Consider the following 115343-nt stretch of genomic DNA (forward strand, 5'->3'; position numbering starts at 1 on the left):
CCCCTCATATAACTTGTACACCTTTTACTAAGATTGTATGAGAAAAGGAACTAATCAATGACAAAAAATATTAATAAAAAAGAGTTTATTGCCTAAACAATAAACTCTTTTACCTATTTCATCTTTGTTATCAAAACATTTCTTGCCTTTGCTTCTTTTAATAAGAAGAAATATTTAGCTTGATAAAGCTTAACATGGATTAACAAGTCATCAGGTGGATCCACACTTCTTTCCATTAACTCTACCTGACTTAAGTAAATATCTTTGTAATCATGTAGTCTATCAACTAACTTTTCATCAAATTCTTTACGAATCTTTCCTTTTTTTCGAAAAAAACCCATGGTCTCTCTCCATTAATCAGTTTCTAAAGTTCTCTTCTACCTTCCAGAGCTTTTGAAAGTGTAACTTCATCTGCATATTCTAAGTCTCCGCCTACTGGTAGACCATGTGCGATTCGAGTAATTTTTATACCCGTAGATTTTAATAGCCTAGAAATATACATAGCAGTTGCTTCACCCTCAATATTTGGATTGGTAGCTAAAATAATTTCTTGAACTACATCATCTTTTAATCTGCTCAATAATTCCATTATTTTAATGTCTTCCGGTCCAACTCCCTCCATAGGAGAAATTGCACCATGAAGTACATGATATAAACCTTGATATTCTCTCATTTTTTCCATAGCAATTACATCTTTTGTATCTTGAACTACACATATCGTAGATCGGTCTCGATGTTGATCACTACAAATATAACAAGGGTCTTGGTCAGTTATATGGCCACATTCTGAACAGTAAAGTAGTTTTCTTTTTGCATCTATCATTGATTTTGCAAAGTCTAACACGTCATCTTGCTTCATATCTAACATAAAAAATGCCAGTCGAACGGCCGTCTTGGGACCAATCCCTGGCAATTTCATAAAACTATCTATTAATTTGGATATCGGCTCAGGGTAATGCATTTGTCTTAACCTCTAAAATAATCCTGGAATATTCATTCCTTTAGTAAACTGCCCCATTGTTTTAGCTGTTGCATCTTCAATTTGTTTAATTGCATCATTAGTTGCAGTTAAAACTAAATCTTGTAACATCTCAATATCTTCTGGATCTACTACATCTTCTTTAATAGTAACTTCAACAATTTGTTTTAATCCATTAGCTGTAACAGTTACCATTCCACCGCCAGCATTGCCAACAAATGTACGTTCGTTTAATTCATTTTGTGCTTGTTCCATTTGTTTTTGCATTTTTTGCATTTGTTTCATCATATTATTCATATTGCCCATTCCGCCACGCATCATTTTCATTTCCTCCAATATAGTTATTCTTTAATAATGACTAAATCTTCGCCAACAAGATTGATTGCTTCTTGTACGATTGGTGAAACTTCTGTTGAAGTCTCTTTTTGTTTTGTTGTATTTAAAAATGAATCCCTAGTCGATCTCCAATCTTCTTCGGGAATTGCTAACATACTCATTTCTGCACCTAATAAATTAGATAATGTTTGATTAATTGTTGTTAAGTGCTCTTGTTCTCCGTTATTATTGATTAAATCACAAATTGTCTCTGATTTAAAAGCAACAATACACTGCTCAGAAGAAGCTGCTACAACTTCACCATATGATACTAATGTCGCAGTAGAAACTTTATTTTGTTGCCTTAATTGATCTTGAAGTGATGTCCAAACTGCTATAACCTTATTTTTTTCTGGTTTAGAAGCAGCTCTTAGTACACCTTGAATTAAACTATTTGGTATTTTCGAACGAGATGTAGACGATTTCGGTTTTGGACTAGTAGAAGAATCATTCGTTCCACTTACTGTAATACCATTTTCCTTTAAAAATTTTACTTCTTTTTCAAGAGCATTAATTTTATTTATTAATGGTGTCAGCTCGTCCTGTTTTTTTCCGATACCGCTCACAGAAGCTTTTTGACAAAGTTGTACAATTGCCACCTCAAGCAAAACTCTCGGATGATTAGTCCATTTCATTTCTTGCTGACTTTTACTTAATGAAGCAATAATTTGATAAACTAACTCATCATTGTATGAATCGCAAAGCTCTTTAAACTGATCACTAATTGTTGCTCTCTCAAGTAATTCAATCGTACTTGGTGAGTGCCTATATAATAGAATATCTCGATAATAAACTGTTAAATCTTCTATAAATCGAACTGGATCTTTACCTTGGTTTAATAGTTCTTCAATATTAGTCAAACAAACTGACACATTACCATCTATTATTGCTGAAACAACAGATATTAAACGTTCTTGAGCCACTGTGCCTGTTACCGCTAAAACATCATCTAATGAAATTGATTCATCGCTATATGATATAGCTTGATCCAGAATGCTCAACGCATCCCTCATTCCACCTTCAGCTGCACGAGATAACATCATCAAAGCTTCTGGTTCAATTGTTGTTTGCTGATGATTTAGTACAACTGTCAATCGATCTGAAATCGTTTGAGCACTTATCTTATGAAAATCAAATCGTTGACATCTTGATAGAATCGTCAAAGGTATTTTATGTGGTTCAGTGGTAGCTAATATAAAGATAACGTGACTTGGAGGCTCCTCTAATGTTTTTAATAATGCATTAAAAGCCCCTATTGATAACATATGGACCTCATCTATTATGTACACTTTGAATTTGCCTACAGAAGGAGCATATTTTACTTTTTCCCGTATATCACGTATTTCATCTACACCATTGTTTGATGCAGCATCAATCTCAATTACATCTGAAATTGATCCATCAGTAATTCCTTTACAAATGGCACACTCATTACAAGGTTCATTAGTAGGTGCATGTTCACAATTTAAAGCTTTTGCAAAGATTTTTGCTGTACTCGTTTTACCTGTTCCACGCGGACCCGTAAACAAATATGCATGTGATACTTTTTGCTGAAGAAGGGAGTTTTGTAACGTTCGTATAATGTGATCTTGACCAACTACATCTTTAAATTGCTGCGGTCTCCACAAACGATATAATGCTTGATAAGTCAATTGGTTTCCTCCTTCTTACAAAGTCATCATTATTATACCCTATGTAATGATTTCATGGAAAATATTTTAAAGAAAACAAAAAAACTCACCCAAAATTGAGTGAGTTTTTATAAAGTTACTGCCGTGCACCACTCGTCGATGCACTACCCCAGGCGTTACTTAAACAGTTAGCTCGGCCCAGGCACCCCTACGGCACACGAGATGGCTCACTTATTGCTGCTTCCTTCCGGACCTGACAAGGTTCATGAGTTCTCGTTGCGTAGGACCCAGACGTCAACACCACTTATTTAAGGCAGACCCTGAAATAGATACACCTCGGAGTGGAATTCAGTCTCGCTAGAGCGGATTGCGAGTACAGGGCACCGCTACCTCCCCACCTAGCACGGCAAAGTTACAACCTAATTTTAAACCGCTGATTGAAGCGGTAGTTAAAGTATATACGAACCTAAATAAAAAATCAATCCTTGTCCTTATGAAGGTAAATTTTTCTTTCTAGATCGCAACTCTCTAAAGAAGTTCGTTAATAAGTTACCACATTCTTCTTCTAATATACCCGAAGTTACTTCACAGCGATGGTTAAATCGATCTTCTTGCAAGAGATTATATATTGATCCTCCACAACCTGCCTTCGGATCTTTTGCACCGAAAACAACTCTTGGAATTCTTGATTGAATTATTGCACCAGCACACATCGGACAAGGTTCGAGCGTTACATAAAGAGTTGTTTCCTCTAATCGCCAAGAATCAATAACCTTACACGCATCTTCTATTGTACTCATTTCTGCGTGACCTAAAGCTGTTTGTTTTGTTTCACGTAAATTATACCCTCTTGCAATGACTTGATCGTTGTAAACCAACACAGCTCCAATAGGTACTTCCCCTATTTCCTCTGCTTTTAGTGCTTCCTCAATTGCCAACTTCATATAAAACTCATCTTTATTCAAACTTTACACCTCTTTATTTCTTTAACAAACAAATATTCTTTTTACGAGTAGATAAACTAAACATAGATTGGAGTGAAGCCGATTGAATTCTTCAAATCAAAAAGACAAGCAGTTGCCTGCATTATTAATTGTCGATTTAATCAACTCATTTACTTTTAAACACGGAAGTGTTCTTGCGGAAAAATCAATCCATATGGTTCCGAAAATAAATTACATAAGAGACATTTTTAAAAACAAAAAACTTCCTACTATATACGTTAATGATCACTATAAAATCGAAAACCCGACTCAAAAGAAACTTATTAAGCATTGTCTAAATCCTTTAAGTTACGACTTAATAAAACAAATACAACCTAATGAGGAAGATTATTTTATCTTTAAGCCTAACTACTCAGGTTTTTACTTAACAAGTTTAGACGAATTACTTAAAAAATTAAAAATTACCCATTTGGTTATTGTAGGTGTTGCAGGAAATCGTTGTGTACTTTTTACAGCAAATGATGCATTTATGCGGGATTATAACTTAATTATACCTCAAGATGCAATTTCCTCGGTTACAGATTATGATGAGAAGGTTGCAATTTATATGATGAAAGACATTTTAAATGCAACGCTTATTCAAACTCAAGAAATAGAAGAAATGATCAATCATTTGGTGAACTCAAATAATCAGTAATTGGAAAAATTTTAAAATTGTATTCCCTCTGACTACAGTATGTTAAAATAGTTTCTGTATGTTTTTTGAGTATGATACGGAATTTGACTAGTAAGGAGGACAAGAGATGATACGTGTACCTTTTATAACAGTAGAAGGACCTATTGGTGTCGGAAAAACATCTCTATCCAAAGCGATCTCTGAACACTTTCATTATGAGCTATTAAAAGAAATTGTAGATGAAAATCCTTTTTTGGGTAAGTTTTATACGGACATTGAAGAGTGGAGTTTCCAAACAGAAATGTTTTTCCTTTGTAATCGATTTAAACAACTAGAAGATATAGACCGAATGTTTCTTAAAAAATCGATTCCAGTGGTTGCAGATTACCACATCCTTAAAAATTTAATTTTTGCTAGCAGAACATTAAAAGACAAGCAGCATGATAAATATTTAAAAATATATCAAATATTAACTGAGGATATGCCAAAGCCTAATGTGGTTATTTACTTAACGGCAAGCCTTGAGACTCTACAAAAGCGTATTCAACTTCGTGGTAGAGAATTCGAACAATTGATCGAGGATCAGTACCTACTTCAGTTAATTGAAGATTACGAGACACACATGAAAGAATTTCAAGCTAAATACCCTGAAATTCCAGTGTTAAAATTTGACGGTGATCAAATTGACTTCGTTAATAACCCAAGAGATTTAGCGATGATACTTGAATCGTTAGAAAACACCTTACAAAAGGAGCTAAGAAGTATATGAATTTACGTGAAAAATACGGAATACGAAATGATGCAGTTATTACAATTGCCGGGACAGTAGGTGTAGGAAAATCTACTATGACCAACGCACTTGCAGATGCATTAAACTTTCGTACATCATTTGAAAAAGTAGATACAAACCCATACCTAGATAAATTTTATCAAGATTTTGCTCGTTGGAGCTTCCACTTACAAATATACTTCTTAGCAGAGCGATTCAAAGAACAAAAAAGAATGTTTGAATACGGCGGTGGATTTATCCAAGATCGTTCAATCTACGAGGATACTGGCATCTTTGCGAAGATGCATTACGAAAAAGGAACGATGAGTGAAGTAGACTACGAAACATATACTAGTCTTTTTGATGCTATGGTTATGTCTCCTTACTTCCCTGCTCCTGATTTATTAATTTACTTAGAAGGTACATTCGATGAAGTTGTTGAGCGAATTAAAGAGCGTGGACGTCCTATGGAGCAACAAACTCCGATTGAATATTGGAAAGAAATGAATACACGTTACGAAAACTGGATTAATAACTTTAACGCTTGTCCTGTCCTTCGTTTAAGTATTAGCGAATATGATTTAATTAAAAATGAATCTTCTGTAGAAGAAATCGTTAAGAAGATTGGAAACGTGCTAAATCATTCACAAAAATATATGAAATCTAGATAATAGTTGTCTTCCAAATAAATAAAAGAAAAAGCTGCGAACTTTACATTGTACTGTACGCAGCTTTTTCTTTTTCGATTTATTTGATAAACAAACAAAAAACTCGTTACACGAATGTAACGAGCTGTCTAATATATATGCACTCTTTTATTTATAAAAAAATGGAGGAGTAAGAGGGATTCGAACCCCCGCGGGCTGTTACACCCCTGTCGGTTTTCAAGACCGATCCCTTCAGCCAGACTTGGGTATTACTCCGTTTTGACAAGATTTATAATACCATACAAAAAAAATGAGGTCAAGCATTCTTCTAAAAAAAATATAAATTTTTTCCGAAAACTAAAATGCCCCTTTTAACGACAGTTGTTATTGTCTTCTTATTATTAAAATATATACCTTTTATATAAGTAGAAAAAATATACAGAAAATTCATTTGTATTTATAATGGTACTACCATTTAAAAACATTAGAAATTTTTAAGGAGAAAGAAATGTTTGAATTAATACCGCTAATGCTGGAACGAGTGGGTATTCTCGTTATACTTGCCTTTTTACTTTCTAGAATGAAATCATTTAGACAAATCATTCAAAATGAACACTCCTTTGGTGCAAAAGTGATCCTAATTGTTATATTTGGTGCCTTTGGAGTAATTAGCAATTATACCGGTGTTCATATTTATCATGAGTCAATTATGTCTCAGTCATGGCACTTCAATGTAGCAAGTAATAATGCAATTGCAAATACACGAATTATGGGAGTAGCCATTGGCGGTTTAATCGGCGGTCCGATTGTTGGCTTAGGAGTCGGATTAATAGCAGGCTTACACCGTCTAACTTTAGGTGGATTTACTGCATATGCATGTGCCATTTCGACAATCGTTGCGGGAGTTGTAACAGGACTACTTAGAAAAAGATTCGGGATACAGAAAAACAAATCCCTTTGGAGTGTCGTTTCAATTGGTATTATTATGGAATGTGTTCAAATGGGGATTATTCTTTTAATCGCAAAACCATTTTGGGCCGCTCTTCATCTTGTCGAAGTAATTGCTCTACCAATGATTCTAATAAATGGATTTGGTACGCTTATCTTTATATTAATCATCCAAAATATTTTACAGGAAGAAGAAAAAACGCGAGCGCTTCAAACAAACAAAGCCTTCTATATTGCAGAGCAAACTTTACCGTTTTTTAGACAGGGACTAACCCCTCATTCATGTAACGAAGCGGCAAAAATCATTTTTAAATTAACCAAGGCAGATGCAATTTCGATTACTGATCACAAAAGCGTACTTGCTCATGTAGGTGCAGGTTCAGATCACCATGAACCAATGAATAGCTTAGCAACAAAACTAACTAGAAAGGCTTTAAAAGAGGGAAAAATTATTATTGCTACTTCAAAAGATGAAATTCAGTGCTTCCACATGGATTGCCCTTTAAGTGCGGCTATCGTGCTGCCGTTAAAAGCTTTAAATAAAACAGTTGGGTCTTTAAAGCTATATTACACGGATTCCAACAAGTTGGGAAAAGTTGAAAAAGAACTAGCCGACGGATTATCTAAACTTTTTTCTACCCAATTGGAATTAGCAGAAGCTGAACTGCAGCGGAAATTAATGAAAGATGCGGAAATAAAAGCATTACAAGCACAAATGCATCCCCACTTCCTGTTCAACTCTTTAAATACAATTTCAAGTTTAATTAGAACAGATGCTGATCAAGCTAGAAAATTACTAATCCATTTAAGTACTTTTTTTCGAAATAATTTACAAGGGGCAAGGCAGACCTTAGTCACTTTAGAAAAGGAATTAGAACATGTAGAAGCATATTTAACCATTGAACAAACTAGGTTTCCTACTAAATTCCTTGTTGAGTTCCAAATAGAACCTCATTTAAAAACGGTTCAAATCCCCCCTTTTACACTTCAACCACTTATAGAGAACTCGATTCGACATGCTTTTTCAAAGGAAAAAAAATTAAAGGTAACTGTGCAAGCATATGAGTTCAATAATGATATGATTCTCATTACTGAAGATAATGGCAAGGGGATTTCGCCAGAGCTACTAAATACAATTGGGAATGAAACAATACAGTCTAAAGAAGGAACTGGAACAGCCTTATGGAATATAAAAAAACGAATTGAAGAAATTTACGGGGAAAAAGATTATTTTCAAATAAAATCTGACCTCAACTCGGGAACGAAAGTATCGATAAGGATCCCATTAATGCAAGAAGTAATGGAGGGATAACTCATGTTAAAGGCACTAATTGTAGATGATGAACCATTGGCAAGAGACGAACTAGCTTATTTACTAAAAAGAAGCAAGGAAGTCGAAATAGTTGGTGAAACGGACTCAATTAGAAGTACATTGGAACTCTTACAAATACAAGAAGTCGACGTTGTATTTTTAGATATCCAGCTAGCTGATGAAAGTGGATTAGAATTAGCTCAAAAACTGCAGGACCTTACCCATCAACCAGCAATCGTCTTTGCAACAGCTTTTGACGAGTACGCTTTAAATGCTTTCGATTTACACGCGATTGATTATATTTTAAAACCATTTGATGAAATAAGAATTCAGAAGACTATTGAAAAACTAGCAAAGCTAAGTATGAAACCTATTAAAACTGAAGTAAAAAAGAATCCTCCACTTTTAAAACAAGATAAATTGGCTATTTCGGTTGATGAGAGAATTCTTTTAATAACGTTCGAAGAGATCATCTATATTTTTACACAAGAAGGTAAAACAAGTGTCGTTACTGATAAGATGACATATCGATTGAATGAACCTTTGATCAATTTAGAACGAAAGCTACAAAATACATCATTTACCCGAGTCCATCGGAGCTATATTGTCAATTTGGATAAAATCATTGAAATTCAGCCTTGGTTTAATTCCACATATAATTTAATTATGTATGATGGCGAAAAAGTACCTGTTAGTCGAACGTACACAAAGGAGCTTAAACAACTTTTTAATTTATAAGCTTGTATTTCAATAATCCATCCATGCTTCTCAACCTGTTTTTATTGCAGTTTACGCTGAAAATCCAAAATTTTAGTTTTCATAAAGTAAAATTAGTGTAAATAAAAGAAACTTAGGAGGATTATTAAATAAAATGAATGCGGTTACAATTGTTATTGCTTCTATGTGTATTTTGATGATTGCATATCGTCTATACGGAACATTTATGGCTGTGAAGGTACTTAAGTTAAATGATTCTATACCTACTCCAGCTCATGAGTTAAATGATGGTAAGGACTATGTCCCTACTAACAAATGGGTAACATTTGGTCATCATTTTGCTGCAATCGCAGCAGCTGGCCCTCTAGTAGGTCCAATTTTGGCCGCTCAATTCGGTTACCTTCCAGGTCTGTTATGGCTTTTAATTGGTGCTGTAATTGGTGGAGCAGTACATGATGCAGTCGTTTTATATGCTTCAATGAGAAAGAAAGGAAAGTCGCTATCAGAAGTAGCAAAAGAGGAACTTGGACCAGTTGCAGGCTTCTGCACGGGACTAGCTATGCTATTTATTATTACAATTACAATGGCCGGACTTTCAATGGTTGTTCTTCATGCGCTTGAAAATAATCCATGGGGGACATTTGCAGTTGGAATCACTATACCAATTGCAATGGGTGTAGGACTACTATATAAAAAAACTGGCAATTTAAAATTGGCTTCAACGATTGGATTTATTTTGTTAATGGTTGGAGTTTTTATGGGACCGACAATTCAAGAAACTGCTATAGGTGATTTTTTAACTTTTGATACACAGACATTAGCTATTATACTACCGATCTATGCTTTTTTTGCTGCTGCTTTGCCAGTATGGCTTTTACTAGCACCTCGTGATTATCTAAGTAGCTTCATGAAAATCGGTGTATTCATTGCACTCATCATTGGGGTATTTATTATTAACCCATCCATACAGTTTCCGACTGTAACAAAATTTGTTAACGGCGGGGGGCCGATTTTAGCTGGCCCAGTTTGGCCATTTATTTCAATTACGATAGCATGTGGAGCAATCTCAGGATTCCATGCATTTGTGGGCTCTGGTACAACTCCAAAAATGCTTGATCGATGGAGCGATATAAAGGTCGTAGGATTTGGCGCAATGTTAGTTGAATGTTTAGTAGGTATCATGGCATTAATCGCTGCTACTGCACTTCAACCGGCAGACTACTTTGCAATTAACTCTACTCCAGAAGTTTTTAAAACTTTAGGAATGAATGTTGTCCACTTACCGGAACTTAGTAAAGAAATTGGATTAAGTCTAGAAGGACGTACTGGTGGAGCTGTTACATTGGCGGTTGGAATGACGTACATATTTACTTCGATCCCTTGGTTTAGTCACCTAGCATCTTATTTCTTCCAGTTTGTTGTTATGTTCGAAGCCGTATTTATTTTAACAGCAATCGATGCTGGAACTCGAGTAGCACGATATTTAATTCAAGACTTCTTTGGTGAATATTATAAACCATTGAAGAAAACTGATTGGATACCAGGTTCAATTTTTGCAAGTGCGCTAGCATGCTTTATGTGGGGTTACCTCTTATTTTCAGGGGATATTGGATCAATTTGGGCATTATTTGGAGTATCTAATCAATTAATGGCTTCTATTGGGTTAATCATTGGTGCAACAGTACTATTAAAGATAGCTGATAAACGTTGGTATATGCTTACATGTTTGATTCCTCTCGCTTATCTTTTTATTACAGTAAATTATGCAGGATACTGGATGATCAAAAATGTTTATCTTAACCATGATTCAGCCGGATATAGTATGTTAAATGGTGTCTTATCGATTATCATGTTAGTATTAGGTGTCGTGATTTTAATTTCTGCTATTAAAAAATGGATGGAATTGTGGAACACACCTAATTATAAAATGAATGTTAAAACAATCTAAATAAAAAGCAGATGTGTCTTGAGAATAATATCTCGATCCATCTGCTTTTTTACTTATTTAATTACTTCTTTTCCACCCATATATGGACGAAGAACTTCAGGAATAATAACTGAACCATCAGCTTGTTGGTAGTTTTCTAAAATTGCAGAAACCGTACGTCCAATTGCAAGACCAGAACCGTTTAATGTATGAAGAAATTCTGGTTTTCCTTTTGGATCACGTCTGAAGCGTATATTCGCTCTTCTTGCTTGGAACGCCTCAAAGTTACTACAAGAAGAAATTTCTTTATATGCATCATAGCTTGGTAACCAAACTTCAATGTCATACGTTTTTGCAGAAGAAAATCCGATATCTCCAGCACAAAGTGTAATGACACGGTATGGTAATCCTAATAATTGAAGAACTTTTTCAGCGTGAGCTGTTAATTTTTCTAACTCAATATAAGAATCTTCAGGTTTTACAAAGCGCACTAGTTCAACTTTATTAAATTGATGTTGGCGGATTAATCCTCGTGTATCACGACCAGCAGAACCTGCCTCAGAGCGGAAACACGCGCTATATGCAGTATATGCGATTGGTAATTGAGCACCATCAAGAATTTCGTCACGGTGATAGTTTGTTACAGGTACTTCTGCTGTTGGTACTAAGAAAAAGTCTTCTTTTTCGATACGGAACGCATCTTCTTCAAATTTTGGAAGTTGTCCTGTACCAATCATGCTAGCACGATTTACAAGATTAGGAGGTAGCATTTCAGTATATCCATGCTCCTCTGTATGAATATCTAACATAAAGCTGATTAGGGCACGCTCAAGTTTGGCTCCTAAACCTTTATAAAAAGTAAAACGGCTACCAGTAACTTTAGCACCACGTTCAAAATCCAGAATCTCTAAGTCAACACCTAAATCCCAGTGTGCCTTTGGTTCGAAATCAAATGTACGAACTTCACCTATTCTACGAATTTCAACATTATCTTCTTCTGTTAACCCAACTGGTACTGAATCACTAACTAAGTTAGGAATTGTAAATAGAATAGCGTCTAATTGCTCTTCTAGCGTTCTAATCTCTTCATCTAGAGCTTTAATTTTATCTCCAACTTCTCTCATTTCAACAATTAGTGCTTCAGCATCTTTTTTCTCACGCTTTAACACACTAATTTCTTGGCTAACCTCATTGCGTCGGCTCTTTAACCCTTCAACCTGAACAAGTAATTCTCTACGATTCAAATCTAAGTCTTCAAATTTCTCGATATAGCTTATGTCTCCACCACGTAATTGAAGTTTTGCTTTTACATCTTCAAAATTGCTACGTAATAATTTAATGTCTAACATTTCAATTCCTCCTATTCTTTTATTGTCTAAAGGATAAAAATGAATACAAAAAAGCCCTCATCCCATAAAAGGGACGAGAGCTACCCGCGTTGCCACCCTAATTGAAGAATTAATAAGTAATTCTTCCACCTTAGTATAGTTAACGGACTATATTACCGGAGTTACTTACTAGCTAAAAGCATTCCGTAACTCGCTCAAGAATGGATTCACAAGTCTTCATTATCGGTTTGCACCAACCACCGACTCTCTATAAATTTAGAACTTGCTACTATTTTCTTTCATCGCTTTAGACAATTTAAATTTATATAATAATTTACTATAAGCTTTTACTTTTTTCAATAGTTACATACTCAAATTTGCACTTTTTTCCTTAACCATCTCTACAAAGTAATTCATAAAACGGTAATCACTCGTTAATTCTGGATGGAAAGATGCTGCTAACATGTGATTTTGTCTAACCGCTACAATATTACCATCATGTTCTGCAATAACCTCTGCATCACCTGATACTGAACGAATAAATGGTGCTCTGATAAATACAGCTGGGTAGTCTTCACAAACACCTTTAATTGGGATGTTTACTTCAAAACTATCCACTTGTCTACCATAAGCATTACGTTCAGCTACCATATCCATAACTCCTAGATGCACCGTGTCATCATTTGCAATCTCTTTTGAAAGTAAGATCATGCCTGCACATGTACCGAATGCTGGTAAACCATTTTCGATTTTCTCTTTTAAAGGTTCTAATAACCCAACGTGATCAAGCAACTTACGCATTGCAGTGCTCTCTCCACCAGGTAATACAATACCATTAAGTCCATCTATATGTTCTACACGTTTCACGATAACAGCTTCAGCACCACATGCTTTAATTGCATTTATATGTTCTTGAACTGCACCTTGTAATGCTAATACACCTATTTTCATAAATTCACCAACTTAAATGCTACGATCTTGCATACGATCTGCTGCAGCAAGTTGTCTCATGTCGATACCTTTCATAGCAGGACCTAAGTTTTTAGAAAGGTTAGCGATTAATTCGTAATCTTGATAGTGAGTAGTAGCTTGTACAATCGCACGAGCAAATTTCTCAGGGTTTTCTGATTTAAAGATACCAGATCCTACGAATACACCGTCAGCGCCTAATTCCATCATTAAAGCTGCATCAGCAGGAGTTGCTACTCCACCAGCTGCAAAGTTAACAACAGGTAAACGACCAAGTTCTTTAATTTGAAGTAATAATTCAAATGGAGCGCCAAGGTTTTTAGCTTCAACCATTAATTCATCACGAGATAAACCAACTACTTTACGGATTTCTCCATTGATTTGGCGTAAGTGACGTACTGCTTCTACAATGTTTCCAGTACCAGGCTCACCTTTTGTACGTAGCATAGATGCGCCTTCACCAATACGACGAAGTGCTTCACCTAAGTTACGGCAACCACAAACGAATGGAACAGTGTAATCTGATTTATTAATATGGAAGATATCATCTGCTGGAGATAATACTTCACTCTCATCGATGTAATCTACTCCCATTGCTTCTAAAACACGCGCTTCAACGATATGTCCAATACGAGCTTTAGCCATTACAGGAATACTAACAGCGTTAAGAATTTCCTCAGTAATACTTGTATCAGCCATACGTGCTACTCCACCAGCTGCACGAATATCAGATGGTACCTTTTCTAATGCCATTACTGCTACTGCACCAGCAGCTTCCGCTATTTTAGCTTGCTCAGCATTTACTACGTCCATAATAACGCCGCCTTTTTGCATTTCTGCCATGCCGCGTTTTACACGTTCTGTTCCTGTTAAATTCATTGTTATGCCCCTCCATTATTAAAGCTTACTTGGTAACATTTTAGTATTTCTTATCCCCTAGTTAAAGTTACCTTACTTTTATTTTACTGAAAAAACGACAACTTAACAATTACTGATATACTTATATAGAAATTTATTTAAATAAACCACCAATTCCGCCTACGATGCTATCCCATAAATTCCCGAAAAATGATCCAATTCCTCTAAATGATAGAACTAACCAATTTGCTTTATCAACACTTTTATCAACTACTAAATCAAATGACTGATTATTAGTATTGATAAATCCTAAATCTTCATTCTTTGAAGATTTAACCACAATTTGTCCAACCTTTGTACCTTTTTTAATTGGAGCTTTAATATTGCCATTCTTATCGATTGACTTACCTGATAATTGGACAGTTGCTTTATAATTTTTAGCTTCACCGCGTTTTACAGCTAAAGTAACATCGTCTTTTGCTACTACTTTTACTTCTTTATCTTTACCTTTAACTACTTTTACTGTTTTATTACCTTTTACTGTTTGACCTTTTGATACCAATGTAACCTTTTCGAAGTTACTGAACCCGTAATCCATTAATTTAGCCGTTTCACTGAATCTAGAGTTATAAGAATTTGCCCCCATTACAACTGTAATATAACGTTGACCATCTCTTTTAGCAGTTCCAGTAAAACAGAATCCAGCTGAATCCGTTGAACCTGTTTTTAATCCATCCATACCTGGGTACTGAAATACTAATCCTGGTAACATCCAGTTCCAGTTATCCATTTTTACTGGATACTTTCCACCTTCTTGGAATGTTTTCTTTGGAATTGAAGAAGTTTGAAGTACTTCAGGATATGTTTTAATTAGATTATAAGCTAATTTTGCAACACCGTTTGCTGACATAATATTTTCATCTGTAAGGGCAGTTCCCTCTGGTTGCATACCTTGTAAGTCTTTATTTACTAAACCAGTAGCATTAACAAATTTAACGTCTCCTAGGCCAAGTTTCTTTGCTTTATCGTTCATTAATTGGACGAAGTTTTTCTCTGATCCACCAATTTTTTCTGCTAGTGCAATTGTCGCACCGTTTGCTGAATAAATAGCAGCTGCTTCATATAGTTCTTTTACTGTATATTGACCACCTAATTCAAGTGGTACGTTAGATAATCCAGTGTTTTGAGAGATTTTATGAGCATAATCAGAAACAGTTACTTTATCGTCCCAAGAGATTTTCCCAGTTTTTACTGCTTCATTAACTAGATACTCTGTCATCATTTTAGACATACTTGCAATCGGTAATGGAGCGTTTGAATTTTTTTCATATAATATTTTCCCTGAATTTGCATCAACTAAAATCGCAGCTTTAGCTTTAATGTCTAAAACGTCCTCTGCAGCAGCTGGTCGTAAATTCATTGGGATAATTATCGTTATCGCTAATGCTATTACTATCAATTTTGTTAGTATTTTCTTTCCAATCACTGTCTTACCTCCAACCATTAATTTCACTTGTTCATTTTAACACAATTATTTCCCAAAAAATAGGCAACTACAATTTCTTGTAATTGCCCTAGGTAGATTGCTTAAATTATTAAAGTGAGTAATTTGGTGCCTCTTTTGTAATATGAACGTCGTGCGGATGACTTTCACGTAATCCTGCACCTGACATACGAATAAACTGTGCGTTATCTCTTAATTCATTTAATGTAGCAGTACCACAGTAACCCATACCTGCTCTAATTCCACCGATTAATTGGTGAACTGTATCAGCTAATGGGCCTTTATATGGAACACGTCCTTCAATACCTTCAGGAACTAGTTTCTTATTACCTTCTTGGAAATAACGATCTTTACTTCCTCTTTCCATTGCTCCAACAGAACCCATACCACGATAAACTTTAAATTGTCTACCTTGGAAGATTTCTGTTTCACCAGGACTTTCTTGTACACCAGCAAACATGCTTCCTAACATAACTACATGCCCACCAGCTGCAAGAGCTTTAACGATATCTCCTGAGTACTTAATACCACCATCGGCAATAATAGGAACTCCGTACTCTCTAGCAACAGAAGCACAGTCATAAACTGCAGTTAGTTGAGGAACACCTACACCAGCAACAACTCGAGTAGTACAGATCGAACCTGGTCCAATACCAACTTTTACGATATCTGCTCCAGCTTCAATAAGTTCTTTAGTTGCTTCACCTGTAGCAACGTTACCAGCGATTATTGCTAGTTCTGGGAATCTACTTCTAATTTCTTTTACTTTTTCAATAACGCCTTTAGAGTGACCATGTGCTGTATCAATTACAATTACATCGACGTTAGCTTTCACTAAAAACTCTACTCTTTGAAGTGCATCTTTTGTTACTCCTACAGCTGCACCTACAAGTAATCGTCCTTGTTGATCTTTCGCTGAGTTTGGAAATTCAATTACTTTTTCAATATCCTTAATTGTAATTAGGCCCTTTAAAGTACCGTCTTCATTAACTAGGGGTAGCTTTTCAATTTTATGTTTTTGAAGAATTTTTTCTGCTTCTGCAAGTGTAGTACCAACAGGAGCAGTTACTAGATTTTCTTTTGTCATAACATCTGAAATAACAATTGAATAATCTTGTATAAAACGTAAGTCACGATTTGTTAAAATACCTACTAATTTTCTATTCTCTGTATCGTTTACGATCGGAACACCTGAAATACGATATTTACCCATTAAATATTCAGCGTCTGCAACTTTATGAGATGGTGTTAAGAAAAATGGATCATCAATTACACCACTTTCAGAACGCTTTACTTTGTCTACCTGTTCAGCTTGATCTTCAATTGACATATTTTTGTGGATGATACCTAATCCACCTTGTCTAGCCATTGCAATAGCCATATCTGCTTCTGTAACTGTATCCATTCCTGCGCTGATTAATGGAATATTTAATTGAATTTTCTCAGTTAATCTCACACTTACATCAACTTGGTTTGGAAGTACTTCAGATTTCGCTGGAACTAGTAATACATCATCAAAAGTAAGTCCTTCTTTTACGAATTTTGATTCCCACATAAAAAAGCCCCCCTATACACGTATAAATATTATTAGTAGATTAACAATAGGATAAAACACTGTCAAGGAAGTCAAATTATGTTTAAATATTCAGTTAATAAGGAGTTCCTCTCTTATGTTATATTCGAATAGTAATGTATGGGATGAGCTATGTTATTTTAGCTCTGCACAGTATTCAAAAAACTATCTTCAAACAAAATATGAACGAACTAATTCCAAAGAACAAAAAACAAAGGCTTTCCGTAATGCTTATCCATTTTTATATTATATTGAGCACGGGAAAAGTTATTTTCATGCAGCTCAAAATTCTCAAATTAATGTAAAACCTACATTACTGTTTTATGGGCTTGTACAATTATTAAAGGCTTGCATCCTCACCGTAGATCCTGATTATCCGAGTACCACTTCAATTCTGGCTCATGGTGTTACCTCAAGAAAAATAAAAAAAGTAGGATACTCTTTTGTTGATGACGAAGTTAAAATCCAAAAAAATGGATTATTTACACATGCTTCTAAAGTATTATTTAAACTTAATAATTTAGAAAGTGAAAAGTTTACAATGCTCCAGCTTTTACAATCAATACCAGAATTAGGAAAAATCCTTAAAATTACCAAAAAAGGAAACTTATTTCTTCCAATTACTGTTGATAATGATGTAATCACTATACCTGAACAAATTTTGTCATCCTATCATTTTACTTCAGAACGTTTTATTTCATTTCTTCAATCAAAGCAAGCTTCAATAGATATTGTAATTGTTGAACAGAATCAAAAGCAAATTAAAATTAAATCAAATTTTCCTGATAAAACTTTAAGTAAAGCGCCATTTTATTTTAATATATTAAATCAAAGTTATTTTTTAAAGTCACAAAAGGAAGCGCTTTTATTATTACCCGAAATTCTTTACCACTATCTACTTTTATATAATTTGAGTATGATTTGTCGCTACGAAACTGACTGGTGGTGTGAACTTTTACAGACCTATTCTACTGATGATTATCCTTTAATACACCAATTTTTAACAACAACAGAACAAAAAATTCCTTATTTAATTCATCGTTTTTTAACTACATAATAAACCAAAAAACATCAGCCTAATAGCTGATGTTTTTAGTTACCAGGCGACGTTCTACTCTCACAGGGGGAAACCCCCAACTACCATCGACGCAAAAGAGCTTAACTGCCGTGTTCGGTATGGGAACGGGTGTGACCTCTTTGCCATAATCACCTGATTTATAGAGATGTACTTCGTACCCTCAAAACTAGATAATGTCATTATCAAACTTGTTAGTTAAGTCCTCGACCGATTAGTATCAGTCAGCTCCACGTGTCACCACGCTTCCACCTCTGACCTATCAACCTGATCGTCTCTCAGGGGTCTTACTAGCTTAACGCTATGGGAAATCTCATCTTGAGGGGGGCTTCATGCTTAGATGCTTTCAGCACTTATCCCTTCCACACATAGCTACCCAGCCATGCTCTTGGCAGAACAACTGGTACACCAGCGGTGTGTCCATCCCGGTCCTCTCGTACTAAGGACAGCTCCTCTCAAATTTCCTGCGCCCACGACGGATAGGGACCGAACTGTCTCACGACGTTCTGAACCCAGCTCGCGTACCGCTTTAATGGGCGAACAGCCCAACCCTTGGGACCGACTACAGCCCCAGGATGCGATGAGCCGACATCGAGGTGCCAAACCTCCCCGTCGATGTGGACTCTTGGGGGAGATAAGCCTGTTATCCCCGGGGTAGCTTTTATCCGTTGAGCGATGGCCCTTCCATGCGGAACCACCGGATCACTAAGCCCGACTTTCGTCCCTGCTCGACTTGTAGGTCTCGCAGTCAAGCTCCCTTATGCCTTTACACTCTTCGAATGATTTCCAACCATTCTGAGGGAACCTTTGGGCGCCTCCGTTACTCTTTAGGAGGCGACCGCCCCAGTCAAACTGCCCACCTGACACTGTCTCCGAGCCGGATAACGGCTCTAGGTTAGAATTTCAATACAGCCAGGGTAGTATCCCACCGACGCCTCCACCGAAGCTAGCGCTCCGGCTTCTCAGGCTCCTACCTATCCTGTACAAGCTGTACCAAAATTCAATATCAAGCTGCAGTAAAGCTCCACGGGGTCTTTCCGTCCTGTCGCGGGTAACCTGCATCTTCACAGGTACTATAATTTCACCGAGTCTATGGTTGAGACAGTGCCCAAATCGTTACGCCTTTCGTGCGGGTCGGAACTTACCCGACAAGGAATTTCGCTACCTTAGGACCGTTATAGTTACGGCCGCCGTTTACTGGGGCTTCAATTCAGAGCTTCTCCCGTAAGGGATAACCCCTCCTCTTAACCTTCCAGCACCGGGCAGGCGTCAGCCCCTATACTTCGCCTTGCGGCTTCGCAGAGACCTGTGTTTTTGCTAAACAGTCGCTTGGGCCTTTTCACTGCGGCTCTCCCGGGCATACACCCAAAAGAGCACCCCTTCTCCCGAAGTTACGGGGTCATTTTGCCGAGTTCCTTAACCATAGTTCTCTCGCTCACCTTAGGATTCTCTCCTCGCCTACCTGTGTCGGTTTGCGGTACAGGCACCTATTTCCTCGCTAGAAGCTTTTCTTGGCAGCGTAGAATCAGGAACTTCGGTACTATATTTCCCTCGCCATCACAACTCAGCCTTATGATGTGCGGATTTGCCTACACATCAGCCTAATTGCTTGGACGCGCATATCCAGCAGCGCGCTTACCCTATCTTTCTGCGTCCCTCCATCGCTCAAACGGAAATGAGGTGGTACAGGAATATCAACCTGTTGTCCATCGCCTACGCCTTTCGGCCTCGGCTTAGGTCCTGACTAACCCTGGGAGGACGAGCCTTCCCCAGGAAACCTTAGGCATACGGTGGACGGGATTCTCACCCGTCTTTCGCTACTCATACCGGCATTCTCACTTCTAAGCGCTCCACCAGTCCTTACGATCTAGCTTCAACGCCCTTAGAACGCTCCCCTACCACTGATACCATACGGTATCAATCCGCAGCTTCGGTGATACGTTTAGCCCCGTTACATTTTCGGCGCAGAGTCACTCGACCAGTGAGCTATTACGCACTCTTTAAATGGTGGCTGCTTCTAAGCCAACATCCTGGTTGTCTAAGCAACTCCACATCCTTTTCCACTTAACGTATACTTTGGGACCTTAGCTGGCGGTCTGGGCTGTTTCCCTCTTGACCACGGATCTTATCACTCGTAGTCTGACTCCTATGGATAAGTCATTGGCATTCGGAGTTTGACTGAATTCGGTAACCCGTTGGGGGCCCCTAGTCCAATCAGTGCTCTACCTCCAAGACTCTAACACATAAGGCTAGCCCTAAAGCTATTTCGGGGAGAACCAGCTATCTCCGAGTTCGATTGGAATTTCTCCGCTACCCACACCTCATCCCCGCACTTTTCAACGTGCGTGGGTTCGGACCTCCATTCAGTGTTACCTGAACTTCATCCTGGACATGGGTAGATCACTCGGTTTCGGGTCTACGACCACGTACTATATCGCCCTATTCAGACTCGCTTTCGCTGCGGCTCCGTCTCTTCAACTTAACCTTGCACGGGATCGTAACTCGCCGGTTCATTCTACAAAAGGCACGCCATCACTCGTTAACGAGCTCTGACTATTTGTAAGCACACGGTTTCAGGTTCTCTTTCACTCCCCTTCCGGGGTGCTTTTCACCTTTCCCTCACGGTACTGGTTCACTATCGGTCACTAGGTAGTATTTAGCCTTGGGAGATGGTCCTCCCAGATTCCGACGGAATTTCACGTGTTCCGCCGTACTCAGGATCCACTCAAGAGGGAACGAGGTTTCAACTACAGGGTTTTTACCTTCTTTGACGGACCTTTCCAGGTCGCTTCATTTACCCCGTTCCTTTGTAACTCCGTATAGAGTGTCCTACAACCCCAAGAGGCAAGCCTCTTGGTTTGGGCTATCTTCCGTTTCGCTCGCCGCTACTCAGGAAATCGCTATTGCTTTCTATTCCTCCAGGTACTTAGATGTTTCAGTTCCCTGGGTCTGTCCTCAGTACCCTATGTATTCAGGTAAAGATACTACTCCATTACGAGTAGTGGGTTTCCCCATTCGGAAATCTCCGGATCAAAGCTTACTTACAGCTCCCCGAAGCATATCGGTGTTAGTCCCGTCCTTCATCGACTCCTAGTGCCAAGGCATCCACCGTGCGCCCTTTCTAACTTAACTAATTTTAAAACTAATTGAATTAAACTTACGCAGTTTAATGAATGACATTATCTAGTTTTCAAGGTACAAAGTTGAGAGTGAACTCTCAAAACTAAACAAAACAATGAAGAAACATTTCATACATGAACCATCGGTTCATGATGTCTCCATAGAAAGGAGGTGATCCAGCCGCACCTTCCGATACGGCTACCTTGTTACGACTTCACCCCAATCATCTGTCCCACCTTAGGCGGCTGGCCCCTAAAAGGTTACCCCACCGACTTCGGGTGTTACAAACTCTCGTGGTGTGACGGGCGGTGTGTACAAGGCCCGGGAACGTATTCACCGCGGCATGCTGATCCGCGATTACTAGTGATTCCGGCTTCATGTAGGCGAGTTGCAGCCTACAATCCGAACTGAGAATAGTTTTATGGGATTAGCTCCACCTCGCGGTCTTGCAACCCTTTGTACTATCCATTGTAGCACGTGTGTAGCCCAGGTCATAAGGGGCATGATGATTTGACGTCATCCCCACCTTCCTCCGGTTTGTCACCGGCAGTCACCTTAGAGTGCCCAACTAAATGCTGGCAACTAAGATCAAGGGTTGCGCTCGTTGCGGGACTTAACCCAACATCTCACGACACGAGCTGACGACAACCATGCACCACCTGTCACTCTGTCCCCGAAGGGAAAGCCCTATCTCTAGGGTTGTCAGAGGATGTCAAGACCTGGTAAGGTTCTTCGCGTTGCTTCGAATTAAACCACATGCTCCACCACTTGTGCGGGCCCCCGTCAATTCCTTTGAGTTTCAGTCTTGCGACCGTACTCCCCAGGCGGAGTGCTTAATGCGTTAACTTCAGCACTAAAGGGCGGAAACCCTCTAACACTTAGCACTCATCGTTTACAGCGTGGACTACCAGGGTATCTAATCCTGTTTGCTCCCCACGCTTTCGCGCCTCAGCGTCAGTTACAGACCAGAAAGTCGCCTTCGCCACTGGTGTTCCTCCAAATCTCTACGCATTTCACCGCTACACTTGGAATTCCACTTTCCTCTTCTGCACTCAAGTTTCCCAGTTTCCAATGACCCTCCCCGGTTGAGCCGGGGGCTTTCACATCAGACTTAAGAAACCGCCTGCGCGCGCTTTACGCCCAATAATTCCGGACAACGCTTGCCACCTACGTATTACCGCGGCTGCTGGCACGTAGTTAGCCGTGGCTTTCTGGTTAGGTACCGTCAAGGTGCCAGCTTATTCAACTAGCACTTATTCTTCCCTAACAACAGAGCTTTACGACCCGAAGGCCTTCATCGCTCACGCGGCGTTGCTCCGTCAGACTTTCGTCCATTGCGGAAGATTCCCTACTGCTGCCTCCCGTAGGAGTCTGGGCCGTGTCTCAGTCCCAGTGTGGCCGATCACCCTCTCAGGTCGGCTACGCATCGTCGCCTTGGTGAGCCGTTACCTCACCAACTAGCTAATGCGCCGCGGGCCCATCTGTAAGTGATAGCTAAAAGCCATCTTTCAATAAAGGAACAGGAGTTCCTTTATGTCATCCGGTATTAGCTCCGGTTTCCCGAAGTTATCCCAGTCTTACAGGTAGGTTGCCCACGTGTTACTCACCCGTCCGCCGCTAACTAACGGGAGCAAGCTCCCATTAGTCCGCTCGACTTGCATGTATTAGGCACGCCGCCAGCGTTCGTCCTGAGCCAGGATCAAACTCTCCATAAAAGTTAAGTTTAAATCTTGTATTGCTCAAAAAACTAATAATTGACGTTTACTTCATGTTTTGTTTAGTTTTCAAAGTTCACTTTGTCGCTTTTTCTCTTAGCGACTTATATTATAATAACATATTCAAGTTTGTTTAGTCAACAACTTTTTTATATTATTTTCTTGCCTCATTTATTGGTTTAATGTGACAACGTTTAATAATATACCATGATGCTTTTATGATTGCAATAACTTTTTAATAAAAAAAAGATAATGTTTTTCATTATAGAAAAAGAGTAGTTAACTTTACTAAACTCTATTTACTACAATGAAAAACCATTACTCTGCTATTACAGGTAATTCAACTACAAATAGTGACCCTTTACCGATCTCACTTTTTACATAAACAATTCCATTGTGCATATCGACAATTTTCTTTACGATTGATAAACCTAATCCATTTCCACTAGTTGTCCTGTCTCTTGATTTATCTGCTTTATAAAATCTTTCAAATATATGCACTTGATCTTCTTCAGAAATACCTATTCCAGTATCTTGAATTTGTATAACTACCTTGTCACTATCTTGTATAGCAGAGATAAATAGATCCCCATCGTTAGGAGTAAACTTTATACTGTTTGTAATTAAATTCATCCAAACCTGATTTAAAAGAGCCTCATCTCCAATAAAGTCAATTTTACCAAGATCAACATGCATATTGATTTTTTTTTCTAGTATCTGGGGTTCGCAGCTTAACAATGAGTACATAAGTTGGCTATTTAACGAAAAACTGTTCTTTTCTATTGGCTGGCTTTGTGATTCTAGTGAAGTTAGCTTTAGAAGATTATCGCTAAGCTTCGATAATCTTGTACTTTCATACTCAATTATATTTAAATATTGCTCTCGCTCATCTAACGGTAATTTTTCATTTTGTAATACTTTAGCAAAACCTTTAATAGATGTTAAGGGCGATTGAATTTCATGTGAAACGTTAGATATAAACTCTTGTCGCATGTATTCCATTTGATCTAAATTCTTTGCCATATGGTTAAAGCTGTCTATTATCTCTCCTATTTCACCACCAAATGCATTCCTGAACTTTTCAAGATCTACTGATACTTTAAACTCTCCCCTTGAAATACTTCGAATTGCCTGCATTATTTCTTTTACCATTTTCATTTGCTTTGGATGATGAAACATTCTACCAAATACGGCTCCTCCGAGCATTAATAATAGAAAGGTTAAAAAAGTATTTATGATTTGTTTCGTTAAATCTGATAAATTAGTGAGCTGATGTTCATAAAAGTAATTAGTAGAATAGTGAACAATTACGCTTCCAATTGTTATTGCAGTCGTTAATAATAATATAGCTCCTATAACATCTCTAATCTTTTTCAGTACCTTCACTTTAATAGCTCCATTCGATACCCTAATCCCCATACAGTAGAAATTTTAAAACCAAATTCTTTCTCGGGAAATCTTTCCCTCAATCGCTTTATATGAACATCTACAGTTCTTTCATCCCCTGCATAATCGAATCCCCAAATGTTTTCAATTAATTGTTCCCTAGAATAAGTCCTTCCTAAAGAGCTCGCTAAAGTAAATAAAAGCTCTAACTCTTTCAATGGCATATTGATTACTTGGTGATCATTTAGAACTTTGTAATTACCGTGGTCTATTGTTAAATTTCCTATTTGAACAATTTTAGATGAAGATATTTTTGATCTTCTTAACAAAGCTTTTACTCGAACAACCAATTCGACTGGTTCAAATGGTTTTACGATATAGTCATCGGTCCCTAATTTAAACCCTCTAACTTTCTGTTCGGTTTCACCTTTTGCGGTTAACATAATTATAGGAAGATCATATTCATTGCGTATTTCTCGACAAAGCTCGAATCCGTCCATTTTAGGCATCATTAAATCTATCATTAACATATCTATTTTCTTATCTTCAAAAACACTAATTGCTTCAATACCATTTGTAGCCTCAAAAACAGTAAACCCCTCATCACGAAGTAAAACATTTAATAGTTTTCGAATATGTGGATCATCGTCTACGATTAAAATACTAGCCATAAAGACACCTTCCTTCAATTTAATTACACCGCACTGTTTACCCTTAATTGCTGATCTGCAAATTCTCTGTACATTAAATGATTACTATATAATTCATCATGTGTTCCAATACCAGTTATTTTCCCTTTATCTAAAAATACAATTTGATCCGCATCTATAACTGTTGAAAGACGATGAGCAATAATTAAAGTAGTTCTCCCTTTCATTAAATTGGAAAGTGCATTTTGTACAACTAATTCGGACCTACTATCAAGATTGGAAGTTGCCTCATCCAACATTAATAATTTAGGGTTTCTTAATAAAGCCCTCGCAATACCTATTCGTTGTCTTTGACCACCAGATAGTTTTATACCTCTTTCTCCAACCTCTGTATTAAAACCTTCAGGTAAGTCATTAACAAATTGATCAACATATGCCATACCCGATACATAAGCCAATTCTTGATCAGATATATCCCTTTTAATTCCATAGCAAATGTTATCTCTAATTGTACCAGCAATTAGAGGACTTTCTTGTGCAACATAACCTATTTGTTTTCTCCAGCTTTCTAAATTGAAACTATTAATTGGATTATTTCCAATTGTTATTTCTCCATCTTTGGGAGGATAAAATCGTTCAATGAGTGAAAATAACGTTGTCTTTCCACTGCCGCTTGGCCCTACAATAGCTGTAACTTTACCTGGAGGAATCACAAAATTAAGGTTTGTTAACATCTCTTCTTCTTCCTTATATGCAAAATGTAACTTATTAATATTAATTGGTAAATTCATATCAACTTCATCTTTTCCAACTTGATAATCTTCTTCTTCTAGTTCTAATATACTAATCATTCTTTCAGTAGCACCTTTTGTTTTTTGAAGCTCAGTAAAGAAATGTGTAATTTGTGTCACTGGGAAGATAATTTGAAATAAATATAGTATATAAGCTACTAATGCCCCTGCAGTTATTGCACCTGACGAGACCCTAACCCCGCCATATCCAATAATAACTACTAAAATAAGCATCAATACAAAGGAAACAATTGGTCCAATTAGAGAATGTAATTTCCCTTCCTTAATACCGAAAGATAATAAATTATTAATTCCCTTGTTTCCATTTGTAATTTCAGTACTTTCTGCATTCGAAACTTTTACTAATCTAATCTCCGAAAAAACTTGGCTTATTAATGAAGTGAATTTTGCCGTTTCATCTTGAGTTGCTTTTGATAATTTTGACATTTGTTTTCCAATAGGGATAAATATTAAAGCAATAACAGGTATAATACTAAAAGTTACTAATGTCATTCTCCAATCTAATACTAGTAGTAATATAAAAGATCCAATAATTGAAATGATTCCTGTTAAAAAGTTTGTTATATGTTCTGTTATTAACCCTTTTAAAATTGCTGTGTCATTCGTAACACGACTAACATTATCTCCAGTCTGAGTCTCATCGAAATAAGATATTGGAAGTACTATCATTTTCTTCCACAATCTGTGTCTTACATTGGCAACAACTGTATTTCCCACTCGACTAAGCAGATAGATAGAAGCTGCTGATGAAATGGCCTGTATGACTAGTACCGCAACAAAAACCGCTATTTGTCCTGCACTTAAGGATGCTAATGAAAAACCATCTACAAATTTCTTTGTTAGTAAAGGTAATAGTAACCCGACTAAAGTAGTGGCTACGCTTAATAATACGCCTATTGCAAATAACCATTTAGGCGGGTTTGCATTCTTAATTAAAGAGATAAAATTTCTCCAGTCACTTTTTTTATTTGAATTAGTTTCTTCTCTCATATCTTTACTCCTTACACTTACTATTTTTTTATCTACTTTACCTTTAAAATTTACAACTAAAATATGAATAAAGAATGAACTAAACTGTATTATTCCTCTTAAATATTATCTTTTATAACGCAAAAAAAACATCAGCCTAATAGCTGATGTTTTTGGTTACCAGGCGACGTTCTACTCTCACAGGGGGAAACCCCCAACTACCATCGACGCAAAAGAGCTTAACTGCCGTGTTCGGTATGGGAACGGGTGTGACCTCTTTGCCATAATCACCTGATTTATAGAGTTGTACTTCGTACCCTCAAAACTAGATAATGTCATTATCAAACTTGTTAGTTAAGTCCTCGACCGATTAGTATCAGTCAGCTCCACGTGTCACCACGCTTCCACCTCTGACCTATCAACCTGATCGTCTCTCAGGGGTCTTACTAGCTTAACGCTATGGGAAATCTCATCTTGAGGGGGGCTTCATGCTTAGATGCTTTCAGCACTTATCCCTTCCACACATAGCTACCCAGCCATGCTCTTGGCAGAACAACTGGTACACCAGCGGTGTGTCCATCCCGGTCCTCTCGTACTAAGGACAGCTCCTCTCAAATTTCCTGCGCCCACGACGGATAGGGACCGAACTGTCTCACGACGTTCTGAACCCAGCTCGCGTACCGCTTTAATGGGCGAACAGCCCAACCCTTGGGACCGACTACAGCCCCAGGATGCGATGAGCCGACATCGAGGTGCCAAACCTCCCCGTCGATGTGGACTCTTGGGGGAGATAAGCCTGTTATCCCCGGGGTAGCTTTTATCCGTTGAGCGATGGCCCTTCCATGCGGAACCACCGGATCACTAAGCCCGACTTTCGTCCCTGCTCGACTTGTAGGTCTCGCAGTCAAGCTCCCTTATGCCTTTACACTCTTCGAATGATTTCCAACCATTCTGAGGGAACCTTTGGGCGCCTCCGTTACTCTTTAGGAGGCGACCGCCCCAGTCAAACTGCCCACCTGACACTGTCTCCGAGCCGGATAACGGCTCTAGGTTAGAATTTCAATACAGCCAGGGTAGTATCCCACCGACGCCTCCACCGAAGCTAGCGCTCCGGCTTCTCAGGCTCCTACCTATCCTGTACAAGCTGTACCAAAATTCAATATCAAGCTGCAGTAAAGCTCCACGGGGTCTTTCCGTCCTGTCGCGGGTAACCTGCATCTTCACAGGTACTATAATTTCACCGAGTCTATGGTTGAGACAGTGCCCAAATCGTTACGCCTTTCGTGCGGGTCGGAACTTACCCGACAAGGAATTTCGCTACCTTAGGACCGTTATAGTTACGGCCGCCGTTTACTGGGGCTTCAATTCAGAGCTTCTCCCGTAAGGGATAACCCCTCCTCTTAACCTTCCAGCACCGGGCAGGCGTCAGCCCCTATACTTCGCCTTGCGGCTTCGCAGAGACCTGTGTTTTTGCTAAACAGTCGCTTGGGCCTTTTCACTGCGGCTCTCCCGGGCATACACCCAAAAGAGCACCCCTTCTCCCGAAGTTACGGGGTCATTTTGCCGAGTTCCTTAACCATAGTTCTCTCGCTCACCTTAGGATTCTCTCCTCGCCTACCTGTGTCGGTTTGCGGTACAGGCACCTATTTCCTCGCTAGAAGCTTTTCTTGGCAGCGTAGAATCAGGAACTTCGGTACTATATTTCCCTCGCCATCACAACTCAGCCTTATGATGTGCGGATTTGCCTACACATCAGCCTAATTGCTTGGACGCGCATATCCAGCAGCGCGCTTACCCTATCTTTCTGCGTCCCTCCATCGCTCAAACGGAAATGAGGTGGTACAGGAATATCAACCTGTTGTCCATCGCCTACGCCTTTCGGCCTCGGCTTAGGTCCTGACTAACCCTGGGAGGACGAGCCTTCCCCAGGAAACCTTAGGCATACGGTGGACGGGATTCTCACCCGTCTTTCGCTACTCATACCGGCATTCTCACTTCTAAGCGCTCCACCAGTCCTTACGATCTAGCTTCAACGCCCTTAGAACGCTCCCCTACCACTGATACCATACGGTATCAATCCGCAGCTTCGGTGATACGTTTAGCCCCGTTACATTTTCGGCGCAGAGTCACTCGACCAGTGAGCTATTACGCACTCTTTAAATGGTGGCTGCTTCTAAGCCAACATCCTGGTTGTCTAAGCAACTCCACATCCTTTTCCACTTAACGTATACTTTGGGACCTTAGCTGGCGGTCTGGGCTGTTTCCCTCTTGACCACGGATCTTATCACTCGTAGTCTGACTCCTATGGATAAGTCATTGGCATTCGGAGTTTGACTGAATTCGGTAACCCGTTGGGGGCCCCTAGTCCAATCAGTGCTCTACCTCCAAGACTCTAACACATAAGGCTAGCCCTAAAGCTATTTCGGGGAGAACCAGCTATCTCCGAGTTCGATTGGAATTTCTCCGCTACCCACACCTCATCCCCGCACTTTTCAACGTGCGTGGGTTCGGACCTCCATTCAGTGTTACCTGAACTTCATCCTGGACATGGGTAGATCACTCGGTTTCGGGTCTACGACCACGTACTATATCGCCCTATTCAGACTCGCTTTCGCTGCGGCTCCGTCTCTTCAACTTAACCTTGCACGGGATCGTAACTCGCCGGTTCATTCTACAAAAGGCACGCCATCACTCGTTAACGAGCTCTGACTATTTGTAAGCACACGGTTTCAGGTTCTCTTTCACTCCCCTTCCGGGGTGCTTTTCACCTTTCCCTCACGGTACTGGTTCACTATCGGTCACTAGGTAGTATTTAGCCTTGGGAGATGGTCCTCCCAGATTCCGACGGAATTTCACGTGTTCCGCCGTACTCAGGATCCACTCAAGAGGGAACGAGGTTTCAACTACAGGGTTTTTACCTTCTTTGACGGACCTTTCCAGGTCGCTTCATTTACCCCGTTCCTTTGTAACTCCGTATAGAGTGTCCTACAACCCCAAGAGGCAAGCCTCTTGGTTTGGGCTATCTTCCGTTTCGCTCGCCGCTACTCAGGAAATCGCTATTGCTTTCTATTCCTCCAGGTACTTAGATGTTTCAGTTCCCTGGGTCTGTCCTCAGTACCCTATGTATTCAGGTAAAGATACTACTCCATTACGAGTAGTGGGTTTCCCCATTCGGAAATCTCCGGATCAAAGCTTACTTACAGCTCCCCGAAGCATATCGGTGTTAGTCCCGTCCTTCATCGACTCCTAGTGCCAAGGCATCCACCGTGCGCCCTTTCTAACTTAACTAATTTTAAAACTAATTGAATTAAACTTACGCAGTTTAATGAATGACATTATCTAGTTTTCAAGGTACAAAGTTGAGAGTGAACTCTCAAAACTAAACAAAACAATGAAGAAACATTTCATACATGAACCATCGGTTCATGATGTCTCCATAGAAAGGAGGTGATCCAGCCGCACCTTCCGATACGGCTACCTTGTTACGACTTCACCCCAATCATCTGTCCCACCTTAGGCGGCTGGCCCCTAAAAGGTTACCCCACCGACTTCGGGTGTTACAAACTCTCGTGGTGTGACGGGCGGTGTGTACAAGGCCCGGGAACGTATTCACCGCGGCATGCTGATCCGCGATTACTAGTGATTCCGGCTTCATGTAGGCGAGTTGCAGCCTACAATCCGAACTGAGAATAGTTTTATGGGATTAGCTCCACCTCGCGGTCTTGCAACCCTTTGTACTATCCATTGTAGCACGTGTGTAGCCCAGGTCATAAGGGGCATGATGATTTGACGTCATCCCCACCTTCCTCCGGTTTGTCACCGGCAGTCACCTTAGAGTGCCCAACTAAATGCTGGCAACTAAGATCAAGGGTTGCGCTCGTTGCGGGACTTAACCCAACATCTCACGACACGAGCTGACGACAACCATGCACCACCTGTCACTCTGTCCCCGAAGGGAAAGCCCTATCTCTAGGGTTGTCAGAGGATGTCAAGACCTGGTAAGGTTCTTCGCGTTGCTTCGAATTAAACCACATGCTCCACCACTTGTGCGGGCCCCCGTCAATTCCTTTGAGTTTCAGTCTTGCGACCGTACTCCCCAGGCGGAGTGCTTAATGCGTTAACTTCAGCACTAAAGGGCGGAAACCCTCTAACACTTAGCACTCATCGTTTACAGCGTGGACTACCAGGGTATCTAATCCTGTTTGCTCCCCACGCTTTCGCGCCTCAGCGTCAGTTACAGACCAGAAAGTCGCCTTCGCCACTGGTGTTCCTCCAAATCTCTACGCATTTCACCGCTACACTTGGAATTCCACTTTCCTCTTCTGCACTCAAGTTTCCCAGTTTCCAATGACCCTCCCCGGTTGAGCCGGGGGCTTTCACATCAGACTTAAGAAACCGCCTGCGCGCGCTTTACGCCCAATAATTCCGGACAACGCTTGCCACCTACGTATTACCGCGGCTGCTGGCACGTAGTTAGCCGTGGCTTTCTGGTTAGGTACCGTCAAGGTGCCAGCTTATTCAACTAGCACTTATTCTTCCCTAACAACAGAGCTTTACGACCCGAAGGCCTTCATCGCTCACGCGGCGTTGCTCCGTCAGACTTTCGTCCATTGCGGAAGATTCCCTACTGCTGCCTCCCGTAGGAGTCTGGGCCGTGTCTCAGTCCCAGTGTGGCCGATCACCCTCTCAGGTCGGCTACGCATCGTCGCCTTGGTGAGCCGTTACCTCACCAACTAGCTAATGCGCCGCGGGCCCATCTGTAAGTGATAGCCGAAGCCATCTTTCAATAAAGGAACAGGAGTTCCTTTATGTCATCCGGTATTAGCTCCGGTTTCCCGAAGTTATCCCAGTCTTACAGGTAGGTTGCCCACGTGTTACTCACCCGTCCGCCGCTAACTAACGGGAGCAAGCTCCCATTAGTCCGCTCGACTTGCATGTATTAGGCACGCCGCCAGCGTTCGTCCTGAGCCAGGATCAAACTCTCCATAAAAGTTAAGTTTAAATCTTGTATTGCTCAAAAAACTAATAATTGACGTTTACTTCATGTTTTGTTTAGTTTTCAAAGTTCATTTTGTCGTCCGTATCTCTTGGCGACTTCTATATAATAACAAATCTAACAACCCAGGTCAATAGTTTTTATAATATAATTTCAAAAAAAAATAAAACAGTACGTTTCACTAAATTTCCCTTCAACTTAAGCATTTTATCTTCTCACCTAAAGTAATACAAATCATGGAGATATACTAACCAAAATAGTTTTAATAAAACTGTATACTATATAGTAGAAAGTATTTCAGGTGCTTACACGATTTAACTTGATTGATCGTAGTTAACTTAAAAAAACACTGTACTATAAGTGAAAATACCAACCAATTTGATTAGCTCCAAAATTGTCTGATTAATGCTAAGCTTCATTAAGCGCACGGATATTTGGCAATCTCTTTTTTGATTTTTATTTAAATAAGATGTGCACTTAAGGATACATTTTGTTTTATGAAAGAATCAATTATTCTTTCACTCGATTCTCTATGTTTAACACATCCGTATACAATCAAAAAAAGAGAGAACCTACTTGTTCTCTCTTTACTAATCACTGCTCTATTATTCTTCTGTTGTTTCAATATCATCTTCGTTTTCTAGAGTCGTTAATTCTTCAGCTTCATTTTCAGCTTCTTCATCAATTTCCTCTTCTTCTTTCGCGGCAATTGCTACAGTCGCAACATGACCTTCTTGATCAAGTTTAATTAATTTAACACCTTGAGTAACTCGACCTAAACGAGAAATTTGTTCAATTGGCATACGGATTATTACACCAGACTCAGTAATTAACATTAAATCCTGTTCGTCACTTACACATTTTAATGAAATCATTTTACCGTTTTTGTCTGTAACATTAAGTGTTTTTAACCCTTTACCGCCACGACTTTGAATTCGGTATTCTTCCTGTGCAGTTCGCTTACCATAACCTAGTTCCGTAACAACAAGAATATCTAAGTGCTCTTCAACAACTTCCATTCCAACAACATAATCATCATCAGAAAGAGTAATTGCTTTAACACCTGTTGCCGTTCTTCCCATCGATCTAACATCGTCTTCATTAAAACGAATCATCATACCTTTTGAAGTACCGACAACGATATCTTTTGTTCCGTCAGTTAAACGTACCGATATTACATCATCATCTTCTTTTAAATTAATTGCAATTAAACCGTTAGTACGAATGTTTGCAAAGGCAGATAAAGGCACACGTTTTGCTATTCCTTGTTTTGTTGTAAAGAATAGGTACCAATCCTCTAAAAATTCACTTACTGGAATAATAGCGTTAATATTTTCATCTCGGTCAATTTCTAGTAAGTTTACGATCGGTAATCCTTTAGCTGTACGACTAAACTCTGGAATCTCGTAACCTTTTGAACGGTATACTTTTCCCTTATTCGTAAAGAATAAAATTGTATCATGTGTTGAAGGTGTTAGTAAGTGTTCTAAGAAGTCATCATTATTAGTACCCATTCCTTGAATACCACGTCCACCTCTACGTTGAGATCGGTAAGTAGAAACTGGAAGACGTTTAATATATCCATTATGAGTTAAACTTACAATGATATTCTCCACTGGTATTAAGTCTTCATCTTCAATGATTTCTAGTCCTCCAGGAACTATTGCTGTTCTTCGTTTATCATTATACTGCTCTTTTAGCTGAGTTAATTCTTCTCGAATAATTTCAAGAACTCTTTCCTCATCAGCAAGAATTGCTCTTAATTCTGCAATTAACTTGATTAGTTCTTGATATTCTTCTTCAATTTTCTCGCGCTCTAAACCAGTTAAACGTTGTAACCTCATATCTAGAATTGCTTGAGCTTGCTTTTCAGATAAGTTAAAAGTTTCCATTAAGCCATGTTTAGCGATTTCTCCCGTTTGAGAAGCTCTAATTAAGCTGATTACCGCATCTAAATGGTCTAAAGCAACTTTTAAACCTTCTAAAATATGTGCACGCGCTTCTGCTTTTTCTAACTCAAACTGTGTTCTACGTTTAATAACAACAATTTGATGGTCTAAATAGTGTTTTAAACAGCTCTTTAGAGATAGAACTTTTGGTTCACCATTTACAAGTGCTAATAAATTAATACCAAAACTTGTTTGAAGAGCAGTTTGTTTATAAAGATTATTTAAAAGTACATTTGCGTTCGCATCTCTTCTAACTTCAATGACAACACGCATACCATTTCGATCAGATTCATCACGTAAATCAGTAATACCTTCTATTTTCTTATCTCGAACTAGTTCAGCAATTCGTTCAACAAGCTTAGCTTTGTTTACTTGATAAGGTAATTCTGTAACAATAATTGTTTGTCTACCATTTGCTTTTTCTTCAATTTCAACTTTTGCTCTAATAATGATCGAGCCTTTACCAGTTTCATAGGCCTTACGGATACCACTTTTACCTAGAATCATACCTGATGTAGGAAAATCTGGTCCTTGAATATATTCCATTAAATCTTGTGTAGTGATTTCTGGATCTTTACTTAGTGCAAGAACACCATCAATTACTTCACCTAATTGGTGCGGAGGAATATTCGTTGCCATACCAACCGCTATACCCGTTGCTCCGTTTACCAACAAGTTAGGGAATCGTGCAGGAAGAACGATTGGCTCTCTTTCTGAACCATCATAGTTATCTTGATAATCAATTGTGTTTTTATTAATATCACGAATTAATTCCATCGAAATTTTAGACATTCTAGCCTCTGTGTAACGCATCGCCGCCGCTGCGTCTCCATCAACTGATCCAAAATTCCCATGGCCATCTACTAACATATATCTGAAGTTAAAGTCCTGAGCCATACGTACCATTGTTTCATATACAGCAGAGTCACCATGCGGGTGATACTTACCAATAACTTCACCTACGATACGCGCTGACTTTTTATAAGCTTTATCAGCTGTCATACCTAAATCATTCATTGCATATAAAATTCTTCTATGAACAGGCTTAAGGCCGTCTCGTACATCTGGTAACGCTCGAGAAACAATTACACTCATTGCATAATCTAGGAAGGAATTACGCATTTCATGACTAATATTTATTTCTTTAATTTGTTGATTTTCACTCAACATCGGCACCTCCCTTTAGTTTCCGTATCTACCTGAGAAAAGGAGCATAAAGCTCCTTACAAATACTTGTTAAATATCTAAATTCTTTACATACTTAGCGTTATCTTGAATAAAGTTACGTCTTGGCTCTACTTTTTCACCCATTAATGTTTCAAACGTTTCATCCGCTTCGATCGCATCTTGAAGGTTAACTTGCAGTAACGTTCTAGTTTCTGGATTCATTGTAGTTTCCCATAACTGTTCAGGGTTCATTTCACCTAGACCTTTATATCGTTGGATAACAGGTTTTGGTACTGCATTTAAAGTCGACATAATCTCATCCATTTGTCGATCATTATAAGCATATTGTATTTTTTTCCCTTGCTGGATCTTATATAAAGGTGGTTGAGCAATATAAATATAACCACTTTCAATGATTTGACGCATATAACGATATAAGAACGTTAACAATAAAGTACGGATATGGGCACCATCAACATCAGCATCCGTCATCAATATAATTTTATGATACCTTGCTTTCTCGATATCGAAATCATCACCGATTCCGGTACCAAAAGCAGTAATCATTGAACGAACCTCGTTATTTGATAAAATTTTATCAAGTCGAGCCTTTTCAACGTTAATAATTTTTCCACGTAAAGGAAGAATTGCTTGGAAGTGACGGTCTCGTCCTTGTTTAGCACTTCCACCCGCTGAATCACCCTCAACGATATAAATTTCGCTAATAGAAGAATCTTTTGAAGAACAATCAGCTAATTTCCCAGGTAAACTTGATACTTCTAAAGCACTTTTTCTTCTTGTTAATTCACGAGCCTTTTTAGCAGCAACACGAGCTCTAGCCGCCATTAAACCTTTTTCAACTATTTTTTTAGCCTCTGTCGGATTCTCTAATAAAAACTTTTCAAGTTTCTCTCCAAAAATTTGCTCTGTAATTGTACGAACTTCACTATTACCCAGCTTAGTTTTTGTTTGTCCCTCAAACTGTGGATCTGGATGTTTAATAGAAACGATCGCCGTTAACCCTTCACGTACATCCTCACCAGATAAGTTGCTATCTTGATCTTTAATTAAACCATTCTTACGACCATAATCATTAATAACACGAGTTAAAGCTGTTTTAAATCCAACCTCGTGTGTACCACCTTCGTGTGTATTAATATTATTCGTGAATGAGTAGATATTACTTGTATAGCTTTCGTTATATTGAAGTGCAATTTCTACACTAATTCCATCTTTTTCACCAATAACAAAAATTGGTTCGTCATGTATTACTTCTTTAGAACGATTTAAATGTTCAACGTAAGATTTAATTCCACCTTCGTAATGGAATTCTTTCTTTTGTTTATTTTCTCTACGATCTTCAATTGTTAAGCGAATACCTCTGTTAAGGAATGCTAATTCTCTTAAACGGTTTGCTAATGTATCAAAGTCGTAAACTGTCGTTTCAGTGAAAATTTCTGAATCAGGTTTAAAATGAGTAATTGTACCTGTAACATCAGTTTCACCAACGATACTCATATCTGCAACCGGTATACCTTTAGAAAATTGTTGATAATAAATAGTACCTTCACGATGAACGTGAACTTCTAGCAAAGTAGACAACGCATTTACTACTGAAGCACCTACTCCGTGTAATCCACCAGATACTTTATATCCGCCACCGCCAAATTTTCCACCTGCATGAAGTACCGTCATAATTACTTCTAGTGCAGGTCTACCCATTTTTTCATGAATACCTACTGGAATCCCACGGCCATTATCTTTAACAGTAATACTATTATCTTCTTCAATTGTTACATTAATCTCGTCACAGTATCCAGCCAATGCTTCATCTATACTGTTATCAACGATTTCCCATACTAAGTGATGTAATCCTTTTCCGCTCGTAGAACCGATATACATACCCGGTCTCTTACGTACGGCTTCTAAACCTTCAAGAACTTGTATCTGATTTTCATCATAATTATGTTCTTGCATCTTTTGATCCATTGTCATGAACACTCACCTACTTTTTTTATTTTACATAAAAGAATTAGTAAATTTCAGCTATGCTTATTAGGCGGCGTAGTAGAAATTTCATAAATTATTATCGAGAAGTACTTATAATTGTTCCATGTGAAACATTTATAATATTAGCTTGTTTTATCGTTTCGTGCTGAATTCCGTCGACACTTGTTGTTGTGACAAAAGTCTGTACTTTATTTTGAATTGCATTTAATAAGTGTGTTTGACGATAGTCATCTAGCTCTGAAAGAACATCATCTAATAAAAGAATTGGATATTCTCCAACTTCCTCTTTAATTAGTTCAATTTCTGCTAGTTTTAATGAAAGAGCTGTTGTCCGCTGCTGTCCTTGCGATCCAAAAGTTTGAACGTTTTTATCATTTACCATAAAAACTAAATCATCTCTATGCGGACCAAGCAATGTAGTACCTCTTGATACTTCACGCTCTTTTTCAGCTTCGAATTGTTTTATGTACTCATCTTCCATTTTCGTCAAATCTGTTAAATCTGATACATTAATGCTTGGTTTATATATAATTTCTAGTTTTTCGGTCTCTCTAGAAATTTGACTATGAATAGGCGATGCCCAATCCTGTAGTAATTTGATGAACGAAATTCGTTTTTGAATTATTTTTACGGCATGTTTTACAAGCTGAGATGTTAGGACTTCAAGCATTAAATAGTTCCGATCTCGGCTGGTTTGTAATGTTTTTAGTAGTGAATTTCGCTGTTGGAGGATTCTCTGGTATTGACTTAATTCATGTAGGTAAACAGGCGAAACTTGTCCTAGTTCCATATCTAGGAATTTACGACGCACTTGCGGACTACCTTTTACTAAATGTAAATCTTCCGGTGCAAACATAACGACATTCATCACGCCTATATATTGACTTAACTTCATCTGTTCAAGATGGTTCAGCTTTGCTTTCTTACCTTTCTTTGAGAGGATTAGCTGTAGTGTTACTTGCTGATTTTTTTTCTGTAACGTACCCTTTATTGTACCATATTCTTCATCCCAACGTATCATTTCTTTGTCGTTACTTGTTCGGTGGGACTTTGTTAAAGCTAGCACATAAATGGATTCCATTAAATTTGTTTTACCTTGAGCATTCTCACCAATAATGACGTTAACATTATTTTGAAAGTTTAACTCAAGGTTTTCATAATTACGGTATTGTTTTATTTGTAAATCTTTAATATACAATGGGATTCCCCCAAAACTTATGAAGTTATAATATACGAACCTTTTCCAGTTATAGAAATTGTATCATTTAAAACTAATTTTTTTCCTCTTCTATTCTCAGGTTCATTGTTTACAAAGATTTCATGCTCTGATAAAAACCATTTAGCCATTCCACCTGTATCAATTACACCCGCAAGCTTTAAAAATTGACCTAATGTAATATAATCTGTATTTATTTTAACTTTTTCTGTTTTCATCTTTTATCACCCTCATTTATCCATTCCTTAATTGTACTAAACTTCTGTAAGAAAAAAAACACTTAACCCTTATTTTGTCTATTAAGTAAAAAAAGACTGACCTCAATGTACTATGCACTCCCCAAACAAGTTGTAGAATAAATTCTTTATTCATTCTGCTCGTTGGAGATTGCTAGTACATTCTATTAGGTCAGCCCCTTTCGATAGAATTTACTAACTAGTATGTGCGAACTGGTAAAATTAATTGCAATGTTCTTGAATCATTTACAGTACGAATTAAAAATGGTCTCATAGCCCCTGTGAATTGAATATAAATTTCTGGGCTTTCTATTGCTTTTAATGCATCCATAACATATTTTGCACTGAAAGAGATTTTTAACTCTTCACCTTTAATATCCTCACAAACAATTTCATCTACTACTTTACCGATTTCAGGAGAATAAGAAGAAACATTGACTAATGAGTTACCAACTGTTTCTAAGTGGACAACATTATTTCTACCTTCTCTCGCTAATAAAGAAGCACGATCAATTGCTTGTAGGAATTCTTTTGTCATTACAGTTAGTTCCGTTTTACTTTCACTTGGAATTAACTTTGATGTATCAGGATAATTCCCTTCTAGTAATCGAGTAAAGAACAATAGATGTTTAGTCTTAAATAAAGCTTGATGTTCTGTTAAGACGATCTCTACTTTTTCATCATTGTCATCTAGAATTTTACTTAATTCATTTAGACTTTTCCCAGGAATTACTACGCTAGCTTTAAATTCACTTGTTGTAGAACTTCCGTCAATTTTAGCTTGTCTTAAAGCTAGTCGGTGACTATCTGTCGCTATACACGTTAGATCACCATTTTCAATCTTCCAGTTTACACCGGTTAAAATTGGTCTAGTCTCTGAAGTTGATACTGCAAATACTGTTTGACGAATCATAAACTTTAATAAATCTGCAGAGATCGAAATTGTTTCATGTTCTTCAATTTGAGGAAGTAGTGGATATTCCTCAGAATCAAAACCATTTAAGCTAAATTCAGTTTTTCCCGCTCTTATTGTTGTTACATAATTATTATCAGATTCTAATTCGACAAAATCTGAAGGTAATTTTTTTACAATATCACTAAAATATCGAGCATTTAATACAATGCTTCCAGTTTGTTTTACATCAACTAGTTGTTGATCATCTAAAACTATTGGTAAATAAGATTCTATAGATATATCTGAATCACTACCTGTGAAAGTTAATCCTTCAGTTGTAACGACTAATTTAATTCCAGTTAAGATTGGAATAGTTGTTCTTGATGAAACAGCTCTCATAACTTCTTGTACAGCTTTAACAAGATGATCTTTTTGTACCGTAAATTTCATTGTTTGTACTCCTTATATAATTTATAAAATAATATAGTAATAGTAGTAGGGCCTGTGAATTTGTGGATAACTATATTTTAGTAAAGAAAAATAAGTCTATCAACATGTGGATAGACTGTGTAAAAAAGATAGAAAGTTATGCACAGGTAAATAACTCTACTGATTTAATTTTTCATTGATTTCTTTAACTTGAGATTGCAACTGTGTGTCAGTTTCAATTAATTTTGAGATTTTTTCATGCGCATGAATAACAGTTGTATGATCTCGGCCTCCAAACTCTTCTCCTATTTTAGGTAAAGAATGGTCTGTAAGCTCTCTCGAAAGATACATTGCAATCTGTCTTGGGAAGGCTACGGATTTTGTACGTTTCTTTGCTTTAAAATCCTCTAATTTAATACTAAAAAATTCTCCAACTGTTCGTTGAATATCGTGTATTGATACTGTTTTAGGCTTCGTCGCAGTGATTAAATTCTTTAAGGCTTCAGCGGCCACACTAGCGTTTATATCTTTGTTAATTAACGATGAATAAGCGACTACACGAATAAGTGCTCCTTCTAACTCACGGATGTTTGTATCAATTTGATTTGCTATATATAACATTACCTCATTTGGAATATCTAACCCCTCAGCCTTAGCCTTTTTACGTAAGATCGCTATCCTAGTTTCTAAATCTGGTGGTGTAATATCTGTAATAAGGCCCCATTCAAATCGTGAACGAAGTCGATCTTCTAATGTAGGAATTTCTTTAGGTGGTCGGTCACTTGAAATAATGATTTGTTTACTTTCTTCATGAAGTGTATTAAACGTATGGAAAAATTCTTCCTGTGTTTGTTCTTTTCCAGCTAAGAACTGAATATCATCTATAAGTAGCACGTCTACATTACGATACTTATTTCTAAATTCAATTGCTTTATTATCACGAATTGAATTAATGAACTCATTTGTAAATTTTTCTGATGATAAATAAACGACTTTGGCATTTGGATTATGCTCAAGTACATAGTGTCCAATTGCGTGCATTAAGTGGGTTTTTCCTAACCCAACGCCCCCATATATAAATAATGGGTTATAGGCTTTTGCAGGTGCCTCAGCAACCGCTAATGATGCCGCATGGGCAAAACGGTTACCTGAACCAATTACGAAAGTATCAAAAGTATATTTAGGGTTTAACATACTTTGGTTGAACTCTACTGGTTCCTCAAATTTTACTTTTGCTTTAACTGCCGGTATATTCATCTCTATTTCTTCTACATGATTTTGAGGAAGGATAAATTTGATTTCTAATTCCGCTCCAGTTATTTCTAAAACTGTATCCATTATTAAAGATGAATACTTTGACTCAAGCCAATCACGGGCGAATTCATTTGGCGCAATAATTGTTAAAGTATCATTCTTTAAAGAAAATGCCTTTGTTGATTTTAGCCATGTTTCAAAGCTTGGTTTACTTATTTTTTTTTCTATTTCTGCTAGAACCCTGGACCACAGATCCCCTATATTCTCCAAGCGGTAATCCCTCCTTACAAAGCCTGTTCAACTTTTGTACAAGCACATAAATTAAGTATTTATTTTTATTCATGTCTTTGAATATGCGTTATTTTATAAAACTGCAAAAAACCACTTTATTTGACAGTATTCACCCATGTGGATAACTTTAAAATAGTACAAGTGTAAAACCTGTCCACAAGTTATTAACATCTGTGGACAAATAAAAATAAAAAACAAGTTGTCCAAAGTGGAAAACAAATTAATAATATCAAAAATCTTAAGCTATTTCAATGAGTAGTTAATGTTATCCACATGCTAATCCACTTGTTTAAAAAAATTGTCCACAGAAAAAGAACTTGTGTAAAAGTTGTCAGTAACCATTGTGGGTAAAAAATGTGTAGAAAAATATTATCCACAGAGCACTTAACAATTTTAAGAAAAGGGGAAGCACTACTTTTTTATAGATTTTTTTATTCACTTAAAGTTCCGTTCCAAAAAATCTTTCGACACCACATCTTTTGCTCGGATTACTCGTTTATAAATTTTTTGGAGGGAAATGATAGGAGTAAATCACATTTCTTTTATTAAATAAGTAACTATTTATTATTTTTTTCTTACTAAAACTCACTGGATTAGCCACTCTTCATAAATTGGAAATAATTATTCTTTATGATTTAACATCTTACATTGACATTAATAGTAGTTATTCTTTATAATTTATAGGACTGTCTATTACAGTAATTCCTCAGGGAGGTGTCATATAATGAAAAGAACATTTCAACCAAACAAACGTAAACGCAGCAAAGTACATGGTTTCCGTAGCCGTATGAGCACTGCAAATGGACGTAAAGTTCTAGCAGCTCGTCGTCGTAAAGGAAGAAAAGTATTATCTGCGTAGGCCACTGTCAACAGTGGTCTTTTTCACTAATAAGAAGGCCTTTTTTGCTTTTATGTCACAATTTGTAAGTAAAAAAGGCCTCATTTTTTATAAAAAAGTTGTTATGATAATTGAAGGAATCATTTGAGGTGTCAGTGGAACATGAACAAGAAAAACAGAATAAAAAAGAATGCAGATTTTAGTCGCGTTTTTCAAGAGGGATCGTCAACTGCGAATCGGCAATTTGTAATCTATACATTAAAAAAGGAAGATCAAAAGCAATTTCGTATAGGATTATCTGTTAGCAAGAAGTTAGGTAATGCTGTAATGAGAAATCATATTAAGCGGTATATAAGACAAGCTCTTACTGAATTAAGTGATGATCTTCGTGTGAATATGGATTATGTTGTAATCGCAAGAAAGCCCTGTACTGAACTACCCTTCAATGAATTTAAAAAAAGTTTAATTCATGTGTTGAAAAGGGCGGAAGCGCTTAAAATACATGATTCAAAACATAAATTAGATAAAAATCAAATTAAGTAATTACATATTTAAATGTAACTTCTTAAAGGAGGAACTAGTTTGAAGACTAAGAAGTACCAATTGCTAGTTACAGTTCTTTTATTAGTAGTCGTGTTAGCTGGGTGTTCGCAAACAAACCAACCGATTACATCTGAAAGTACGGGGATTTGGAATGAGTATTTCGTTTATCCACTATCATGGTTAATCACGGCTGTATCTAAAATTTTTGGTGGAAGTTATGGGATGTCGATTATCGTCGTAACACTTTTAATCCGTTTAGCATTACTACCATTAATGATTAAACAAATTAAAAGTACAAAAGCGATGCAATCAATCCAGCCTGAAATGGCCAAACTTAAAGAAAAATATTCTTCTAAGGATCAAAAAACAGTCCAAAAATTAAATGAAGAAACAATGAAGTTGTACCAACAACATGGTGTAAATCCACTATCTGGTTGTTTACCAATTTTTATTCAAATGCCAATCTTAATTGCTTTCTATCATGCAATTATGAGAACAATGGAAATTAAAGCACATGACTTCCTATGGTTCCAATTAGGCCACCCGGATCCAATTTATGCTTTACCAATCATCGCTGGTATTACAACTTTCATTCAACAAAAGGTGTCAATGAGTACTGGTTCAATGACAGGACCTGCTGCTCAACAAATGAAAATCATGCTTTATGTTATGCCAATCATGATTTTAGTATTTGCTGTTAGACTTCCTTCTGCTTTAGCTTTATATTGGGTAGTTGGTAATACATTTATGATTCTTCAAACATTATTTGTTAATAGAGGTAATACTACCGTAAAAAATAAAAATGTAGGAGGGGCTAGTAAGTGAGAGAAGTAACTGCTACTGGTCAAACAATCGAACAAGCAGTTCAAATAGCACTTCAGCAACTTAGTTCAACAGAAGAAGACGTAGACATTACAGTAATCGAAGACGGTAAAAAAGGATTTTTAGGATTTGGTGCTAAACCTGCTAAAGTATTAGTTGTTAAAAAGAAGACTTTAATCGAAAAAGCATACGACTACCTTTTAAATATTGTTAAAAGTCTTGATGAAACTGCAGATGTAAGTTTCGAATTGCAAGGTACTAAAGAACAAACCTTCTTATTTACAGTAAGGGGTGACAAGGTTGCTCTTATTATTGGAAAAAGAGGTAATACTTTAAATGCTCTTCAATTCTTAGTTCAAACATTTGTAAATCGTCATTCAAAACAATTGATTCATGTTGTCGTTGACGCTGAGAGTTATCGATTAAAACGTAAGGAGTCACTAGAGATTCTTGCAAAAAAGACTGCTCAAACAGTTTTAAAAACAAGAAAAGCGATCTCTTTAGAGCCAATGCCTTCTTTCGAAAGAAAAATTATACATCATATACTGACGGATATGCCAAATATCTCTACGAAGTCTGTAGGCCAAGATCCGCATCGTCAATTAGTTATAGATTTAAAGAAACCAATTAAGGGTTAATCCTTAATTGGTTTTTTAATGTTCTTCATTCAAGTCATATAAGTTTACTTGTACTTTCGTACGGTTATAATATAAAAACATTCAATTTTATGCTATGCTATAGATTTAGAAGTAACATGTTAACTTTTGTTTAACATGCTCCGAGGTGATTTTTTGATGGAATTCGATACAATTACAGCGATATCGACACCAAAAGGTGAGGGTGCAATTGCCATCGTTCGTTTAAGTGGCGATGAAGCTGTTCAAATAGCGAATAAATTATTTAAAGAAAAAGATTTAAATATAGTAGATTCACACACAATTCATTATGGACATTTAGTTGATCCAAGTTCCGGGAATACTGTTGAGGAAGTTATGGTCTCAATCTTAAGAGCACCAAAAACATTTACACGTGAAGATGTTGTCGAAATAAATTGTCATGGTGGAATTTTTTCGGTAAACAAAGTACTTGAATTAGTACTATCGCAAGGTGCTAGATTAGCGGAGCCTGGTGAATTTACGAAAAGAGCATTTCTTAATGGACGAATCGACCTGTCGCAGGCCGAAGCAGTAATGGATTTAATTCGTTCAAAGACTGACAGAGCAATGGCTATCGCAATGAATCAAGTAGAAGGTCGATTGTCTAAGCTGGTTAATAGCTTAAGACAAACATTACTTGAGATTTTGGCTCATATTGAAGTAAATATTGATTACCCTGAATATGATGATGTTGAAGAAATGACCAATACTGTTTTAATTGAAAAAGCAAGAACAGTTCGAGTTGAAATACAAAAACTACTAGAAACATCAAAACAAGGTAAGATTTTACGTGAAGGACTATCTACTGTGATTATAGGTAGACCAAATGTCGGAAAATCATCTCTTTTAAACACGCTTGTTCAGGAGAGCAAAGCAATTGTTACTGATATTCCAGGTACAACTCGTGACGTTATTGAAGAATACGTAAATGTAAAGGGTGTACCATTACGACTAATTGATACAGCCGGTATTCGGGAAACTAAGGATGTTGTAGAAGCAATTGGTGTTGAAAGATCTAAAAAAGTATTGAATTTGGCTGACTTAGTTTTATTTGTTTTAAATAATAATGAGCAATTAAGTGAAGAAGACCGAAAATTATTTGGTGAAATGAGCGGTAAAGATGTAATTGTGATCATTAACAAAACAGATTTGCCACAAAATCTTGATATGGATGAAGTAAAAGCGTTAGTTGGTAATGCTACAATTGTTACGACTTCCTTAAAAGAAGAAAAAGGAATAGATGATTTAGAAAAAGCAATTGCCAACTTATATTTTGAAGGACAAATTGAGGCACAAGATTTAACCTATTTATCTAATGCTAGACATATTGCGCTATTAAAACAATCAGAACAGACAATTAATGATGCAATTGAGGCAATGAAAAATGGTATGCCGATTGACTTAGTACAGATTGACTTAACAAGAGCGTGGGAATTGTTAGGTGAAATCATTGGAGATACAGTTCAGGAAAGTTTAATCAACCAGCTATTTTCTCAATTCTGTTTAGGAAAATAAAATGGTTAGGAGGAGAAAAGATGAGTTTTGAAGCAGGCAATTATGATGTAATCGTTATTGGAGCTGGTCATGCTGGATGTGAAGCCGGTTTGTCATCTGCTCGAATGGGTGCAAAAACGTTAATGCTAACAATAAATCTCGATATGGTAGCATTTATGCCTTGTAACCCATCTGTAGGTGGTCCTGCCAAGGGGATTGTTGTACGTGAAATTGATGCACTTGGCGGTGAAATGGGTCGAAATATCGATAAAACACATATTCAAATGAGAATGTTAAATACGGGTAAAGGTCCTGCAGTACGCGCATTGCGTGCTCAAGCGGATAAATTTGCGTATCAACACGAATTAAAGAAAACCATTGAAAATACAGAGAATCTAACTCTAAAACAAGGTTTAGTAGAAAGATTAATTGTAGAAGATGGGCAATGTACAGGTGTAATTACACAAACAGGTGCAATTTATCGTTCAAAGACAGTTGTCATTACAACGGGTACTTTCTTACGTGGAGAAATTATTGTAGGAGAATTAAAATACTCAAGTGGTCCTAATAACCAACAACCAGCAATTAAGCTTTCTGAGCACTTAGAGGAATTAGGTATAGAACTTGTTCGTTTTAAAACAGGTACGCCTCCTCGTGTAAATAGTCATAGTATTGATTATTCAAAAACAGAAATACAACCTGGCGATGATGTACCTCGTGCATTTTCATTCGAAACGGAACCAGTTGAAACAGAACAAATTCCTTGTTGGTTAACTTATACAAGTGAAACTACACATCAAATCATCGACGATAACTTACACCGTTCGCCTATGTACTCTGGTATGATTAAAGGTACTGGGCCACGCTATTGTCCTTCTATTGAGGATAAAGTTGTCCGATTTAATGATAAACCGAGACATCAAATTTTCTTAGAGCCTGAAGGAAGAAATACTCAAGAAGTTTATGTACAAGGATTATCAACTAGTTTACCTGAAGATGTACAGGAAAAAATGCTGCGTTCAATTGCAGGTCTTGAAAATGTTCAAATGATGAGAACTGGATATGCAATTGAATATGACGCGATTGTACCTACTCAATTATGGCCAACTTTAGAACTTAAACAAATTAAGAATCTGTATACTGCTGGTCAAATTAACGGAACTTCTGGTTATGAAGAAGCAGCGGGTCAAGGTTTAATCGCAGGAATTAATGCTGCATGTCGTTCTTTAGATAAAGAAGAGTTAATTTTAGATCGCTCTGAAGCTTACATTGGTGTTTTAATTGATGACCTGGTAACTAAAGGGACAAATGAACCGTACCGTCTTCTTACCTCTAGAGCAGAATATCGATTATTATTACGCCACGATAATGCCGATTTACGTTTAACTAAAATTGGTCAAAGACTTGGTTTAATAAATGATGAAAGATATGCAGAGTTTGAACAAAAGAAAATGTTAATTGAAGAAGAAATAGAGCGTTTAAAAGCAACTCAATTAAGACCGACAAAAGAAGTACAGGAATTAATTGTACAAAATGGTGGTAGCGAGCTGAAAGATGGCATTCGTGCAGCAGATCTTTTACGCCGCCCTGAAATGCTTTATGAACATATCCATCTTCTTACTCCATCTGAAAAAGACTTGCATTCAGATGTTAAAGAGCAAGTTGAAATACAAATTAAGTATGAAGGTTATATTGAAAAATCATTAAATCAAGTAGAACGCATGAAAAGAATGGATTTAAAGAGAATCCCTGAAAATATCGATTATCAAGCTATTCACGGCCTTGCTACTGAGGCAAGACAAAAGCTTGAGCAAGTGCGCCCTCTATCAGTAGGTCAAGCTTCTCGTATATCTGGTGTTAATCCAGCAGATATTTCAATTCTACTTGTTTATTTAGAACAAGGAAAAATTGCAAGAATATCGAACTAATAATAGATAGGGGTATTACTAGTGAATAAAGAACAATTTATCGCTGCTCTTAAAGATAAAGGAATCCATTTGTCAGCTTTTCAATTAAAACAATTTGATATATATTTCCACACATTAGTTGAGTGGAATAATAAAATGAACTTAACTGCTATTACAGAAGAAGACGAAGTATATTTAAAGCATTTTTATGATTCAATTAGCGCTGCCTTTTATTTCGACTTCGCTGGTGAAATTACTTTATGTGACATTGGTGCAGGAGCGGGCTTCCCCTCTATCCCAATTAAAATATGTTTCCCATCTATTAAATTAACGATCGTAGACTCCCTTCAAAAAAGGATTACATTTTTAAATCATTTAGCGAAGGAATTACAACTAGAGAATGTATCATTTATTCATGATCGAGCAGAAACTTTTGCTAAAAGAACTGGTATGAGAGAATCTTTTGATGTTGTAACTGCTAGAGCAGTTGCTAGAATGTCTGTGTTAACTGAATTATGCTTACCACTTGTTAAACAAAATGGCCACTTTGTTGCACTTAAAGGTGCTGCTGGTCAAGAAGAGTTAGAAAAAGCAAATTATGCTATAAAAACTCTTGGTGGAGAAGTTAAATCAATTAATCACTTTACTCTCCCAAGTGAAGACAGTGATCGAAATATTGTTATAGTAGAAAAGAAACGTAAAACGCCAACTAAGTACCCTCGTAAACCGGGTACTCCTGGTAAAGAACCATTAGAGATTTAATATGATAAACTAACAAATGTTTCACGTGAAACATTTGTTATGTTTATTCTATTGTGAACGAAATTCTAAAAGGGTGGGAATCACATTGAAAAGCACATTATCTAGGTTATTTGGCTTATCAGAAAAAGAAATTAGTGATGATGTTCAAGATTCGGTTTCGAGTAATGAAGTTATTCGCCAAATTCCAGTATCGGACATTGTACCGAATCAGTATCAGCCTAGAACATTCTTTGATGATGAAAAAATTAAAGAACTAGCGCTAACGATTCGAACTCATGGTATTATTCAACCAATTGTTGTTAGGGAGATTAGACCAAACTTTTATGAAATAATTGCCGGGGAAAGAAGATTCAGGGCTGTTTCATCTTTAGGTTGGGATACAATTCCTGCAATTGTGAAAACGTTTAATGATACAGAGACTGCCTCCGTCGCTCTGATTGAAAATTTACAACGTGAAGAACTATCTCCTTTTGAAGAAGCCGTAGCTTACCAAAAATTAATTGATTTACATAACTTAACTCAAGAGGCACTAGCTCAGCGATTAGGTAAAGGTCAATCGACTGTTGCAAATAAATTGAGGTTGTTGAAACTCCCTGGGGAAATACAACAAGCATTATTGGATAAGTCGATTACAGAACGTCATGCACGAGCACTAATTCCATTAAAGTTACCTCAACTACAAATTACTCTTCTTCATGAAATAATTGAAAAGCAATTGAATGTTAAACAAACAGAAGAGCGAGTAGTAACATTACTAACTGAGAAAAAACCAAAGGCTAAACGTAAATTTAAGGCTATTAGTAAAGATATACGTATTGCGATGAATACGATCCGCGAATCTTTACAAATGGTTACTAAAACAGGCATGAATATTGATAGTCAAGAAGAAGAACATGATGACTATTACCAAATAACAATTAAAATACCAAAGAAATAAACATTAAATTCACCTCTTTACAGTGGTGAATTTTTTTATTCATTTTTAAATCTAGACACAACGATGAATCTATTCATGGTAAAATAGAAAATAAGAATTGTTTGTTGTGGAAGGAGTAGATTACATAGTGGTTAAAGTAATCTCTATAGCTAATCAAAAAGGTGGTGTTGGTAAGACTACAACATCGGTTAATTTAAGTGCTTGTTTAGCTCATTTAGGAAAAAAAGTATTACTAGTCGATATAGATCCTCAAGGTAATGCAACTAGTGGTATTGGAATTGAAAAAGCTGATGTAAATCAGTGTGTTTACAATGTATTAGTTGATGATGTTGAGGCGAAAAATGTCATTTTAAACACTGCTATTCCAAATTTCGATATTATTCCAGCAACAATTCAACTTGCTGGAGCAGAAATTGAATTAGTACCTACTATTTCTAGAGAAGTACGATTAAAGCGCGCTTTAGATACAGTAAAAGGTAACTATGATTATATTTTAATAGATTGTCCTCCATCATTAGGTTTATTAACTTTAAACTCACTAACTGCTTCTGATTCAATTATTATTCCAGTTCAGTGTGAGTATTACGCACTTGAAGGTTTAAGTCAGCTATTAAGTACTGTACGCTTAGTACAAAAACATTTAAATAAAAATTTAGCAATTGAAGGCGTATTGTTAACGATGCTAGATGCTCGTACAAATTTAGGGCTTCAAGTTATAGAAGAAGTAAAAAAATATTTTCAAGATCGTGTCTATAAATCAATTATTCCAAGAAATGTACGCTTAAGTGAAGCACCAAGTCATGGTAAACCGATCATTACATATGATCCAAAGTCAAGAGGTGCAGAAGTATATCTCGATCTAGCAAAGGAAGTGATTGATAATGGCTAAAGGGTTAGGAAAAGGCATTGGAGCGTTTTTTCAAGATATTAATCAGCAAGAAGAGTTAGTCCAGGAAATTGATCTTAAAGAACTTAGACCTAATCCATACCAACCTCGCAAAGTATTTGATGAGACTGCAATGTTAGAATTAACTCAATCAGTGATTGAACATGGGATTCTTCAACCAATCATTGCAAGAAAAAGCATAAAAGGTTTCCAAATCGTTGCTGGAGAGAGACGCTATCGCGCTGCAAGGAATGCAGGTTTAAATACAGTTCCAGTTATTGTTAGAGACCTGAGTGAAGAGCAAATGATGGAGTTAGCTGTATTAGAAAATTTACAGCGAGATGATTTAAATCCTCTTGAAGAAGCTGAAGCATATCAAACTTTAATTGAACAATTACACTTAACGCAAGAACAACTGGCAAAGAAACTTGGAAAAAGTCGTCCACATATTGCTAACTATTTAAGAATTTTAACTTTACCTAATTCTGTTCAAAAAATGGTCGAAGAAGGCACGCTCTCAATGGGACACGGAAGAGCACTTTTAGGACTAAAACGAAAAGGATTAATTGAGGGTACCGCACTAAAAGTAATTGAAAAAAACTTAAGTGTTCGTGAGGTTGAATCGTTAGTCAATGATCTGAATGAAAATGTTTCACGTGAAACATCAAAGAAAAATCCTACTAAAAACATATTTTTTAGTGAATATGAGGATCTTTTACAAGAAAAATTCGGAACGTCAGTTAAAATTAAATCGGCTAAAGATAAAGGGAAAATAGAAATCCAATTCTTTAACAAAGAGGATTTGGAAAGAATTCTTTCAATTATAAAATGAGTTACTCATAGGGAATATTAAATGTGTTGTCTTCCAATGCAGTTAATACTCCCTTTTTGTTTTTTATCTAACCATTTTACAATTGAAAGTTAGGAAACTATTATGTTAAAAATCTAATTGGCAGGTAAATTTTTTTTCAGTTTCTTTAATTGAATTCGCAATAAACTTAGCCATTTTCATTACAAGGCTTAATCTAGTATTTTGTAAAACGTAGAACTCCATGAATCCACTAACATTTACAACACCAGTTAAGTTAATTTCACCTACTAAAGGTAATTCTTTTTTCATTGCAGCACCAGGTTTTAATGGGCCATTGGATAAGCGCACGCTACCAATGCTTTTTACTCTGCCTAAACATGCATCTACAGCAATGATAAATGGATTGTTATATCTGCCTTTAATTTTTTCAAGTTGTTCTGAAAGATTTAACGCATGAATTGGCTCATCAAGAGTACCATAATAATGAAATCTACTTAAGTTTAATTCTCCTAACATGGTTCCAACTAAAGGACCTAAAGAGTCTCCCGTGGAACGGTCAGTTCCAATACATACAAATACAATTTCTTTAGTGTGAACACTTGGAAGCGACTTACATAAACGATCTGCAAATCTGTTAATAGCGTTTTCGTCATCTAGAAATACAGAATAATCATCTTTGAATAGGTTACGCAAAGGATTTGCTGAAAATTGCATAATATCGCCTACTTTTCATTTAAGAGAGTAGTATTAGTTTATGCAAAATTTAAACAATTTATACTTTTGTCAAGCAATCTTCGTTATTAAATTAAATCATTATTACATTTGTTCATATTTGTAGTTTTAAGGTGATAATTCGTTTAGTATTACGTTAAAAGTCATTTGAAAATAGATAGGGGGAAAAATACAGTATGAATAATGCAGCAGATAAAATAGAAAATGCTGAGAAATTAGTAAAAAAAAGCATGCTAACTCCAGAACAATGGGACACAATTTTAAATTCAACAATAAAAATAGCGCTAATTATTATCGTTTCAGTATTGGCTGTAAAACTCGGAAGAAAGTTAATCCGTAATCTCTTAAAAGTTAATGCTAGAGGACCGTTACAAGTATCAGAAAGAAGATCAGTAACACTTATTAAATTGATGGAAAATGTACTCGCATATGTAATATTCTTTATTGCTGCTTTGACGATTCTCCCGATATTTGGCGTGGAAATAAAAGGACTTTTAGTTGGAGCAGGAATAGGTGGCGTAGCAATTGGTTTTGGGGCACAAAGTTTAGTAAAAGATATCATTTCTGGATTTTTTATTTTGTTTGAAGATCAATTTTCAGTTGGTGATTATATTAGAGTTCAAACTTTTGAAGGAACAGTATTATCAATCGGTTTAAAAACAACTAAAATTAGAAGTGGAACTGGTGAGCTTCATATCATCCAAAATGGAATGATTACTGAAGTAACCAATTTTTCATTACATAATGCTGTGGCAATGGTAGATGTTAGTATTTCATATGAGGGCGATATTGAACATGCACAAAATGTAATTGAAAAACATCTAGAAACTATGCCAGCTAGATATGAAGAAATGATAAAACCTCCAGAGTTTCTTGGGATACAAAACTTGGGTCCTTCTGAAGTAACATTGAGAATATCTTCAGAAGTTAGAGCAATGACACAGTTTAAAATTTCTAGAGCAATTCGAAAAGAAATTAAGGAAGTACTTGAAAGAAATAACATAGAAATTTCGTATCCAAAAATGGTATTATATAAACAACCAGAAACTAAAAATGAAAATGCGAATGTATAGTTTGTATGCTACTATTTTAAGGAAGTGAAGTTTTTACATGGAAGAAAAAGAATTTAGCCTAAATGATATAGTAGAAATGAAAAAACCTCATCCTTGTGGAGTGAACAGATGGAAAATTATTCGAATGGGTATGGACATTCGATTAAAATGTGAGGGGTGTGAGCATAGCGTATTAATACCGCGCAGAGAGTTCACACGAAAATTAAAAAAGGTTTTAGTTCGATCTGAAGAGTAGGACGATTTTTAAATCAATGGGTATCTAGTAGAGCAATTTGAAGGATCGCTCGTATTAGATACCTTTCGTATGTTTAGAATTAATATTCAGATTTTCTTGTTATTTTTTTTTGAAATCAATATAATTGTGAAAGATTAACTAAGTTCGTATAGGAGTGGAAAATATGCCATTAACAGCAGGAATCGTAGGATTACCAAACGTAGGAAAGTCAACATTATTTAATGCAATTACACAAGCGGGCGCTGAATCAGCAAACTATCCGTTTTGTACAATTGATCCAAACGTAGGTGTGGTAGAAGTACCAGATTACCGTTTAGTAAAATTAACTGAATTAGTTCAACCTAAAAAAACTGTTCCAACAACTTTTGAATTTACTGATATCGCTGGGATCGTTAAAGGTGCAAGTAAAGGTGAAGGTTTAGGAAATAAGTTTTTATCTCATATTCGTGAAGTGGACGCAATTTGCCAAGTAGTACGTTGCTTTGTAGATGATAATATTACTCATGTATCTGGAAAAGTAGATCCAATTGCAGATATTGAAACAATTAACTTAGAACTAATTCTTGCAGACTTAGAATCAGTTGAAAAACGTATTGATCGTGTAGCTAAATTAGCGAAGCAAAAAGATAAAGATGCATCTTATGAACATGAAATTTTAGTGAAATTAAGAGAAGCATTTGAAAATGACAAGCCAGCTCGTTCAGTAGAGTTTACGGAAGAGCAAATGAAAGTAGTAAAAGGTTTACACTTATTAACGACTAAGCCAATGCTTTATATCACTAATGTTGGCGAGGATGAAATCGCAGATGCTTCATCTAACGAATACGTTGAAAAAGTAAGAGAATTTGCAGCTAAAGAAGGTTCTCAAGTAATTGTGATTAGTGCAAAAATTGAAGAAGAAATTGCTGAGCTAGATGATGAAGAGAAACGTACATTCCTTCAAGAACTTGGAATTGAAGAATCAGGTTTAGATCAATTAATTCGTGCAGCTTATTCTTTATTAGGATTAGCAACTTATTTCACTGCAGGTGTACAAGAAGTAAGAGCTTGGACATTTAAAAAAGGTATGAAAGCTCCACAATGTGCTGGCGTAATTCATAGCGACTTCGAACGTGGCTTTATCCGCGCAGAAACAGTTTCTTTTGAAGATTTAGCGACTTATGGTAACATGACAGCATCAAAAGAAGCAGGAAAAGTGCGTCTTGAAGGTAAAGAGTACATCGTACAAGATGGAGATGTAATGCATTTCCGATTTAATGTTTAATAAAATAGCAACTGAATTATAGATTTGCTATCTTAAAAAAACTATGCTATAATTTTAACTCGTGAGTGATTAATTAAATTGCTCCTTGCCCTTAATTGGGCCGTTAGACCAAAAGGAGGTGACATTGTGATGAATAAATACGAAATCATGTACATCGTTCGTCCAAACATGGAAGACGAAGCACAAAAAGCATTAGTTGAGCGTTTCAACGGCGTTTTAACTGAACAAGGTGCTGAAATCACAAACGTTAAAGAGTGGGGTAAACGTCGTTTAGCTTATGAAATTAACGATTTCCGTGATGGACACTACATGCTTGTAAACGTTTCTGCTAAGCCAGAAGCAGTACAAGAATTCGATCGTTTAGCGAAAATCAGCGAAGATATCATCCGCCACATCGTTATTCGTGAAGAAGAAAAATAATATTTTTTAAATGCTTTAGGGAGGTAGGAATCAGATGATCAATCGTGTTGTACTTGTAGGTCGCTTAACAAAGGATCCGGACTTACGTTATACACCAAGTGGGGTTGCCGTAGCAACATTTACTCTAGCGGTGAATCGTACCTACTCAAATCAGCAAGGTGAAAGAGAAGCGGATTTTATTAACTGCGTTATCTGGAGAAAGCCTGCTGAAAACGTAGCAAACTTCTTGAAAAAAGGAAGCTTAGCTGGCGTTGAGGGTCGCATTCAAACTAGAAGTTTTGATGGTCAAGATGGTAAGAGAGTATATGTAACTGAAGTTGTAGCTGACTCTGTTCAATTCTTAGAACCAAGAAATGCATCAGGTAACCAAGGTGGTTCATTCGGTATGAATCAACAAAATCAAGGTTTTAACGCTGGAAATCCTTTCGAAGCACCATCTCAAAAGCCTAGCTTTAATGATGATCCATTTGGTGGGACAAGCAAAACGATTGATATTACTGATGACGATCTTCCTTTCTAATAATAAAAACAGTGTAATGTTGAACGGTTAACATTACTAAAAAACTAATTTTAAGTAGAGGAGGGAAATAACAATGGCAATGGGTGGACGCAAAGGTGGACGTGCTAAACGTCGTAAAGTTTGTTACTTTACTTCAAACGGCATCACTACAATCGACTTCAAAGATACTGAGTTATTAAAACGTTTCGTTTCTGAGCGTGGTAAAATTTTACCTCGTCGTGTAACTGGTACTTCTGCGAAATACCAACGTAAATTAACGATTGCAATCAAACGCTCTCGTCAAATGGCTTTATTACCATACGTGGCTGAATAAGCTAAGTAATAAAAAGTACAGCATTCTCGTGCTGTACTTTTTTTGTATTTATGAAAAAATAAGTTTTATGGTAAAATAAGTAATAGTATGCTTATCGCGAATTAAGTAGGGGTAGTTGAAAGGAGCTTTATTTTGAAATCGACTCGATTTATAGTTGAGGGTGCAGTGCTTCTAGCAATTTACTCGGTATTGCTATTAGTATTTTTATATGTACCATTTCTCTCATTAATTTTGGCATTCCTTATGCCACTGCCGTTTATTATTATTAGTATTAAATATTCGATTAAGGAATCACTTTTACTTTGTTGTTTGGCGCTTGGCTTAACAATTCCTATTGCCTCTTTTAATTTACTTCCCATTACTTTAATGTACTCAACAGTTGGTATAGTAATTGGGTATCTATTAAAAAATGAGCGAAGTAAAGGAGAAATCTTACTTACAAGTACTTTTATTTATTTAATACATATGGTTCTTACGTATATACTATTCAAAGCAGTTTCTCATACTGACCTTGTTAAACATGGTATTGACATGATGTTGGAAGGAGTAGAAAAAAGTAAGGAACTTAGTGCCAGTTTAGGTACAGGCACTAATGAAAAGAAACTAGATGAGCTTTCAAGTGCTATTAAATTAATCCCTACATTAATTCCTTCTATAATGTTAATGGGTAGTTTTTTCGTTGCTTTTATAACACAACTAGTAACTTTTCCATTAATAAAAAGATTAGGTTATAAAACACCGAAATTTAAACCATTTAGAGAGTTTAGACTCCCAGTAGGATTCATGTGGTTCTTTTTAATTGTAATGATTTTTTCGTTCTTCAATTTGAAACAAAGTAGTTTCCTTAGTACAGCAGTAATTAACTTAACATATGTACTTCAAATTTTACTGCTTGTTCAAGGTTATGCATCGATCTTTTATTTTAGTTATTTAAAACAGTTTTCTAAAGCGGTACCAATTATTATATTAATCGCAAGTTTTATCATTCAACCATTAATTTATATTGTTTTACTAATTGGAATCATCTCAATTGGAATCTTTAATAGAAGAAAAATTTAAACTTAAAAACATATTTGATACTAATTTGTTGTGCAAAAGTGAATAAACTTTAATATGTAAGTTAGATTTTATTTGGCTTAGGGGTTGAACATATGCAAGATTTTCATAAGAAACAAATGTTTCTTATACCCGTCTATCTTTTAACTGCTCTTTCAGTGTTTTTGATCGGAACTGTGGTCTATATTCAACCTAAAATAGGGATAATATTTATCGTTATCTTTTTATGCGTTATATTTCTAGTTGTAAAGTTAGAAATTAAGTATCGCTACGTTTTAGATATGTATATAGAATCAATTATGTCGAGAGTGAAAAATTTAAGTAATGAAGCAATTACAGAAATGCCAATTGGAGTATTACTTTATGATAGAGAGTACCATATTGAATGGGGCAATCAATATATTTTAAATATTTTAGATGATCGTTCATTAATAGGTAAACACATATATGATCTATCTGAAGGATTAATGGCTTTAATTTCGAAAAAAGAGAAAAAAGAAGATGTATTGAATATAAGTAAAAGAACATATCGCGTAGTTATTAAAAGGGAAGAGCGATACATTTATTTATTTGATGTGACAGAACAGGCACAATTAGAGAAGTTATACGAAGATCAAAGAACAGTAATCGGAATTATTTTATTAGATAATTACGATGAAATGACACAGGGATTAGATGATCAGGAGCGTTCTAGTGTAAATGGTGCAGTAACTACTATGTTAAATAGTTGGGCTAATAGCCATGGTATTTTCTTGAAACGTGTTTCATCTGATCGATATAGTGTAGTTTTAAATGAAGGAATTCTGGCGGCATTAGAAAATAATAAGTTTTCTATATTAGACCAAGTAAGAGAAGAAACTACAAAACGTAATTTACCCCTTACTCTAAGCGTTGGCGTCGGGGTAGGTAGTTTAAATTTAACCGAACTTGGTCAACTAGCGCAATCTGGCTTAGATTTAGCATTAGGGCGCGGGGGAGATCAAGTAACTGTTAAAAACATTAACGGTAAAGTAAAGTTTTTTGGTGGAAAAACAAACCCTGTAGAAAAGAGAACGAGGGTTAGAGCGAGGGTAATCTCGCATGCATTAAGAGATTTAATGAAGAGTAGCACCAATGTTATGATAATGGGTCATAAGTTACCTGACATGGATGCTCTTGGTTCAGCAGTTGGAATCTTAAAAATGGTTATGCATAATGAAGTGGATGGTTATGTTGTTATTGATAAAGATGAAGTAGATAAAAGTGTTAATCGTTTGATGAGGGAAATGTCTAAAAATGAACAATTTATGTCTTGTTTTATTTCACCTGAAAAAGCAAAAGAACTTATTTCTGAAGATACATTAATAATCGTAGTAGATACCCATAGACCAACAATGGTTGAAGAAGAATCACTTTTAGATGAGACAGATAAAATTGTTGTGATAGACCATCATCGAAGAGGAGAGGACTTCATTAAGGATGCAATTCTCGTTTATATGGAGCCGTACGCTTCCTCTACAGCAGAATTAGTAACAGAGTTATTGGAGTACCAACCTAAGAAAATAAAATTAAGCATGCTTGAGGCAACAGCCTTACTTGCAGGAATTATTGTTGATACAAAGAGTTTTACTTTCCGAACAGGGGCACGAACTTTTGATGCAGCATCATACTTGCGTTCGAATGGCGCTGATACGATCCTCGTTCAAAATTTACTAAAACAAGATATGAATGAATATATTCGCAAAGCAGAATTAATAGAGGAAGCCTATATGTATAAAGAGGGCTTTGCGATTAGCTTTGGAAAAGATAATATAAGCTATGATCAAGTTTTAATTGCAAAGGCCGCAGATACGTTATTAACGATGACAGATGTTATTGCATCTTTTGTCATTGCGAAAAGGTCAGACAATGTTGTTAGCATTAGCAGCCGTTCATTAGGGAATATAAATGTTCAATTAATAATGGAAGAGCTTGGTGGTGGCGGTCACTTAACAAATGCTGCTGCACAAGTTGAATCTTCTTCAATTAGAGAAGTTGAACAACACTTATTGAGAATAATCGATGAATATATTGAAGGGAGAACAAACAAATGAAAGTAATTTTCTTAAAAGATGTAAAAGGAAAAGGTAAAAAGGGAGAAACTAAAAATATCGCAGATGGCTATGCAAGTTTCCTAATCAAAAATGGAGATGCTATTGAAGCTACAGCAGGTAATATGAAAACTCTTGAAGCGAAAAAAAATAAAGAATTAAAAGATGCACAAATTGAATTAGAAAATTGTAAAAAGCTAAAAGAAACAATTGAAGCTCTAACAGTAGAACTAAAAGCTAAATCGGGTGAAGGTGGTCGTCTTTTCGGATCAATCACTAGCAAACAAATTGCCGATGAGCTTCAAAAAGTACATGGTATTAAACTAGATAAGCGTAAATTCGAAATGAATGATGCGATTAGAGGTCTAGGTGTAACAAATATTAAAGTAAAATTGCATCCTGAAGTTAGTGCAACTTTAAAAGTACACGTTAAGGAACAATAAGAAAAACAAGCATCTGGAGGACTAGAAATGAGTGATTTGCTAAATGATCGTACTCCACCACAGAATATAGAAGCTGAACAGGCTGTATTAGGAGCCATACTGTTAGATTCAGAGGCGCTAATATCAACTTCAGAACGGCTTTTACCAGATGACTTTTATCGAGCTGCCCATCAAAAAATATTTGAAGCAATGCTTAAGATTGCTTCAAGGAATGAGCCTTTAGATGTTATCACACTAACTTCTGAACTAGCTAATCAAGGAGTATTAGAAGAAGTTGGAGGAGTGTCATACTTAAATGATTTGCTGGCTTCAGTACCAACGGCATCTAACGTTGAATACTATGCGAAGAGCGTTGAAGAAAAATCTACTTTAAGAAGATTAATAAGAACCGCTACAAATATTGTAACGGAAAGCTATGCACCAGATACTCCAGTGGATGTTGTACTAAACGAGGCTGAAAAAAGTATCTTAAAAGTAGCTCAGCGCACAAACGTTTCTGGTTTTCAAAGTATTAAAGATGTAGTATTTACTACATTTAGTAAAATTGAGACTTTATTTAATCAACGTGGCGAAATCACAGGTGTACCAACAGGATTTACTGATTTAGATCGTATGACAGCGGGATTTCAGCCCAATGATTTAATTATAGTAGCTGCCCGTCCTTCAGTAGGTAAAACAGCTTTTGCGTTGAATATCGCACAAAACGTAGCGACTAAGACAGATGAAAACGTAGCAATTTTCAGTCTCGAGATGGGATCAGATCAGCTTGTTATGCGTATGCTTTGTGCAGAAGGGAATATTAACGCACAGGCACTACGTACAGGTAATCTTGAACAAGAGGATTGGAATAAGCTTACGATGGCTGCTAGTAGCTTAGCTGGTACAGGTATATATATCGATGATACACCTGGTATTAGAGTAAATGACATACGTGCTAAGTGTAGAAGACTGAAACAAGAGCATGGCTTAGGAATGATCTTAATTGATTACTTGCAGCTTATTCAAGGTAACGGCAAAAGTGGAGAGAATCGTCAACAAGAAGTATCGGAAATTTCACGTTCTCTTAAAGGACTAGCGAGGGAATTAAAAGTACCTCTAATAGCCTTATCTCAGCTATCACGTAGCGTAGAGTCAAGACAAGATAAACGTCCAATGATGTCTGATATTCGTGAATCAGGAAGTATTGAGCAAGATGCGGATATCGTTGCGTTCTTATATCGAGACGATTACTACGATAAAGAATCAGAGAATAAAAATATTATTGAAATCATTATTGCTAAACAAAGGAATGGTCCAGTAGGTACTGTTTCATTAGCATTCGTAAAAGAATATAACAAGTTCGTAAACTTAGAACGAAGGTTTGATGAGCAAGCGCCAGGGGCCTAATATCATCTAAAAAATAATCACATAGTGAATCTATGTGATTATTTTTTTTTGTTAGGGCAAACTATTTTTATCAAATTCTTTAGTTTGTATTTACGAACAAATAAAACTTAGAACAGAATTATTCAAAGAGATTTATTGACAAATTCCGTAAGTTTGATATACTAGTTTTGGTTTTAGTTCGGAAATAGCGTATTTTAATCGGAGGTGCAGTACATTGTCATCAGTAGTAGTAGTTGGTTCTCAATGGGGAGACGAAGGAAAAGGAAAAATTACCGACTTTTTATCACAACAGGCAGAAGTAGTTGCTAGATATCAAGGTGGTAACAATGCAGGTCATACAATCGTATTTAATGGTGAAAAGTACAAACTTCATTTAATTCCATCAGGTATTTTCTTCTCAGATAAAATTTGTGTTGTTGGAAATGGTATGGTTGTAGATCCTAAAGCTTTAGTTCAAGAGCTAGCATACTTACATGATAAAGGTGTTTCAACTGACAACTTACGTATTAGTAACCGTGCTCATGTTATCTTACCTTATCATTTAAAACAAGATGAGTTAGAAGAAGAGCGTAAAGGTGATAATAAGATTGGTACTACTAAAAAAGGTATTGGACCAGCTTATATGGATAAAGCTGCACGTGTGGGGATCCGTATGGCAGACCTTTTAGATAAAGAAGAGTTTTACGAAAAATTAAAACGTAATCTTGAAGAGAAAAATAATTTATTTGAAAAAATGTATGATTCAAATTCATTAAATATTGATGACATTTTTGAAGAATATTATGAGTTCGGACAACAAATTAAAAAATATGTGTGTGATACTTCTGTTGTATTAAATGATGCAATTGATGGTGGAAAGCGCGTATTATTTGAAGGCGCACAAGGTGTAATGTTAGATATCGACCAAGGTACATACCCATTCGTTACTTCTTCTAACCCAGTTGCAGGTGGAGTAACAATTGGATCTGGAGTTGGTCCAACAAAAATTAATCACGTTGTTGGTGTATGTAAAGCTTACACTACTCGTGTTGGTGAAGGTGCATTCCCAACTGAGCTTTTCGACGAAATTGGAAATACAATTCGTGAAGTAGGTCGTGAGTACGGTACAACTACTGGAAGACCAAGACGTGTTGGTTGGTTTGATAGTGTAGTAGTTCGCCACGCTCGTCGCGTTAGCGGTATTACTGATTTATCACTTAACTCAATTGACGTATTAACAGGACTAGAGACTGTTAAAATTTGCGTTGCTTATAAATTCCGTGGAGAAACAATTACTGAGTTCCCTGCTAGCTTAAAACAACTTGCAGAATGTGAGCCAGTTTATGAAGAACTTCCAGGTTGGACAGAAGATATTACAGGAGTAAAAACGCTTAATGAACTACCAGTTAATGCAAGACACTATGTAGAACGTGTGTCTCAATTAGTAGGTATTCCATTATCTGTATTCTCAGTAGGTCCAGACCGTAACCAAACAAATATCGTACGTAACGTTTACGGAGCTTAATATAATAAAAAGCCCTTAAATAAAAACTTAGGGGCTTTTATTATTTTTTTAAAAAAACTATTGCAAACTTATTAGAAAGTATGATAAGATAAGTCTTGTCGTCATAACTAGTACATAGTTTATGAAGTTAATCATTTTATGAGCCATTAGCTCAGTAGGTAGAGCATCTGACTTTTAATCAGAGGGTCGAAGGTTCGAATCCTTCATGGCTCATCTTTTCTTAAATTAATGTGGCCCGTTGGTCAAGCGGTTAAGACACCGCCCTTTCACGGCGGTAACACGGGTTCGAGTCCCGTACGGGTCATCCTTTTTTAAAAAACTTATCTTGGTCCCGTGGTGTAGCGGTTAACATGCCTGCCTGTCACGCAGGAGATCGCCGGTTCGATCCCGGTCGGGACCGCCATATAATGGCTCGGTAGCTCAGTCGGTAGAGCAGAGGACTGAAAATCCTCGTGTCGGCGGTTCGATTCCGTCCCGAGCCATCATAAAAACTACTGTATATACAGTAGTTTTTTATTTTATATCAACCTTATAGAAAATAGATTCTAGTTTGAATAAAACAGTTCGATTTTACAAAAAAACCTACTTAATTTAAAATAGAAGTAAGTGGAGTAGACCTCTAGCAACAAGCTAGAGGTTTTTTTCAAAAATCTAGTGTTTATAGATAAAAAGAATAACACGTATGATCGTAGTCGTATTATATTTAGAGAGATAGTCCACAAAACGAAATTGCTATGAAAAGTTTATTTGTTGCCTAATTTAATGTTAAATTGCAAAAGATATGTATAGAATTGATGGCAGCGAAAACTGACTAGAAAAGGAGTGCGGGGAATGAATAAAAAAATATTAATAGTCGATGATGAAAAACCAATTGCTGATATATTGAAGTTTAATTTAGAAAAAGAAGGTTTTGAAATTGTTTGCGCGTATGATGGAGAGGAAGCATTACAAAAAGTAGACGAGTTTCTTCCTGATTTAGTTTTATTAGATATTATGTTGCCAATTAGAGATGGCTTAGAAGTTTGTAGAGAAATTAGAAAGAATCATGAAATGCCAATCATTATGATTACAGCAAAAGATTCTGAATTAGATAAAGTACTAGGTTTAGAAATGGGAGCAGATGACTACGTAACAAAACCATTTAGTACACGTGAGTTGCTTGCTAGAGTAAAAGCAAATTTACGTAGACATCAAACTGGAGCTACATCTGAAAAAGAGGAGTCAGTTGAAGTTATTATTGGTTCGCTTGTTATCAATCCAAACGCTTATATCGTAACAAAACGTGGCGAGAAGATCGAATTAACTCACCGCGAGTTTGAATTACTATATTATTTAGCGAAGCATATCGGACAGGTTATGACGAGAGAACATTTACTTCAAACTGTTTGGGGCTATGATTATTTTGGAGATGTACGAACTGTTGATGTAACAATTCGAAGACTTCGTGAAAAAATTGAGGACAATCCAAGTTATCCACTTTTCATTGTAACAAGAAGAGGAGTAGGATATTACCTGCGTGATCCGGAGCAAGATTAATGGCAGCTTACAATAAAGTTGGTTTATTTAAATCAATTGTATTTAAATTTGTACTTGTTTATATTTTACTCATATTGGTAGCTATGCAAATTATTAGCGTTTATTTTTCGAGAGAACTTGAAAAGCAACTTGTAAATAGTTTTACAGTTGCGATAAACGAACGGGCTAAGCTACTGGCTTATAATATAAAAATCGAGTATGAAAAAAAGAAAACTCTGGACGATCCAGAGGTGAAAGCTAATATTCAAAAAATAGTTTCTGACTTTGGAAAGAATATTGGGATATCAGATGTAAGAGTTATTAACCAAAATAGTGAAGTCATTGCTACTTCGGATTCTAGTAATCGGTCTATTGTTGGAAAAAGGACAACTGATATTTTAGTTAAAAGAGCACTTTTAGTAGGTACTAGAACTGAAAAAGTGTTAATTGATCCTAAAAACGGTCATCGAATGAAAACGATTGTTACCCCAGTGATGGAAGGTGACGAAATTGTTTCAGCGATTTACACGAGTGCTTCAATGGAAAGTACTTATGAAAGAATGGAATTAATTAACCGTATTTTTTCAACGGGTACACTTATAGCAGTCGCGATTACATCCATTTTAGGGATATTATTGGCTAAAGCAATTACGAAGCCAATCTCAGAAATAAGAAGACAGGCCCAAGAAATGGCGAAAGGAAATTTCTCTCGCAAATTAAAGGCCTATAGTGAAGATGAGATTGGTGAATTAACGATATCATTTAATAATCTATCACGTAACTTACAGCAAGCTAGAGCTTCAACAGATGGAGAAAGAAGAAAGCTTCAATCAGTACTAGAGCATATGTCAGATGGCGTTATTGCAACTGACCGTAGAGGGAAAATTATTCTCTTAAATGATCCAGCTGAAACGATGCTAAATGTTTCACGTGAAACAGTATTAAATAAATCTATTTTAGAGGTATTGGGAATCGAAAAGATTAATACTCTAGATGATTTATACGATGAGCCAGATTCAATTATGTTAGATTATAGCGATAATAAGAGACCAATGATTCTACGAGCTAGCTTTTCAACTATACAAAAAGAGTCAGGTAAAGTTAATGGTCTAATCGCTGTAATTTATGATGTAACTGAACAGGAAAAGATCGAGCAAGAACGTAGAGATTTTGTTTCCAATGTGTCACATGAATTAAGAACACCGTTAACAACGATGAGAAGCTATTTGGAAGCATTGTCAGATGGAGCTTGGGAGAATAAAGAAATCGCACCTAAGTTCTTACAAGTAACTCAAGATGAAACAGAACGAATGATAAGGCTAGTAAATGACTTATTACAATTATCTAAGTTAGATAGTACTGAATATCGTTTAATGAAAGATTGGGTTAACTTTACAGAATTGTTTAATCGTATAATTGATCGACACGAAATGAGTAAGTCTCAAGAAGTTTCGTTCAAACGTGAATTTATAAGTAAGACAAGATTTGTATTTATAGATGAAGATAAAATTACACAAGTGTTAGATAATATTATTTCAAATGCATTAAAGTATTCACCAGAGGGTGGGACTGTAACTTATCGTATTAAAGAATCTAGAGATCAAATATTAGTTAGTATTACTGATGAAGGTATGGGAATTCCAAAAGAAAATCTATCAAAGATATTTGATCGTTTCTATCGAGTAGATAAAGCTAGATCAAGACAAGTTGGAGGAACTGGCCTAGGGCTTGCTTTGGCAAAAGAAATGATTTACGCGCACGATGGTCATATATGGGCTAAAAGTGAAGAAGGAAAGGGTACAACAGTCTATTTCACACTTCCAGTGGCTGATGACCAAGAGGATGAGTGGGAATGAGAAGAGAACATATAAAATCAGTTGTATTAACTACTCTTGTTATAGTAAGTTTAGTACTTTCATATAGCTTATGGTCATATCAACCAACATACGATGTACTTCAAAATCAAGACTATGTCCAAAAAGTTTCAATTGGTGCCAAAAGAGACTTTAAGGACATAGTAATTCCGAATTTACTAGTTGTTCATGAATCAAATAAAAATTATGAAACAACTAAACAGAGTAATATATCACCAATTTATAGATCATTGCAGAAATCCGAAATCACAAATTTTGAAAACCTGACAAATAGAACATCTGAAGTTGCCTACCAATCAATAACAAAAGGAAAAAATAAACTAGAAATTATTTTTCCAACTGAAGTGCCAATAGAGACATTAGGTAAAGTTCTTAATCTAGATGCAAAACGATTACAAAATGTTTTATTTGATCGAATAATCATCAATTTATCTACTAAACAGGATTCTTCAGCAAGGATCTACTTTTCAAATGAATCACAAAATATTCTTTATGGAGCAACATTTGATAACTCTTCAATTATTGCATCAGTTGAAAAGATAAGAGACAATTACGAAAGCTTTACTGAAAGCTTAAGATATAAGTTAGATTCAGGTAAAATAATTTATTTACCTAAAAAACCAATCAAATTAACAACGATGGAGTTCCTTACGACGGATATAGATGTTGATAAATTAAAAGATGCTATATTTAGTGATCCATCAAATGTCCGAAAAGAAAGTACCGATTCAGGAGATACATTCACAGACGGTACTAGATTAATGTCAGTTTCACCATTAAATCGAGCGATTTCATTTGTTAACCCGACAACACCTGAAAACAATAATAATCAAAGTCCTAATTTATTAGTCCAAAGAAGCGTTGATTTTATTAATGCTCATGGTGGCTGGACTGATGGATATATTTTGTCTGGAGTTAAACCTGAAAATAATGAAGTTTCATTTAGACTTTTTGTAAATAATTTACCTGTGTATAATAATTCAACAATTACGACGAGCTGGGGAGTAGACGATATAGAAACCTTTAAACGTCCATTGTATAAATTTACTAGAATCCAGGTGGACAAGAAGGAAAGTGAAATGGAGTTAATGGCTGGTCCTCAAATTATGGAGATCATATCCAACAATAAGTCTATTAACAAATCCCTTATTAAGGATATTAGCTTAGGGTACGAGACGATATTTGATCAAGATCAATCAACAATCAATCAGCCGTACTATAATAGAGCAATCCAGTTAAAACCTGTTTGGATTATAAATTACGATGACACATATAAGAAGATTGATCAAGATTTGCTAAGTAGAACTGGGGTGAATATTGTTGGATTGGAGTAGAATCAAAACAATATTTATTTTAACTTTCTTAGTATTAGATTTATTTTTAGCGATTCAATATTATCAAAAGCGAAGTAGCGACCAGTTTGATACGATGGCGGAATCGAGTATTGAGGAGCAATTAAAGGAAAATGATATCACATATGTGACATTACCTAAAAATTCTTTAAAGGAATCTTATATATCGGGTAATAGTAAGGATTTCTCGAAGAAAAATTTTGCTGATCGAAAAGGACAGAATATACAAATCTACAAAGATGTATTACAAAGTCAATTGAAAAAACCAGTTCCAATTGCAGAGACAAATAAAATACTCTTTTTAGAAAACTTTGTGAAGGAGTATGTTTGGAATGGTGGTAACTATCGTTATTGTCAAATAGATCAAACGTCAAAAACGATATACTTCTGTCAAACCTATAAAGATCGCCTAATTTATAATATCGAAAGCTCAGTAGTTGAAATAAAGTATAATGATAAGAATGAGATTTATGGGTATCGCCAAAGATATTTAGAAAACTTAAAGGAAATGATCGATAAAAAGAATGTGCAAGAAGCGTTACCGGCAATTAAAGCCATTGAAAATTTATTTGTTAAAGATGAATTAAAACCTAGTGATCGAATTACAAAGGTTAACTTTGGCTATTATACAGTAATCCCGTTATCGAATGGAGTTAAATTCATAGCGCCAGCATGGCATATCGTTGTCAATGAACAGCAGGATTACTTTGTAAATGCTATTGAGGGACAAATAATTAAGATAGATAAAGAACAATGGAGTGAATAGCGATGAGTCTGCATTTTAGTGTACTTGCAAGTGGAAGTACCGGAAATGCGTTATACGTTGGGACGGAGAAAACTAAGCTTTTAGTTGATACAGGACTGAGCGGTAAAGCGATGGAGTCTTTATTTAAAGATATCAACAGGGATATAAAAGAAGTTTCCGGCATTCTAGTCACGCATGAGCATAGTGATCATATTAAAGGACTTGGAGTTCTTGCCAGAAGATATCAAATCCCAATTTACGCGAATGAAAAAACATGGAAAGCAATGAACCATTTAATTGGAGAAATTCCAACAGAGCAAAAGTTCATTTTTAACATGGAAACGACGATTCAGTTTGGGGATATTGAAGTTGAATCATTTGGTGTATCACATGACGCTGCTGAACCAATGTTTTACGTATTTCATCATAACGAGAAAAAATTTGTTACAATTACGGATACAGGCTATGTAAGTGATCGAATGAAGGGAATCATTTCTAACGCAGATATGTACATTTTTGAAAGTAACCATGATGTTGAAATGCTACGCATGGGTAGATATCCATGGAGCATTAAACGTCGTATACTAAGCGATGTTGGTCACGTATCAAATGAGGATGCTGCACTTGCAATGTCTGATGTAATTGGAGATAAAACAAAACGTATTTATCTTGCGCATTTAAGCCAAGATAATAATATGAAAGAGCTTGCCAGAATGTCTGTTACACAAACATTAGAGGGAAAAGGATTTGAAGTTGGGATGCAATTTGAAATTCATGACACGGACCCTCAAAAACCAACAGATATAGTGTATGTATAAAACAAAGCGCATACTTTAGGGGAGAGTTTACTTTCTCCTCTTTTTTTTGTGCTAAAAAAAAGGAGCTGTGCATAAGTGGAAAAAGTAATTTTAAGTTGTGATGAGCATATAGAATGGGCTCTCGATGATTTTGTGGATAAGTATAGTGAAACACCCCTGTTGAATAAAGTCGAAAAAACGCATAATATATCCACAACCTGTGAATATTGTCAAAATGATGCCATATATATTGTATCGAACATAGATTCCCCCACTAAATGTGGATAGAAATTGTGGGTATGTGGATAACTTTTGTGTATAACTTGTTCGTAAAGTGAGGATATAGTGTGAATATCTCAATTATCAGTGTTGGAAAGTTAAAAGAGAAGTATTTAAAGATGGGGATCGATGAATACATAAAACGATTATCGAGTTATGCAAAAATGGATATACTCGAAGTTGCGGATGAGAAGGCTCCAGAAAATTTAAGTGATGCAGACATGCTAATCGTGAAAGAAAAAGAGGGCGAAAGAATTTTAAGTAAAATAGCCGACGACGCTTATGTTATTGCATTAGCAATTAAGGGGAAGGAACATACCTCAGAATCATTAGCAAAAAAACTCGATCAACTAGCTACATATGGAAACAGTAAAGTAGTCTTTGTAATAGGTGGCTCGTTAGGTTTAAGTGATGCTGTAATGAAAAGAGCGGATGATACTTTGTCATTTTCAAAAATGACTTTTCCTCACCAATTAATGAAATTAATTTTGGTGGAGCAGATCTATAGAGCTTTTCGTATAAATAGGAATGAACCATATCATAAATAAGTGGAAAATAGAAAGGGACTTCAATGAGTCCCTTTTCTCTTTATCCGTAGGATTTTGCTTGTCCAAACCCAAACCCAAACCAAATTAAAGATTTAAAAGTAGAAACAACTATTATTAATGGTGAAATCGATCAAGAAGAACAATTATTGAAAACTTGATATATTATAGTTTGCACACCACGTTTGTCCAGAACTTAGGGACGATAAAAAAACCCCTAGTTTTACTAAGGATTTGAAATAATTTTAATTATGATAAACGCTTGATTTAGAATATACAAGTTCATAGTATTGAGACATTTCTTCTTCTGTTATATTGTATTTTCTTTGAATTTCATTGTGTTCTTCCAATAAATTTTTTGACCATTTCATTGATTGTCTATCTGTTATCTTACCACTCTTTAGTAACATTTTATTTTTTGCAAATTCTGACCTAAATTTCAGTTCGAATTCTGCAATTTCTATGATTTCTTCAGGAGAGTGTTTATCTTCGTTACGGCTAGAAGTGCTATTCATTTTTAGTATTATACCAATTATTACAATTACAATTACAATAAACCATACCACAATATCACCACCTTTCATTTTCATAATATCATGTATAAATAATTAATAGTTAAAACTATTTAAAAATTTAAACACCTTAATTTTTTTGTATTTTCCACAATCTAGTATATTGCCAGAAAACCATTTAATGATTTACGAAGATGAAGCAGAAAGATTAGATATGAAAAAAGATGACAGAATAGAAGAATTTAACTTTTTATGTGAAAATTCCACCAGTGGAGGGGGAGACATTTTACGGAAAAATTTGTTAAGAATATCGTTTAACAGCCCTCATTCAAGAGTATCCATCCTAATAGTGAGGAAACGATTGTAGGAATAGAAGTATACTGGTGATTTCTTACATCCTAATAAATTTCATTTAGATACGTTACGGTGAGCCGTATCATAAATAGGGTCAGTTTATTAAATAAAGAAGGGAATGTGTACCAAAAGTTTTTTGGAACACATTCCCTTTTCTTTATACTCGATCTGCTTATTATTTATCATTAAATGAAGATTTAATTTGTCGGACCATTGTCAACGCTAGCTTCAATGGCACTTTGAATGCTAGCAGGCACCGAAGATAAATAGTCATAACCAGTCATAGACTCAATTGAATCTACACTTACCCTGTAGTAGCTCCACGGGTGGCTTGAAGCTGTTTGATCATTAGGTAGTACTACAGCTATTACTCTCGTAGAAGCTGTAACTCGACTTAAATCATTATTCCCATTAGGCAATACAACGATCACTTTCCATGTTTTTGCTGGTACGACAACACCATTCCCAACAGTAGTTTTATATCCACTAGACCCAGTGCCTCCAGATCCATACCCCCCAGATATTACATATAATTCGTTTCCAGCTGATACAAGTGAACGACTATATTCCTCTAAATTTGCCCAAGTAACCTCGTTGTTATTTGGAGCTTGAGGAATCATATTGCTCATTAGAAAAGTTGCAGAATTGTTAGCAACCGTAGATGTACGGTCAGCCGATGGACACATGTGACCACGATCAAATCCACTTCCCGAAAATTCACTAGCAGTCACTTGATACCACCCTGGCGGTAATGTTGTATCGGCTCGGAAGTCATCCTGACGAGATGTACTTCCGAGATCAGATGACCCTACATGCCAGCTAACCCAGTTAGGTTCGTGTTTGCTATTGTTGTAGGATAAATCGTACTGAGGTTTAACCATCAAATAATTATTAGAATTAGATACATTATTTGTAGCACCACTTGGATTCCCCAATCCGATATGATCATTATCAGTGCCCGTTTGTGTTTGTGTTGTAGGTTCAGCCGTAGAAGACGAATTTTGAGGAGCTAGACCACTTGTTATCACAAAGTCGTTAGCGTTATTATTCGTATCCCAACCATTACCTTGACCTTGAGTAGTTCCACCATTATTGTCTTTACGTTCAGTACTTGTCGTAGCAGAAAGAGTACCTACTGGAGTAGTTTCCGAATCATTTGCAGATCCGAAACCAACAAAATCCACCACATTTGAATTCGTCGAACCCGATACCGCTGTAGTAACTTTTGCTAGCGCAACTTTTCCACTGCTTGCACTTAAGTTGATCGTACCTGTCACATCTGCAGTTGGTAGATCAACAGTTCCACCACCACCACTTGCTTCTTTAATTAAATAATACTGATGTGATCCAATACTACCTGTTAAATTTGTAATGCTACTGAATGTACCAGTTGAAGAAGCATATTGGATGGACCAACCAGATAAGCTAATACTTGAATCTGTAGGATTATAAAGCTCAATATAATCATTTTTGTAGGAAGAACCGCTATTACCTCCACCACCATAAACTTCGCTGACAACAACATGAGTTCCCACAGCAGCCTGCGCAGGTTTCGTAAAAAAGTTACCTAAAGTACTACTAAAAAAAACTAAACTAGAACAAACGAGGAAGGCTGTCTTTCTTTTTAAATTTTTCTTGATTGTTTTAGATAAAATTGTATTTTGTACCGTTCGACCTTCTAGCATTGAATAAAAACCTCCTACTAATTTTTGAAAAAATACCGATAGACTAATTGAAACAACTCAAAAGTAAGTACTCGATCCTTTCGTTATTTATGCTTGGGGGGAAAGTAAGATAGTAGGTGTCCTAAAGATAGAGTTCTAGTTGAGGATTCTTGCGATGCTCTGCCTTAAATATGTATTGCTTATCTTGCCTAATTCCACAATATCATATTTTTTTCAGAAAAATTTAAAATATTTGTAAATAACTATCTATCTTTTGTTTAGTACATTAATGTTTATATCCGTTTAATCCAATAAATAATTCTTTAGAAACTGACATCTTTTTTATTACTGTTTGCGGGTAGACAACATTATTAAGAAAATCTTAAGATTTACATTGAGTGGTTATTAAGATTTTATTGATATCATCCTCTTAATATAAAAAATAAAGAGGTGATACAATTTTGAAAAAGGTAAATAGGAGAGAGATACATGAACATATTAGTTTGTGATGATGATCAGTCAATTGTAGAGGCTATTTGTATTTATCTAGAAAATGAAGGATATAGCTTGTTCAAGGCTTATAACGGAGTAGAGGCCCTAGAGACTATCGAAAACAAAGAAATCCATCTCATTATTATGGATATTATGATGCCTAAACTAGATGGAATTAGGACTACGATGAAGATTAGAGAAAATTATGGGGTGCCTGTTATTATGCTCTCTGCGAAGTCTGAGGACTCCGATAAGATTTTAGGCTTAAATTTAGGAGCAGATGATTACATAACAAAGCCATTCAATCCTCTAGAGCTAATCGCACGAGTTAAATCACAACTGCGGAGGTATACGAGCTTAGGCAGTCTTGAAACTAAGAATAGTTTATATCGTAGTGGAGGGCTTGTAGTCGATGATGAAAGCAAAATCATTACAGTTGATGGAGAAGTTGTTCATCTTACTCCAGTTCAGTATAAGATTGCAAAGCTTTTAACTGAAAATGCAGGTAGAGTATTTTCGATTGAAGAAATTTATGAAAGAGTATGGAATGAAACAGCTTTTAATCCCGAAAATACAGTATCTGTCCATATTCGAAAAATTAGAGAGAAAATCGAAATAAATCCGAAAGAACCAAAATATTTGAAGGTGGTGTGGGGAGTTGGATATAAGGTCGAGAAAATATAGCCATTCACTAACTGTAAAAATAATTGGATTTACGCTAGTCGTTTTATTTTTTTCAGGCATATTTAAATCGATTGCAAATGTGTCGACTTTAACTGACGATGATTTTGGAATAGTCTTTGAAGATAATTATTTTCTAAGTAAGTCCTATATGTTGGAAGTTGAGCCTATTTTAAGTAGCTTGAATCAATTAGTAAGTGAGTATAAAAGTGAAGAGAATATTTCAAAGGGTGGAACAATTAGCACAGAGGATATGAGATCAATTGAAGAATCTTTATATCCTGACTTCACTGAGAGGTCAAAAATATATAATCCAAGCTTAAGCGAAGAAGAAAATTTTAAAAATTTTAAAGAAGCTTATGCAAAAGAAATTGACCAAGCGAAGAATCAAATGATAACGGATGAATTAAAACGATATCAAGGGTTAATGCAAACTTTAGCTGAAAAGAAAGATTTATTATATTATGCCAATGACGGCGTGAATGAATTTACAAATAACACGCTAAAAGGTCAATTCAAAGAGAACCCTTCCTATATAACTTATAAAAATTATAAAAAAGAAATTTATCCATCAACGATTGAAAAGAATAAACACTTTAACTGGATTACTGAAGATTTAGATCAGTTAAATGCAAAAAACATGGAAATATCAATAGCGTTCACGCAAGATGCTTTGGATCAAAAAATAAAAGAATGGAAAGAAAATAAGTCAATTGCAACGAATGCATTCATTCTGTTTATAGGTTCTTCTATCGGATTTTTACTATCTTTCGCATACTTAGCACTTATTATTGGTAGAAAATCATTCAATGACCGAGAGCTACATTTAAATGTAATAGATAAATTATTTAATGACTTAAATGTTCTATTGTTAATGGCTCTCATCGCCTCTTGGGTAGCATTAGTGGACACGCTAACAATTGATGTTTTAAGTATGTTAGTTTTCTTCCTTTCGATTCTATTTTTTATCGTGGCACTAACGCTGGTTTTATCTATTATAAAGCATATTAAAAATAGAACACTGTTAAAACATACATTAATCTATCTTTTATTAAGTAATTTTTTTACATTTATTAAAAACGTCTATAATAGCGGTAGTAATGGTGTTAAAACGGTACTACTTGTTGTTGGCTATCCAATCGCAATTGCGATAACATTTTTTATATTCCCAATCACGATCGGCTTTGCGGCGTGGTTTGCGTATAAACAAGTAAAAAAATTCAATGCGATTAAAGAAGGAGTCGAGCAAATAAAAGCAGGCGATTTCCACCACCGTATAGAGGTAGATGGGAAAGGTGAGATTGCAAGTCTTGCTAGTAATATAAATACCATTACAGACGGTTTGAAAACAGCCGTTAATCGTGAACTAAAAAGTGAGAGGATGAAAACGGAGCTCATCACTAATGTATCACACGATATAAGGACACCACTGACGTCAATCATTACGTATGTTGATTTATTGAAAAAGGAAGAGGACCCTCTTAAAATACAAGAATATGTAGAAGTTTTGGATCAAAAATCGCAAAGATTAAAGCTATTGACTGATGATTTATTCGAAGCAGCAAAAGCATCTAGCGGAACGATTCCTGTTCACCTTGAGCGTATAGATATTTTATCGTTATTAACCCAGGGTTTAGGTGAAGTTAACGCAAAAGTAGAAGCTTTAGATTTAGCATTTAAAATAAACCACCCCCAAGATAAACTCTATGTTGCAGCGGATGGAAAGCTATTATGGAGGTCTGTTGAGAATTTATTATCAAATATATTCAAATATGCACTTAGAGGATCAAGGGTATATATTGATATAGATGATATGGGTAATGATATACTTCTAACCTTCAAAAACATTTCAGCCTATGAGTTAAATATTTCAGCTGATGAACTGATGGAACGATTTAAAAGAGGCGAGGAATCGAGAACTAGCCAAGGAAGCGGTTTAGGTCTTTCAATAGCGAAAAGTCTAATCGAAATTCAAAAAGGACAGTTTTCAATTCAAGTTGATGGTGATTTATTTAAGGCGATGATTAAAATACCTAAACATAATAGTTTGATTTCTTAAGATTTAGCACTCCTTTTTTCAAAAAGGAGTGCATTTTTAATTTTTTAAGATAAAACAGTAAATCATGAATCATGCAGAAATCTAGGAAAACAAAGTATACTTATCATGGACGAATTGAACGACTTAATTCAATTAAGGGGGAAATACATATTGAGGGGAAAAGTAAAAAGAATACTTAAATCATTATTAACAAATCCGATTTTCTTAATTGGATACTGGATTTTTGGGCAAAAATTAGCTTCAATATGCAAGTACGGAAGTCTCAATAAAAATCTACCGATCTTAATATTGAGCGTGGTCATTTTACTATCGACTATATTATTTACTACAATAAAAGCTGTAAAAAATAGCGAATATAAATCTAACAAAATAACTAATTTAAAAGCATGGAAATATATATCTATTATCTTGTTTGTTTCAATTACATTATTATATGGAGTGAACATATATAAAAGTGGAACAAATTATAATGGTAAACTCGCATGGTATATAGAACGATTAAAAAATCAAAGATCAGTTAAATTTGAACATAACAATGTATATAACGATGGCGTAAAAGGTATTTTTGACGATATAAATAAGAAGCATTCTATGCCTAAAAAATTATTTATAGTAAATAATTTTTCAATTAAATTTAATTCAGATGGAACAATTACATCCCTTGATACTTTTGTTTATGGGAAGAATGATCATGGTAAAGTAGAAAGCTTTCTAATAACTTATGATAAAAATAAGTCAGAAAATATTACAATATATTTACACGGGTATGCTGCTCCTAATTATAATGACGACAAACTGTTAGAACCTTTAATTGAAACTACTAATGTAATTCCAATTAAAAAAGCAGTTAGCAAATGGAATGAAAATCAATATGGATTGATCTATTACGGTAAAAGAAATTGGGGATACAATTTAAATGGAATCATTAATATTGATAAGGATGGAAGAGAATATAGTCCGGAAACAGCAAGTAATGAAATCATTGGCTATACAGTATCCTTATTTGTCCCTGGGATGGAAAAAGAAATTACACCTGCTAGATATAACTTAATAGGTGATCCAAATTGGAGTAAACCGTCTACTACTCCAAGTCAAGCTACTTCAGATGAGAAGAAAAACGAGCAAACTAATACAAATGAACAGTTTTTTCAAACTAAAGAAGTTGGTTATAAACTAAATGTTGCAGATAAAGCTTTGGGAAGTACATTTTATTCATTAAGCAAAACGACAGACGGTGGAAATACATGGACAGTTATAAATAATGACCCATACAGCGGAACTGTCGGAGGCGCCTCAGGAATTGTCTTTTTAGATGATAAGCTCGGATTTTTAGGAGCAGTTAATCCTTCCGGTAATGAAGGAGCCTTATACCGCACAGATGACGGAGGCAAAACTTTCAAAAAAATAAACTATATACCTCATGAAGTAAAGTTGAATAATGGACAGTCTATAAAACCTTTTGATACACCAAGTATGCCTTATATGATGGGCGGAGTTTTAAGTATGTTGGTTGGACAAGGTTCAGATGGGGATTATAACGGGAATAGTAGCGAGCTGTATCAATCAGTGGATAAAGGGCAAACTTGGAAATTTGTCCAGGAAATCAGAAAATAGATCAGATTAGAATGTAGAAAGATCTCTCAAAAAATGAGAGATCTTTTTTTGTGTTCTTAGCTTGTGAGTAGAAATAAAATCACAAGGGAAAAAGCTGAAAAGGATTAATAAACACTATTTTAATCCAAAAAATGTAAATATTGAAAATTTGTAGAATGACAATTCACATATTCCCCCAAATCCATTCCTATAAAATATCATGTAAAACAATGGAAAAAGGAAGATTGCTCCAAATTTTTAACAAAATCTGACAAAGTTCTTTCTTTGATTTACGCTAAATTTCCCCAATTTACTGTCCTTATAAAGCCCAATTATAATGAAGAATGGCAATTAATTTGTCGTAAAATTTACAAAACTAAAAAAATTCTGTTATTAGGGAGGAGAATTGGTTAGTGGGATAGAGTTTTTACGCTAAATATTAAATTAAAGAAGGGGAATGAGAAAGGTATGGGCCATCGTAAAATGAAAAAGATGGTCATGTCAACGTTTCTTGCAACTTCCACACTGCTAGGATACACAGTTCCGGCATTTGCTATGACAGGTGGAACAACTGCAAATGATAGTAAAGCTGTCCAATTTGACAGTAATAGTAAACTTGACTTGACTCAAACGCAACAATTAACGAATTTATACATGCAGAAACTTAAGTTTGATCCAAAACTACTAGATTCATCAGATCAGTTAGACCTGATTGTCCAATTTAATGTTGATCCAGCCCCAATTCAAATGCAAAATCAACAGAAGAATGCATCTTCTGGTAAACTTTCTGTTAATCAAGAAAGCACACCTGCTGTTACGTTGGAAAGTGCTCAAACAGAAGTAAATCAAACACACAGCAACTTTAAGTCCTTTGTTGGTAGTATGTCAAAATCACTAAAAAGTGCTGGTGAAACTAGTTCAATTAAAATAGGAAGAGAATATACACAGGTATTTAACGGATTAGCTGTAAAAATACCAAAACAAGCACTTAATGATCTGTTGGCACTACCTTACGTAAAGGGTGTCTATCAAAACGTTAAATATGCTCCAATTCCAGCTTCACAATCAATCGGTATTCCAGCAAGCGTAACAGGTGACGGAAAGATTTCTGATCAAAAAACAAATCCAAATTTATTACCTACTATTCGTTCAAATCGTTCTAACATACAATCAGCAAGTAGTACTTCAGATAGCTCTTCCGTATCAGAAAAAACAGATAATATGCAGTCTGGGACAGTTCCGCCTCCTGGTCCAGAAGGCCCGCAATCTGGCGAAACAGCAGTTCTTGACTGGTTGAAAATACATGATCTACAAAATGAAAACATCACAGGGAAAGGCATAAAAGTCGGTGTTATTGACACAGGTCTTGACTATAATCATCCAGATCTTGCTGGAGAATATCAAGGCGGTAAGGATTTTGTAGACAATGACAATGACCCGATGGAAACGGTATATTCTGACTGGTTGGCTGCAAAGAATGCTAATGATGCACTTCCATCTTATCAACAAGATCCAAACTTTCCAACAGATTATCATAATTATATTACTTCTCATGGAACTCACGTAGCTGGAACAATTGCAGGTCAATCAAGAAGTAGTTCTCCTTATGCAGTTAGAGGAGTTGCACCTGAAGTTCAGTTATATGCTTACCGTGTATTAGGTCCTCACGGTGGTACAGATGAGGCAGTTATGGCAGGGATTGAGCAATCTTATAAGGATGGGTGTAAAGTAATTAATTTATCACTTGGTGCATCTTATAATGATTCATTGTCTCCTAATGCTGTTGCAATTAACAATATTTCTGACCTGGGCGTAACTGCGGTTATTGCTGCCGGTAATTCTGGTCCAGGTGCTGGAACAGTGGGAACTCCAGGGGCTGCAGCAAAGGCAATAACGGTCGGCGCAATTGCTACACCTACCCAAGTTCCAACGTTTGACATCCACTCATATGGAGCAACAGGGGAAGATTCATTTGCGATTACAAATACACGTTTAATCGGAAAGGATTTCTCGGAATCGAATTCAAAGCTTAGTGGATCGACTCAGTATGATATCGTAGATGCTGGATACGGTACACCTGCCTGGTATGATGATCTTCGTAACAAAAAAATTGATGTTAAAGATAAAGTTGTTCTTGTCAAGCGTGGTGCTGCATCTATGGACCTTCTAATGATGTATGCGACTAATGAACATGCTAAGGCCATGATTGTGTGGAATCCATCAGACAATGATGCTCTTCTATTTGATGATCAAGGGTATTATCCATTTTATTTTGGTTCGAAGGGTAGTACGGTTTACACTTTGCAAATAGGCAAAAATGATGGAACAAAATTCTATAATGCTTTTAAGGCCGGTACGATTAAGAAAATATCTGTATCGAATGCTGGAAATTACACAATGCCAGGGAATTCACTTGCTAGTTTTAGTTCTACCGGTCCTGTTACAGGTTCATTAGCAATTAAACCTGATGTTGTTGCGCCAGGTGTAGATATTTTCTCAACAGCTCCTTATGATATATGGGAACCAGATAACAAAGATTATTCATATAATTACCAAACAATGTCAGGCACATCAATGGCTACTCCGCATGTTGCAGGTATGGCAGCATTGATTTTATCAGCTCATCCAAACTATAAGCCTGAAGATATCAAAGTAGCACTGATGCAGACTGCTGATGCTATAGACTCACAAAAAAGTTTATTCCAAATCGGCTCTGGTAAAGCCGATCCATATCAAGCAGTTCATTCTGATATGCAATTTAAAGTAAAGGATTTTATTCAATCACGCTCGTCAACGGATGATTCATCAAGTTCAAATATTATTAACGTAGCAAATACAACAGGTTCATTTTCGTTTGGCTATACTGCTCGCTCAGAAGATGGTTCTGTTACAAAAACAGGTGATTTATACATTACTAACAATGGTACTGCTACTAAAACTTTCAACTCATCAAGCGCTTTCTTTAAGGATGCTTTCTTAACAAATGGAAAAGATGGTGAGGCAGAAGGTGCGAAAATTAGTATAAGTGATATAGTATCGCCTACAACGGAATTAAAATCAATAACTGTTCCAGCAGGAGGAACGGTTCATCTTACAGTAAAATTCACTGCTCCTGATTCAGCTGCAAGTGGATTTTATGAAGCATATATAAACTTTATTAATCCAGATAACCCTAATGAAACATATCGTTTGCCTCTTGCGATTAACGTTCAAAGTAGAGGTGTTGATTTCAGGGTTCAAAGAAAAGCAATAACTCTTGCTGGGAAGAAAAACTTTAATCCTAATACATATGGAGTAATCCCATCATCATGGGCTGAACTTAGAGTAAAAAGTCAAGTTGACCCTTCCTATGGAATTAGACTTTATGTAATGGATTTAGCTGGAAAAAATTATATTGGTTATATCTCTACTATTAGCACAGCGAACATTAGTCAAGGTAATTTAACGTATGTACCTTTTTTGAATAACGGACTTTACTATCCTTATAGTGCACCTATTTCCAAGGATGATCCTAACCTGTCTGTGAAGCTTACACAACAATTATCGACGCAAAAGGTAGTTGATGAAGGCGGATACAATATACAACTTAGAGCATTAGATGCTTCAACAGGTAAGCTTTATGAACAAAACAGTACTGTTTATGTTGATAATACACCACCAACATTACAGATGGATAAAGGCAGTGAACCAGGCATTTATGAAATTGATGCGGATGGTCCTACAACGGACGGAGCTTTGAAATGGTTCTCAGGAAAAACTTACGACTCAAACGTTGATTATATGAAGGATACTGGTAAAGAAACAGCGGTTCCTGCACCACCGAACTATGACACGGATACGAAAGTTAGCCAATCTTTAGGTAAAATTGATGGTATGCTTGGTGATTCCACCGAAGCTCCGTATGTCAATTACTTCTTAACTCCTAATGAAGACGGAACATTTAAGTTTGGTGTATCCAAAGAGGATCTCGTGAATACGAGTGCAGACCCTAAGAAGGAAATTTATGGGGAAATGTTCAGATTTTATCCAGAAGACTACTCCTTCTCCGGAAACATGGATACTCAGGCAAAATATTATTACTTTGTAAAAAAAGGAAATGAATATGTAGTTGTTAGATACTCGCGTCTAGATTCACCAGGATCGACAACGTTAAATGGGGTTGACCCAGCTTTCCTTACTGACAAAACATTAGTTTCGAATGGCGATAACTTTAAATCAACTCTATCAGTGAAATATCCTAAAAACCTCGTTGGTGGTAAATTCTGGATAAGTAAACTTGACTATGCAGAATTAACAGATGTTGATTTTAGTGATCAATATAAAGCATTTTTAGCATCTAAAGGGATTACTACTGAGAAAAGTTGGATCCATAAAGATTTCGATATAAATGGTGATTATATCTTCAGTTTCAATCTTCCACAAGCTGTTCAAGCCCAAGGTGTATTGAATACAGAGGATACAAAGAGTGGTGGAGTGGCACAGGAAATGCCTCTGATTGATTTAAAAAGTAAAGTAACGAACGATGCTGGATTAGATACAATCTATCCACAGTGGTCTGCTCTTTTACCGATGATTACAACGTATAAAGATGGTGAGAACGGAACTGATCGTGTCCCTACTTTCCAAGATAAATTCCTTTACGTTAGAGGTGGTGCGTATGTAAGCGGTACCATTAAACCGGAAGGCTTCCAAAATTATGCGACAGCTAATGTATTTGGAAGAACAACCCCAGTAACAGCTGATGGATCAGGTATCGAAATAAAATTTGAAGATTCTAATACAGGTGGTATTACTAAATCAATACCAATTGCTCAAGTTCCAACTGGCGGTGCAAATAGTTTAAATCTGGGGATCGTTCAAACTGGCTTATTTACAACAAGTCTTCCAATGCAAGCAGGTACTAAGCCATACAATGTTACAATGAAAGTACCAGGGCACTTCACTTACTATGGAAGTTTATCAATGACTAGCTCAGGACAATTTGGCTATTCAGCAGGAGGAAATTATTCTGTTAATGGTTCTGTTATGCTTGCGGGTGACGTAAATGGTGATGATGTAATTGATATGAAAGACATTGAGGCAGAAAGTACTGCATACAATGATTTTGTTGCAACACCATCAACTTATACAAGGGTAGCTGACTTTAACTTTGATGGCTCAATTGATTATTCTGATTTTGAATATATCATCAAAAACATCGGTAAATATAATACAACTGCTCCGAATGCAGACACATTAGCAGGAAAAATTGCAACGACTACAAGTAAGAATATTTCTTTAACAGGATTTAATACGATACCAAGTGGTTCGGATCTAACTGCATTTAACACTGTTATTAAACCTGTACCATATATTAAAACAAGTGACAGCAATGCTTTTGTAAATTACGGTAAAGTAAATCCTTTCCAATTATTCTCTATTAGTTACAAAACTCCAGATTTCAATGGAGCTTCAACAATTGCACAAATTGATGATACAGCTTGGAGAAATGCAGTGGATGGACCTGGAGGACAAATCTTAATTGATGGTATTGATCGTAAGTCATCTACGAATATCTATAATGGTGTATCAACGAATTCAATTATTGATAAAGTTGTTTCTAATAAAGGCCAATATGAATTTGATCCAACATTATTCGCAAAATCTGGTGTTCACACGATCGTGTTCAAAGCTCCAGGCTATATGGATCGCGTTATGAAATTTAAAATGCAAGATGGTGTCGGTAATAGCTTTACATTAACTGCCCCAAATAATGTTAATACAATTGGTAAAGCTTTAACATTTAGTCGAGCAGATGGTACAGGTTCGACAGCTGCACACTATCGTGATATTTGGCAGCCTAATATTACTTCAATCACTTTGACGGATCCGAAGGGAAATGTTGCAAAAGTCTTCAGAGGAGATGAACTTGCTGCATTATTTAATCAAGTAACGCCGGCAAATGCAACAACATTTAATTTTACAATTCCAGCTGGGGTTTTCTCAATACCATCGTTTGTGGATTCAAATGGATTTAACAATGATTGGAAGATTGAGATTGCAGCGGATAATTTCGCAACTTATTCATTCTCACAAAGAATTAATGCGTTCTCTGCACCAACATTGACTGCTGAACCAAATCGATACTTTAATGATAGTAATTCAAATCCAATTTCAATTGGAGTTGGAACTACTAATGATACACAAGCTTGGAGAGATGCGATTACAGCTATTCAAGTTGGTGGTATTACGATTAATAGAGCCGACTTTGAAACGAATAATATAACAGTAGGAGCTCCTGGAACACCAATCAAGATTGATAAATCACTAATTACAGTACCAGGAAGCATAGCAATTAGTGTTATTGCAGCAAATTATCAAACAGTGACTGTTAATCAATCCTTCTATAAACAAGGAATAACGCTTACTAGTCCAGCAGGTACTATTTATGCAGGGAAGGACTTAGTAATGACGTTTAATCCAGGTACAACTTCATCTGATTGGATTTCTGCAGTGAAATCCGGAGGGGATATTAAATTTGGTACCTCATCTTCACCATCAATAAAAACAAAAGTGATTATTGATGAAAATGCTGGAATATTGACTATTCCGTATGATTTGGTGAGAACGAATGGTGGAGCAGCTGTTTCAAAGAGTTTAATCGTTACAGCTCCAGGTTATGCTGACGTTAACTTAAATAATACAATTACACCTCAAACAGCACCTGCTATTACGCTTTCTGCACCGGCAGGAACACCGCAGTTTGGTGATAAATTAACTTACTCAATTAACGGTTCGGATAATCCACTGTGGAGAAGTTCAATTTTACTTGCAGCAACATCAGATCAATCAACAGATAATGGTGATGTTACAATTCAGTTATCATCGGCTACATCAGTAAAACCTTTTGTAACAACATCTGTATCAAATGGCACAGGAGTTGTATCAATTGATGGAAATGCAACACAATCGAATACAGCAGCAGGTAACAAAACTGTTAAGTTCATATCACCTTACTTTACACCAATTACAATTGCGCAACCATTTAATCAAAGAACAGCACCAACGCCTGTTTTAACGCCAAGTGGTGTAGGTAAACAAGTGATTATGACTGTTCCTAAAAATGATGAAAACATGAGATGGGCAAATGCTACAAAAGCAGTTACAGGTGATATTTCAGTAGGAGGCGTATCTGTTAAGTCGGATGCGACAATCTCTTCAGATGAAAGTAAAATTACAATTACGTTGCCAGGCACTGCATTCCCAGCAACTGGTAATGTTGATGTTAAATTCAAAGCGTATTGTTACCCAGATACAACAGTAACTCAAGTAGTTAAGAGCAATCCGCCAGTGTTTGCTTCAAAAATAGCATATATTCAAGAAGATACACCGATTACTGTTACTCACGATCAGGATTCAGCGTGGATGACAGCGAATCCAGTTGTTTCATTAAATGGAAAAGTAGTTGATCCAAGCAAGTATACTATTACAGATAAAGACCTTACATTTACTGACAGATCACTGTTCAAAGAACTAGGTGATCATGAATTTACAGTTACTGCGCCTGGTTATATTGACACTTCATTTACTGTTATCATAAGTGATGATTTGTCACATTTGATTTCAGCAACATCAGACAGCAATGGAAAAATTGATCCAGACGGCTTCACTTCAGTGAAACATGGATCTAATCAAACGTTTAAATTCACACCGAATACCGGTTTTGAGATTGGAAGCGTTAAAGTTGATGGACAAGAAGTAACAGCAACAAATGGAGAATACACATTTACAAACGTAACGAAGAATCATTCAGTCGATGTGACATTTAAACAAATCGTTCATATCTTTACGGCAACAGCTGGAACTAACGGAACGATTAGTCCAAGTGGTAGAATTACTGCGAATCACGGAACAAACCAAACGTTTACGATTACACCTTATGACGGTTTTGAGGTTGCAACGTTTAAAGTAGACGGAGTAGATGCACAGTTAATGAACAATACGTACACATTTACGAATGTTACGAAAGATCATACGATCAATGTAACGTTTAAACAAATCGTACACACAATCACAGCTTCAGCTGGAAGCAATGGCTCAATCAGTCCAAGCGGAAATGTATCTGTAAATCATGGAAAGGATCAAACATTTACGGTTACACCGAATAAAGGCTATGAGGTTGCTACATTTACTGTTGATGGTGTGAATGCAAATCTTACAAATAACTCTTATACGTTTACAAATGTAACAAAAGACCACACGATTAACGTAACGTTCAAGAAGATCGTTTACACAATCGTAGCATCGGCTGAAGGTAATGGAACGATCAGCCCTAGTGGAATACTTTCTGTGGATCAAGGAGCAAATCAAACTTACACTATTACACCTGAGAAGGGTAGTTATGAGGTAGCAACATTTAAAGTAGACGGAGTAGATACAAAACTTACAAATAATACTTACACGTTTACGAATATAAATAAGAATCATACAATTAGTGTAACTTTCAAACATAAAGGAAATAGTGGGAAGTAACGGCACTACTAGCCCAAGTGGCAAAGTTTCAGTAATTGAAGGAGAAAGTAAAACGTTCAAGAAAATCTAAGTGTCGTTATACAATTAGAAAATATATTTTTTCGAATGAGGAATAAAAGGGCTTATTTTGAGTCACATCAGGCTGTCGAGACCTTCTCGGCAGTCTGTTTTTTGTGTACAAATGAATATTAATAGGAGTAAAATTAGACTATGTATTAGCAAAAGAATAATTTAAATTTTGGGCTCATTAAATGATTCCAAAATAATAAGCAAATCATTCCTTTCGTTATATTCTTTTGTACGCAAGATAATATTAAAATAAGCGCTTACTATAAAAGTGTCTAGTTCATTAAGTATGAATGCTTTAGAATTTATTTTTCTAAAATAAGGACCTTAATGATAGATTTTTAACTTTTTTACATTCTTTAAATAGTTTATAATTATCAGATAAAGAAAAAATTTTTTTAGGGCAATTAGTAATAGAAATATACTATTAATTGGATATAATTAAATAGTGATATACTATTATTAAAAGATGGTTTAAATGTGTTATACTATTAATAAGATATAATTGAGACAGAAAAGGTGTGTTCCTAGGTGGTGCCTTGCTTTTTGTGACACCTAAGCAGGAAAACCTACTTTTTTGCAAATAAAGGGGAAAAGGAAGGTTATTATGAGCAACAGACAAACTAGAACAGACATTATCTTAATTGGTGCTGGAGTCATGAGCGCGACTTTGGGATCATTACTAAAAGAATTAGCACCGGAAATGGAAATTAAAGTATTTGAGAAATTAGAAAAAGCAGGGGAAGAAAGCTCTAATGAGTGGAATAATGCAGGTACGGGACATGCTGCATTATGTGAGCTTAATTATACATCAGAAAAAGCTGATGGATCGATTGATATTAGTAAAGCCATAAAAATTAATGAACAGTTTCAACTTTCAAGACAATTTTGGTCATATCTTGTAAACAACGACTTGATTCGTAATCCACAGGACTTTATCATGCCAATTCCTCATATGAGTCTAGTGCAAGGTAAAGAAGATGTGGAATTTTTAAACAAACGATTTGAAGCGCTTTCTAACAATCCTCTATTTAAAGGAATGGAATACTCAGAGGACGCAAAAAAGCTGAAAGAATGGATTCCGCTAATCATGGAAGGACGCACATCTAATGAACCAATAGCGGCAACAAAAATAGACTCAGGAACGGATGTAAACTTTGGCGCTTTAACACGTATGATGTTTGAGCACTTAGAGAGCAAGAATGTCGAGATTAACTATAGACATAATGTTGAAGACATTAAACGTACTAGCGACGGCGGGTGGGAAGTAAAAGTGTATAATATGAGCACTGGAAATATTGATTCCCACATTGCAAAATTCGTATTTATCGGAAGCGGAGGAGCTAGTCTACCTTTACTACAAAAAACTGGTATCCCTGAGTCAAAACATATTGGAGGGTTCCCTGTAAGTGGACTATTCTTAGTATGTAAAAATCAGGAAGTTGCAAAGCAACATCACGCAAAAGTATACGGAAAAGCTAAAGTTGGTGCACCACCAATGTCTGTTCCGCATCTTGATACAAGATATATCGATAACCAAAAGTCATTATTATTTGGACCTTTTGCTGGGTTCTCACCAAAGTTCTTAAAAACAGGTTCAAATATGGATCTGATTAGTTCTGTAAAACCTAATAACGTCATGACTATGTTAGCGGCAGGCGTAAAAGAGATGTCATTAACGAAATATTTAATCCAACAAGTCTTATTATCGAATGAAAAACGTATGGAAGAATTACGTGAATTTATTCCAAATGCTAAGAGTGAGGATTGGGATATCGTAGTTGCTGGTCAACGTGTACAAGTTATTAAAGACACGCCAGCTGGAAAAGGAACACTTCAATTCGGTACTGAAGTAGTTAGTGCAGCTGATGGTTCAATCGCAGCATTACTTGGAGCATCTCCAGGTGCTTCAACAGCAGTTCATGTAATGCTTGAAGTATTAGAAAAATGCTTCCCCGGGCATATGATGGAGTGGGCTCCAAAGATTAGAGAAATGATCCCTTCATTTGGCATATCTCTAGAAGAACATCCAGAACTTTTAGAGGAAATTCAAGCTTCAACTTCAAAAGCGCTTGGATTAAATGAAAAAGAGCTAGCTTATAGTTAATATTTATAAATAGCATAATAAAGTAAAGAACCTTCAATTGACATTGACTTGAAGGTTCTTTTTGCTGTGACAGGGAATAAGTGATAATGACTAAATAACGAATAGTATGACGAATCATGTCGATTTAAATTTTTCGAAAAATTAAAAAAAGTGTTCAGGATTTAAAAAAGAGGTGATATACTACTTACAACTGGTAATGACATCATTACTAAGTGGTTAATGAAAGTGAAATAGGGGTGATGAAACTTTTATATTAGAAAATCAAACGTTTTTTGTAAGCCTTTACAAGTTAACTGGTAATAACATCATGACAACATATTCGTGGAGTTTTACTTCAAAAGGTGTCATTAGAGAAACTACTCGATTGAAAGGCTATTAAACTTTTAAGAGAAAGAAGGGGAATGGGATGAAAAAGTGGCTTATTTTGCTACTAACCTTGGCTTTAGGCTTACTAGGATTGGCTGGATGTGGTAGCAGTGATACATCGGGGGATGCAAAAGATGGAAAGGTTGAAATTACTTACGGTTATTGGGATAAGAAGCAAGTTCCTGCGGTTGATGAAATTATAAAATTATTTAATGAAAAGTACCCTAATATTAAAGTGAAAACGGAGCTTACTCCATATGCACAGTATTTCCAAAAGCTAGAAACAGCTGCTACAGGAGGAGCATTGCCGGATGTTTTTTGGATGAACGGGGCTCATGTAGTCCAATATGCGGAAGGCAAAGTAATTGTCCCACTTAGTGACTTAGCATCAAAGGATAACTATAGTCTAGACAATTATCCTAAGTCATTAGTCGATCTTTATACAGTTGACGGAAAACTTTATGGTATCCCAAAAGACTTTGATATAACTGGATTTTGGTATAACAAAAAGATTTTTGATGAAGCAGGTATACCATACCCAGATGATACTTGGGATTGGAATAAGTTAAAAGAAGTAGCAAAGAAACTTACAAATAAAGAAAAAGGTATTTATGGTTTTGCTGCTTTAATGGGTAACCAAGGCGGATATTATGACTTCATTTGGCAAAATGGTGGACATATTATTTCCGATGACGGCAAGTCGGTCGGATTTGATCAACCTGAAGCAATTGAAGCACTTAAATATAATATTAGTTTTATAAAAGAAGGCTTGTCTCCAACACAAGCTCAAATGACGGAAACAGCACCATCAGAGTTATTCTCTTCAGGAAAAATTGCAATGATGTTTGATGGACCTTGGATGGTTCCAGAGTATAAGAAAAACCCAGATTTAAATGTAGCTGTTGTACCAAAAGGAAAACAACGTGCAGTTTCTATTCATGGATTATCAAATGTAATTGCGGCGAATACGAAGCATAAAGATGCTGCTTGGAAGTTTGTTCAATTTCTTGGTTCTAAAGAAGCAGCAGAAGTGTATGCGAAAACTGGTACAGTAATCCCTGCTTACAACGGTACACAAGATGCTTGGCTAAAAGCTGTTCCAAATTTAAATCTTCAAGCCTTTATTGATGGAGTTGACTATTCAGTTCCACTACCTAGTGTGAAAAATACAGGCGAAATCTGGCAGTATGAAACAGATATCTTGAAAAAAGCATGGAGTAATGAAGAAAGTGTTGAAGATGCTGCAAAAGAATTAACGAAAAAGGCAGACGAGGCACTAGCTAAGAACTAAAAAAATGAAGAGAAGAAGCTCTCTAAGGTCTAGAATGACTTCTTCTCTTTATTTCTCTTAAAAGGAGTGAATACAGTGAAGGAAATGCCTCTACAAGTTGAAATAAAATCAAAAAGTAAATTAAAGATCCCAAGCTTAGCAAAGACGAGAAAACGATCAGATTATCTTTGGGCGTATTTTATGATTGCACCAACAATGATTGGTTTAACAATTTTCTACTTATGGCCAATTATCCAAACGATTTACTTCAGTTTTACGGAATGGGGAGCATTTGGGCAATATGAGTGGACAGGATTGGATAATTATAGACGCATGCTAGAAGATTCTAATCTGTTGCAGTCATTTAAAAATACAGGAATTTATATCATTTTTACAGTTCCAATCGGTATTTTCTTATCGATTCTTATAGCAGTTCTCTTAAACCAAAAAATTAAGGGTAAGTCTGTTTATCGAACACTGTATTTTTTACCTGTTATTACCATGCCAGCAGCAATCGCTATGGTTTGGAGATGGCTATATAATTCTGACTATGGGCTGCTAAATTATCTTTTATCCATCTTTGGAATTAAAGGTCCACAGTGGGTAAGTGATCCGAAAGTTGCACTATATTCAATAATTGTCGTAGCAATTTGGAGTGGGCTCGGTTATAACATGGTTATTTTTCTTTCAGGGCTTCAAGGGATTCCAAAAACATATTACGAAGCAGCGGAAATAGATGGTGCTGGGCCAATCAGGGTCTTCTTTAAAATAACACTACCGTTACTTTCCCCAGTTATATTCTTCGTAACAATCATGTCCTTTATTGGGGCATTCCAAGTGTTTGATTTAATTTTTATGATGATTGGGAAAAGCAGTACAGCACTGGAAAGTACTCAATCAATCGTCTATTTATTTTACCAGCACGCATTCGTGTTAAATGATAAAGGTTATGCTGCCGCAATTGCAGTTTTACTATTAATCATTATTTTAATCATTACAGCGATTCAAATGGTTTTACAAAAGAAATGGGTTCATTATGATTGAAGGAGGAGTAACCATTGGAGAAAGCAAGACTTCAGATCACAAGTAAAACCATCTTAATTCATTTAATTCTAATTGTCGGCGCCTTGGCGATGGTCTTCCCTTTTATATGGATGTTACTAACTTCATTAAAAACTTATGCTGAGTCGATTCATGTTCCGCCTGTTATTGTTCCAAAGCATTTCCAGTGGGTGAATTATAAAGATGTTTTTGATTTACTACCATTCTTTAAATTTATGTTTAACACGCTAATCATTACAGTGATTCGTACTATTGGACAATTATTATTATGTTCTTTAGCTGCATACGCATTTGCGAGAATTGAATTTCCAGGAAGAAATATTCTTTTTTTAATAGCTTTATCGGTTTTAATGGTACCAGGCCAGGTCTTTTTATTGCCACAATATATGATCATGGTGAAATTAGGCTGGTTAAACACTTTACAAGCAGTAGTAGTTCCAGGTCTATTTAGTGCATTTGGTACGTTCCTTTTAAGACAGTTTTTTATGGGGTTACCAAAGGAATTAGAAGAAGCAGCTAGATTAGATGGCTGTAATCATTTCCAAATTTATTGGAAAATCATGCTTCCTTTAGCAAAGCCAGGTTTAGTTGCTTTAGGTATATTTACAACGCTATGGAGCTGGAATGAATTAATGTGGCCAATGATTGTTAATAGCTCACCAGAATCAATGACGTTATCCGTCGGTTTGTCATCACTGCAAGGACAATATCTAACAAATTACCCAGTATTAATGGCAGGATCATTCTTAGCAATTTTACCAATGCTTATTTTATTTATGATTTTGCAAAAACAATTTATTGAAGGAATTGCAGTTACAGGAAATAAATAAAAATCTTACAAAGCTTGGAGGAAACTGATTATGAAAGCAGCTTTAATAGGAGCAGGAAGTAGAGGATTCTATGCATATGGATCATATGCACTACAGTATCCACATGAAATTCAATTCATTGCAATAGCGGAGCCAAATAAAGAAAAAAGAGAAAAGTTTGCGGAAGCTCACAATATCCCTGAGAATATGAGATTTGAAGACTGGACTGAGCTGTTAGAAAAAGAACAGCTATGTGAGGCTCTACTAATTTGTAGCCCAGACCGTAATCATTATAAGCCCGTTATGAAGGCAATTGAAAAAGGATATAGCATTTTATTAGAAAAACCAATGTCACCAGAACCAATTGAGACACTAGAAATAGCAGAAGCAGCAGAAAGGCATAATACATTATTAACGGTTTGTCACGTTATGAGGTATGCGCCATTTTATCAAGCATTAAAAGAAATTGTTGATCGAAAAGTAATCGGTGACATCGTATCAATCCAGTGGAACGAGAATGTAGGTTATTTTCACCAAGCTCATAGTTTTGTACGTGGTAACTGGCGTAATTCTTCTGAATCTAGCTCAATGCTCTTACAAAAAAGCTGCCATGATATGGATATGCTTGCGTGGCTCATTGGTACTGAGTGCAAGAGTGTATCTTCATATGGAAGTTTAACTTACTTTAAAAAGGAAAACGCACCAGAAGGTTCAACATATCGCTGTTTGGATGGTTGTAAGGTGGAAAAGGAATGTCCTTATTCAGCGGCTAAATGGTATTTACATGACCGTGATGTTTGGCCAGCAAATGTCATTTCAGCAAGTTCTAGTCTTGATAGTAGACTAAAGGCAATTCAAGAGGGACCATATGGTCGCTGCGTATATCACTGTGACAATGATGTTGTTGACCATCAGGTAGTTAATTTATTATTTGAAAATGACGTAACAGTTGCATTTGCTATGACTGCATTTACAAATGAAACGTTCCGTAACTTTAAAATTATGGGAACAAAAGGCGAAATAGTTGGAAATGATGCTAAAAATGAAATTGAAGTTAATTATTTTTCAGGTAAGAAGGAATTAATTAAGCCCTCAACTGTAGATGGTGGCCATATGGGAGCCGATACAAGTATTATGGCTGATTTCATACAACGCGTAACTAAGAAGGACAAAGGCAGCTTAACATCAGCGATCGTGTCAGCTAAAAGTCATATGATCGCTTATGCAGCAGAGGAATCAAGAGTTTCGGGAACAATGGTTTCACTAGGTGATTATATGAAAAAATTAAAAATGACAGAAGAGAGAATTTTGTAGAAATTTCTGTTGCGACATAAGGTGGTATCTTTTTCAATATTATGTATAATAGATGTATATTTAACTGGTTATGACAAAGATACCACCTAAAGGAGCTAATCATGGTAGAAAAGGATTCTCGACTTCCGCTTTATTATCAATTAATGGATATTTTATTAGAAAAAATCGAATCAGGCGAACTTGCTGAGAACGATCAGCTACCATCTGAACGAGAATTATGCGATACGTATCAAGTTAGCCGAACAACGGTAAGGCAGACGATGCAAGAGCTTGAAAAACAAAGCTATATTTATAAAGTTCATGGCAAGGGGACATATGTTTCTCCAAGAACGTATAACCAAAGTCTTGTAAAATTTTATAGTTTTACAGAAGAAATGAAAAAGGCAGGGAAAGTCCCAACGACAACGGTCGTTTCTTTTGAAAAAATCAATTGTGATAGTAAAGTAGCAAAGGTCATGGATATACCGGTAGAAGAAGAGGTATTTAAGATCGTTCGGTTAAGACTTGCAGATCAGGAACCGATGTTATACGAGACCTCCTATGTACCCGTAAAGGATTTTAAAAATCTTTCGAGTGAAGAATTGCAACATACGCCGATGTATGAAATCTTCAGAACCCAATATAATGTGAATATTTCTAGCGCTTTAGAAAGCTTTATGGCTGTTAGTGCAAATAAAGTGGAGTCAGAAATGCTAAACATAATCGAGGGTGCACCATGTCTAATGCTTAAACGAGTAACTTATGATCAAAGCAAAGTAATTGAGTATACAATTTCTATTGCAAGAGGGGATAAGTTTACTTATACAGTAGAGTTAAAATAGATACAAGAAGTATCTATTTAACCTAACTGGTAATGATGACATTAACAGTAAAACAGGAGGAAATAGTATGGAGCTATTAAAATCGAGTGAAAATGAGAGAATGAATGTCGGCGCAAGCCATACAGCAAAAGAAATAGCCCAGCAACCTAGATTGTGGAACGAAACAAAGGATATTCTTTTATTTAATAGAGATCGAATTCTTACATTTTTAAAGAGCATTGAAAATAAACACGAACAGTTACGCATTATTTTAACTGGCGCTGGTACATCTGCATTTGTTGGTGACACAGTCCTTCCTTATTTAAAACAAATCGTTAACAACAAAAAAATAGTAGTAGAGAGTATTGCTACGACAAATATTGTGTCAAATCCATACGCTTATTTAAGCAAGAAATTTCCAACAATCATGATTTCCTTTGCTCGATCAGGAAATAGTCCAGAGAGTTTGGCTGCTATTCATTTAGGGGAACAAGTTATAGATGATTTTTATGGAATTGTTTTTACATGTAATCAAGATGGATTACTGGCTCAAAAGAAGAAAAATGATCATAACCATTTGGTCATCTATATGCCAGAAGAAGCAAATGACCAAGGATTTGCAATGACGAGTAGTTTTACAACTATGCTTTTCTCGGCTCTACTACTTTTTAATATTGAACAGGTTCATACATGGGAGAAGAAAGTTGATGAACTTATACATGCTGGTCATTCAATTATTAGCGGGAGCGAGGAAAGTATTAAACAACTGGCGAATTCGTCTTTTCAAAAAGTTGTTTATTTAGGCTCAGGGGTTTTTGAAGGTTTAGCAAGAGAAGCGTCATTAAAATTATTGGAGCTAACAGGCGGGACAATTCCTTCTACTTTTGATACCTCACTAGGTTTTAGACACGGACCTAAATCCATTTTAGATAAAGATACTGTTGTATTTGTATTTTTATCTTGTAACCCTTATACAAGGCAGTACGATCTTGACATTTTAGAAGAGATTTATAAAGAAACGAATCGAGGTAAAGTAGTGGCGATTTCATCTTTAAAAGATCAGGTAGCGGAAGAATATAGTGATCTTTTCTTTCATGTAGATCTACCGAATATTAGTGAAGATATTTTTCTAGCTTTCCCTTTTATCTTATACGCGCAAACTTTTGCTATGTATAAATCTATTAATCTCGGCTTTTCTCCAGATAACCCTTCTCCATTAGGAGTAGTTAACAGAGTTGTTAAAGGAGTTACGATTCACCCTTTTACAAATGAGATGAAGAATGGAGGAGATTTATCTTGATTACATCAAGAAGTACGGTACTTTTAGAGGCACAATCCAAAGGTTACGCAGTTCCAGCATTTAATATCCATAACCTAGAAACAATGAAAACAGTTTTAGAAACAGCCCAAGAGCTACGTTCACCGGTTATGATCGCAGCTACGCCAAGTACAGTTAGTTATATGGGGGAAGAATTTCTAATTAGTATGATGGAAGCCACAAAAAAAAGATACGATATTCCAATTTGTTTTCATTTAGATCATCATGAAAAAGTTATGGATATTAAAGCTTTAATTGATAGTGGAATTCACTCAGTCATGATTGATGCCTCTCACTATGACTTTGAAGAAAATATTCGAATCGTTCGTGAAGTAGTCGATTATGCTTCTTCATTTGGAGTTGCTGTGGAGGCGGAACTTGGCCGTCTAAGTGGAGTAGAAGATGACCTTGAAGTGGATGAAAAGGATCAAATTTATACAAACCCAGCTCAAGCTAAAGAATTCGTTTCTAGAACAGGAATTGACTCATTAGCCGTTGCTATTGGGACGGCCCACGGTTTATATAAAGGAGAACCTAAATTAGATATTGAACGATTAAGTGCAATCCAAAGAGAAGTTGATATTCCGCTAGTTCTACATGGGGCTTCGGGCTTACCAGATGAATTAGTACAAAAAACGATTAAAAGTGGAATATGTAAAGTAAATATTGCAACTGAATTAAAAATAGCTTTTGCTAATGGATTACGTAGTTACTTAAAAGAACACCCAGATGCCAATGACCCTAGATATTACTTTAAAGATGCAGTAAGAGAAATGAAAATAGTCGTTGCTGATAAAATTAAAATGTGCGGTAGTATGAATCGGGGTTAGAAATATGATTGCTACAATTACATTAAACCCTGCTATTGATATTCGGTATAGTCTTCCCGTCTTCCATTTAGATGGTGTAAATCGTGTTACAGATGTAGATAAAACAGCTGGTGGAAAAGGGCTTAACGTTTCACGTGTATTATCTCAGCTAGGGGCTAAAGTCACTTGTACCGGGTTTTTAGGCGGAAAAGTCGGCGAGTGGATAGCTGATCAACTCCCAATTTACAATTTAACTAATCGTTTTGTAGGAATAAATGGAGAGACAAGATTTTGTTTAGTAATAGAATCAAAAGAAGGTCATACAGAAATTCTTGAACAAGGGCCTGAGATATTGGAGAATGAAAGAGAAGAATTTTTGAAAAATTTTGATACTATTCTAGAATCGAATAACTATATTGTAGGTTCTGGCAGCTTGCCATACGGGATCAACTCTAATTTTTATAAATACCTAATAGAAAAAACAAAACAAAAAGGGAAGTATTTTCTTTTAGATTCAAGTGGAGAATCACTAGCAAATGGCATAAAGGGAAAGCCTTTTTTAATTAAGCCGAACAGAGAAGAGTTTTGCAAGTTGATCGGGTTAAACCAATTATCAATTGAGGATATGATCTTGCATGCCCGGGATATATGTCAAAAGGGTACCGAATACGTATTACTTTCTTTAGGAAAAGAAGGTGCTCTTTTAATTAGCAAAGATGTCACACTGCAGGCAATTGTTCCAACTTTGACAGATGTGCATCAAGTTGGATCAGGAGATAGCATGCTTGCAGGCTTTACCTTTGCGCATTCGAAAGGTTATTCAATTAAAGATATTTTAAAGTGGTCATGTGCCTGCGGGATAGCCAATGCTGCCTCAGAGCGGACTGGATCAGTTGAATTAACTAAAGTTCAACATTACTTTAATCTCATTAAGGTGAAGGAGTTAACAGGGGGTGATTAAGGTGGAAAATATAGTTTGTTTTGATATCGGGGGTACATTTATCAAATTTGGACTAATAAATCGTGATGGGCAAATGGTCTACAAAGATAAGGTACCAACACCTAAAAATAATATACAAAAGCTACTTCCTGAACTTTTAGTTGAGAAAATAAAAAAGCTTCAAAATGATTTTTTAATTGCAGGAATCGGAATCTCATCGTGTGGTCTTGTAAATCATGAAACAGGTGAAATTTTATTTTCCAACAATATACTCGACTATTCAGGAATGAAGTTGGGCGAAATACTTTTCAATTTATTAAAATTACCCGTTAGTGTTGAAAATGATGTGAAAAGTGCTTGTTTCGGTGAAAAGTGGAAGGGTGCAATTCAAGGGAAGAAAAATGTAGTTTTTTTAACATTAGGAACAGGTATTGGGAGCACCATTATTATAGATGGGAATATTGTAAGCGGATCCCGTCATTTAGCAGGAGAACTAGGTCATACCGTCATCATTAATAACGGACGCTCTTGTGGATGCGGACGGAAAGGGTGCTTTGAAAGATATGCTGCTACTTCAGCGTTAGTAAGTGACTTTATTGATGAAAAGAACAAAATTGGTGAAGTTATAGAGAAAATCTCTGGAGAAGAAATCTTGTCTTTAGTAGAAAAAGGAGATCCAATTGCTACTGGCGTATATAAAAGGTTTATCCGTTATATAAGCATAGGTCTTTCAAATATAGTTCACCTTCTGAACCCAGAGGCAATTATTATTGGGGGAGGAATTGCTGAGCAGGGAGAACAGTTTATTCAGGACATCAACTCTGAGATTAAAAAGGAAACCATGCCGATTTATCATCAAGAAACAACCGTATTTCCTTCGATTCTTGGAAATGATGCAGGGCTGTATGGAGCATGTTACTTAACTTTAAAAAAATTAAACTACTTACACGTATAAGTATTAAACAAACAGGCAGCATCCTATTTTGGTGTTGTCTATTGTTCTTTTGAAAAAGTATACCTGCGAATAATAGAGGGGGAAGAGTTATGAAAGCAATTAAGGTAGATAAGGTTTATACACCCGATAAAGTAATTGAAGCTGGCTATATACTAATAAAAAACGGAAAAATAAATGGAGTAACTACGAATAGACCTGCCTGTGAAATATTAGATTATTCTACTTTTGCAGCCATTCCAGGCATGATTGATTTACATATTCATGGGATTGCTGGGAATGACACGATGGATGGGAGTATTCACTCATTACAAGAAATGTCTATGTCACTTGCTCGTCATGGAGTTACAGGATTTTTGCCAACTACTTTGACTCATGATTTCGTAAAAATTAAAAAAGCTGTAAAAATCATAAATGAGGCGATGGGACAGACAGAAGGAGCGGAAATCATTGGATCATATGTAGAAGGCCCATACATTACTACTGAGCACCGTGGTGCACATCCGGTCAAGTATATTCGTGAACTAAATACTGATGAGTTAGTTGAACTCATAAAAATTTCCAATAATACGGTCAAAGTAATCACAATAGCTCCAGAAAAAGAGCATGCAGAGAAAGCTATTAAATTGTTAACAGATAAAGGAATTCACGTGTCTATGGGTCATACAAATGCAGACTACGACACAACGAATAACGCAATTGAACATGGGGCAAGAATTTCTGTTCACACTTTTAACGGCATGAGGGGATTTAATCATCGTGATCCTGGGTGTCTTGGTGCCGTTCTAACAAATGATCAATGTTATTGTGAATGTATAGCAGATTTACAGCATGTCCACCCTGGAGCAATTAAACTTTTAGTCAAAGCAAAAGGGACAGAACGTATTTTTTTAATAAGTGATTCAATGGCGGCTGCTGATTTACCAGATGGATCCTATAATCTTGGTACACTAGACGTTATAGTGGAAAATAAAATTGCTCGAACAGTAGAAACAGGTTCATTAGCAGGAAGCACGACTAATTTAATGGAGTGTTTAAAAAATTTAAATGACATTTTAGAGGTGCCTTTAGAAACTATTTTACCGATGGTCAGTCTTAACCAAGCAAAATTACTTAAAATTGAACATGAAGTTGGAAGCATAGAGTGTGGGAAAAAAGCAAATATCGTCTTAATTGATTGTCAGTTTAATGTTCAAGCTACTATTGTGAATGGAGAATTTGTATTTAGGAATAATCATAAATAATATGGCGGGTTTTAATAAAGATGTAAATTTAGCAAATTGAAGTATGTACAGAAGAAATTAATAAATAATAAGGATGACCTTACTATAAGTGATGAAATGATCATTTTTGGGTGGGTCATTTTGATTATTGAGTTTACGAAAATTAGTAATTGAGATGAAATAATGATGATTTCAAACGTGGACTATTGCCTAAAAGATAAAAACGTGGTAGATTAATACAGTATATATAAATAAAAAAATAAAGAAGTCATATTTTCCCTACTTTAATTTTACTATACAAATCCTCTTGAGTCAACCCCCATTTTTATCTTTTAAAGGAGTGCATGAAATGAACAACGAACTTCAAAAAGAACAAGTAAGAGTAAATGCTGTATTAGATCTAATCACGGACAAAATTAGTAAATTAACAGACGAAACAGCCCAACGTAGAAACGAAGTAATCAATGTTCGTAAAAATTTCTGGGATGAGGTTAAAGTCAACACAGATAGTTTTGATGACTATTTAGAGACGGTTATTAGTTTAAGACAACAATCTCAACTTTTGGCGATCGGCCAAATTAATCATAAGCAATCTTCTAACCGACTATCAGCACTTCGTCGGATGAAAGAGGTTCCTTATTTTGGTCGAATTAACTTTACAGAAGAAGGTGTGTCTGAAACAGAGCGTATTTATATTGGTGTTTCAACACTAATGGACGAAACTGGAGAGAATATTTTAGTTTATGATTGGAGGGCCCCAGTATCAAGTGTTTACTATGATTATCCACCTGGTCCTGCTGAGTATGATACACCTGGGGGAAAAGTGAATGGCGTATTAGACCAAAAATGGCAATACATTATCCGCAACGGTGTAATTGAATCAATGTTCGATACAAGTCTCACTATAGGTGATGAGATTTTACAGCATGTGCTTGGTAAAGGAACAAACAAGCATATGAGAAGCATAGTAGCCAGCATTCAAAAAGAACAAAATCAGATCATTCGTTATGACAAAGGTAGATTACTGATTGTTCAAGGGGCGGCTGGTAGTGGAAAGACATCTGCAGCTCTACAAAGGATTGCATATTTGCTCTATAAATATAGAAATTGGATAAAAGCAGATCAAATTATTTTATTTTCTCCTAACGCAATGTTTAATAACTATGTATCGAGAGTTTTACCTGAACTAGGCGAAGAAAATATGCAACAAGTTACATTCCAAGAATATTTAGTTCATAGGCTAAGTGATGCGTTCCAAGTTGAGGATAATTATGAGCAATTAGAATATGTGTTAACTGCTATCGATGATCCTTCCTATAAGACTAGGACTTCAAGCATTCAATTTAAAGCTTCAACTCGTTTCTTTGAGACAATAAAGGCATACAGACAATCACTGGAATCATCTGGAATGGTCTTTAGAGGATTTAAATTTAGAGGTAAACCAGTTGTTACAGCTAAACAAATATATGAAAGATTTTATAGCACCGATCCTTCTTTAAAATTTAACAACAGATTAGAGAAGTTGACGGAATGGTTAAACAAGCAAATCAATGAAATGGAAAAGCTAGAATTGAAAAAAACATGGGTACAAGATGAAATCGAGTTACTCAGCAAAGATGATTATCAAAAAGCATATAAGTACTTACAGAAAAAACAATTTAAAGATAATTCATTCGATGATTACGAACAAGAAACTAAGGTATTAGGTCGAATGGTTGTGCGTAAAAAACTAAAGCCACTACGTGAATGGGTTCGAGGATTGCGTTTCATTGACATAAAAGGAGTCTATAAACAGTTATTTTCTGATCCAACTCAAATTGAACAATGGATTGAAGGAGATACCCCTGAGAATTGGGAAGACATATGTCAGTTAACGTTAAATATGTTAGATGAAGGCAAATTGTTTTATGAGGACGCTACACCGTATTTACTTTTAAAAGAATTAGTTCAAGGCTTCCAATCAAATGTTTCGATTAAATTTGTACTTGTAGATGAAGCTCAAGATTATTCTCCTTTCCAATTTGAATTTTTGAAGAGATTGTTTCCTTCTGCAAAAATGACGGTGCTAGGCGACTTTAATCAAGCAATCTTTGCTCATGCCAGTGAGATGGGTGATTTTAATGTACTTAAAGGCTTATATGGGCCAGATGAAACAAAAGTGATTAATCTGACACGCAGTTACAGATCAACAAAACCAATTGTAGAGTTCACACGTAGACTTATACCTGGAGGCAATCTAATTACGCCTTTTGAACGAGTTGGGGATAAGCCTGTGTTAACACAATTATCTAATCGAGAAGATTTGCACAGCCATATTGCATCTAAAATCGAAGACTTAAAGAAAAGTGAATTTAATACAATTGCGGTCATTTGCAAATCTGCCGAAGAAAGTTTAGATGCATATGAAGCATTAAAAGATGTAGAAGGAATCAAGCACGTGAAGAGAAACTCAGTTGAATATGAACAAGGTGTAGTCATTATTCCTGCATATTTGGCAAAAGGAATTGAATTCGATGCAGTGATTATTTATGATGCATCAGCTCAAGTTTATGGAGATGATCGTCTCCGAAGACTATTCTATACTGCGTGTACACGAGCAATGCATCAATTACATCTATATAGCTTAGGTGAAGCGACTCCTTTTTTATCTAATATTAACACAGAGTTCCTACTACTAAATCAAACCATAGTACATGACTAAATTTCAGACTGCCCGCCAAATGCTTGCAATCAGTCTGAAAATCAATGTAAAAAAACTTCCCTTAAATTAGATAAGGGAAGTTTTTTTACATTGAACATTGTATCCTCTAGCTTGTAATTATTCGTAAAGAAAATTTTTATTTAAAGTTCATACTTAATTCATAATTAGTCGATATATTCATCTTGTAATAAGTCGTAAAGGAGGAAGTGAATTGGAATATTTAAATAAAAAAATAATTACCCCCAATAATGGAGATTTGGCAGTAGAAGCGAGTGGTTTAGTTAAAACATTTGGTGATAATCGTGCGGTTGATGGAGTGGATTTAAACGTTCGTGCGGGAAGTATTTACGGTGTACTTGGACCAAATGGTGCAGGGAAAACAACCACAATTAGAATGTTGGCTACACTACTTAGACAAGACGCAGGTACTGCAAGCATATTCGGTCATGATGTATTAAAAAAGGCTCATATTGTACGTCAACTAATTGGAGTTACTGGTCAGTATGCTTCAGTTGATGAGTCACTAAGTGCTACAGAGAATCTTATTATATTTTCAAGATTACTAGGTCTAGGTAGAGCGGAAGCGCGAAAGAAAGCAGCGGATTTATTAGAGGAATTTGGCTTAACAGAGGCAGCAAAACGTCCATTGAAAAATTTCTCAGGTGGAATGCGTCGTAGATTAGATTTGGCAGCAAGTTTAATTGCTCAGCCACCACTTATCTTCTTAGATGAACCGACAACTGGTTTAGACCCTCGTACAAGAAATCAAATGTGGGATACTATTCGTCGTTTAGTAAAAGAAGGTTCAACAGTTCTATTAACAACACAATATCTTCAAGAGGCGGATGAACTAGCAGATCGAATTGCAGTAATAGATCGTGGTCATGTAGTTGCAGAGGGTACTGTTGATGAATTGAAAGCTTCGGTTGGTAGTTCATCGTTACAATTAAAAGTTCAAGATTTAAGGGATGTTCAAAAGGCGCGTCAGACAGTAGAACATGTACTAAAAGTAAAATCCAATATCGCATTAGTAGAAGGAAAGATTACTGCCCCTATGGCGGATGCTGACCGAGTAACCGACCTTCTAATTGCCCTACGTGATGAAGGCATCCATCTAACTGAAATGAGTGTACAAAAGCCGACTCTTGATGAAGTATTCCTTACGATTACTGGTAACAGCGTTGAAAATGATGGAGCAAAGGAGTCAGATAAAACAAAAGAAATGGAGGGAGTGAGGGTATGAGCACATCAATAAAACCGGCTGCTTATCGTCAATTAAAAAATAAAACTAGTTTTAGTCAATCAGTAAAAAATTCATTTACGATGGCTTATCGTGGTCTACTAAAAATTAAGCGTACACCAGAACAATTATTTGATGTTACGTTACAACCTATTATTTTTACACTTATGTTTACTTATATCTTTGGTGGAGCAATCTCTGGGGATGTTAAGAGTTATTTACCAGTAATCATACCAGGAATCTTAGTGCAGACGGTCATTACTACTTCGATTGTTACAGGTGTACAATTGCGTGAAGATATGGATAAAGGTGTATTCGATCGATTCAAGTCGCTGCCGATTGCACGTATTGCACCACTGGCCGGAGCTTTATTGGCGGATACGATTCGTTATACAATCGCTACAGTTCTTACCTTCACAATGGGATATATAATGGGATATCGCCCTGAAGGTGGCTTGGGCTATGTAGTTTTAGCGGGGCTACTTGTAATTGTATGTTCATGGGCGATTAGTTGGATTTTTGCGTTTTTTGGAGTAATTGCACGTACAGCATCAAGTGTACAAGGGATTTCTATGCTAGCACTATTTCCATTAACATTTCTTTCAAATGCCTTTGTACCAGTTGATACAATGCCAAATTGGCTTCAATGGTTTGTAAAAATAAACCCAATTTCACATCTGATCACTGCTGTCAGAAATCTTACGAACGCAGGAACTGCAGGATCAGATCTAATCATTTCGCTTATTGGAGCTGCTGTAATTGTAGCAATTTTTGCACCACTTACTGTAAAAGCTTATATGCGTAGAACATAATAGAAGGTGTTCCATTAGTTTTTTTCTAATGGGGCACCTTTTCCTGCATTTTCTACTTGAAAATATTGAATAGCATGTGTAACATAATCAAGGTACAAATATATAAATAACTCATATAATCATGGGGATATGGCCCATAAGTTTCTACCGGACGACCAATATAATCGACCGACTATGAGTGAAAGCACATCTAGGGTTCCGCATTATTGTAAGTAAAATGGCTGGTCCGAGCGATGTGGGCACTATCCGTGCTACACCATTAGGGATAAAAACCCAGAAGGACAGGTTTCACTTGAGAGAAACATACTCAAGTGGAATCTGTCCTTTTTTGTTTTATAAAGAGTAATAACTGTACGCCAATCAGTATAGATAAATTCAGCAATGACAAGGGAGAGAATCAGATTGTTAAGTAAACAAAAAGCATTTACATTAGGTTTTCAACACGTCATGGCTATGTATGCAGGTGCAGTTGTTGTGCCTCTTATAATAGGTGGCGCGCTTAAACTTACGCCAACTCAGATCGCTTATCTGATTGCAGCAGATTTATTTACTTGCGGTATAGCAACAATCCTGCAAAGCATGAGGACTAAACACATTGGTAGCAGATTGCCGGTCGTTTTAGGATGTACCTTTACGGCGGTAGGTCCAATTATTGCAATTGCATCCTCTTCAAATTTACCGACAGCATACGGTGCAATAATTATTTCCGGGATCTTTGTTGTATTAGCTGCTCCTTTTTATGGCAAGCTTTTAAAATTTTTCCCTACAATTGTAACAGGATCAGTTGTAACGATTATTGGACTTTCCCTAATTCCAGTGGCTATGAATAATGTAGCAGGAGGACAAGGGAGTCCAGACTTTGGTCAAGTACACAATTTATTACTTGCCCTTCTTACACTTATCGTAATTTTAGTCATTAACAGATGGGCTAAAGGATTTTTACGTACAGTTTCTGTACTTGTTGGTTTGGTTGTTGGAACAATTGCTGGCTATGCAATGGGAATCGTTCATTTTTCAAGCGTATCAGAAGCATCGTGGTTTAGTATCGCTCAACCATTCTATTTTGGAGCACCAAAAATCAGTATTACAGCTATTATCACAATGATTATCGTATGTATTGTTAGTATGGTCGAATCAACTGGAGTCTATTTCGCAGTTGGAAAAGCGACTGACCAAAAGGTTAAACAAGATCAAATCGTAAATGGATTGCGTTCAGAAGGTCTTGCAATTATGCTCGGTGGTATATTTAATGCATTTCCTTACACAGCTTTTTCACAAAATGTTGGTTTAATCTCACTTACAAAAGTTAAATCGAGGGAAGTTATTTATGCTGCTGGGAGTATTATGGTTGTTCTTGGATTATTACCTAAACTAGCAGCTTTAACGACTGTTATTCCAAATGCCGTTCTTGGAGGCGCTATGATTGTTATGTTCGGATCTGTCGCGGCTGCCGGTATATCAATTCTTTCAGAAGTCGATTTAGGTAAAGGAGAAAACCTATTAATCGCAGCTTGTAGTATAGCAGTAGGATTAGGTTCAGCCACACTTCCACAAATGTTCGACCAACTACCTGACTTTTTAAAAATGTTAATGCAAAATGGAATTGTGACAGGTTCATTAACAGCAATTATTTTAAACTTATTCTTAACAAAACGAAATGTGGCAGTAGAAGTACAAGCACAAGCTACGAAAAAAATATCATAACCTAAACAAAGAGACCCCTATTAATCGTAGGGGTCTTTTTAGTACTTGTTACTAATAAACTTCGATTTTAAATAATGCAAAATCATGTACGAACTAACAACTAACCTAGCTGTACTCCCATAAACGCTAATAAATTTGCCTTGAATAGCTGAAATCTCGATATTAAATTGCATACGTTTCGAATATCGATCCCAACACCCAAGCAGTATGACTGTTAGGAAACCGATTTGCGGAGAGAACACGGGCTCATCAAATACCCCTGTAAACAAAATAATTGGTAGGCCGAGTAAAAAACTGTTAAAAAAACATTTTTTACTGCGCTCAAAAAAGAATAAGTGAATGCATTTTACAATATTTATACTAATTAGTGTTATAAAAGCCAATCCTCCTAATGTTCCGTATTCCGCAAACATACCCAGCAGTAAATTATGTGCATGGGGGATGAAGTGACCATATTGTATTGCATATTCTTGACCAAATCCAATCGGTGTCACACCAAAGAATGGGTGGGTTTTCCATATTGTATAAGCGTTTTTCCAAATATCCAATCTTTTATGCCCTGCTTGAATAACTGAATCGGCTCTTGGCATGATATAGAGCAACCATTTCGAAAAGAGTAGTCCGAAGATTGTACAAACAAAGAAAAAGATTCGATTAAGTCGAAAGATAAAAAGTAAATAAATTAGAATCATCGTCGCAAAGCCAGCTCTTGAACCCGTAAGATAAATTCCATAACTAAGTAGTAGTTGGATTGGAAGCTGCCACGCTAAGTTAATAAAGTGTTTTCTCTCTAAACTAGAAAGTAGGCTGGCAAATAGAAAAGAAATAGCAATTAATAAAATAAAAACAGTGAAATTGGGATTATATGCACAACCAATTAGACGGTTAAAATTCTTAGGTTCAACTTCCCCAAAAAGCACTGTCCCTAATAAATAACCAACAATTTTTGGAAATACAAACCATTTGGATACCCATCCAATTACACAACTATATACGCCTCCAAAGATTATAATCATACGAAATCTCTGAAATAATTGACCTTTCTCAGTTACTAAAATCCTACAATATATTCCCCAATAACCAAGAATCATGATACTGACCAATAAAAATAATATATTTCTAAATAATAGAGCAGCACCAATAGTAGATATAAATAGGCATAAGAAAAAGTACGAACTAAACGAATAAATAAAACGTTTATTAACAAACCATTGAGTATAGAGTGTACGTAGCCCGATGAGCAATAGCAGTGAAATACCTACTGGAGGTAAGAGAAAGCAGAGAAGTGCGCTTTTCTCCACTAACGAGAAACTTTTAAAAAACTGTATAAACTTTTTCATTGTATACCCCTAGTTAAGTGACATAAATATCCTTAATCATATGGAGGATGTTGTTTTTTCACTTATAAAATGAATTGTATTTAAGTTAAGTTGCCATGAGATTAACAAACATATTTTAAGTACATAGGTTTAAAATACCACATTAGTTTATTAATTATGTTTTGAAATTGTAAATTGAGACTAAACTTTTATGCCAGACAAATTAAGGTACAAACTTATCGATTTATACATCTTTTAAAAGAAAAATTTATTAGCAAGTAATTTTTATGAATATGAAATTATGTGAACAAAATTTGAATTAAAAATATGAAATTTATTCCTTATGAACTTTTAGTATTGAAATTTTATTTCAAAGATAGTTATAATAAGTATGAAATTAAATTTAGTAATAAAAAATCACTTGAGGTGAAGAAAATATGCTTGAAAATTTAACAACTGAAACAAGAAATGAAAAAACAATGAATTTAGATGAAATGTCTATAGAAGAATTTTTAACCGTAATGAACGAAGAGGATGCTAAGGTTGCCGCTGCCGTTCGAAATGAAATCCCTAATATTTCTAAAGCTGTTGAAAAAATTGTAACGGCTTTCAAAAGTGGGGGTCGCCTGATTTATATAGGTGCAGGCACAAGTGGCCGAATCGGACTTTTAGACGCAGTTGAATGTCCACCTACATTTGGGACAAGTCCAGAAGAGGTAGTTGGGTTAATTGCAGGTGGAGAAAAAGCTTTTATAAAAGCAGTTGAAGGCGCTGAGGATAGCGAAGAACTTGCAATTGAAGATTTAAAGGAAATTAAATTAAGTAAAAATGATATTGTAGTTGGAATTGCAGCAAGTGGTCGCACTCCTTATGTTATTGGTGGTTTAAAATATGCAAAAGAAATTGGTGCTGCTACTGTAGCGGTTAGTTGTAACAAGGGCTCAAAGATTGGCCAAGAGGCAGAAATAGCAATCGAAGTTGTTAATGGACCTGAGGTATTAACTGGTTCAACTAGATTAAAGGCTGGTACGTCTCAAAAGTTAGTGTGCAATATGTTATCTACAGCATCAATGGTTGGTATTGGAAAAGTATACGGTAACCTAATGGTTGATGTTCAATCAACAAATGAAAAATTAGTTGAGCGTTCAAAGCGTATTGTAATGGAAGCAACTTCATGTACGTATGAAATTGCAGAAGAGTATTTAACGAAGTCGAATCAAAGTCCAAAAGTAGCAATCGTTATGATTCTTACTGGATTTAGTTATGAGCAAGCAATTGAGCAATTGAAAAAGTCAGAAGGATTTGTTCGAAAAGCGATACAAAAATAAATTTTAGGGAGAGAAGAAGATGGATAAATATCAAAGATTAGCTTCTGAAATCGCTGATGCCATCGGCGGTACTGATAACGTCGCTTCATTTACAAACTGTATGACACGACTTCGTGTTAACGTTACTGATCGTAGTTTAATCAATGAAGAACAACTTAAAAAAGTTAACGGGGTTTTGGGAACGGTCGATGATGAGACTTACCAAATCATTTTAGGACCTGGTACCGTAACTAAAGTTGCAGAACAATTTGGTCAGCTAAAAAACAGCTCATCAGGAAAACAAGGTACTTCATCAGCGGCTTTAGATGAAAAAGGTTCAGATCTTAAAGCTGAATTAAAAAAGAAAAATAACACACCTTTTAAAAATTTCTTACGAAAAGTCGGTAATATCTTTATTCCACTAATTCCAGCATTTGTTGGTGCAGGTTTAATTGCTGGTATAGCTTCTATTTTGTCAAACAATATTACTGCTCAAAACCTAGATGCAGCAACTTGGTCACAATATGTGACAGTTTTAAATGTAATAAAAAATGCGATTTTTGGTTATTTAGCAATTTATGTTGGTATTAACGCAGCGAAGGAATTCGGGGCGACACCATCCCTTGGTGGAGTAATTGGTGGAGTAACACTTTTAACAGGTATGCTTCCAGATCAACCAATTAAAAATATCTTTAATGGTGATCCGTTAGCTCCAGGACAAGGTGGTATTATTGGTGTACTACTTGCAGTCTATTTATTATCACTTTTAGAAAAACAATTACGTAAAGTTATTCCAGATTCTATAGATATTATAATTACGCCTATGATTGCTTTATTAGTAGTAGGTTTGCTAACAATTTTCTTCATCATGCCATTTGCAGGATTTATTTCTGATAACTTAATTGGCTCAATTAATTGGATTATTTCAAAAGGAGGTATGTTAGCAGGGTTTATATTAGGTATGGGATTCTTACCATTAGTAATGTTAGGTTTACATCAAGTATTAACACCAATTCATATCGAATTAATTAATACAACTGGTGCAACTGAATTATTACCAATGCTTGCAATGGCGGGTGCTGGACAAGTAGGAGCAGCTTTAGCATTATGGTTACGTTGCAAAAAGAATAAATCATTATCAAATATGATTAAAGGTGCTCTTCCAGTAGGTATTTTAGGTATTGGTGAACCATTAATTTATGGTGTTACATTACCTCTTGGTCGTCCATTTATCACTGCATGTATCGGTGGTGGTATTGGAGGGGCAGTAATTGGAATGTTTGGTAATGTTGGAGCAATTGCAATTGGTCCATCAGGTGCAGCGTTAGTTCCACTTATTGCGCACGGAATGTGGCTTCAATATGTGATCGGATTACTTGCTGGTTATGCTGGTGGTTTCGTTCTTACGTATTTATTCGGTACTCCAAAGGATGCAATGGCTGAACAAGAATAAATAACAAATATAACCCGAATAATTAGACCTCTAAAGTCTACTATTCGGGTTTTTTTAATGTTCATTTGAATCGATATACTGAACGATTCTTTCACAAATTTGATGAGTGATTAAGGAATCATTTATTGAAGGGTCTGGGGTTTTATTCTGTTCTATACAGTCAAGAAAGTGATCAACTATTTGGAAAAACCCACGTTTATATAAGGTTGGTTCCCAATCACCGAATTTCTTAATATTGATTTCTTTATTATGATAATGAGTTGTTTCGACTAAACTACTTACGACATATTTATTTTGCGGTGTCATATATTCAATCATTTCTTCCGTAACACCATTGTTTCTATTCATGATTCCGATAGCCGTGCATCCTTCACCTATAAGATGAATGACTAGGTGTTCGAGCATAGTATCTTTTTTCAAGAAATTGATTTTTAAATCCACTACATTAGTGGACATTAAATACCTAAGTGTATCCACCACATGAATAAAATCCTCTACAACAAATCTTCTGGTATGTTCAGGAAAGTTAAATCTATTTTTTTGCATGATGATTAAGTTAGCCTTTCCATGCATAGTAAGCTCTCTTACTCTTGGGGTAAATCGTCTATTGAATCCAACCATCGCTATTGTTCCTTGTTCTCTGGCTAGATTTACAATTTGTTCAGTTTCTTTAAAGTTCAACGAAATAGGTTTATCAATATAAACGTTTATACCATTTAATAATAACTTTTTAGTGATCATATAATGAGCTTCCGTAGCTGTACTAACAAACGCTGCATCAATATTCTTTTCTAACAATTCATCTACTGTATTAACAGTTTCATTGATTCGATACTTGTTTGATAAATGGTCTAGTGTTTCATTTCTTCTTGTACATAGCACCAACTCGATCTTTTCTTTTTCAGAAAGAACCGGCAGATAGGCCTTCGCAAATATATCTCCTAAACCGATTATTCCAATTCTCATATGCTAACACCTCGCTTGTTATTAATTGAAACATAGAAAAGTGGTAAAGTAAGTAATAGTATGTAATTTTACTTAAAAAATTTTGGAATTAAACATTTCAGTTAACTTAAAATGTTTTTTAAATTTTCAAAAAACTATTTATTCATTTAAGCTTTTCCATTATAATAAGGTCTAAAGTTGATCTTGATAATGATGTACTATTCCATTTTCCATTCTATTTTTCCTTTCCACACTAAACTTGGCAATTACCTCACTTTGCAATTTACTTTCAAATAATTTAAAAAATCCTATTAAAAGCGAATAGTTTGTAAGCGGTTTCTAATGGAGTGTTTATATATGAATTATTACCCTGAATTTTTTTGTTAATGACTAAAATTTCATACATATAAGAAAGACTGTCAGTATTAAAACTTAATATAAAAAAGGTATATAAGCGAAAGGGGAAAACGATGAGTACTTCACATTTTGCATATTGGCCAAAAAGGGTTTCTAAATCTTTAACTTTACCTGAGACAACACTCTATGATAATTTAGTCGTTTCGTCAAAAAGATATCCAAATAAAACTGCAATAGAGTATTATGGCGCTTCAAAAACGTATAAGCAACTTCTTGAAGAGGTTGATCATTTAGCGGGGTATCTTGAGCACAGGTTAGAAATATCCCCAGGTGAACGCGTAATGCTTTATATGCAAAACTCACCACAATATGTCATCGCTTTTTATGCAATATTAAGAGTAAGAGGAATTGTAGTACCAATTAACCCGATGAACACCACTGATGAACTTGAATTTTACATAAATGATTGTGAAGTTAAAACTGCAATCATTGGCCAAGAACTATCCCCTCAAATTGAACCTTTACAAGCTACAACTGGATTAGAGAATTTAGTAGTTGCAGTCTACTCTGAATACTTACCATCAATTCCTTTAGTTTCCGATTTAGCGGCTGAAATAACTGAGTCAAAGAAAATTTATCAAAGCGAAAATATATTTTATTGGGAAGATGCTATACAAACACAGTTCATCCCATCACTATATGAAGGTACTTCAGAAGATGTTGCAGTTCTTCCTTATACTTCAGGAACAACAGGTTTACCAAAAGGCTGTATACACACACATAAAACGGTACAAGCAAATGTAGTAGGATCTGCCGTTTGGATGAATATTTCTGCAAATGCCGTTAGCTTTTCAACTTTACCTCTATTCCATGTAACAGGGATGGTTCATGGAATGCATACACCGATTCTTACCGGTTCAAGTATGGTATTGCTAACGAGATGGAATCGAAACCATGCATGCAAACTGATTGAAAACTATCAATGTACCCATTGGGTAAATATTAGTACAATGCTAATCGACTTTTTAGCAAATCCGGTTTTAAATACAGATGATATAAACTCTCTTGTAAATATTGCAGGTGGTGGGGCACCTCTTCCGGAAGCAGTAGGTGAGCAGCTATTCCAATTAACAGGTTTAAAGTTCGTAGAAGGCTATGGTTTATCAGAAACAATTGCTCAGACACATTTTAATCCGCCAGATCGACCAAAACTTCAATGTCTTGGAATTCCATCATTTGATGTAGATGCCAGAATTATCGAGCCAATTACAATGAAACAGTTAGGTGTTGGTGAGGTTGGTGAGATCGTTGTTAATGGACCACAAGTATTTAAAGGCTACTTTAACCGACCAGAAGAAACAAATGACGCCTTTGTTGAAATAGACTTTAAACTATTTTTCCGTACAGGAGATATCGGGCGGTTTGATGATGAAGGGTACTATTTTATCGTTGATCGTGTTAAAAGGATGATTAACGCGTCAGGTTTTAAAGTGTGGCCAACCGAAGTGGAAAATCTACTATATAAACATCCAGCCATTCAACAAGCTTGTGTTGTTAGTAAGCCTGATGAAAAAAGGGGTGAAACAGTAAAGGCATATGTGATCCTAAATCCTAATTATTTAGGCAAAGTAAGTGAGGATGACATTATTGATTGGTCAAAAGAGCATATGGCTAACTACAAATATCCGAGATATGTCGAATTTATTGATAAATTACCAACTACTGCAAGTGGAAAAATTTTATGGAGGACTCTTCAGGAAACAGAATGGAGTAAAGTTGAACAATTTAAAGAGTGAGAAACGTCAAAAATTCGGAAAAAGGGTAAATGAATAGTAAATAAGAAAATGAAAAGGGAAGCCTCAACATCATATGTTTAGGTTCCCTTTTTTCGTGTTGATTTTTATTTAACTAATTATCATTATCGAAACATTGCCCTTAATCGATCTGGTAGTTCTTACTAGAAAGTTGTTTTTAATATTCAGACTAATGCTAAATATAGTATGATGAATTTTAAAGAAAACCCTTACATTAACTTACTACTGAAAAGGTGATTACAATCGTAAAAATAAGATTACAGTTAAGAAAATTAAACACTTTACGAAATCAGATATTGGCTGTCTTCTTGATTGTTATGGTGATTGTTTTATCCATTGTATCCATTATGGTATATAACCAAGTTGGAACTTTAATGAAAGATACAACAGAGAAGCAAATCAAACAAACAGCCGTAGAAGCTAATGGAAGAATGGAAACCTTGTATAAGCAAATTGACACTTTATCAAATCAATTAATGACAAATGAGACGGTTCAACAGATATTACTCGGATTGAAAAACGGAGAAAGTGTTGATTTTGCCAAAAGACAATCATTAATTAGAGTAATAAATAACTCTTTAGCTTACTCAAATGGAATCTCTTCTTTTGAGCTATATTCTTCGGAAGGAAATCGTATTTTTCCATTCGGTGAAAAAAGTATATCTAGTGTAATCGATGAGAAATGGGTAAAGGAAGCAGAAGCCGAGAAAGGAAGATTAGTGTGGGTAGGGAAAGATCCTAAAAATAGTAACTATTCTTATGCAATAAGAAGGGTAAGTTTAATGGATCGATGGTTTTCAAACGGAGGATATTTAGTAGTAAGAATTCTTAATAGTTACTTTCAGGTTGAAGAAAGTAATTTATCTCCTGGGGAGAAGGATTACATGATGCTTCTTGACAGGGACTTAACACCGATAACAGATAATTATGGCATTAATATTCAAAAGTTTCTATCAGAAGGATACGAATCGATAAAGTTAAATAAAAAACATTATATGATTGTTACACAACCATCTACAAAAACAGGCTGGACCCTTGTTATTTTAAAACCTACAAGCTTTTTAAATGAGGCAGTAACACCGGTAAGAAAAGCGACTCTTTTATCTGGTGCGATTGGATTTATCATTTTTGTCGTGTCATCAATTATTCTAGCAACAATGATTACTAGACCAATAAAAAAACTTACAAATACAATGAAGAATGCGAAAATGGATGAGCTGAAAATTAACAAGGAAAGCGCAGCTTCATTAGAAATTATTGAATTAAATAGAACGTATAACCAGATGGTAGAAAATACGAATCATTTAATACAGGTCGTATATGAAAAAGAATTACTACGTAGTCAAACTGAGTTGAAGGCGCTACAAGCCCAAATTGATCCGCACTTCCTTTATAATACGCTAAATGCACTTTACTGGTCTTTAGATGATAGGGGTGAGGAGGATTTAGCTGAAATAGTGATAGCAATGTCAGGATTATTTCGCTATACAATCGGCAATGCAAACAGTAGTGAATGGGTAACTATACAAGCTGCTCTCGACCAAATTGAACGTTATTTACAGATTATGAAAATGAGATTAGGAGAAAGGTTACTATGGGAGATATCTGTTGAGCCAAATCTACTAACTATTAAAATCCCAAAATTGCTAATCCAACCTTTAGTTGAGAACGCCATCATGCATGGTATTGAAAGTAGTCGGGAACAAGGGATTGTTTTAGTTAAGATTAAAAGGATTAATGATTCATCTAATTTATTAGTGACTGTTCAGGACAATGGACCGGGGATTAATAGAGAAACTCTTAATGCCCTTAATCTAGCAATTAAAAATGATAATGTATCATCCTTTAAGGGGATGGGTATGGCGCTTACTAATGTAAATAAAAGAATTAAATTATATTACGAGGGATATGACTTAAGTGGTCTTCGTTTAGAAAGTGAGATTGGCAAAGGTACAACTGTATTATTCGAAGTTCCAGACAAAGGTGGGGAATAATTTGGATACAAAAACAATTCTAATTGTTGATGATGAACAAGCGACTAGACAAGGTTTAAAAAAAACATTAGAGAAATGGTCAAATGGTAAATTTGAAATTCTTAGTGCGGCAAATGGTCAAGAAACATTTGAACAGATGAGCAGAACAAAAATTCATCTATTAGTAACTGATATTTGTATGCCTGAAATGAATGGTTTAGAGCTCTTAAAAAACCTAAAGGATAAAGGCCATAAGTTTGTTTCAATTATTATTTCTGGACATCCTGACTTTGAATATGCCCAGGAGGCTATTCGTCTAGGCGTTGTAAATTATTTATTAAAACCGGTAAGTAAACAAAAATTAATTGAGGCTATTGAGCAAGCGCTTGAAAAGGAAGCAAATATTGAACGGATTGAATATATGGAAAAAGTGACTGATCAAAAATTATTAAAACTAGATCAAGTTTCTAATCGCTCTAACTCAATTAACGGAGCAAAGACCTTTATTAATGAAAATATTAGCAACCAAATTTCATTAAAAGAAGTTGCGGAAGCGGTACATCTAAATGCTAGCTATTTTAGTGTGTTATTTAAAGAGCAAGTGGGGTTAACATTTAGTGAGTATTTGACTAGAAAAAGGTTGCAAATTGCAAAAAATCGACTACTGACAACAGATTTGCAAATTGAAGAAATTGCACTAGAAGTAGGCTATCAGACGGCTAAATATTTCATTAAGATCTTTAAGGATTACGAGGGTATTACCCCTAGTAAATTTAGAAAAGTGTCAGAACTTGATGATTCCCTAATCCAAAAATAGTGGAATTTTATCCAATCGTGGTTACCTTACCGCGGTTTTTTTTTAGTGCTAGAATTTACTTGTAACGAAAAATTCAAAAAAATGGGGGTTTGACATGTTTAAGAAAGCATCTTCATTAATGCTAGCACTAGTTCTTATACTGATGGTGACTTTAACTGGCTGTGGTAAATCTAATAACGCGTCAACTGAAAGCGGTTCCAAAAAGGTAATTAAATTTATGCATCTTTGGCCAGCTGGAAGTTCTAAGCAACAAAACTTAATTGTATCTGACATTATAAAGCAGTATGAGGCTGAACATAAGGATGTAAAAATCGAAGTAGAAGTTCTTGAAAATGAGCAATACAAGAATAAGATTAAAGTTCTTTCTTCTTCTAACGAACTTCCTGACGTTGGGTTTACATGGGCAGCAGGATATATGAAACCATTTGTAAAAGGTGGCCTTTTCGCTGATTTAGATGATGTGTTAAATAACGGATTAAAGGATTCTTTTGTAAGCGGAACAACAGAAGCATATGCTATCGATGGTAAAACATATGGATTACCTCTAGAACTAAACATCGCTCCAATTTATTACAATAAAGCAATTTTTGAAAAATATAATCTTCAAGTACCACAAACTTATAGCGAATTCCAAAATGTTGTTAAAACACTTGCTAAAAATGGAGTTGCTCCAATCGCTTTAGGAAATAAAGATCGTTGGACAGGTTCACTTTGGTATATGTATTTAGCGGACAGAATTGGTGGAGCTGATGTATTAAATAAAGCAATTAACCGTACAGGAACATTCGAAGATCCTGCACTTGTTTCAGCGGCATCAGAAGTTCAAAACCTAGTTAAAGAAAAAGCATTTAATAAAGGCTTTAATGGGTTATCAAATGATGAGGGAAAATCTGA

Annotated in this window: 84 protein-coding genes, 5 tRNA genes, 6 rRNA genes, 1 other RNA gene, 1 riboswitch and 1 other annotated feature (1 of these 98 running past the window's edge); of the genes, 64 read left to right on the top strand and 32 right to left on the bottom strand. The window is 35.8% G+C overall.

Features of this window, described 5'->3' with window-relative positions; translation table 11 throughout:
* Positions 1-113 precede the first annotated feature (113 nt).
* The 6 genes from AB1282_RS05795 to tadA form a co-directional block, all read right to left on the bottom strand.
* Positions 114-341: a YaaL family protein gene (locus AB1282_RS05795; protein ID WP_056471200.1), complete on the bottom strand. Its 228-nt coding sequence runs from the start codon at positions 339-341 to the stop codon at positions 114-116.
* 23 nt (positions 342-364) lie between these two features.
* Positions 365-961, bottom strand: a complete 597-nt coding sequence (gene recR, locus AB1282_RS05800) for a recombination mediator RecR (protein ID WP_056471203.1) — start codon at positions 959-961, stop codon at positions 365-367.
* Between the two features lie 12 nt (positions 962-973).
* Positions 974-1300 (bottom strand): YbaB/EbfC family nucleoid-associated protein, encoded by a 327-nt coding sequence (locus AB1282_RS05805; protein ID WP_056471206.1) that lies wholly within the window; start codon positions 1298-1300, stop codon positions 974-976.
* 20 nt (positions 1301-1320) lie between these two features.
* Positions 1321-3006 carry a DNA polymerase III subunit gamma/tau gene (gene dnaX / locus AB1282_RS05810; RefSeq protein ID WP_390313316.1) on the bottom strand — a complete coding sequence of 562 codons (1686 nt, stop codon included), beginning with the start codon at positions 3004-3006 and terminating at the stop codon, positions 1321-1323.
* A gap of 121 nt (positions 3007-3127) precedes the next feature.
* Positions 3128-3392: signal recognition particle sRNA large type (ffs, locus tag AB1282_RS05815), an RNA gene on the bottom strand.
* Between the two features lie 84 nt (positions 3393-3476).
* The gene (gene tadA, locus AB1282_RS05820; protein ID WP_056471213.1) at positions 3477-3950 is read right to left on the bottom strand and encodes a tRNA adenosine(34) deaminase TadA; all 474 of its coding nucleotides are present in this window, start codon (positions 3948-3950) and stop codon (positions 3477-3479) included.
* Between the two features lie 82 nt (positions 3951-4032).
* On the opposite strand from tadA, the gene AB1282_RS05825 reads away from it, so the two are divergent.
* The 3 genes from AB1282_RS05825 (at position 4033) to AB1282_RS05835 (ending at position 6045) form a co-directional block, all read left to right on the top strand.
* Positions 4033-4626: an isochorismatase family cysteine hydrolase gene (locus AB1282_RS05825; RefSeq protein WP_056471216.1), complete on the top strand. Its 594-nt coding sequence runs from the start codon at positions 4033-4035 to the stop codon at positions 4624-4626.
* Positions 4627-4732: 106 nt separating this feature from the next.
* The gene (locus tag AB1282_RS05830; RefSeq protein ID WP_056471218.1) at positions 4733-5374 is read left to right on the top strand and encodes a deoxynucleoside kinase; all 642 of its coding nucleotides are present in this window, start codon (positions 4733-4735) and stop codon (positions 5372-5374) included.
* Entirely contained in the window at positions 5371-6045 is a 675-nt protein-coding gene (locus tag AB1282_RS05835; RefSeq protein ID WP_056471221.1) for a deoxynucleoside kinase, read from the top strand. The genes AB1282_RS05830 and AB1282_RS05835 overlap by 4 nt, the downstream gene beginning before the upstream one ends.
* Positions 6046-6204: 159 nt before the next feature.
* Here AB1282_RS05835 and AB1282_RS05840 read toward each other — a convergent pair.
* Positions 6205-6297: transfer RNA gene (locus AB1282_RS05840), tRNA-Ser, on the bottom strand.
* 232 nt (positions 6298-6529) lie between these two features.
* On the opposite strand from AB1282_RS05840, the gene AB1282_RS05845 reads away from it, so the two are divergent.
* The 3 genes from AB1282_RS05845 to cstA all read left to right on the top strand — a co-directional run bounded on the left by AB1282_RS05845 (position 6530) and on the right by cstA (position 10946).
* Complete coding sequence (locus AB1282_RS05845; RefSeq protein WP_390313312.1) at positions 6530-8281, top strand: LytS/YhcK type 5TM receptor domain-containing protein; 1752 nt, start codon at positions 6530-6532, stop codon at positions 8279-8281.
* A 3-nt stretch (positions 8282-8284) separates the two neighbouring features.
* Positions 8285-9019, top strand: coding sequence for a LytR/AlgR family response regulator transcription factor (locus tag AB1282_RS05850; protein ID WP_429898689.1), 735 nt, complete (start codon positions 8285-8287; stop codon positions 9017-9019).
* 133 nt (positions 9020-9152) lie between these two features.
* Complete coding sequence (gene cstA, locus AB1282_RS05855) at positions 9153-10946, top strand: carbon starvation protein CstA (protein ID WP_429898690.1); 1794 nt, start codon at positions 9153-9155, stop codon at positions 10944-10946.
* Positions 10947-10999: 53 nt separating this feature from the next.
* Here cstA and serS read toward each other — a convergent pair whose 3' ends face one another.
* The 5 genes from serS to guaB form a co-directional block, all read right to left on the bottom strand.
* Positions 11000-12274, bottom strand: a complete 1275-nt coding sequence (gene serS / locus AB1282_RS05860) for a serine--tRNA ligase (protein ID WP_429898691.1) — start codon at positions 12272-12274, stop codon at positions 11000-11002.
* Between the two features lie 66 nt (positions 12275-12340).
* Positions 12341-12565, bottom strand: a binding site (T-box leader).
* 51 nt (positions 12566-12616) lie between these two features.
* Complete coding sequence (gene pdxT / locus AB1282_RS05865) at positions 12617-13204, bottom strand: pyridoxal 5'-phosphate synthase glutaminase subunit PdxT (RefSeq protein WP_429898692.1); 588 nt, start codon at positions 13202-13204, stop codon at positions 12617-12619.
* A 12-nt stretch (positions 13205-13216) separates the two neighbouring features.
* On the bottom strand, positions 13217-14101 hold the full coding sequence (gene pdxS, locus AB1282_RS05870; protein ID WP_056471238.1) for a pyridoxal 5'-phosphate synthase lyase subunit PdxS: 885 nt from the start codon (positions 14099-14101) through the stop codon (positions 13217-13219).
* Positions 14102-14234: 133 nt separating this feature from the next.
* Complete coding sequence (locus AB1282_RS05875; RefSeq protein WP_056471241.1) at positions 14235-15584, bottom strand: serine hydrolase; 1350 nt, start codon at positions 15582-15584, stop codon at positions 14235-14237.
* 91 nt (positions 15585-15675) lie between these two features.
* Entirely contained in the window at positions 15676-17139 is a 1464-nt protein-coding gene (gene guaB, locus AB1282_RS05880; protein WP_056471244.1) for an IMP dehydrogenase, read from the bottom strand.
* 115 nt (positions 17140-17254) lie between these two features.
* Here guaB and AB1282_RS05885 point away from each other — a divergent pair, with 115 nt between their 5' ends.
* Entirely contained in the window at positions 17255-18214 is a 960-nt protein-coding gene (locus tag AB1282_RS05885; protein ID WP_056471247.1) for a YaaC family protein, read from the top strand.
* A 41-nt stretch (positions 18215-18255) separates the two neighbouring features.
* Here the strand turns inward: AB1282_RS05885 and rrf (AB1282_RS05890) are convergent.
* The 15 genes from rrf (AB1282_RS05890) to dnaA form a co-directional block, all read right to left on the bottom strand.
* Positions 18256-18371: ribosomal RNA gene (gene rrf / locus AB1282_RS05890) — 5S ribosomal RNA — on the bottom strand.
* Positions 18372-18426: 55 nt separating this feature from the next.
* Positions 18427-21364, bottom strand: a 23S ribosomal RNA gene (locus tag AB1282_RS05895).
* Positions 21365-21516: 152 nt separating this feature from the next.
* Positions 21517-23067: ribosomal RNA gene (locus tag AB1282_RS05900) — 16S ribosomal RNA — on the bottom strand.
* Together the 16S, 23S and 5S rRNA genes form the textbook arrangement of a ribosomal RNA operon.
* Positions 23068-23385: 318 nt before the next feature.
* On the bottom strand, positions 23386-24453 hold the full coding sequence (locus tag AB1282_RS05905) for a HAMP domain-containing sensor histidine kinase (RefSeq protein ID WP_429898693.1): 1068 nt from the start codon (positions 24451-24453) through the stop codon (positions 23386-23388).
* The gene (locus AB1282_RS05910) at positions 24450-25124 is read right to left on the bottom strand and encodes a response regulator transcription factor (protein ID WP_056468422.1); all 675 of its coding nucleotides are present in this window, start codon (positions 25122-25124) and stop codon (positions 24450-24452) included. The genes AB1282_RS05905 and AB1282_RS05910 overlap by 4 nt, the downstream gene beginning before the upstream one ends.
* A gap of 23 nt (positions 25125-25147) precedes the next feature.
* A complete protein-coding gene (locus tag AB1282_RS05915; RefSeq protein WP_429898694.1) occupies positions 25148-26905 on the bottom strand; it encodes an ABC transporter ATP-binding protein in 1758 nt (585 codons plus the stop codon).
* Positions 26906-27063: 158 nt separating this feature from the next.
* Positions 27064-27179: ribosomal RNA gene (rrf, locus tag AB1282_RS05920) — 5S ribosomal RNA — on the bottom strand.
* Positions 27180-27234: 55 nt separating this feature from the next.
* Positions 27235-30172, bottom strand: a 23S ribosomal RNA gene (locus AB1282_RS05925).
* Between the two features lie 152 nt (positions 30173-30324).
* A 16S ribosomal RNA gene (locus tag AB1282_RS05930) occupies positions 30325-31874 on the bottom strand.
* A 611-nt stretch (positions 31875-32485) separates the two neighbouring features.
* Positions 32486-34996, bottom strand: coding sequence for a DNA gyrase subunit A (gyrA, locus tag AB1282_RS05935; protein ID WP_056467292.1), 2511 nt, complete (start codon positions 34994-34996; stop codon positions 32486-32488).
* A gap of 69 nt (positions 34997-35065) precedes the next feature.
* Positions 35066-36985 carry a DNA topoisomerase (ATP-hydrolyzing) subunit B gene (gyrB, locus tag AB1282_RS05940; protein ID WP_056467295.1) on the bottom strand — a complete coding sequence of 640 codons (1920 nt, stop codon included), beginning with the start codon at positions 36983-36985 and terminating at the stop codon, positions 35066-35068.
* A 97-nt stretch (positions 36986-37082) separates the two neighbouring features.
* Complete coding sequence (gene recF, locus AB1282_RS05945) at positions 37083-38204, bottom strand: DNA replication/repair protein RecF (protein ID WP_429898695.1); 1122 nt, start codon at positions 38202-38204, stop codon at positions 37083-37085.
* A 17-nt stretch (positions 38205-38221) separates the two neighbouring features.
* Positions 38222-38440 carry a S4 domain-containing protein YaaA gene (yaaA, locus tag AB1282_RS05950; RefSeq protein WP_098429557.1) on the bottom strand — a complete coding sequence of 73 codons (219 nt, stop codon included), beginning with the start codon at positions 38438-38440 and terminating at the stop codon, positions 38222-38224.
* A gap of 217 nt (positions 38441-38657) precedes the next feature.
* Positions 38658-39803, bottom strand: a complete 1146-nt coding sequence (dnaN, locus tag AB1282_RS05955; protein WP_056467133.1) for a DNA polymerase III subunit beta — start codon at positions 39801-39803, stop codon at positions 38658-38660.
* Positions 39804-39959: 156 nt separating this feature from the next.
* The gene (dnaA, locus tag AB1282_RS05960) at positions 39960-41306 is read right to left on the bottom strand and encodes a chromosomal replication initiator protein DnaA (RefSeq protein WP_056467135.1); all 1347 of its coding nucleotides are present in this window, start codon (positions 41304-41306) and stop codon (positions 39960-39962) included.
* 745 nt (positions 41307-42051) lie between these two features.
* Here dnaA and rpmH point away from each other — a divergent pair.
* The 10 genes from rpmH (at position 42052) to AB1282_RS06010 (ending at position 51004) form a co-directional block, all read left to right on the top strand.
* Entirely contained in the window at positions 42052-42186 is a 135-nt protein-coding gene (gene rpmH, locus AB1282_RS05965) for a 50S ribosomal protein L34 (RefSeq protein WP_056467137.1), read from the top strand.
* 141 nt (positions 42187-42327) lie between these two features.
* A complete protein-coding gene (gene rnpA, locus AB1282_RS05970; RefSeq protein WP_056467140.1) occupies positions 42328-42708 on the top strand; it encodes a ribonuclease P protein component in 381 nt (126 codons plus the stop codon).
* Positions 42709-42747: 39 nt separating this feature from the next.
* Positions 42748-43533, top strand: coding sequence for a YidC family membrane integrase SpoIIIJ (gene spoIIIJ / locus AB1282_RS05975; protein ID WP_056467143.1), 786 nt, complete (start codon positions 42748-42750; stop codon positions 43531-43533).
* Positions 43530-44168, top strand: a complete 639-nt coding sequence (gene jag, locus AB1282_RS05980; protein ID WP_429898696.1) for an RNA-binding cell elongation regulator Jag/EloR — start codon at positions 43530-43532, stop codon at positions 44166-44168. The genes spoIIIJ and jag overlap by 4 nt, the downstream gene beginning before the upstream one ends.
* Positions 44169-44324: 156 nt before the next feature.
* Positions 44325-45701: a tRNA uridine-5-carboxymethylaminomethyl(34) synthesis GTPase MnmE gene (mnmE, locus tag AB1282_RS05985; RefSeq protein WP_056467149.1), complete on the top strand. Its 1377-nt coding sequence runs from the start codon at positions 44325-44327 to the stop codon at positions 45699-45701.
* 20 nt (positions 45702-45721) lie between these two features.
* Complete coding sequence (gene mnmG, locus AB1282_RS05990) at positions 45722-47608, top strand: tRNA uridine-5-carboxymethylaminomethyl(34) synthesis enzyme MnmG (RefSeq protein ID WP_056467151.1); 1887 nt, start codon at positions 45722-45724, stop codon at positions 47606-47608.
* A 21-nt stretch (positions 47609-47629) separates the two neighbouring features.
* Complete coding sequence (gene rsmG, locus AB1282_RS05995) at positions 47630-48349, top strand: 16S rRNA (guanine(527)-N(7))-methyltransferase RsmG (RefSeq protein ID WP_429898697.1); 720 nt, start codon at positions 47630-47632, stop codon at positions 48347-48349.
* Between the two features lie 130 nt (positions 48350-48479).
* On the top strand, positions 48480-49286 hold the full coding sequence (gene noc / locus AB1282_RS06000) for a nucleoid occlusion protein (protein ID WP_390310834.1): 807 nt from the start codon (positions 48480-48482) through the stop codon (positions 49284-49286).
* A gap of 127 nt (positions 49287-49413) precedes the next feature.
* Complete coding sequence (locus AB1282_RS06005) at positions 49414-50175, top strand: ParA family protein (protein ID WP_025568951.1); 762 nt, start codon at positions 49414-49416, stop codon at positions 50173-50175.
* The gene (locus tag AB1282_RS06010; protein WP_056467159.1) at positions 50168-51004 is read left to right on the top strand and encodes a ParB/RepB/Spo0J family partition protein; all 837 of its coding nucleotides are present in this window, start codon (positions 50168-50170) and stop codon (positions 51002-51004) included. The genes AB1282_RS06005 and AB1282_RS06010 overlap by 8 nt, the downstream gene beginning before the upstream one ends.
* 105 nt (positions 51005-51109) lie before the next feature.
* Here the strand turns inward: AB1282_RS06010 and yyaC are convergent, their stop codons facing one another.
* The gene (gene yyaC / locus AB1282_RS06015) at positions 51110-51697 is read right to left on the bottom strand and encodes a spore protease YyaC (protein WP_056467162.1); all 588 of its coding nucleotides are present in this window, start codon (positions 51695-51697) and stop codon (positions 51110-51112) included.
* 194 nt (positions 51698-51891) lie between these two features.
* Between yyaC and AB1282_RS06020 the strand changes: the two genes are divergently transcribed.
* The 22 genes from AB1282_RS06020 (at position 51892) to rlmH (ending at position 69108) form a co-directional block, all read left to right on the top strand.
* Entirely contained in the window at positions 51892-52788 is an 897-nt protein-coding gene (locus tag AB1282_RS06020; protein ID WP_056467165.1) for a mechanosensitive ion channel family protein, read from the top strand.
* Positions 52789-52825: 37 nt separating this feature from the next.
* Positions 52826-53023, top strand: a complete 198-nt coding sequence (locus tag AB1282_RS06025) for a DUF951 domain-containing protein (RefSeq protein ID WP_056467168.1) — start codon at positions 52826-52828, stop codon at positions 53021-53023.
* Between the two features lie 163 nt (positions 53024-53186).
* Positions 53187-54287 (top strand): redox-regulated ATPase YchF, encoded by a 1101-nt coding sequence (ychF, locus tag AB1282_RS06030; RefSeq protein ID WP_056467170.1) that lies wholly within the window; start codon positions 53187-53189, stop codon positions 54285-54287.
* A 129-nt stretch (positions 54288-54416) separates the two neighbouring features.
* On the top strand, positions 54417-54707 hold the full coding sequence (gene rpsF, locus AB1282_RS06035; RefSeq protein ID WP_025568958.1) for a 30S ribosomal protein S6: 291 nt from the start codon (positions 54417-54419) through the stop codon (positions 54705-54707).
* Positions 54708-54741: 34 nt separating this feature from the next.
* The gene (gene ssb, locus AB1282_RS06040; RefSeq protein ID WP_025568959.1) at positions 54742-55227 is read left to right on the top strand and encodes a single-stranded DNA-binding protein; all 486 of its coding nucleotides are present in this window, start codon (positions 54742-54744) and stop codon (positions 55225-55227) included.
* Positions 55228-55306: 79 nt separating this feature from the next.
* The gene (gene rpsR, locus AB1282_RS06045) at positions 55307-55540 is read left to right on the top strand and encodes a 30S ribosomal protein S18 (protein ID WP_056467298.1); all 234 of its coding nucleotides are present in this window, start codon (positions 55307-55309) and stop codon (positions 55538-55540) included.
* Between the two features lie 132 nt (positions 55541-55672).
* Positions 55673-56599, top strand: a complete 927-nt coding sequence (locus AB1282_RS06050) for a YybS family protein (protein ID WP_429898698.1) — start codon at positions 55673-55675, stop codon at positions 56597-56599.
* 92 nt (positions 56600-56691) lie between these two features.
* The gene (locus AB1282_RS06055; RefSeq protein ID WP_429898699.1) at positions 56692-58668 is read left to right on the top strand and encodes a DHH family phosphoesterase; all 1977 of its coding nucleotides are present in this window, start codon (positions 56692-56694) and stop codon (positions 58666-58668) included.
* Positions 58665-59108: a 50S ribosomal protein L9 gene (gene rplI, locus AB1282_RS06060; protein WP_056467179.1), complete on the top strand. Its 444-nt coding sequence runs from the start codon at positions 58665-58667 to the stop codon at positions 59106-59108. Before AB1282_RS06055 ends, rplI begins: the two co-directional genes overlap by 4 nt.
* Before the next feature lie 27 nt (positions 59109-59135).
* Positions 59136-60494, top strand: coding sequence for a replicative DNA helicase (gene dnaB / locus AB1282_RS06065; protein WP_056467182.1), 1359 nt, complete (start codon positions 59136-59138; stop codon positions 60492-60494).
* Between the two features lie 214 nt (positions 60495-60708).
* The gene (locus AB1282_RS06070) at positions 60709-61998 is read left to right on the top strand and encodes an adenylosuccinate synthase (RefSeq protein ID WP_056467185.1); all 1290 of its coding nucleotides are present in this window, start codon (positions 60709-60711) and stop codon (positions 61996-61998) included.
* Positions 61999-62138: 140 nt separating this feature from the next.
* Positions 62139-62211: transfer RNA gene (locus tag AB1282_RS06075), tRNA-Lys, on the top strand.
* A 19-nt stretch (positions 62212-62230) separates the two neighbouring features.
* Positions 62231-62302: transfer RNA gene (locus AB1282_RS06080), tRNA-Glu, on the top strand.
* Between the two features lie 23 nt (positions 62303-62325).
* Positions 62326-62401, top strand: a tRNA-Asp gene (locus AB1282_RS06085).
* Positions 62402-62407: 6 nt separating this feature from the next.
* Positions 62408-62480: transfer RNA gene (locus AB1282_RS06090), tRNA-Phe, on the top strand.
* A 349-nt stretch (positions 62481-62829) separates the two neighbouring features.
* Entirely contained in the window at positions 62830-63534 is a 705-nt protein-coding gene (yycF, locus tag AB1282_RS06095) for a response regulator YycF (protein WP_056467188.1), read from the top strand.
* Positions 63534-65369 carry a cell wall metabolism sensor histidine kinase WalK gene (walK, locus tag AB1282_RS06100; RefSeq protein ID WP_056467191.1) on the top strand — a complete coding sequence of 612 codons (1836 nt, stop codon included), beginning with the start codon at positions 63534-63536 and terminating at the stop codon, positions 65367-65369. Before yycF ends, walK begins: the two co-directional genes overlap by 1 nt.
* The gene (locus AB1282_RS06105) at positions 65366-66721 is read left to right on the top strand and encodes a YycH family regulatory protein (RefSeq protein WP_056467194.1); all 1356 of its coding nucleotides are present in this window, start codon (positions 65366-65368) and stop codon (positions 66719-66721) included. Before walK ends, AB1282_RS06105 begins: the two co-directional genes overlap by 4 nt.
* On the top strand, positions 66708-67505 hold the full coding sequence (locus AB1282_RS06110) for a two-component system regulatory protein YycI (RefSeq protein ID WP_056467197.1): 798 nt from the start codon (positions 66708-66710) through the stop codon (positions 67503-67505). The genes AB1282_RS06105 and AB1282_RS06110 overlap by 14 nt, the downstream gene beginning before the upstream one ends.
* 2 nt (positions 67506-67507) lie before the next feature.
* Positions 67508-68302 (top strand): MBL fold metallo-hydrolase, encoded by a 795-nt coding sequence (locus tag AB1282_RS06115; RefSeq protein ID WP_056467200.1) that lies wholly within the window; start codon positions 67508-67510, stop codon positions 68300-68302.
* Positions 68303-68377: 75 nt separating this feature from the next.
* A complete protein-coding gene (locus tag AB1282_RS06120) occupies positions 68378-68569 on the top strand; it encodes a CxxH/CxxC protein (RefSeq protein WP_056467203.1) in 192 nt (63 codons plus the stop codon).
* 59 nt (positions 68570-68628) lie between these two features.
* Positions 68629-69108, top strand: a complete 480-nt coding sequence (gene rlmH, locus AB1282_RS06125; protein WP_056467206.1) for a 23S rRNA (pseudouridine(1915)-N(3))-methyltransferase RlmH — start codon at positions 68629-68631, stop codon at positions 69106-69108.
* A gap of 242 nt (positions 69109-69350) precedes the next feature.
* Here the strand turns inward: rlmH and AB1282_RS06130 are convergent, their stop codons facing one another.
* Together AB1282_RS06130 and AB1282_RS06135 are read right to left on the bottom strand one after the other, a co-directional pair.
* On the bottom strand, positions 69351-69671 hold the full coding sequence (locus AB1282_RS06130; protein ID WP_056467208.1) for a hypothetical protein: 321 nt from the start codon (positions 69669-69671) through the stop codon (positions 69351-69353).
* A 497-nt stretch (positions 69672-70168) separates the two neighbouring features.
* The gene (locus AB1282_RS06135) at positions 70169-71656 is read right to left on the bottom strand and encodes a DNA/RNA non-specific endonuclease (RefSeq protein WP_429898700.1); all 1488 of its coding nucleotides are present in this window, start codon (positions 71654-71656) and stop codon (positions 70169-70171) included.
* A 468-nt stretch (positions 71657-72124) separates the two neighbouring features.
* On the opposite strand from AB1282_RS06135, the gene AB1282_RS06140 reads away from it, so the two are divergent.
* From AB1282_RS06140 to AB1282_RS06230, 19 genes are all read left to right on the top strand, one after another.
* Complete coding sequence (locus AB1282_RS06140) at positions 72125-72811, top strand: response regulator transcription factor (protein WP_056467211.1); 687 nt, start codon at positions 72125-72127, stop codon at positions 72809-72811.
* A complete protein-coding gene (locus AB1282_RS06145; RefSeq protein ID WP_429898701.1) occupies positions 72786-74867 on the top strand; it encodes a histidine kinase dimerization/phospho-acceptor domain-containing protein in 2082 nt (693 codons plus the stop codon). Before AB1282_RS06140 ends, AB1282_RS06145 begins: the two co-directional genes overlap by 26 nt.
* A gap of 105 nt (positions 74868-74972) precedes the next feature.
* Positions 74973-76481, top strand: a complete 1509-nt coding sequence (locus AB1282_RS06150; RefSeq protein ID WP_056467217.1) for a WD40/YVTN/BNR-like repeat-containing protein — start codon at positions 74973-74975, stop codon at positions 76479-76481.
* Between the two features lie 447 nt (positions 76482-76928).
* The gene (locus AB1282_RS06155; protein WP_429898702.1) at positions 76929-84971 is read left to right on the top strand and encodes a S8 family serine peptidase; all 8043 of its coding nucleotides are present in this window, start codon (positions 76929-76931) and stop codon (positions 84969-84971) included.
* 673 nt (positions 84972-85644) lie between these two features.
* The gene (locus tag AB1282_RS06160) at positions 85645-87144 is read left to right on the top strand and encodes a malate:quinone oxidoreductase (protein WP_429898703.1); all 1500 of its coding nucleotides are present in this window, start codon (positions 85645-85647) and stop codon (positions 87142-87144) included.
* A 406-nt stretch (positions 87145-87550) separates the two neighbouring features.
* On the top strand, positions 87551-88801 hold the full coding sequence (locus AB1282_RS06165; RefSeq protein WP_056467221.1) for an ABC transporter substrate-binding protein: 1251 nt from the start codon (positions 87551-87553) through the stop codon (positions 88799-88801).
* Between the two features lie 84 nt (positions 88802-88885).
* Entirely contained in the window at positions 88886-89824 is a 939-nt protein-coding gene (locus AB1282_RS06170) for a carbohydrate ABC transporter permease (RefSeq protein ID WP_056467304.1), read from the top strand.
* 89 nt (positions 89825-89913) lie between these two features.
* Positions 89914-90672, top strand: a complete 759-nt coding sequence (locus AB1282_RS06175) for a carbohydrate ABC transporter permease (RefSeq protein WP_082459363.1) — start codon at positions 89914-89916, stop codon at positions 90670-90672.
* A 27-nt stretch (positions 90673-90699) separates the two neighbouring features.
* A complete protein-coding gene (locus tag AB1282_RS06180) occupies positions 90700-91965 on the top strand; it encodes a Gfo/Idh/MocA family protein (RefSeq protein WP_056467223.1) in 1266 nt (421 codons plus the stop codon).
* Positions 91966-92066: 101 nt separating this feature from the next.
* The gene (locus tag AB1282_RS06185) at positions 92067-92786 is read left to right on the top strand and encodes a GntR family transcriptional regulator (RefSeq protein ID WP_056467224.1); all 720 of its coding nucleotides are present in this window, start codon (positions 92067-92069) and stop codon (positions 92784-92786) included.
* 67 nt (positions 92787-92853) lie between these two features.
* Complete coding sequence (locus tag AB1282_RS06190; protein WP_056467225.1) at positions 92854-94065, top strand: SIS domain-containing protein; 1212 nt, start codon at positions 92854-92856, stop codon at positions 94063-94065.
* Positions 94062-94913, top strand: coding sequence for a tagatose-bisphosphate aldolase subunit GatY (gene gatY / locus AB1282_RS06195; protein ID WP_429898704.1), 852 nt, complete (start codon positions 94062-94064; stop codon positions 94911-94913). The genes AB1282_RS06190 and gatY overlap by 4 nt, the downstream gene beginning before the upstream one ends.
* 4 nt (positions 94914-94917) lie before the next feature.
* Entirely contained in the window at positions 94918-95853 is a 936-nt protein-coding gene (locus AB1282_RS06200; protein WP_056467230.1) for a 1-phosphofructokinase family hexose kinase, read from the top strand.
* A gap of 1 nt (position 95854) precedes the next feature.
* Positions 95855-96787 (top strand): ROK family protein, encoded by a 933-nt coding sequence (locus AB1282_RS06205; protein ID WP_429898705.1) that lies wholly within the window; start codon positions 95855-95857, stop codon positions 96785-96787.
* Between the two features lie 89 nt (positions 96788-96876).
* Positions 96877-98028, top strand: coding sequence for an N-acetylglucosamine-6-phosphate deacetylase (gene nagA / locus AB1282_RS06210; protein WP_429898706.1), 1152 nt, complete (start codon positions 96877-96879; stop codon positions 98026-98028).
* 328 nt (positions 98029-98356) lie between these two features.
* Positions 98357-100708: an RNA polymerase recycling motor HelD gene (gene helD / locus AB1282_RS06215; RefSeq protein WP_429898707.1), complete on the top strand. Its 2352-nt coding sequence runs from the start codon at positions 98357-98359 to the stop codon at positions 100706-100708.
* A gap of 211 nt (positions 100709-100919) precedes the next feature.
* Complete coding sequence (locus AB1282_RS06220) at positions 100920-101951, top strand: ATP-binding cassette domain-containing protein (protein WP_390310716.1); 1032 nt, start codon at positions 100920-100922, stop codon at positions 101949-101951.
* Positions 101948-102760, top strand: coding sequence for an ABC transporter permease (locus tag AB1282_RS06225; RefSeq protein ID WP_056467245.1), 813 nt, complete (start codon positions 101948-101950; stop codon positions 102758-102760). Before AB1282_RS06220 ends, AB1282_RS06225 begins: the two co-directional genes overlap by 4 nt.
* A 91-nt stretch (positions 102761-102851) precedes the next feature.
* Positions 102852-102955: riboswitch (purine riboswitch) on the top strand.
* A gap of 207 nt (positions 102956-103162) precedes the next feature.
* A complete protein-coding gene (locus AB1282_RS06230) occupies positions 103163-104464 on the top strand; it encodes a nucleobase:cation symporter-2 family protein (RefSeq protein ID WP_429898708.1) in 1302 nt (433 codons plus the stop codon).
* 38 nt (positions 104465-104502) lie between these two features.
* Here AB1282_RS06230 and AB1282_RS06235 read toward each other — a convergent pair whose 3' ends face one another.
* Complete coding sequence (locus AB1282_RS06235) at positions 104503-105804, bottom strand: O-antigen ligase family protein (RefSeq protein ID WP_429898709.1); 1302 nt, start codon at positions 105802-105804, stop codon at positions 104503-104505.
* Between the two features lie 416 nt (positions 105805-106220).
* On the opposite strand from AB1282_RS06235, the gene murQ reads away from it, so the two are divergent.
* Both murQ and AB1282_RS06245 read left to right on the top strand, forming a co-directional pair.
* Positions 106221-107111, top strand: a complete 891-nt coding sequence (murQ, locus tag AB1282_RS06240; RefSeq protein ID WP_056467251.1) for an N-acetylmuramic acid 6-phosphate etherase — start codon at positions 106221-106223, stop codon at positions 107109-107111.
* A 19-nt stretch (positions 107112-107130) separates the two neighbouring features.
* On the top strand, positions 107131-108543 hold the full coding sequence (locus tag AB1282_RS06245) for a PTS transporter subunit EIIC (protein WP_429898710.1): 1413 nt from the start codon (positions 107131-107133) through the stop codon (positions 108541-108543).
* A 54-nt stretch (positions 108544-108597) separates the two neighbouring features.
* Here AB1282_RS06245 and AB1282_RS06250 read toward each other — a convergent pair whose 3' ends face one another.
* On the bottom strand, positions 108598-109509 hold the full coding sequence (locus tag AB1282_RS06250; protein WP_429898711.1) for a Gfo/Idh/MocA family protein: 912 nt from the start codon (positions 109507-109509) through the stop codon (positions 108598-108600).
* A gap of 449 nt (positions 109510-109958) precedes the next feature.
* Between AB1282_RS06250 and AB1282_RS06255 the strand changes: the two genes are divergently transcribed.
* The 4 genes from AB1282_RS06255 to AB1282_RS06270 all read left to right on the top strand — a co-directional run.
* Entirely contained in the window at positions 109959-111641 is a 1683-nt protein-coding gene (locus tag AB1282_RS06255) for a long-chain fatty acid--CoA ligase (RefSeq protein ID WP_429898712.1), read from the top strand.
* A gap of 392 nt (positions 111642-112033) precedes the next feature.
* Positions 112034-113653 (top strand): sensor histidine kinase, encoded by a 1620-nt coding sequence (locus AB1282_RS06260; RefSeq protein WP_286131574.1) that lies wholly within the window; start codon positions 112034-112036, stop codon positions 113651-113653.
* Position 113654: 1 nt separating this feature from the next.
* Positions 113655-114449: a response regulator transcription factor gene (locus AB1282_RS06265; protein ID WP_056467259.1), complete on the top strand. Its 795-nt coding sequence runs from the start codon at positions 113655-113657 to the stop codon at positions 114447-114449.
* 94 nt (positions 114450-114543) lie between these two features.
* Positions 114544-115343, top strand: partial view of an extracellular solute-binding protein gene (locus AB1282_RS06270; protein ID WP_429898713.1) — the 5' portion only. The gene runs 508 nt beyond the window's last position; the window shows 800 of its 1308 coding nt (coding positions 1-800); it begins with the start codon at positions 114544-114546; its stop codon lies beyond the right edge, outside the window.

This window comes from Gottfriedia sp. S16(2024), from assembly GCF_050473765.1.
GTDB lineage: Bacteria > Bacillota > Bacilli > Bacillales > Bacillaceae_G > Gottfriedia.

Coding starts and splice junctions, on each gene's coding strand:
- AB1282_RS06200 (WP_056467230.1), top strand. CDS start 94,918: ATGATTGCTACAATTACATTAAACCCTGCTATTGATATTCGGTATAGT.
- murQ (WP_056467251.1), top strand. CDS start 106,221: ATGCTTGAAAATTTAACAACTGAAACAAGAAATGAAAAAACAATGAAT.
- AB1282_RS06175 (WP_082459363.1), top strand. CDS start 89,914: ATGGTCTTCCCTTTTATATGGATGTTACTAACTTCATTAAAAACTTAT.
- yycF (WP_056467188.1), top strand. CDS start 62,830: ATGAATAAAAAAATATTAATAGTCGATGATGAAAAACCAATTGCTGAT.
- AB1282_RS06255 (WP_429898712.1), top strand. CDS start 109,959: ATGAGTACTTCACATTTTGCATATTGGCCAAAAAGGGTTTCTAAATCT.
- AB1282_RS06235 (WP_429898709.1), bottom strand. CDS start 105,804: ATGAAAAAGTTTATACAGTTTTTTAAAAGTTTCTCGTTAGTGGAGAAA.
- AB1282_RS06170 (WP_056467304.1), top strand. CDS start 88,886: ATGCCTCTACAAGTTGAAATAAAATCAAAAAGTAAATTAAAGATCCCA.
- serS (WP_429898691.1), bottom strand. CDS start 12,274: ATGTTAGACATTAAATTATTACGTAGCAATTTTGAAGATGTAAAAGCA.
- cstA (WP_429898690.1), top strand. CDS start 9,153: ATGAATGCGGTTACAATTGTTATTGCTTCTATGTGTATTTTGATGATT.
- AB1282_RS06155 (WP_429898702.1), top strand. CDS start 76,929: ATGGGCCATCGTAAAATGAAAAAGATGGTCATGTCAACGTTTCTTGCA.
- AB1282_RS05850 (WP_429898689.1), top strand. CDS start 8,285: ATGTTAAAGGCACTAATTGTAGATGATGAACCATTGGCAAGAGACGAA.
- AB1282_RS05885 (WP_056471247.1), top strand. CDS start 17,255: ATGTTATATTCGAATAGTAATGTATGGGATGAGCTATGTTATTTTAGC.
- mnmG (WP_056467151.1), top strand. CDS start 45,722: ATGAGTTTTGAAGCAGGCAATTATGATGTAATCGTTATTGGAGCTGGT.
- walK (WP_056467191.1), top strand. CDS start 63,534: ATGGCAGCTTACAATAAAGTTGGTTTATTTAAATCAATTGTATTTAAA.
- gyrB (WP_056467295.1), bottom strand. CDS start 36,985: ATGGATCAAAAGATGCAAGAACATAATTATGATGAAAATCAGATACAA.
- helD (WP_429898707.1), top strand. CDS start 98,357: ATGAACAACGAACTTCAAAAAGAACAAGTAAGAGTAAATGCTGTATTA.
- rnpA (WP_056467140.1), top strand. CDS start 42,328: ATGAACAAGAAAAACAGAATAAAAAAGAATGCAGATTTTAGTCGCGTT.
- rpsR (WP_056467298.1), top strand. CDS start 55,307: ATGGGTGGACGCAAAGGTGGACGTGCTAAACGTCGTAAAGTTTGTTAC.
- dnaN (WP_056467133.1), bottom strand. CDS start 39,803: ATGAAATTTACGGTACAAAAAGATCATCTTGTTAAAGCTGTACAAGAA.
- rpsF (WP_025568958.1), top strand. CDS start 54,417: ATGAATAAATACGAAATCATGTACATCGTTCGTCCAAACATGGAAGAC.
- AB1282_RS06055 (WP_429898699.1), top strand. CDS start 56,692: ATGCAAGATTTTCATAAGAAACAAATGTTTCTTATACCCGTCTATCTT.
- ychF (WP_056467170.1), top strand. CDS start 53,187: ATGCCATTAACAGCAGGAATCGTAGGATTACCAAACGTAGGAAAGTCA.
- dnaB (WP_056467182.1), top strand. CDS start 59,136: ATGAGTGATTTGCTAAATGATCGTACTCCACCACAGAATATAGAAGCT.
- yyaC (WP_056467162.1), bottom strand. CDS start 51,697: ATGCAATTTTCAGCAAATCCTTTGCGTAACCTATTCAAAGATGATTAT.
- AB1282_RS06105 (WP_056467194.1), top strand. CDS start 65,366: ATGAGAAGAGAACATATAAAATCAGTTGTATTAACTACTCTTGTTATA.
- AB1282_RS06185 (WP_056467224.1), top strand. CDS start 92,067: ATGGTAGAAAAGGATTCTCGACTTCCGCTTTATTATCAATTAATGGAT.
- recR (WP_056471203.1), bottom strand. CDS start 961: ATGCATTACCCTGAGCCGATATCCAAATTAATAGATAGTTTTATGAAA.
- AB1282_RS06190 (WP_056467225.1), top strand. CDS start 92,854: ATGGAGCTATTAAAATCGAGTGAAAATGAGAGAATGAATGTCGGCGCA.
- AB1282_RS06245 (WP_429898710.1), top strand. CDS start 107,131: ATGGATAAATATCAAAGATTAGCTTCTGAAATCGCTGATGCCATCGGC.
- AB1282_RS06020 (WP_056467165.1), top strand. CDS start 51,892: ATGAATAATGCAGCAGATAAAATAGAAAATGCTGAGAAATTAGTAAAA.
- ssb (WP_025568959.1), top strand. CDS start 54,742: ATGATCAATCGTGTTGTACTTGTAGGTCGCTTAACAAAGGATCCGGAC.
- AB1282_RS06225 (WP_056467245.1), top strand. CDS start 101,948: ATGAGCACATCAATAAAACCGGCTGCTTATCGTCAATTAAAAAATAAA.
- rplI (WP_056467179.1), top strand. CDS start 58,665: ATGAAAGTAATTTTCTTAAAAGATGTAAAAGGAAAAGGTAAAAAGGGA.
- AB1282_RS06115 (WP_056467200.1), top strand. CDS start 67,508: ATGAGTCTGCATTTTAGTGTACTTGCAAGTGGAAGTACCGGAAATGCG.
- AB1282_RS06025 (WP_056467168.1), top strand. CDS start 52,826: ATGGAAGAAAAAGAATTTAGCCTAAATGATATAGTAGAAATGAAAAAA.
- AB1282_RS06260 (WP_286131574.1), top strand. CDS start 112,034: ATGAAAGATACAACAGAGAAGCAAATCAAACAAACAGCCGTAGAAGCT.
- nagA (WP_429898706.1), top strand. CDS start 96,877: ATGAAAGCAATTAAGGTAGATAAGGTTTATACACCCGATAAAGTAATT.
- mnmE (WP_056467149.1), top strand. CDS start 44,325: ATGGAATTCGATACAATTACAGCGATATCGACACCAAAAGGTGAGGGT.
- AB1282_RS05795 (WP_056471200.1), bottom strand. CDS start 341: ATGGGTTTTTTTCGAAAAAAAGGAAAGATTCGTAAAGAATTTGATGAA.
- AB1282_RS05915 (WP_429898694.1), bottom strand. CDS start 26,905: ATGAGAGAAGAAACTAATTCAAATAAAAAAAGTGACTGGAGAAATTTT.
- AB1282_RS05845 (WP_390313312.1), top strand. CDS start 6,530: ATGTTTGAATTAATACCGCTAATGCTGGAACGAGTGGGTATTCTCGTT.
- AB1282_RS05910 (WP_056468422.1), bottom strand. CDS start 25,124: ATGGCTAGTATTTTAATCGTAGACGATGATCCACATATTCGAAAACTA.
- AB1282_RS06150 (WP_056467217.1), top strand. CDS start 74,973: ATGGACGAATTGAACGACTTAATTCAATTAAGGGGGAAATACATATTG.
- AB1282_RS05805 (WP_056471206.1), bottom strand. CDS start 1,300: ATGATGCGTGGCGGAATGGGCAATATGAATAATATGATGAAACAAATG.
- AB1282_RS05875 (WP_056471241.1), bottom strand. CDS start 15,584: ATGGTTGGAGGTAAGACAGTGATTGGAAAGAAAATACTAACAAAATTG.
- guaB (WP_056471244.1), bottom strand. CDS start 17,139: ATGTGGGAATCAAAATTCGTAAAAGAAGGACTTACTTTTGATGATGTA.
- AB1282_RS06250 (WP_429898711.1), bottom strand. CDS start 109,509: ATGAGAATTGGAATAATCGGTTTAGGAGATATATTTGCGAAGGCCTAT.
- AB1282_RS06135 (WP_429898700.1), bottom strand. CDS start 71,656: ATGCTAGAAGGTCGAACGGTACAAAATACAATTTTATCTAAAACAATC.
- AB1282_RS06160 (WP_429898703.1), top strand. CDS start 85,645: ATGAGCAACAGACAAACTAGAACAGACATTATCTTAATTGGTGCTGGA.
- AB1282_RS06010 (WP_056467159.1), top strand. CDS start 50,168: ATGGCTAAAGGGTTAGGAAAAGGCATTGGAGCGTTTTTTCAAGATATT.
- AB1282_RS05830 (WP_056471218.1), top strand. CDS start 4,733: ATGATACGTGTACCTTTTATAACAGTAGAAGGACCTATTGGTGTCGGA.
- yaaA (WP_098429557.1), bottom strand. CDS start 38,440: ATGAAAACAGAAAAAGTTAAAATAAATACAGATTATATTACATTAGGT.
- pdxS (WP_056471238.1), bottom strand. CDS start 14,101: ATGAATTTAACAGGAACAGAACGTGTAAAACGCGGCATGGCAGAAATG.
- AB1282_RS06165 (WP_056467221.1), top strand. CDS start 87,551: ATGAAAAAGTGGCTTATTTTGCTACTAACCTTGGCTTTAGGCTTACTA.
- rpmH (WP_056467137.1), top strand. CDS start 42,052: ATGAAAAGAACATTTCAACCAAACAAACGTAAACGCAGCAAAGTACAT.
- AB1282_RS06140 (WP_056467211.1), top strand. CDS start 72,125: ATGAACATATTAGTTTGTGATGATGATCAGTCAATTGTAGAGGCTATT.
- pdxT (WP_429898692.1), bottom strand. CDS start 13,204: ATGAAAATAGGTGTATTAGCATTACAAGGTGCAGTTCAAGAACATATA.
- AB1282_RS05835 (WP_056471221.1), top strand. CDS start 5,371: ATGAATTTACGTGAAAAATACGGAATACGAAATGATGCAGTTATTACA.